The following is a 115343-nucleotide window of genomic DNA, read 5'->3' on the forward strand; positions in this document are numbered from 1 at the left end:
CGTTATCTAGTTTTGAAGGAACATGCCTTCAAACTTAATATATCTGGTGGCGATGGCGAAGAGGTCACACCCGTTCCCATGCCGAACACGGAAGTTAAGCTCTTCAGCGCCGATGGTAGTTGGGGGCCTCCCCCTGTGAGAGTAGGACGTTGCCAGGTAAGAAGAGAAAAGATCAGTAGAGATACTGGTCTTTTTGTTATCCGTATAAAGGATTAAAACCTTTAGGTTTATTAGAAATAATAAAAAATGTAGAACATTACTTGATGGTATTAAGAATCATAGGATCTCCTATTTATTTTGGAATCCTTTCCATGATTGTCTATTCCCTATACATTCCATATAATAATAATGAGGGGTTTTACAACATAAAAATGAATGGTTATTCATTCATTTTGTCGAAGGGGTGGGAGAATGAATTTATCATCACAGTTATCACAAACGGTAAAAGCTTTTGGTAACAAACCTGCATTTATTTTCGAAGGCAAAGAAACGTCTTATTCACAGCTAGAAACGGTCATTAATCAATTTGCGAGCAGTTTGCATGATATAGGCGTAGGTAAAGGGGATCATATAGCTGTTGTTCTAGGGAACTCACCATATTATATTATTTCTTTATATGGGGCATTGCGAGCAGGGGCAACTGTAATACCGATTAACCCAATCTACACACCGAATGAAATCGCATATATGATCAATAATGGTGATGTTAAAGTTATAGTAACTGCAGATTTGCTTATTCCATTATTTTCTAATATTGAGGCGCAACTGCCGACGGTTGAGCACTACATCGTCTGTGAAACATCTCCTTCTCAGCAAACAGGTGAGGAAGCTAGTTTTAAAAGTGCTCTTTCAGGAAAAATGAAAACGTTATCAAATTTTGTGTCTGCTGGATCGCATGATTATACGGGTCCGGAGCTTGCTGAGAAGGACGTCGCAGTCATCCTTTATACATCAGGTACTACAGGCAAGCCCAAAGGAGCCATGCTCACACATGAAAATTTATACAGTAATGCGATTGATACCGCCAATTATTTAAAGATATCAAAAGATGATGTTGTTGTTACCACATTGCCTATGTTCCATGTTTTCTGTTTAACTGTTTCATTAAATGCGCCGTTAATGAATGGAGCTACAATGCTAATCGTGCCAAAATTTAGCCCTGCTGTTATCTTTCAATTAGTGAAAACACATCATGCTACTGTTTTTGCCGGTGTGCCAACAATGTATAACTTCCTGCTTCAATATGAACATGCAGATCCAGATCATTTTAAAACGTTACGATTATGTATTTCAGGCGGAGCATCCATGCCGGTTGCTTTACTTAAAGGATTTGAACAGAAATTTAAAGTAATAGTTTCTGAAGGCTATGGTTTATCTGAGGCATCACCTGTCACATGCTTTAACCCGCTTGATCGCCCAAGGAAACCAGGGTCGATAGGAACGAATATTGTCAATGTCCAAAATAAAGTAGTGAATGAACTTGGACAAGAGCTGCCGCCGAACCAGGTAGGTGAACTAATCGTAAAAGGTCCTAATGTGATGAAGGGTTATTATAAAATGCCTGAAGAAACCGCTCATACCATACGTGATGGCTGGCTTTATACGGGGGATTTAGCAAGAAAAGATGAAGATGGTTATTTTTATATTGTGGACCGTAAAAAGGATATGGTCATTGTTGGCGGCTACAATGTCTATCCTCGTGAAGTTGAAGAGGTCCTTTACAATCACGAAGCGATCGTAGAAGCAGCCGTTCTTGGAGTACCAGACCCGAATTCAGGTGAAGCAGTTACATGCTTTGTTGTGGTGAAAAATGATAACGTAACAGAAGAAATGCTTCTTGAATACTGTAAAGAACACTTAGCCAAGTATAAAATTCCTAAATCAATAGAGTTTTTGAAGGAGCTTCCAAAAAACACGACAGGGAAAATATTACGGAGAGCTTTAAAAGATCAAGTTTTGCAAAAATAGTATTTTAGTAGAACTATATAGCAATGGATAAGTAAAAAAATACTTTTGTGCAAAAACACAGTTACTCTTATTGTATCTGTGTTTTTCTCATGTTTTTACTAGATTTCAAAAAGATTGGAAGAAAAAATGTTATTAAAATATTCGAAAAATATTGAACTATTTCTTTGTTCCTGTATAATTTAATCAACAAAAGCATAAAAGCATAACAGTGAAAAAAGTTAAAAAGGGGAATCAACATATGAAAAAGGGTTGGAAATTAGGAATGGGTATGATGCTAGCTAGTTTTCTAGCATTATCAGGCTGCGGCAATAATGAGACTGCTACAGATGGTGCTAGCGGTGGTTCAGGTTCAGAAGGTGGGGATACATATACAGTTGGGGTAACTCAATTTGTAGAACATCCATCACTTGATGCAGCATTAGAAGGGTTTAAGGCAGCATTAAAGGAAAAGGGATTAGACGTAGAATATGACGTTCAAAACGCGCAGGGTGATCAAAATAACAGCCAGACGATTGCTAATAACCTTGTCGGCGATGGAGTTGATTTGATTTTTGCTAATTCAACACCAAGTGCTCAAGGGGCTTTAAATGCAACAACTGAGATACCAATCGTCTTTACATCTGTAACAGATCCTGTTGGCGGAGGGTTAGTAAAAAGTTTTGAAGAGCCTGGAGCGAATATTACAGGAACAACTGATACACATCCAGATGCAATTCCAAATACAGTTAAGTTTATTGATGAAAATATTGAAGGTAATAAAGTGGGAATGATTTACAACTCAGGCGAACAAAACTCAGTTGCCCAAATTGAGCTTGTGAAAGAAGCGATGAAAGGAACAGACTTGGAAGTTGTCGAGGCATCTGTTTCAACATCAGCAGAAGTTAAGCAAGCAACAGAATCTTTAGTCGGTAAAGTAGATTCATTATATGTCATTACAGATAATACTGTCGTTTCTGCACTTGAAAGTGTAATTGGTGTTGCTAGTGATGAAGATATCCCGTTGTTTGTTGGCGAGTTAGACTCAGTTAAACGCGGCGGTTTTGCAGCATATGGGTTTGACTATTATGATATCGGTTTTGAAGCAGGGGAAATGGCAGCAAGTATCTTAACAGGCGAGAAAAAAGTTAGTGAGGTTCCCGTGCAATATCCGCAAAACTTAAAGCTGCAAATTAACGCAAAGGCTGCGAAGGATATGGGAATTGAGATAAAAGAGGAATGGAAAGAAGCAGCAGAAATTCTTGAATAAAGGTGAGAAACAATGTTTACAGCCCTATTTGGATCAGTAGAGTCAGGCTTAATTTATGCGATTATGGCTCTTGGAGTATACTTATCATTTCGAATATTAGACTTCCCGGATTTAACTGTTGACGGCAGCTTTGTAACAGGTGCAGCAGTCAGTGCCGTCCTGATTGTTAACGGGGTTAATCCTTTCCTGGCCACTTTAGTCGCATTAATTGTCGGCTTTTTGGCAGGCTGTATTACAGGTGTGCTTCATACGAAAGGAAATATTAACCCGCTTTTATCAGGAATCTTAATGATGATTGCGTTGTATTCAATCAACTTAAGAATCATGGGAAGATCAAACGTACCGCTTCTACAAGAAGAAACTGTATTTACACAGCTTTTAGACTGGTGGAATAAGCTTGGCATTGATGCAGCTCTTCAGCAACTATTCATATCGATTGGATTAGAGGACTTTGTTCCGCAAACATGGTCGGTTGTTGTTACGATGTTGTTACTAATTTTGATTATAAAATTTCTTCTTGATTACTTCTTGAAAACAGAGCTCGGTTTGGCAATAAGAGCTGTTGGTGACAATCAAAATATGATTACCAGCTTTTCTGCAAATACAGATATGTTAAAAATAGTCGGCCTGGGATTATCCAATGCCCTTGTTGCTTTTTCAGGTGCTTTTATTGCACAGCATGGTGGTTTTAGTGATGTTGGAATGGGAATTGGAATGATCATAATTGGCCTTGCCTCAGTCATTATCGGGGAAGCTTTAGTTGGGGTAAAGACGATCGTCCGTGCAACTTTAGCGGTTATCATCGGTGCCATTATTTATCGTATTATCGTGGCAATGGCCTTGCGAATCAACTTCTTTGAAACAGGCGATATGAAGCTTATTACAGCGTGTATTGTCATCGGTGCTCTTGTCATACCGCAAATTGTTAATAGGCAAAAGGATAAACGGAAAAAAAGCTTACGCAGAAAGCGGGGTGTAGGCCATGCTGAAACTAAAGCAAATTTTTAAAGTGTTTAACGAAGGCTCCATCGATGAAAAAGTGGCATTGAATCATCTATCTTTATCGTTAAAAGAAGGAGATTTTGTTACAGTCATCGGAAGTAATGGAGCAGGGAAATCAACACTGCTTAACGTCATCGCCGGGCGGCTGACTCCGGATGATGGAGATGTACTTATTAAGGAGAAGTCCATGCTTGATGTTCCAGAGTATAAACGGTCAAGATCGATCGGCCGGGTATTTCAGGACCCAATGGCTGGGACGTCACCGACATTAACGATTGAAGAAAATCTGGCTATTGCCTATTCACGGATTCATAAACGAACATTAAAGCCAGGTGTGACAGCAAAGCGGCGCGTGTATTTTAAGGAGCAGCTAGAGCTCTTAGGCTTAGGACTTGAAAACCGTTTATCAGCCAAGGTTGGACTGTTATCTGGCGGTGAGCGTCAAGCTCTTTCGCTTCTGATGGCAACCTTCACAAAGCCGGATATTTTATTATTAGATGAACATACTGCGGCACTTGATCCATCACGTGCCGACCTAATTACAAATCTAACGAAGAAGCTTGTTGAAAATGGCAATCTGACAACATTAATGATTACCCATAATATGCAGCAGGCGGTTGATTTAGGCAATCGACTCATTATGATGGACAAAGGAAGCATTGTCTTTGAAGCAGAGGGGAAAGAAAAGCAAGGTTTAACCGTTAATTCTCTGTTAGAAGAATTCTCAAAAATAAAATCAGATAGTTCTTTATCAGATAAGGCACTGCTTGTTTAAAGTGAGTCTTAACTGAGCCTAAGAGCAGTTATCCCTGCATATGCCTTCATAGCTTTCTCTTGAATCTTGAAGAGGTGGGGTTTTGCTGCCCGTTAGGATGGGATAAAAAATGCCTGCCCCAGATCAAAAGCGTTCATGGGGCAGGCGTTTTTTATTCTCATTTAAACAGGCTATTATCCTTTACACCTAACAAAGCCTCTTCATCCGCAATAATTGTAGCATTCGGATGCTGCTTTAAAATCGAAGCAGGGAAGCTTTCAGTGACATCTCCAGATAAAAGCTGAATCATGGCATCTTGCTTAGCTTTTCCAGACACTAAAAGAAGAATTTCCTTGCTTTTAAAAATGGTTTGAATCCCCATTGTGATGGCTTGTGTTGGAACTTCGTCAATACTGCTAAAAAAGCGGGCATTGGCCTCTCTAGTGGATTGTGCCAAGTCCACAACATGTGTTTTAGCTTGAAAAGATGTTCCAGGTTCATTAAACCCAATATGACCATTACCGCCAATTCCTAAAAGCTGTAAATCGATTCCCTGATGCAGCTCAATTTTATTTTCATATTCTTCACATTCAGCCTGTAAATCTTTATTCATTCCAGATGGAATATGTGTATGCTCGGATGAAATATTAATATGTTTAAAAAGATTTTCATACATATACGTATAATAGCTATTCGGATCATCTTTTGCTAAACCGATATATTCATCTAAATTAAAGCTTGTCACTTGAGCATAGGATGTGCCGTTTTGTTTGTGATCCTCGATTAAGTGCTGATAAACACCTAGAGGTGTCCCTCCTGTAGCAAAACCCAAAGTAAGGTTCGGCGTGCTTTTTAATTTATTGATCATATATTCAGCAGCCGTGCGGCTCATTTCCTGATAATTCTTTACTTCTATTATTTTCATGATGACCTCTCCTTTGTAGATGAGATTTATTTGCTCAATTGCTTGTTCGGATTTTTGTGGGGAAGCGCTTCTGCATCCAGTTCCAGCGTCTAATTTTCCCTAAGCTGTTTTGGTGCTATGAGACTTTTTTATTCCTTTGAGTAAGCAACTTTCCCTTTACATAGGGTCATATAAACATCCATTTGTTCATCAAGAACAACAATGTCTGCATCTTTCCCAACGGAAATGCTTCCTTTGCGGTCAAATACATTTAATTGTTTTGCAGGATTTTCAGAAGCCATTTTTATGGAGCTTTTGATATCACATTGAGCAAATTTTTGAATGTTCTTAAAGGCATCCTTCATTTTCAATACACTGCCGGCCAACGTATTTTCATCTAATAATGCACGGCCATCCTGTACTGTTACCATTTGTCCGCCTAAATCATAAACTCCATTCTCAAGCCATTTTGCTCTCATGGAATCAGTTATCAAGATCATTCGCTCTTCTGTAATTTGGTTATATGCAAGTTGAACAGCTTCAGGACGGGAGTGGACTCCATCAACAATAAGCTCTACCATTAGTTCATCTCTTAAAAACGCAGCCCCCACAATACCCGGGTCACGATGATGAAGGCCTGTCATTTGATTAAAGAGATGTGTGACTTGATTCAATCCGTTTTCAATTGCTTCTATAACCTGATCATATGTTGCATCAGAATGGGCAATAGATGCAGTAATGCCGGACTGTTTTAAATATTGAACAACTTCCTTACCTCCTGGAAGTTCAGGAGCAAGTGTTACCTGTTTGATGTGATTTCCTGATAGGGCTTGCCATCTTTTAAATGTTTCAACATCAGGATTTAAAATATGATGAATAGGTTGTGCACCTGCTTTGTTTTTATGAATAAATGGACCTTCTAGATGAATGCCAAGAATTTCTGCATTATTTTCTGACTGCTGTGAAATGATATATTCTCCAGCATTTTTAAGAGCATTCTCAATGGCAGTTGAATCTTCTGTCATCGTGGTCGCTAAAAAGCTGGTTGTACCTTCCTTAGGCAAGGTAGATGCCATCACATCAAGCGCTTCTTTTGTACCATCCATTGTATCGGAACCATTAGCTCCATGGATATGAATATCAATCATCCCTGGGATAATACTAAAACCACCAGGAATGGTAATGATCTTGTAATCAGATAGTTCAGTTAGTTCAGTCATTGGTCCAAATGCTGATATTTTTCCCTCGTCTATTTTTAAATAAGCTTTTTCGATTACTTCATTTTCTGTATACACTGTCCCGTTTTGAAGAACTACTTTATGAAATGAACTCATGGCCATATTCTCCTTTTTGGTTTTACTTATTTTTAGAATAGCACTAGATTATATAGTTGTCTATACCAGTTTAGCGGAATTATAATTGGAGTACTCTAGGGATTAGTTATTTCCTGTATTTGGTGAAGAAAATTGGTATAGACATCTATATGGTTAGATGTTACTATAAATGTGTGAAACGCTTCCAGAGTTATGAAGGGAGAGATTAACGACCATCATTTTTTAATGGGTTTAGACATAATCATTCTATAGAAGTTTTACCTGCATCATCATTTTTTACTACGTCTTTGGTAAGAATAAATTTGTATTTATTATTTTTCTTGAAAAAATTGGGTTTCTGATAGGAGGAAATACAACATGATGAAATACTTACAAAAAATTGGTCGCTCTTTAATGCTGCCAGTAGCCGTATTGCCAGCTGCAGCGATCTTAATGGGGATCGGTTATTGGATAGATCCAGCGGGTTGGGGAGCTGGTAATCCAATCGCCGCATTTTTAATCAAGGCAGGATCTTCGATTATCGATAATATGTCTATTCTATTTGCCGTAGGGGTAGCGCTCGGTATGTCTAAAAACAAAGATGGTTCGGCTGCTTTGAGCGGCTTAGTTGCCTACTTGGTCGTAACAACCTTGCTTTCAACAGATTCAGTCGCTATGCTTCAAGGGATTGATGCAGAAAATGTAAACCCTGCATTTGCGAAAATAGGAAATCAGTTCGTTGGGATTCTTTCTGGTATCGTAGCATCCATTATGTATAATCGCTTTAGCGATGTTCAGCTGCCGGCCGCATTGGCATTCTTTAGCGGAAAACGATTAGTTCCGATTATGACAGCTGTTTCAATGTTACTAGCTTCAGTTATATTGTTTTTTGCATGGCCGATAATTTTCAGCGGTTTAGTTTCATTTGGTACTGCGATCAGTAAATTGGAATTTATCGGTGCAGGATTATATGGATTCTTTAACCGTTTATTAATACCAACAGGCTTACACCATGCTTTAAACTCAGTATTCTGGTTTGATGTAGCAGGGATTAATGATATCGGTAATTTCTGGGCTGGTACTGGAACAAAGGGAATTACAGGTATGTACCAGGCGGGATTCTTCCCAATCATGATGTTTGGACTGCCAGCAGCAGCGTTGGCTATGTACCATACAGCAAAAACGAAAAGAAAGAAACAAGCGGCTTCATTAATGCTAGCAGCAGGATTTGCCTCATTCTTTACAGGGGTTACAGAACCACTTGAATTTTCTTTCATGTTTTTAGCTCCAGCACTATATGTTGTTCATGCTGCCTTAACAGGAATCTCGTTAGCAATCGCTGCTTTCTTCCATTGGACTGCAGGATTTGGCTTCAGTGCAGGTTTAGTTGACTTTGTATTAAGTTCTAGACTTCCATTAGCAAATCAGCCATATATGCTGCTTCTTCAAGGTTTAGTATTTGCAGTTATTTACTATGTACTATTCCGCTTCTTAATCACGAAGTTTAACTTAGCAACTCCAGGAAGAGAAGAGGACACAGAAGAAGATACAACAAATACAGCAACAACAGGTGATAATAAATTTGCTGTGATGGCAGAGAAAATTTATGACGGCTTAGGCGGAGACGAAAATGTAACATCAGTCGATAACTGTGTAACGCGTTTACGAATTGAAGTAAAAGATATGGATGCCGTTGATCAAAATAAAATTAAATCAACAGGAGTACCTGGCATAAATATTGTAGGACCTCAAAGCATTCAAGTTATTGTAGGTACACAAGTTCAATTTGTAGCAGATGAAATTGAAAAAATCCGTAAAAGCTAAAGGTTGTCTTTAAAGGGTTTGACCTTCCTACTAAACACCGATATCATGTGTTTTTGGGGTCTGACCCTTTGTTTTTGTTTTATGAAAAGGATCATAATAATAATAGTTGAATCTATCCGATCTGATGCATAAAGGAGAAAGATTTAATATAATGGCAATAGTGATGATTAGTGTAACTGAAAGGAGATTCTTCGGTGATTGACAAAAATTCTCCTCTTCCTTTGTATTATCAGTTAGAAGAGCAAATTAAAAAAACGATCGAATCTGAACAATTAAGGCCTGGAGACGCTCTGCCTTCAGAACGTGAGCTTTCCGAAAGCTATCAAATAAGCCGTATGACGGTGAGACAAGCGATTACAAACTTAGTAAATAAAGGCTATCTTTTTAGAGAAAAAGGAAAAGGGACCTTTGTATCACATCAAAAGTTCGAACAAAACTTACAAGGTCTTACTAGTTTTACTGAGGATATGAAAGCGCGTAATCTAGTGCCAGGAAATAAATTATTGCATTTTGAAATATACCCTGCCGATCCAGATATAAAGGAACGACTTTCTTTAGATGATGAGGAGCTTATTTATAAAATAAAACGGCTCCGACTAGCAAATGATGAACCAATTGCGCTAGAAACAAGCTTTTTGCCAGTTAAGCTTGTACCTGGATTAACCCCGGATATTTTAGAAGAATCGTTATACACCTATATCGAAAATGAATTGCGATTAAACATCGGGCATGCTACCCAAACAGTTGAAGCAGCGCTTGTTAATGAAGAGGATATTAAACATTTAAAGATAAAAAAGGGTGTCCCGGTTTTACTTATTCAACGGGAGACATATTTAGAAAACGGTACACCGTTGGAACTTGTCAGATCATCTTATCGCGCAGATAAATATAAATTTAAAATTGATATTGAAAGAAAATAATTGGTGCTGAGACTTGACTCAAGATAATTTTGAGTAGGCCTCAGCTTTTTATTTCTTTAGCTAAATAAAACTGCCTGTTGAGTTATGCTGCAGATGCTGATCTAAAAAGGGTGTTCTGGGAGAATCTTCAGTGCTTATGCACGTGCTTAGTTCTCGCCTGTCCCGGTTTCCTCATGTGCCTCGCACCAAACGCTCTACCATAAATTATTTTGTTCCCAATGCAAACTGCTTGATTCGATTGCTATACGTCTGTATTAATTTCATATTATGTTCATCAGCCCCTGCGATATTGCCATTTAAAATTGGCGGTTCTACTATTCATGCATCTGCCATTATTTTTATTGACTCGGCTATTGTCCCGTTTAGCATTGATGCTCCAACTAAACAACCGTTGAGGTAAGGTTGAACGGAACCTTTTCCTTTTCATAGGTGAGAAGGGCATCTCCCTTTGCGGAAAAATTATTAAGAACAAGATCACCAATATCAGCGAGGTATTTTTCGCTTTAATGCCTTGATGATCTGGCAAAGAAATGAAAAGATAAAGTTGTTTATTATAAAATACAATTGTATACTATATTATACAATGAGCCGTAATAGGAGGTAACATGAAACCCATTCAAAAACAAATTGCTGAAAATTTGAAAAGGATAAGAAAATTGAGAGGGTATAGCTATGACCAGCTTGCCGCTTTAACAAGTGTAAGCAAGGGGATGCTTTCACAAATTGAAAAAGGGGAATCAAGCCCGACTGTAAATACTTTATGGAAAATAGCGAATGGATTACAGGTTTCTTTTTCCTCATTAGTTGAGGAGGCAGTACCTGCCGTTTCAGTTGTTCGTCTTGATCAGAAGGCGGCGGTTACTGAAAATGATGAGCTTTTTCAGGTATATCCTTATTTTCCCTTTGATTCCTCAAAAAAGTTTGAAATTTACTTTATGGAACTTATGCCAGGATGTAAACATACTTCTGAACGACACCATGGAAGTGTGGAAGAATATATCCTTGTATGTGAAGGGGAAATAACGATCTCGATCCATGATGAGGATTATTCCTTAAAAAAAGGTGATTCGATGAGATTTCAGGCAAATCAGTCTCATACCTATGCAAATCATATAGATAAAACAACAAGTTGTTATTTATTGATCTATTATCCGTAAATCGAATAAAAGGAGGCAGGAGAGTGGCAACAACAACATTTGTTAAAAAGCAGTCTCATTTTATGTCAGGGGTGCAGGGAGGATTAAGCATAGCGATTGGATATATGCCGGTTGCATTAACCTTTGGGCTGCTTTCAAAATCAACCGGGCTGTCTCTATCAGAAACCGTATTGATGAGTTTAATTGTTTTTGCAGGTGCTTCACAATATATTTCACTAAGCTTATTAACTGTTGGGACGGGTGTAATCGAAATCATTTTTACCACCTTTATTGTAAATATTCGCCATTTTTTAATGTCGGCTTCTATAAGTGAGAAGGTTGAGGATGATTCACTTTGGCAAAAGGCGCTTTATTCATTTGGATTAACAGATGAAACCTTTACAGTGGCTTCAACTAGAGAAGGAACCGTAAGCTCAGGCTATTTATTTGGGTTAATGCTTATTTCATATGCCAGCTGGGTTGTGAATTCCGGTATTGGCTTCGTCATAGGCGCAAGCCTTCCGACGACCGTGCAAGAAAGTATGAGTGTTGCCTTATACGCTATGTTTATCGGGTTGTTAATCCCGTCATTGAAAAAACAGCGTAAGGTGCTGTATCTGGCTGTAGTGGCAGCGATTTTTAACTCACTCTGTTATGCAACACAAGTGATCTCAACAGGCTGGTCCATCGTTTTATCAACATTGTTATCAGCTGTATTAGTGGAACTCTTTTACTTAAAGGATGCAAAAGAGGTGAATCAGTATGAATAACACCATTTTGTTTATGATTATTGGAATGGGGCTTGTTACATATATCCCGCGAATGATTCCATTAGTTGTTTTAAGTAAGTTAAAGTTGCCAAATTTTGTGCAAAATATATTAAAGAATGTCCCATTTGCGACTTTAGGAGCTTTAATTGTTCCAGGTATATTTCTTATTAGTGATGATGTCATGTTTGGGATTATAGGTGCTATAGCGGCAACTCTTATTGCCTTTACTGGAGCAAATGTGATTCTTGTCGTAATGGGCTCAATCGGTACGTTAGTTTTGTACAGTATGATCGTTGCCTAGCAAATGATTCTCCTCATAAATGAGAAGGTAGAATGATGGAAATGCTTGCCCTTTTCATGTTCTAATTAAAGGAGTTTAACACTACACTAGAATAAAGAGCTTGTTTTAGGGGGGGATGGACTGTTGAGAAAATGGTTAACACGGTCGATCGTGTTGTATTTTTTATATGGTTTAATTGTTTATTGGTATCTATTTATTTTTTCACAATCTGGTGTCCCAGCCCCTTATGAGGGAACATCAGCAGACCCTGCAACATTTATGTCGGGAAGAGAATTGATTTTATCAGAGGAATATTCAACGAAAAGAAACTTTCTTTATTTTGTTACAATGCCATTTGAATGGTTTTTATTATTTGTTTTTCTTATCACTGGTTTTTCAAAGAAAATGCAGGAATGGTCTAATGCGACTTCGCGATTTTTCAGCTTGCAATCGGCCGTCTATTTCTTTTGGCTCTCTCTTTTTGTAACAATCATTTCTTTCCCGGTTGAGTGGATTGGGTATCAGATTTCGAAGGCGTACAATATTACCACTCAGTCGTTTTCAGCATGGATGAAAGATCAGCTCATCGATTTTTGGTTGAATTATGCTTTAATGACTGTGATTGTAATAGTTTTGTACGGACTGATTAAACGATTTGAGAAAAAATGGTGGTTGTATGCATGGCTGCTTTCAATTCCGTTTTCCCTGTTTCTTATGTTTGTTCAGCCGATCGTGATAGATCCTTTATACAATGATTTTTATCCATTGAAAAACAAGGAGCTTGAGGAGGAAATTCTACATTTAGCTGCAAAAGCGGATATTCCGGCTGAACATGTTTATGAAGTAAATATGTCTGAAAAAACAAATGCACTTAATGCTTATGTTAACGGAATAGGATCTAACTCCAGAATTGTTTTATGGGATACAACATTAAATCGGTTGGGTGAAGATGAAATATTATTTATCATGGCCCATGAAATGGGACACTATGTGATGAACCATATTTATGTTGGTATAGCAGGCTATTTGATTTTAAGCCTATTTGGATTATATTTGATCCACCTGATGATGAAGACAATTATAAAGAAATGTGGAAAACTGCTCCACATTAAATCAATGAAAGAATTAACAGCGTTTCCGTTATTTTTAATTCTTTTAGGTGTCCTTACGTTTGCTTCAAGCCCGATAGTAAACACAGTTTCTAGGTATCAGGAAAAATCTGCTGATATGTATGCAATTGAAATGACACAGAATCATGAAGCGGCTGTAAGCTCGTTTCAGGAATTAGCAAGGGCTGGCTTAAGTCAGGTGAATCCGCCGGCTTTAGTTAAGATTTTCCGCTACACCCACCCTACGATGCTTGAGCGGATTCTCTACTTAGAAGAACACGGTAAAAAAGGGAAAGACAACGAATAACAAGGATCTGGTGATAAAAAGCCAGGTCTTTTTTGTGTGGAAATTTCGATTTATAACAGAGCTAACCCCCGCAAAAAAGGCCTGTCCAAAAAATTTTTTGAAATTTATTTAAAGAAAATTGTTCCATTTTTTATTTATCTGTTATATATTAGTTTTAGAAATAACAATCTGTATTATAACAATAATAAGTGAGGTGTTCTTTCAAACATGGCAACACAAATGTCTGGCTGTAAAATAATTGGAGAGATTACAAATGAATTTCACCATGTGTTAACAGAAGAAGCGATGCAATTTATTGAAAAGCTTGAAAGAAATTTTGGCACCCGAAGAAATGAATTATTACAGCGAAGAATCGAACGTCAGCGGGAAATTGACCAAGGTAAATTCCCTTGTTTTTTACCTGAAACAGAGCATATTCGCAACGGAGATTGGAAAGTAGCACCGATTCCGGAAGACCTTCAAGATCGTCGGGTTGAAATTACCGGACCAGTTGACCGTAAAATGGTCATCAATGCGTTAAACTCAGGGGCAAAAGTGTTCATGGCTGATTTTGAGGATGCAACATCCCCGAGTTGGGAAAATGTTATGAGCGGGCAGGTTAATTTAAAAGATGCTGTTCGCAGAACGATTTCCTTTGAAAATGAAAACGGTAAAATCTATCAGCTGAATGAAGAGATCGCTACATTAAAGGTAAGGCCACGGGGCTGGCATCTAGAGGAAAAGCATATAGAGCTTGAGGGAAAAAGGGTTTCTGCAAGCTTAGTAGATTTCGGATTATTCTTTTTTCATAATGCCAAGTATCTGATAAAACGGGGCAGCGCACCTTATTTTTATTTACCTAAAATGGAAAACCACCTTGAGGCGAGACTTTGGAATGATGTTTTTTGCTTCGCACAAGATGAATTAAATATTCCGAGAGGCACGATAAAAGCAACAGTTTTAATTGAAACCATTATGGCTGCATTTGAAATGGATGAAATTCTTTATGAGTTAAAAGAACATTCTGCAGGGTTAAACTGTGGCCGCTGGGATTATATATTTAGCTATTTAAAGAAACTTAAAAACTGTGAAACTGTTATCCTGCCAGATCGGGCACAGGTAACTATGACTGTTGGATTTATGAAATCCTACTCACTGCTTGCGATTCAAACTTGTCACAAACGTAACGCTCATGCAATGGGGGGAATGGCTGCGCAAATACCGATTAAACATAATCCAGAGGCAAATGAACAAGCTTTTGAAAAAGTTCGAGCTGATAAAGAGCGTGAAGCAACAGATGGCCATGACGGGACATGGGTTGCCCATCCAGCGCTTGTAAAAGTAGCTATGAAAGTATTCGATAGGCATATGAAAACACCAAACCAAATTCATCGCAAACGGGAGGATGTTATAGTAAAGGCTGAGGATTTACTGGAGGTACCGGATGGAACGATTACAGAATCAGGAGTAAGAACAAATATCGATGTTGGTATCCGTTATCTTGCTTCATGGCTAAGCGGAAGGGGGGCTGCACCTATTCATCATTTAATGGAGGATGCCGCAACCGCAGAAATCTCACGTGCTCAAGTGTGGCAATGGATCAGACATGCACGGGGGATCCTTGATGATGGAAGGAAGCTGACTTTTGAACTTTATGAGCAATTAAGAGATGAAGAGATTAGGAAAATGCAAGAAGAACTCGGCGAAACAGTCTTCCAAAAGGGGAAATTTAACGAAGCGATTGCAGTGTTTGATGAGCTTGTGAAGAGTGATGTATTTATTGATTTTCTCACAATACCAAGTTATGAAAAACTTTAGTTCTTTATCGAGAGCTGCAGGGTAGTCTGTTAAACTATCCGACTATCCATATAAATAAAACTAGAATAAATAATGGGGGAATGGGAAATGAACGGTCAAAGAATAATAGCATTACGAGAAAGCTGGGAATTCGATAAGCGATGGGAAGGGATTACCCGCCCATACAGTGCGGAAGAGGTTATTCGGTTAAGGGGTTCCATTGAAATTGAACATACTTTAGCCAGGAAAGGGGCAGAAAAGCTTTGGAATTACCTGCAAACCGAGGATTACATCCATGCATTAGGCGCGTTAACAGGAAACCAGGCAGTACAGCAGGTGAAAGCAGGGCTAAAAGCAATATACTTAAGCGGGTGGCAGGTTGCTGCAGATGCAAACCTTTCCGGAAATATGTACCCTGATCAAAGCTTATACCCGGCAAACAGTGTGCCACATGTTGTAAAACGGATTAATCAAGCGCTTCAGCGTGCCGATCAAATTCAGCATATTGAAGGAGAGGGAAATATTGATTGGTTTGCTCCGATTGTTGCCGATGCAGAAGCGGGCTTTGGCGGTCAGTTAAATGTATTCGAATTAATGAAATCAATGATTGAAGCAGGTGCAGCGGGTGTACATTTTGAGGACCAATTATCCTCTGAGAAAAAATGCGGACACTTAGGCGGAAAAGTATTGCTTCCTACACAAACAGCTGTAAAAAATCTTATCTCTGCACGATTGGCTGCAGATGTAATGGGTACGCCAACCATCATCATTGCACGTACAGATGCGGATGCTGCGGATTTAATTACAAGTGACATTGATCCGATTGATCGAGAATTTATTATTGGTGAACGGACTGTGGAAGGTTTTTATCGAACTCGTGCCGGCATTGATCAAGCCATTAGCAGAGGACTTGCTTATGCACCATATGCAGATTTAATTTGGTGTGAAACGTCTGAACCAAACTTGGAACAAGCACAAAAATTTGCTGATGCGATTCATGAAAAGTTCCCTGGAAAATTATTAGCTTATAATTGTTCACCATCATTTAACTGGAAGAAAAAACTTGATGATAAAACAATCGCAAACTTCCAAAAAGATATTGCGAAAATGGGCTATAAATTCCAATTCGTAACACTTGCAGGCTTCCACTCTCTTAACTATAGCATGTTCGAACTTGCCAGAGGCTACCGTGACCGGGGCATGGCAGCTTATTCAGAACTGCAGCAACGTGAATTTAACAGCGAGGTATATGGTTACACTGCAACAAGACATCAACGTGAAGTTGGAACCGGGTACTTTGATGAAGTGGCTCAAACGATTTTTGGAGGTACATCTTCAACAACTGCATTGAAGGGATCTACGGAAACAGAGCAGTTTACGGAAGCTTAATATTGAAATGGGGGACAGTTTTCACTAGTACCAATGATGAGTGTTTTTCTCCGAATTTGAGGCTCAATTATAGCTGAACAGCTTACAAACGCCAGTTTAATAAGGAAGGATCCCTGATTTCGCGGGGGTGAATAGAACAAAGGGACATAAATATTCGGGACAGTCCCTTAAAACATCTAAGAGACTGTCCCGAATAATCTGTATCTACTACTTTCTACCAATGTTTGCTCCTGCATTTACATCTCTATCCTTACCATTTGTCGTGGGATCACGATCTTCGTAGGTATTGTAATCATTATCGCGAATAACACTTCCTTCAACAGGTGTTGTATCCACCTCTGGAGGAATCGTTTTTTCGTTTATATAATTGTTGTCTTCTTTTTGATCAACGATAACTAGGATTTTACCTTCTTTAACTGATGCGTCGTAGTGCTTTGCATCTTCTTCAGGAATTCCTAATCCAATAAGTGCTCCTGATAATCCGCCGACTCCTGCGCCTACAGCCGCACCGGTTAACGTTGCAGCAATAGGTCCCGCTGCTAAAATAGGTCCAATACCTGGAATGACAAGTGCTCCTACGCCTGCCAATAAACCAGTTAACCCGCCAAGTGTGCCTCCTGCTATTGCACCTGTTGCAGCTCCTTCACCTGCTGTTGTACCTGTCTCTTCTGTAATCGTGTCTACATCATCCTGATTTTTACTAATAACTGAGATATCTTCCGCTTTGTAGCCTTGTCTTTTTAAATCCTCTACAGCTGATATCGCTTCTTCTTCTGTATCAAAAATTCTAACAAAATGTTGATTATGCTTGTCCATAAATATTCCTCCTTTTGGTTTTTTTATGTTCTATAACTCTTCTACCCATAATGGTCCACAAAATAAACCATTTATTTCGCTAAAAGTGCGGTCAGGGATTAGAATGATCGCTTATGGCAAAAAAATAAGACTGCCATATGGCAGCCCTTAACCTAGCTTACGCAGTACCTTGTATTCTTTTGATAGTTTCATAAATAATGTTTCGTTCTTCGTGTCAAGTGCATCATTAATACGTTCTTCTAGCAAAAATCGTTTCCTGTTAAACAACGCTTCATCTAAAACCATTTGAATATACATGTCTAATACAGGATGCTCGGATGGAACGTTTTTCATTGAATTGCGGGACTTCATGATCTCAGTGTAGGAAGACTTTTTATTTTTCATGAAAGATACCCCCTGATGCCTTTTTTATATTGTATGGAATTAGGTACCGAAAATCAACCAAATAGTTAAAATTTTTAAAAAATTTAATAAGAATAATTTTGCCTTGTATGAAATACATTTAGTTGGATAAGCTAAATCAAAAGGGTGTGAAAATATGGAAAAGGAAAAAGATCTCGAGCTTTCCCCAACGGCATTGAATCCTCTGGTAGGAATCGAAAGCTTGAATGATAAAGATGAAAATGAAGAATTGGATGAACAAATAATGAAGGAATGACTTCTTTACATAAATGTTAAGGAAGTCATTTTTTTATGGAGATTTTGTAAATTTATAAAATTTATTTTTGTACATGCTAGATTGGAAATGTGATAAATTACCTATTGAAAAAGATAGAGGTGAAAGATTGTGAATGAAGTGAAAAACATTTTAGAGGATTATATTATTAATCGGTTTACAATGGCGATCATCCCTGATCCAAATAAAAAGTACTCTGAAATCATTGAATGTGAAGAGGAATTGGTTGTGCATAAACGTCCCATGGATGTCATTGATCAAAGCTGCCGATACTTCGGTAGCAGTTATTCAGGCAGAAAAGAAGGGACAAAAGACTTGGTGAAAATTACCCGTAAATCACCGATCGTTATTGACCCTGCAAATTCAATTTACTTTTTCCCTACAACATCTTCAACGAAAACGCATTGTGTATGGCTTTCACATGGTTATGTTAAAGAGTATTCAAAAGCAAAGCATGATAATACACTTGTTACCTTTATAAATGGTAAAACAATCACCCTACCACTTTCAGTTGGATCATTTGAAAACCAACTCTTTCGCACAGCACAGCTTCGGACAATCATCACATCACGAATTGAACTAGAACAGCAAAAAATGCACAAGCTGCTTCTGCCAAGTGAAAAAGATGTCAATGCTATTTATGAACAAATTATAAGAGACTTTCAACGGAAATTATATTAAGTATATAAATTAATAAAATGTGTAGAGGCTGACTCAAAATATAAATGTCAAATTTCTCTAACCAACACGCGGATCCTTTAAAGAAGCAAGAAGTCCCGTTTACTGGTGATTATCGGAGAAGTTAGACTATCTTGGGCAGTCTCTTATTTGATTAAGTAAATCTTTAACCTGAACATGAAACAAAATGGCTTAGTAAAACGTATTGATGAGAAGTGATAAATTAAGGGTAAGGCCATGTTAACAATATAGTCAGCGAAGGGGAGATTGCTCATGTCTTTTCGTAAGAGAAGAGAGCATTACAAAAGAAAGAGAAAGGCAAAATCTAATGAAGGCCGTTATACGTTTGCTGATTTACTTTTTGAAGTACTTTTCTATATTCCAGAACTTCTTTTATTTCCGTTTAGGGTTTTATGGTATGTGATTCGATTTATTTTTCGGGCTATTGATTGGAGTTAGAAAAGCTAAGGACACCTGCTGTGCAACAGAAAGGTGTCTTTCGGCTGTTTAGATAAAGATACATGACATGTTTTTAACAAAATTAGCTATTTTTGTGGTTTAAATAAATACTCCTCCATAAGCTCGCATACTTTGTTACGTATTCTTGGATTAAAATAATTATGTTTTTCTTCATAGCCGTTATAAAGGAAGGAATAAAGCGTGAACGCTTCGTCTCGTTCAACCTGATGGACTTTTATATTCCGTTTGCGCAGCTCATGTTTTACAATAGCTAAATCTTTTTGTGCAAGCTTAAGGGATTCTTCTACAAGCACTAAGTAAGGTTTGTACAGTTTAAACGGACTTTTTTCGATAACCGATAAATCACGGTTGAAGATCGAAACAGCCATTGGTAAATAAATCGATAGTTCGATCATATCTCGGATGTCCTTCGGTATTCTTGTCACAGAAATGCCCCCTTAAATAACAGAACACTTGTTCGTGTTTATTATACGCCATTAAAATATTTTTAGCAAGTAGCTCCTAGCTTTCAAGTTTTGACATAAATGTGTAAAATAGATACCAAAGGACTTTTGAGGAGAATATAATGAACCCGGAGACATTGCAGGAATACTTTTCATTAAAACAATTGATGGAGTTATTTGAAACGTATCGCTCGTTCGGTCCGTTTTTTGGAATATTGTTACCATTGCTCGAAGCATTTTTCCCATTCCTGCCCCTTGTAGCATTCATTGTGGCAAATGTTAATTCCTTTGGGCTTTGGCTTGGATTTTTTTTATCTTGGATTGGAGCTTGTTCAGGTGCTATTATCGTTTTTATTATCATGAGAAGACTTGGAGAATGGAGAGTTTTTAAGAGGTTACGGGAGAAAAAAGCGATTAAAAAGTTGTTAACATGGATTGAACGGAGAGGTTTTGGTCCGTTATTTCTCATTTTATGTTTTCCATTTACTCCGTCCGCAGCAATTAATGTTGTGGCAGGACTCTCACGAGTAAACTTTTGGCAATTCACATTAGCGGTCTTAACTGGAAAGTTTGTCATGATACTGATGGTAAGTTTTATTGGTCAAGATTTACATGCACTCATCACAAAGCCAGAAAGATCCATTATGGTGGCGGTTGTTATCTTTTTATTATGGTTTATTGGAAAGAGAGTTGAAAGACATTTAAATATGTCCATCACTGTAAAAAAAAGGGACCGTAAAATGATGTAGGGGGGTATCATGAAAAAGCGGGGAATAGCTTTCACAACAGTAGGTATATGTTTAATGGCTATCTTCTTAAAGAATCTTATTTTTGTGGAATACAAGGTTGAGGGTGTTTCAATGCAACCGACGTACGAGGAAGGAATGCTGCTTTCCATTAATAAATTGGGCTTATATTTTGATTCGCTTGAAAGATTTGATATTGTTGTTTTTCAACTGCCTGATCATGAACAAATTTATGTGAAACGAGTAATAGGATTACCTGGTGATGAAATTTATTATAAAGATGATCAGCTTTATGTAAATAGCAAGGCAGTTGAGGAACCATTTTTGCCTGCGGTGAAAGAAAATCAAGTAACAAAGCAGACTGGTAACTTTACATTAGAGGAAATTATCGATAAAACAAACATTCCAAAAGGGTATATTTTTGTCATAGGAGATAATCGTCTTCAAAGCCGTGACAGCCGTCACTTTGGCTTGGTTAAAATAGAAGATGTGATTGGGATAGTTGGAGAGCCTCATTAAATGCTAACACATTTGGCAACATCTCGTCGTTTGACGAAAGGTGCAGCTGATGGGTTAGTTTTTTTGTTTAGATAGATCATAAACGTTCTTTTTACGGTCGATATCATACAAACAATTCTTCCTGCTGATCAACCAATTCAACATATACTGTTCACTCTATAATTTGTATATGCAATGGAAAAATGGTTGATTGTTCTCGTTTGAAATCGATAGCTATAATAATGAAGAAATTAAAAAAAAGGGGGTATAAGCCAGTAAAAAAAGAAAGCGCTGTCACAAACAACACGGTCTTACGTACTTCACCTATCTTAGTTAATTAGGAGGTGATTGGTTCAACGAAAGTAATAGTAACGAGTTTAAGTTTCTATTTAGTTTGGTTTCGGTGAAATGAGTTGGTAAGGCTGCGTTATTTCGGTGAGCTAAAGGATGACCATCCATCTACTTAGTTACTTTATCATCAAAGCATTGATCTAACAATTTTCCTCCTTCATCTTTATAAAGATACGACAACGCAGCCTCAGAATACCACTCAGAAAACATGAAAATAGGTATGGGAGGTATAAGATGAAGAGGTTTTTAGCCGTGTTTTTATCTGTTATTTTGTGTTTTTCACTCTTCCCAATGATTGTTCCTTCAGTAAAAGCTGATACTGCGTTGCTTCCTGCATTTCCCGGAGCAGAAGGCTTCGGGTATGCTGCAGTTGGGGGACGAGGAGGAGAGGTATATCATGTGACAAGCTATGAGCTTAAGGGTCCAGGGACTTTCCATGATGCGCTGACAACAGCTGGAGAAACGCCTCGTACCATTGTATTTGATATTTCTGGAGAAATAACCATACCACAGATTGTGCTAAGAGATAAATCAAATATTACAATAGCTGGTCAAACTGCATCAGGAGACGGAGTAACAATTCGAGGCAACAATATTCGTTTTATAGATTGCAGCGACATTATTATTAGGTATGTCCGCTTCCGATTAGGTGTGCAAAGTTTTAATGATGATACGATGTATTTTGAAGATTGTCAGAATGTTATCATCGACCATTCGACTTTTTCATGGGGAACAGATGAGGTATTATCGATCAAAAGTAAAGATTATGAAAATCCAAAATCAAAAAATATTACAGTACAATGGTCCATTATATCTGAAGGTCTTCTAACTCACTCAATGGGCGGTTTGATTGAGATGAATACAATCAGCATGCATCATAATCTTTATGCTCACAACAATGACAGAAATCCTAAAACAAAAGGACAGATCGACTTTGTTAACAATATCGTCTATAACTGGGGCGGATTCCCGTATGTAGCCGGTGGTGAATCGGGTACAAAAGGGTATGGAAATGTTGTAGGAAATTACTTTATTGCAGGGAAAAACTCTGCTGATCCGGAGTATGCCATTGTACGAGGCAATGAGAATTATAGTGTGTATATTGATGAAAACTTTATTGATAGCAATAAAAACGGTATTCTTGATGGAACTGATACAGGAACAGGAATAATCGAAGCTGAAAGGCCTAGTGTAGTCATGCCGGAACGGTTTGAATATCCGCCAGTACATACCCAAGATCCTGAAACAGCATATAATCATGTTCTGGATCATGCCGGTGCTTCATTAGTGCGGGATGCAGTCGACAAACGTGTCATTAATAGCGTGAAAAATCAAACGGGAGTCATTATTGGTAATGAAAATGATGTCGGAGGATTCCCATTGTTAGAAAGCGGAACATCCCCGGTAGATACAGACCGAGATGGAATGCCTGATGATTGGGAACAAGAAAAAGGCCTTAATCCTACTGATCCAGAGGACAGGAATGAAGATCGCAATGGGAATGGTTATACAAATCTTGAGGAATATTTAAATGAATTAGCCGCACCTGGTTTCCCGGCCAATTATCCTACAACACCTCCTGAATGGTCAGGAATACCGTTCGAGCCGCCTGTCGAACCAGAGCCGGAACCAACTCCGGAACCGGTTGAAAGTATGAACGGAGATATCATGAGGAATGTAAGAATCAACGATAATAGCAGTAACGGAAATGTGAATGAGGCAAATTGGTCTGTTCAAAAAAATCTTCAAATTGGAGACATGGTTGCCGGAGATAGAATGACTGGGAGCAAAGTTTATCGATTCCAGTCAATACCAGATGAATTGAAGGGTATGGAATGGATCAGAACTGCGGTAGGTTCGAGGAGTGCTACAAGTGAGGATTTAGTTTCCTTCTATTTGACTGCAGATGCAGATGTTTATGTCGCTCATGATTCAAGGATAACCGATAAGCCGGAATGGTTGCTAAACTTCTATGAGGATACAGGAAAGCGGGTACAAGATGATCAGCCAGTTGAGTACACTCTATACAAAAAGCATTATTCTGCCGGGTCCTATGTCGCTATGGGAGCGAATAATAATACGTCAAAAATGAACTATTTTATTATCATCAAACCCACCAATACAGGTGAAGCTCCAATAGCAGTCAGCCCGTCTGGATTGAAAGGTGAATTAAACGAGGATGCTGCAATTTCATTGAATTGGACATCGGTAAGTGCGGCAGATGCTTATCTCATTTACCGTTCTTCAGCAAAGGATCCTGTGTTTAGAACGGTGGCTAGCACTAAAACCCCAGAATATGTGGATGCTGCAGTAGAGCAAGGTATCACCTATCAGTATAAGGTATCTGCACTTAATGCCGGTGGTGAATCACCTTTATCTGATGCTGTGGAAGTGTTTACCTTTGATTCAACACAACCAGTCCCTTCTCCACCAGCAGGATTAAGTGTACCTGTAACAAAGAGTCTATCAGTTAAGCTGGATTGGGCTCCAGTCGAGAATGCGATTAGTTATTATCTTTTCAGAGCAACGGAAGAAGATGGCAGCTACAAGAAAATAGGTAGCACATCAACTGCAGAATATGTTGATGATACCGTACTTCCTTCAACAACGTATTACTATAAAGTATCGACTATAGCAATTGGCGGTGAATCAGAAAAAACTAATAGTGTCAAAACAACGACTAAGCCTCCTGTAGCATTACCAAAGGTTCCAACAGGACTGGCTTCAGGTAAAGTTACAACCTCAGCATTCGAAATGAAATGGACTTCAGTGGATGGAGCAGAAAGTTATAATATTTACAGAAAAGCGAGTGGAGACAGCGCTTTTTCAAAAGTTGGCAGTACAACTTTAGCGACCTATCTAGACGATAGCATTAGTGTAAGTAATACTGGCTACACTTATCGAATAACCGCAGTAAATGAAATGGGTGAAACTAAAGCATCAGATGAACTTACGATATCAATGCCTGTCCCTAACACACCTTCTGATCTGACGGTCGGCCTTGTTGGCGAATCATTTGTCGGCCTCATTTGGACATCCAACGGCGGAGAAAACCAAGTAAATATCTACAGAGAAGCAAATGGGAAAGTAGAGTACGTTGGATATGCTAAAGTAAATACGTACTACGACAGAACAGCTATACCTGGAGTAGAGTATACCTATTACATTAAAGCTCAAAATGCAAGCGGGGAATCAGAAAGATCCAACACTGTAAAAGTTAAACCCGGGTTTATAACGGTTTTAGAGAACTATATGAATCAATTTTCGAAAACAGCTGATTTAACTGGTCCACTCGTATCCCAATTAACAAATACGCTTAAGCAAGCCGAGGATCATGCAGAAAAGGGATCGAAGGAAAAAGCCGTTACATTTATGAAGAAATATGTTGAACAGCTTAATCAAAAGACCATGGAACCTCATATATCGGCTGAAGCAAAACTGACTCTTTCCTATTATGCGAAATTATTCATTAAAAAGCTTGAAAGCTGAAATTAGTAAGGAATTCATTTCGTAGGAAAAAATGCGTACAATTTGGTTAAAGATATTTTCCATTTAAAGATTTAATGGATTGCTGTATGCTGTATTATTTAACAGGAAATAATGATTGCAGCCCATTGTAGATAAAACAGCTTCTGTCCTTCGTCAAAATATTGATGAAGGACATTCTGTTTGGAAAAGCAATAGTAGAGTTCCTTCCATCCCTATCAAGAAAGACATTCAGTAATGGAATGTCTAAAAAAATGTCCTTCATCCTGCCATGAAGGGCATTCTATTTGGAACTATCTCTGTGTTATTGTCCAATCCCCATTATCCAGTATATTCCGCAAGCATACTAATCTATTTTTTCTTGTTTAAAAATAATTCGTTAACCGATATCGATAGCACCCTATTTTTTGTTACCTTTACATAATCTACATGAAGAAAGGTTCTCACATATCGCATGAAATGAACAAACAGATCTTACATGAAACAAACCATTTGTATAAAAGCTTATATCTTGGTTAGAAAACGCTTACAATAAATTAATACTAAATTTACCTTACGTATCTTTTTAGATCTTCGTTTATTTACGCCACTTGTCCATTATCTACTATTTGTGCATTTCGTGGAAAAATGGTTGATTGTATAAGCGTGACCAAGATCGTTATAATCAATTTGCGAATATTCAAAAAACGAAGGGGAGGTAGAGAGATGGATCATTCACCGGTCAAGCCGCATAGTGAAAACATGGCAGTTCATGCCGATGTTCTGATTAAGAAGAAAAGTCTTATCAGGTTGTATGTAGAAAATATAAAAAAAAACTGGATGCTTTATGTCATGATCATTCCAGGAATTTTATTTTACATCATCTTTAAGTTCATCCCATTGCTTGGAAGCGTTATTGCGTTTCAAGATTATCAAATTTTTAAAGGGATTCTAGGCAGCCCTTGGGTTGGGTTGGAGAATTTCAAATTTATCTTCACTTACCAAGATTTTTATCAGGTTCTTAGGAACACCCTTATGATTGCTTTCTATCAGCTTATTTTCGGTTTCCCGGCACCAATTATTTTAGCATTGTTATTTAATGAAATTCGATTAATGGTTTTTAAAAGAACTGTACAAAGCTTGTTTTATCTGCCTCATTTTTTATCTTGGGTAGTTGTTGGAGGAATCGTTTTTGAATTGTTGGCAGCAGAGGGGGTTATTAATGCAGTTCGTGAGTTATTTGGTGCAGAGCCAATTTTGTTTATGCAGGAAGAGGGTTATTTTCGTTCAATTGTCGTGATATCAGGGATATGGAAAGGTGTTGGATGGGGCACCATTATCTATTTAGCTGCCATAACAGGTATTAACCCAAATTTATATGAAGCAGCTGTCATGGATGGCGCAAATCGATGGAAACAAATTAGATATATTACACTCCCATTATTGTACCCTACTATTTTAACGTTATTTTTATTGAATATTGGAAATTTCTTAGAGCTTGGGTTTGATCAAATCTTTAACCTATTAACTCCAATGACATATTCCGTTGGTGACATCATTGAAACATATGTTTATCGAGCAGGGGTGCTCCAAGGGCAATTCAGTGTAACAACAGCAATTGGATTGTTCCAATCAGTTGTAGGATTTATCTTACTTTGGATATTTAATAGGCTCGCAAGAAAATCAGGACAGGGGTTATGGTAATGAAGAAATCATTGGGAGAAAAATGCTTTAGCATATTTAACTATACGTTTCTTAGCGTTATTGCTGCAACGATGATTCTGCCTTTGCTGCAATTGTTAGCTGTATCGTTCAGTTCTCCGATTGCTGCTGAATCTAAAAAGGTTTTCCTCTTTCCGGTGGAATTTACGTTAGGCACATGGAAACATATTCTTCAGAATGAAGTGCTTTGGAGATCATTTGGAGTGACGATATATATAACAGTTGTCGGCACAGTTTTGAGTCTGCTAATAACCGTTTTGACTGCATTTCCATTGTCGAGAAAAGATTTCCTTTTAAAAAAACCGATGATGCTTGCAATTGTCATTACGATGATTTTTAATGCACCAATGATTCCATACTTTTTAACAGTTAGAGAGTTAGGGTTGATGGATTCATTATGGGCGCTCATTATTCCGGGATTATTAAGCACCTTTAATATGATTATCGTTAGGACCTTTTTTATGGGAATACCGAGTGATCTTGATGATGCTGCAAAAATAGATGGATGTAATGATTTTCGGTTATTATTTCAGATCTATTTGCCTTTATCAAAGCCCGTTCTTGCAACAATCGGCTTGTTTTATGCGGTTGGCTACTGGAATACGTTCCAATCGGCTGTCCTATTTTTACGTAATCAAACCTTGTGGCCATTACAGTTGAGGCTTAGAGGATATTTTGAATCTCCAGAAGCTCTAGCTGATGTTAATTTAGTTACGGGTGACTTTGATTTCAATACGATTACATTGAAAGCGGCTACAATCATCTTTGCTACCATACCAATTGTATTGGTGTATCCATATTTACAAAAATATTTTGTCAAAGGTGCTGTCCTTGGTTCACTCAAAGAATAATAAATTAAACCGAATATCGGTTTGATTGTATAAATGATGAAAATAAACAAAGGGGGATGTTGAATGGTTAAAAGGAACAGAAAGTCTATATTAGTTGTATTAACAGCCTTGATGCTTATTATTGGCACTCTTGCTGGTTGTGCCAATAATAAGGAAGTCGAAAGTACGTCCAGTACTTCTAAAGACAATGGATCAGATGAAGTAACAAAAGTCAAAGTATTTAAAAGTCATTTGGGTAAAGGGACTCTGCCTGGTCCTGAAGATCCGCATGTTCAAAAAGTACAGGAAGCTACAGGTGTTCAATATGAATTAATGTCAACTGCGGCTGGGTCTGACCCAGTTGAAGCGTTAAATTTGATGTTCGCTTCAGAAGATTATCCGGATATTTTCCGCCCGATTGGTGGTTTTGAACAAACTTTAATCAGCCAAGGTGCGGCATTACCTTTGGATGACCTGCTTCCGAAGTATGCACCACATGTATGGGATAGAATACCTAAGGAAGCATGGGATGTTGTACGTTCTGCTACTCCAGATGGGAAAATCTATTATGTACCAAAAGTCAATCTTGTTACAGAACGAGCAGCCTTAATTCGACAGGATTGGGTTGAAGCTGTAGGTATGGAGATGCCTAAAACAGTGGAGGAGTATAAAGAGCTATTAAGAGCCTTCCGTGATAAGGATCCGAATGGAAATGGCAAACAAGACGAAATTCCGACAACAGGAAGGGAATTTGGAGAATGGATGGATCACTTATTTGCCATTTATGGTGTCGCGATGTGGGAAGGTGTGCCTGAATGGGATCTTTATGAAGGGAAAATTCAATATGCTGGTGTGAGTAAAAATATGAAAGCAGCTATTTCATTCATTCGTGATTTATACGAAGAAAAACTACTAGACAATGAAACATTTTTAAATAAAGGTGAGGTTTGGACAGCAAAGATCAATAACAATTTAGTAGGAAGCTGGTACCACTTACCATCTAAATTAAGCGAGCGCCATAATGCAATGCTTGCAGGAGCACCGGATGCATATGTTGCTGGAATGCCGCTTCCAAAAGCAGAAGGATTTGACGGATATATCACACAAAAAAGCATGGGAGAACCAGAATGGATGATTCCAGCAGCATCTGAGGAGAAGGCTGCAGCTGCTTTAAAACTATTAGACTTTTTCTATGATCCTGCAAATGACGAATTTACAACCTTCGGAATCGAGGGTGCACAGCATAAGCTGGAAAATGGGAAAAAGATATTGCTTCCTCAAAATGATGAAACACCGATCGCATTAGGTATGAAGAATTTAATAACGGAAGAGGACATGGATATTCGGATTGAACAAACAATGGATGACAATCAACAACAGATGGTGAAAGATATCTTTGAGGTGAGTACTGCGGATGCCCGAAGAATTGCTGGAGATGGGTTACCTTCTACTGTTTACGAAGGATATCCAGATATTCAATCACATAAATTATTCCAAGAATATTTAACAAAAATCGTTATTGGTGAATGGCCGATCGAAAAGTTCGATGAATTTGTGGATAAATGGTATAAAGCAGGTGGCGAACAAGTTACTGAGAAAGTACAAGAATGGTATGAAAAAGTAAACAAATAACAACGAATTTATATGTTTTGCGGCGGGTGTTGCTCAAAGGTTACTTTTGGGCAACTCCCTCTTAATAGAAAGATCATCAAGCCAAGGCACTTTCTGAAAGGATGGAAATAGATGAAGAACAGATAGGCAGAGTTGTGGTGTAAACGGGATAGCTTTAGGGATGTTTGTTTAAGGCCAATACCATTACATTTTCAGGAAAGCTGAGAATTTGGGGTTGTTAAATCGTGATTCATATTGCTAAAGAGGGATGTAATAGTATTTTAGGGTCTAAACGGTGAAATCCCTAAGATATCAAGAGTGAGCTTTTGAAAGGTTATGATTCTAAAGAATCTCCTCTGCGTAAATGAATATGTAGTATAATGCCAAAAAAGGAGGTTGAAAAGAATGCTCCAATCTTTCCAAAAATGGCTTAAATATTCATTTCATAAAACTGAGACAAGGATGATTTTATTTTTAACGATTGCCGTTTTCTTTATCATTCTTATCGTGAGTATAACATCCTATCAAACATCTAAGTCTGTGCTGCAGGAAGAGTTAAATGAACCGCAGCAGCAAATGCTGCAAGTGAGCATGGATATTATTGATAATCACATTCGTGAAAGCGATAACATCGCGATCAAGGTTGCATTAAATACAAATGTTTATAAATTCTTAAATAGCGATATACAGAATTCATATGATGTAATTACTGAGATTTACCAGTTATTATCAACTCTTATTAATAGTTCTTCCACCATTAACAGTATTTACATATATGATATGAAACATGATAGTTTTGTTTCAATGCCTTATGGATACAGCTCACGAAAATCAACCTTTAGCGATGCAAATTGGTTGGGAGTAGCAGACGAATTCGGGGATAAAAAGGTGATTGTAAAAAAAAGAAATGTTCAGGTCGGAGAAAAATACAATCGCTCAGAAATAACTTTATTTAGGAAGATCATGATTCAAGGCGAATTCAGAGGAATCGTAGCGGTAAATCTTGGCTATCAAGATTTGTTCGAACCATTTAACTCGCCGAATATGGCCAATTTAAGCAGTGCCCGTTTTATTATCGATCAAAAAGATGAAATGGTTTATTCTACTCCTGCTTCTTCAAGTGAAAAAATAGATCCAAAAACCATTGTGAGTGCCGTATCTGAATTAAATGAGGCGCATCTGGGCGATATTACTTATCAAGGCAGACAACTGCTCGTAAGCCAGAACACGTCTCGGTTAACTGGTTGGAAATATGTTTCTCTTGTCCCTCAAGATAGTTTACTAGCCAAATCCAAAAAAGTCGGCCATGTCGTACTTTCCGTTTCGATCCTTGCACTATTATTAGGCGGAGTTGCCATTTTTTACATCAATAACATTGCCTTTAGACCTATCCGCCGTATGAAAAAGCTGTTCAATATTGGAAACCGGGACATGGACCACCATGATTTACTGCATTTAGAAGCTCTAGCAGGAGAATTACTAAATGATCATGCTCAATTGTCACAAATGATACGTAAGGCAAAAGCAGAGGCATCAGCAAAGTTCTTTAGTGATATGTATCATAAAAATATTACAAATACAAAAGAGATTCGTGAGAAATGCAATGGATATTTTCAGGAATCGACTAATCAGCCATTAAAAGCAGCGATTATTTCTATTGATAATTTTTATGAATGGTCCTATCGATACCCAGCTTCTGATCATTCACTTTTAAAATTTGCCTTAGCAAATATCATAACAGAATTAACAGAGTCATATTCACACAGTGAATGTATTGACCTGGGAAAAGATAAGCTTATCATCGTTCTTCGTCCAGGTGAAGAAGAAATCCTGTTAGAAACGATATTAAAGGAAGTACTTATAACTGTTTCGAGATTACTAGATTTCAGTATTTCAATCGGAATCAGTAGGGAAAAATCTGATTTTGGAAGATTGGTAGAGGCTATTTTTGAGGCAGATGCAGCTCTCGGAAACAGACTATATTTCGGTTATGGGAGTATTTTGAAGTTTGAAGAATTCACCGAACAGAATTCTCGAAAAATACCTATAACTGATCATGTCTTAGATCAGTTGTCAGAAGCGATTGAAACAGGGGATTGTTTGCGGTTCAGCCACCTGATTGACCATCTAATTGGAGAAATCAGAAGAAGTGGAATGAGTCATAAGAAAGCGTTATCACTATTTAAACGGGTAGGTGACCGATTTCTTCGATTGAGTCATGATGAGGATAAAGTGAAAAGTAAGGAAAGGGATTTCTTTTATCAGCTCCACACGATGTACCTTGATGATATCTCAGATTTCCTCCATTCCCAGGCAAATGTCTTGATCGAAGAGGTTCAGACAATCGGAACAAGCAAAGAATCCATTTTAATAGAAAAAATGATTAATTATATGGAGAAGCATATGGATGAGCCAATTGGCATTACTGAAATAGTTGACTCCATTGGCATTAGTGTAAGTTTAGCAAGTGCCATTTTTAAGAAAGAAAAAAATGAAACCATTTACGGTTATTTTACAAATATGAGAATGAAGCGGGCTGCAGATTTATTGGTAAATACGAATGAAAAAATTTCTGATATTGCCATAAAGGTTGGGTACCAGCATGAAAACAGCTTTATTCGGGCATTTCGAAAATGCAATAATATTACGCCAGGTAAGTATAGGGAAGTATTGAAGGCCAGGAAAGAAGTTATGTAAAGTTCTCGTTAATTTCGTTAACGACGAATTCAAAAAAAAGAGGAGGATGAAAAGTTGTTAAATAGAAGGCAAATTGTACAACGTCACAATCCGATTATTCAAAAGATCGAGTCACTTTCACCCTTATCAATTGGAAACAGAGAATTTGGTTTTAGCTGTGACTTTACAGGATTACAGACTTTCCCTGAAGTGTACGAAACCCCTTTAGGAACGCAATCAAATTGGGGATGGCATTATACAGGCAGACCAAATCTATATTCAGAAAAAGATATCGTCTATCAAAGTTATGATACGTATGGCCGTCATGTGAAGTATCCAATGAAACCTGAAGGGAAAGAGGAAGCATACCACTGGTTACGTCAAAATCCCCACAGATTGCAGCTTGGAAGAGTTTCCTTTCGATTTATAACAAAAAATAATCAGGTTGTACAACCCGCAGAAATTACAGAAATTGATCAAAAGTTAGACTTATGGACAGGGATTGTTGAAAGTAAATTTGTTGTAGAAGGAGTTCCTGTGCAAGTAAAGACAGCATGTCATTCAGAGCATGATGCAATAGCTGTACAGGTATCTTCTTCACTGCTAAAAGAGAAACGTATTCAGGTGTTTTCCCTTTTTCCAGCGCCAGATATCACACATAATAGTTGGTCTAAAGCTGTACAACCGGACTGGAGTCATAATGAAAGACACAAAACAGACGATCAAATGATTTCTGATAAATCTGTCTTATTTACGAGAAAGATGGATCAAGATCAATATTTCGTCAGGTGGAATTGGAATCAAGGTTCATTGGAGCATACTGGGGTTCATGAATATACGTTAATTGGGGATGGAAACTCAGATACGCTAGAATTCACCGTTTCATATGCACTAAAGGAACCCTCTAGTGTTATGCCACAAGAGGTATTTGAATCGAGCCGTTCTTATTGGAGAGCATTTTGGCAGAATGGTGCGGCAGTGGATTTTTCTGAATGCACAGATCCTCGTGCAATGGAGCTTGAACGAAGAGTGGTTCTATCACAATATTTAACCGCTATTCACAGTGGAGGATCATTGCCGCCGCAAGAAACGGGTTATATGTACAATAGCTGGTTTGGAAAATTCCACTTGGAGATGCATTGGTGGCATGGGGCGCATTTTCCGATATGGGGGCGAAGGGAATATTTGGAGAAAGGTCTTGAATGGTATTTGCACATTTTGCCCCAAGCAAGGGAACTAGCCGAATCACAAGGTTATGCCGGGGCCAGATGGCCAAAGATGGTAGGGATTGACGGGAAACAGAGTCCATCTCCGGTAGCGCCGGGATTGATTTGGCAGCAACCACATCCAATGGCGCTTGCAGAAATGTGCTATCAAGTTCATCCAACTGAAGGGTTTCTCGAACATTTTCAATCAATTGTGTTTGAAGCTGCGGACTTTATGGTGTCTTATGCACATTGGGATGAAAAAAAGGAAGCCTATGTACTTGGACCCCCACTAATACCTGCTCAGGAGTGTCACTATATATATGAAAGCATAAACCCTCCATATGAGCTTGAATACTGGAAATATGGACTAGAAATTGCAATGGACTGGGCTAAGCGTTTAAACATTCCTGAAAATCCGCTGTGGTCAAAGGTAGCGAATTCTTTGGCGAAGCCGCGTGATGAAGAGGGGGTTTATCTGGCACATGAGAATTGTTTAAATACATTTACTGAGAAAAATCATGATCACCCTTCTATGCTTGGTGCACTGGGAATCCTACCCGGAACATTAGTTGATCCCGAAATTATGAGAAATACATTGTATAAAGTAAAGGATGTATGGGACTGGGAATCTGCATGGGGCTGGGATTTTCCAATGTGCGCAATGACTGCAGCCAGATTAGGGGAAAGAGAGCTGGCTATAGATTTCCTCTTAATGGAAGCAACCAAAAATACGTATTTAGCAAACGGTCATAATTATCAAAGGCCTGGCTTGACAGCATACTTGCCTGGTAATGGAGGGCTTTTGACAGCTGTTGCTATGATGATTTGCGGCTGGAAGAATGGTACGGATCGCAGCTGTCCAGGTTTCCCGCAGGATGATCGTTGGAAAGTGAAATGGGAAGGGCTGCATAGCGTACTATAAAGAATTAACTAGCTAGCATTACAAGGGTTATTAGGGGAAGGAGATCAAGAGAAACATGCAATCAAATCAATGGTCAATAAAAATAGCAGAAACCATCCTTTCACACTGTGAAAATGGATTCCACCCGAAAATTGCTAATAAATGGGGATATGTAGCGGGAATGACATTAAAGGCATTTGATTGGCTTTCGGAATGGAGCGGCATAGAAAACTACCATCAAGTCGTTAAGAGTCACATGGATCTATTCATCAATGAAAATGGAACAATAAAAGACTATTCAATTGAGGAATATAATTTGGATCATATTAATAAAGGAAAAAATTTGTTCTCGCTCTGGAATCGTACTAGAGAGGAAAAGTATGAAAAAGCCATTCAGCAGTTAGTCACACAGCTTGAAGGACAGCCGCGTACAAGTGAAGGCGGGTATTGGCATAAAAAAATCTATCCTTTTCAAATGTGGCTTGATGGTGTTTATATGTCTTCACCATTTTTAGCGGAATATGCAAAAACGTTCCATGCGTCAGAAGGATTTGACGAGGTGGCACGGCAAATCTTATTAATCGAAGAGAAAACGCGTAATCCAGTAACTGGACTTCTGCATCATGCATGGGATGAAAGCAGGGAACAGCGATGGTGTGATAAAGAAACGGGAAGGTCATTCCACGCCTGGGGAAGAGCAATGGGGTGGTATTCCATGGCTATTGTAGATTCCCTCGAACACTTTCCAGTGAATCACCCAAAACGAGGGCAAATCATGGGGATTTTTGAAAGAATGGCCCATGCCATTAAAAATGTTCAAGATCAAGAAAGCGGCCTCTTTTATCAGCTGCTTGACCAAAACGGCAGAGAGAAAAATTATTTAGAATCATCTGGCTCCTGTATGATGACATATGCTTTGGCAAAGGGAATCCGTCAAGGTTATTTGTCTGGTATTGAACCGGATATCGTGTTCCGTTCATATAATGGTATTCTTAAACATTTTGTCACGGAAGATGAACAAGGTGTACACCTTCATCAAATATGTAAAGGTGCTGGTCTTGGCGGTGCTAAGTATCGTGATGGTTCTTATGACTATTATATGAGTGAGCAAATCGTAAGTGATGATCTAATGGGAGTCGCTCCATTTTTATTGGCAAGTATCGAGATGGAGAAATTGATAAAAGCCAAAAATGAGGAGACATTGACAGTAGCGCAGTGATTGATAAATAGAATGGTAGAAATGAGGCTGTCTCAAAGGATTTGATCGTTATACTTTGCGACAGCCTATTTCTTTTCAAAGAATAAATTGGAGGTATTATATCTTGATAGATAAGAATGTTAACAGGAATAGCATATCTCTGAAATATCCTGCAGGATGGTGGAGGAATATGTGGAGAGAGGGGTTGCCCTCTGGAAACGGAAAAGTAGGTGCCTCTGTTACAGGAGGTGTGAGCATTGAGAAGATCGTTATCAATCATGAAGGATTATGGCATATGGGAAGAAAGGACACACTTCCTGATGTTAGTTACACGCTCAGCGAGACAAGAAAACTCATGAAAAAAGAAAAATACAGTGAAGCTAGCTGGCATTTAACAAATTCATTAAAAGAGGAAGGATACAGCACCCGCTTAGCATCATTTTTACCGCTTGTTGAGCTAAACATTAGAATGCGGCAAAGGGATGGATTTAAACATTATCGCAGAGATGTCAATATGGAAACAGGGGAGGTATCGGTAAGGTGGGAAGAGGGAAATGAACGATTTGAACGAAATTTATTTGTTTCACGAGCAGACGATGCTGTTGTCTATGAAATAATATCAACGGGGAAATCACTGACAGCTGAGTTTGAGCTTGGCATCCGTAAGACAGACCATAAAAACATGGACCAGCGGGTTAAAGAATTGGAAAGTACGATTCAGCTCAAAGCAGAAAATCAATTTATCTTTTTTTCTGCAAAAAATGATGATCATACTGATTATGGAGCCGTCATACGTTTGATTCCTACGGGAGGAAAGATCATTGTTGATAAAAGACGTCTCCGTTGTGAAGAGGCCAAAACCATACAAATGATATTGAAAGTATTTATTAAAGGAGATCATCGTAATGAATGGACACGACTTCAAGCAGAATTATTAGAGATAAAAGGTAACTATCAAGAATTGTTAAGTTCGCATATTCCTTTACACGCACAATTATTCCACACAGCTTCCTTACAATTAACTGATGCCGAAGCCGAAAAATCGATTGAAGAACTTCTTCTGGATGCATATGAAGGGGAAGCTCCTCTAGCATTAATAGAAAAGTTGTGGAATTATGGACGATATCTTTTTATCTCTGGTACAAGAGTTGAGGGACAACCATTTGGGATGTATGGGCTTTGGGGTGGAGATTACAATTTAATGTGGTGCCATCGGATGGCAAATGAGAACATTCAAATGATGTATTGGCATGCATCAGTAGGGGGACTATCTGAATTAGTGCCAGCATTATTCAACTATTACGAGGAAATGATGGATGATTTTCGAGAAAATGCTGGAAAGTTATACGGTTGCCGCGGAATTTATATACCAGCAGGTACAACTCCCGGTATTGGTGTACCAAATCAAATCGTCCCTGTTATTATGAATTGGACTGGAGCAGCAGGATGGCTGGCACAGCATTATTATGATTATTATCTTTATACAGGAGACAAAAAACTATTGATCGAAAAAGTCCTTCCCTTTTTAAAAGAAGTTGCGCTCTTTTATGAAGATTTTCTCGTCTTGGATGAGAATGGTCTTTATCAATTTTTTCCTTCTGTTTCACCTGAGAATACCCCAGAAAATTTTATGCCGAAGGACGGAAAACAACTCGCTCATCCAATGCCAACCGCTATTAATGCAACAATGGATTTTGCCATTATGAAAGAAGTGCTAAATCACTTAATTGAGGGAGCAAAAGAGACCTCATCCTATTTAGATGAAATTGAAAAATGGGAAGGAATGCTTGCAAATATTCCGCCTTATGAAATGAATAAAGATGGTGCCGTTCGGGAATGGTTACATACTGCCTTTGATGATCGATACAACCATCGTCATCTTTCACACATCTATCCCGTGTTTCCAGGTAGAGAAATCAGCCAAGAACAAGATCAGAACCTGTTTGAAGCATTTAGAATGGCTGTTTCAAAGAGAATATTAGGTGCGCAAACCGGATGGTCACTGGCACATATGTCGAGTATATGGGCGAGAATGAATGACGGTGATAAAGCGTTGGAATGCTTGGATATTCTCTCACGTTCATGTCTATTGCATAACCTTTTCACTGTTCACAATGATTGGAGAAATATGGGGCTAAGTATGGAAATTGAGACTGCACCAGTCCAATTAGATGCTAGTATGGGCATTATTAATGCCATTCAAGAAATGCTTTTGTTTGTTTCCCCAAAACTGATCAAATTGTTGCCGGCTCTTCCTGCTAAGTGGAAAAAGGGTGAGTTAAAGGATTTTCGCTTTATGACCGGGAGGGTTTCCGTTTCATGGAATGTACTAACGAAATCATTATGTGGAAAAATGACCGCTGATCGGGATTCAGAATTTACGTTGAAACTTCCAGCGTTTGCAACAAACTGTTTATTGACAGGTGAAGGGGTTAAAATAAAAGAATCACCATTAGGAAAAATGTATGTTCACATCACAATGGAGAAGGGAACGACTCTTTCGATTAAACCTAGATAGTGATGTTAGAAACATGATTGATTAAAGAAATTGCTATTTTAGTGCTTAAAGGAAAGGGGACTATCTTACTAAAGAAGCTACTTATTTTGGAGGACCGGAATGGAACCCTTTGGGAGAAACAACTTATTCCAAAAATGCAGCCAGATCTGAATTGGAAAACCCCAAAGTAAGAAAAGATTTCAATCTATCAAAAAATAACAAATTTCTTGTAAAAGCATGCAATAACTATTAAAAGTATTGTGTGCTTTTTTATTTAGGTCTTTTAATGTACTACCCAATTAATAAGTAAAATAGAGTTATTTTATAAGCTGATTCTCAAAAAAGTGTGAGTCTTTAGCCTATTTATTATAAAAGGTAATGACGTATATTGAAAACAATAATAATCGTATTTGGATACAAGACGAAGGATAGATCCCTAAATCCTTTAATATTTTCTTTTAAAAAAAGCTTGAAATTTTATTAGCGTTTTCATATTATATTACTAAAGGTACCTACTTTTAATAAAAGATCACTATGTTATTATGTTATGTATAAACATAATGATAAATAGGAGGATAAAGACATGAAATATTTTTTAGACAGTGCAATTATTGAGGAAATACGCTACGCTTATGAAAATTGGGCAATTGATGGGGTTACGACAAATCCGCGTCACATAATGAATAGCGGGAAACCATTTTTAACAGTACTCGATGAAATGGCGAGTGAGTTCAGAGGAGTAGAGAATTTTCCAATTTCGGCGGAAATCAATCCACACCTAGACAATGCAAAAGAAATGGTAGAAGAAGGAAAGAAAATTGCATCTCTATCTTCAAACTTTGTTATTAAAATTCCTTGCACAGAGCCTGGTTTAATTGCAGCGAAAGAGTTTGAAAAAGAGGGAATTCCTACGAATGTTACGCTTGTATTCTCACCTTCACAAGCATTGCAGCCAGCAAGAATCGGAGCAAAATTTGTTTCTCCATTCGTTGGTTGGAAGGAAAATAGCGGTGATGATACGACACAATATATTAAAGACATTGTCGATATCTATAAAACTTACGGTTTTGAAACAGAAATAATTGTAGCTGCGTTACGTAATGGCAAACAAATTGTAGATGCTGCCAAAGCAGGGGCAAATATCGTAACATGCGGCTTTGATGTTTATAAAAACAGTTTTTATCATGCGTTCACAGATTATGGTCTAAATGTATTCCGCAATGCGTGGGATAATACAGCAAAAGAAGAACCAGTAATGAAATAAACATGACCGGACGAATGAAATGCCCCTCTTATAAATATCAGCTGGGAGGGGCAATTTTTAAAGTAGAAGAAAAAGGGTGTGCAGATACTTGGCTAAATTTGAGGTATTGAAAGATATAAACCGCCATATTACGATTTATCATGTCGAGGACTCTTTGTTTAAGCAATATGGGAAGGTGATTGAATCTTATGATTTTGAAGAGCTAAAGCCATATATGGACCAAACAAAGATCCCAATAGATGCTAATGAATATGTCGCATCTGTGACTGAACTGGAACAGACAAAAGTAAAAGAAGAGATCGAAACAAATTTTTATGGCGGAATGCCAATTCAAATCGGGTATTGCAATGGCCCTAACCAGACGCTAAATGGGCTTGAATATCATAAAAGCAGTGAAATCAATGTTGCGATGACAGATCTTGTTCTTTTGTTAGGAAGAGTGGAAGATATAGAGAATAATCAATATAATGCTAAAAATGTAGACGCATTCTTCATTCCTAAAGGCGCAGCTGTTGAGCTATATGCGACAACATTGCACTTTGCACCTTGTAAAGTAGAGGAAGAAGGCTTTAAAGCCGTTGTTATTTTACCTGCAGGGACGAATGAGCCTCTCGAGATAGCGGTTGAAAGAAAGTCAGAGGAAGATGTGCTGTTATTTATGAAAAACAAATGGCTGCTTGCACACCCTGAAAGAGAAGTTCTCATCAACCGAGGCGCTTTTCCGGGAATTCGGGGAGAGAATATTCAAATTTTACATGCCAGCAATAAGTAACCTTAAAAGTAATAGATAGTAGTGAAATGTATGAAAACGCTTCCTTGATTAAGAGATCTTAAGCCAATAAGTTCCTAATATGGATGTTAACTTTCTCGTAAGGTTACAGTCCTTTGAAAAGCATCATGAGTTTAGGCCATCTAGGATTAAAAGGAATCATAAAACAAATAGAAAAGCTCCTGTGGATAGTTAGAAGCAGATCGAATTTCATAGAACGGATATAATCATACATGAAGTAAGGGGGAGAGTTGTTATGCAAAACGTTCAAGGATCAAGGAAAGTTCGCTTAAAGAACATGTTTGCTTATGGAATTGGGGATTTATTTGGAGGCGGGTCCTTCTTTATTATCGGAACATTATTCATGGTTTTCCTAACAGATGTCGTCGGACTATCACCTGTTGAAGCAGGAACGATTGTAGCATTAGGGAAGATTTGGGATGCTTTGCTGGATCCTACAATTGGCTATATTTCAGATAATCTTACAACAAAGCGCGGAAGAAGACGAATCTTTTTCTTATTAGGGATTATTCCGGTAGCCGTAAGTTTTAGTATGCTATGGATTCCGATTGAAGGAACTCATGCATTTAAGTACGCATATTTTGTTTTTGCTTATTTGTTATTTAATACAGCGTTTGGAATGGTTATGGTTCCTTACAACACGTTAGCTGCTGAAATGACAACAGATTATAATACAAGATCGAAAATGACAGGAATCCGAATGGCATTCTCTCAAGGTGCTTCTTTCTTAGGTGCTTTCTTTCCTCAAAGAATTGTAGACGCTTTCCCAGGTGGACAAGGGTATCTTGTCATGGGTATTGTTTTTGGTCTATTATTTGCCCTTCCATGGATCCTTGTTTACAAAGGGACATGGGAAAGTGATAGAACGATTGAAAAGAAAGCTAAGAAACCTTTCCTGCAAGAATTTAAAGAGCTTTTCCTTAATTTCGGGACTGCATTCAAAAATAAGTCGTTTAATGTATATCTGGCTATGTATCTTGGTTCTTACGTTGCCATGGACGTATTCAATGCTTTGTTCTTCTATTTTGTCGCATATTATATGCTTAGAGAAGGTATTTTTGCAGATACATTAAGCTTTGTACAAATTACGCAAGTATTGTTTATTCCCTTAGTGACCTATGTAGCGATTAAGTTAGGAAACAAGCTGACATATAATCTCAGTATGTTCATTTGGGGCGCAGGTATTGTGTTATTTAGTTTATTAACACAAGAAAGTTCGATCTTTATTATCTATCTTGCAGCCTTCTTCTTAGGCAGCGGACATTCAGGTGCTGTTATGATTCCTTGGAACGTTCTCCCGTTCGTTTCAGATGTTGATGAGATGATTACCACGAAGCGAAGAGAAGGGGTTTATGCCGGCTTGATGTCGTTCATTCGAAAATCTTCACAGGCTTTGGCGATCTTCCTTGTAGGACTAGCATTAAAAGGGATTGGATATGTACCAAATGCAGAGCAATCACTTGCAACATTAGATGGATTACAAAAGCTGTTCATGATCGTGCCTGCCGTGTTAATTTTACTAGGGATCCTCTCTACATTAGGATTCAAGATCAGCCCTAAAAACCATAAGATCTTACTTGCTGAAATTGAGAGAAGGAAAAATGGCGGCAAGGCTGAGCATGTGACTCCTGAAACGAGAAAAGTATGTGAAAGCTTAACAGGCTATAAGTATGAAAAACTTTGGGGCGGATCAACTAGTCAGAGTGGAATGGCAAATAAATCTGTTAGTTAATCGATCCTTATTATGAAAGGCTCTTTTCTAAAAGAGTGTTGTTTATAAATAGGTCCATAGAACAAAAACGATTTTGGTTGATTGGAACGTAAGGGGCGAGACTCCTGTGGGAGCAGCGGGACAGGTGAGACTCATGCAGGCGCCAGCCCCGAGGAGGCTCTCCGCCCGCCCCACGGAAAGCGAGCATGCTCTCGTTACAATCAACCATTCCCAATACTTGTTTTTCACAACAAAGTTTGCGATCACAATCTATGAAAAACCGATTTAGATAAATGGGCTTATCCATTGTATAGCAGGATAAAGGATAAGCCAGGATAGGAGCAGTGAAAAAATGGTAGAAACAACGAAGATAAATAAAGGAGTCTCTGTCAAAACGTTAGAAGATGGATTTGAAGTATCGTATAATCATGTCCTTTTACTGCGTCACACCGTCCAAAAACCGATGCTATTTGTTGGACAAGGTGAGGAAACAATTGAAATGTACCGCGGCAACTTCGATATAAAAGATTATGTGACTGAGCGTACACCTCTTAAATATGCACGGATTGAAGAAAAAAATAATGAATACTTGGTTGAACTTGCGAAGTCTGAAGACGGGCAAGCTGTACTGATTCTTACAATCAAAGAAGAAGATAACCGTTTAAAAGTTGAATATACACAAGTTGATTCTGCGGTCAACCGATTCTGGCTGCGAGTAGAAGCTGATCAAGAAGAAAAGGTATATGGGTGCGGCGAACAGCTTTCTCATTTTAATATGAGAGGGAAAAACTTCCCGCTTTGGACGTCTGAACCTGGTGTAGGAAGAAATAAGAATACCTATGTGACATGGCAAGCAGATGTAAAGGATAAGGCAGGCGGAGATTATTACAATACGAACTTTCCGCAACCGACATTTGTCTCTACGAAAAAGTATTATTGTCATGTTGAGACAACTGCTTATGCCGATTTTGATTTCCGTCATCCAAATTTTCATGAGCTGCAAATTTGGGAAGTTCCAAAGTATGTATTATTTGAGACAGCAGAAACGTATCTTGACCTAGTTGAAAAGATTACAAACTTATTTGGCAGACAGCCCGAGCTTCCAGATTGGGTATACAATGGTGTCATTCTGGGGATTCAAGGCGGAACAGAGGTTGTAGAAGAAAAGCTTACACGGGCATTGAATAAAGGCATGAAGGTTGCTGGCGTATGGTGCCAGGACTGGCAAGGCAAGCGGATCACTTCCTTTGGCAAACGCTTAATGTGGAACTGGAAGTGGAATGAAAATGAATACCCAGAGCTTGATAAAAAGATTCCTGAATGGAAAGAAAACGGTATTCGCTTTTTAGGCTATATCAATCCCTATGTAGCAGTAGAAGGCTATTTATTTAAGGAAGCAGAAGAAAAAGGGTACTTGGCATTAAACGAGCAAGGTGACACCTATTTAGTTGATTTTGGTGAGTTTTATTGCGGAGTTGTTGATTTTACAAATGATGAGGCATGCGTTTGGTATAAGCAAGTCATTAAAGAAAACATGATTGATTTTGGCATTGGTGGCTGGATGGCAGACTTCGGTGAATACCTGCCGACTGATGTCGTTCTCAAAAATGGTGTTGATGCACGCATCATGCATAATGCATGGCCAACAATGTGGGCGAAAATTAACTATGAGGCTGTAAGTGAAGCCGGAAAATTAGGTGAAGTTGTTTACTTCATGCGTGCTGGCTATACAGGAGTCCAAAAATATTGCACCCTTCTTTGGGGCGGAGATCAAAGTGTCGACTGGACGCTGGATGATGGGCTAGCATCAGTTATTCCTGCAGCATTATCATCAGGGATGATCGGATGTGGCTTGCACCACAGTGATATTGGCGGATATACAAGCTTGCATGGCAATAAACGCTCAAAGGAATTGTTAATGAGATGGTCAGAAATGGGTGCCTTCACTCCAATGATGAGAACACATGAAGGTAATCGACCAGATGATTGCTTCCAATTTGATGGAGATGAGGAGTCATTAGAGCATTTAGCAAGAATGTCGAACATTTTTGTTACGCTTGCACCATATACGAAAGCACTCGTAAAAGAAAATGCAGAGCGCGGTATTCCGGTGCAACGTCCGCTGTTTATGCATTACGAAGAGGATGAAAAAGCATACGACATCCAATACCAGTATTTATATGGAAAGGATTTATTAGTGGCTCCAATCCATCAAGAAAGCCAAACAGAATGGGACGTTTACCTGCCTGAGGATGAATGGATCCATCTTTGGAGCGGTCAGGAATACAAGGGAGGATCTGTGACTGTCCAAGCGCCAATTGGCTATCCGCCTGTATTTTACCGGAAAAACTCCGAATGGAAAGAGCTGTTCTTATCCATATCAAATATTTAATATAGTACGATCAAAAGGTTGTTGACATACGTTTCAACAACCTTTTTCCATTTATTTCGCCTGTACAATGATTTAAAGAATTCTTAATAAGATCGTAATGTATGTTATAATAGTTATGATGAATAAGTGAAAGTGAATAGTAATGGTATTTACTTTAATCAAGTTAGATTCAATAAAAAAATTTACGTCATTATAAAATACAATTAGGAAAACCAGACCTTTTAGGTTACTAAGCGGAAAGGAGATTTATAATTGGAAAGTATGGTAGATCCAAATAAGAATATAGCGTTATATCTCCAAGTAAAAGACATTCTTATTAAACGAATTCAAGAAAAAGTATGGGCACCTAATACACTGATTCCTACAGAACAAGAATTGATGGATGAATTTAATGTAAGCCGGACCACGTTACGGCAAGCGATTTCGATCCTTGTTCAGGATGGATTACTAGAGAAAAGGCAAGGGAAAGGGACAATAGTAAAGTCACAGCAGCTTACGGGAAATGGAAGGCTGAAGGGCTTTGCAGAGGAGGTAGCAGAAAAAGGGCTGACCCCTAATTCAAAGTTGCTGCGAGCAGAATTTAAAACCGATTTGTACCATGAAAAATCGATGCTGAATATCCCTGAAGATGAAGAAGTGTTAGTGATTGAACGCATCCGTTTTGCTGACCAGATCCCAATTGCAATTGAGCGCACATGTTGGCCATCCCATATTGGAAAACTGTTTATTAATGAAGATTTAGATAGTGCAAAGTTTTACGAGATATTGGAAAATAACGATATTATTTTGAAGCGAGCAAAAGAGAAGATTTCGGCGATTAATGCTACACTGTTTGAAGCTGACTTACTTGGAATCCGCGGAGGCGAAGCCATGCTGGAGACAGAGCGATTAAGCTTTGGACTAGATGATAGACCGATTGAATTTTCTACAATCAAGTTTCGCAGTGATAAATACCATTATAATATTGAGCTTACGAGATAATGAGACAGTGGTTTTCATCACTGTCCTTTTTTATTGCCTAAAAAAAGACAATCCAACAAAGTGGATTTGCCTTAGAATGACGTTGATAATGGATTTTCATACTCTAATTTTTCGATAAGACTGTTAATAACTTCTGCAAAAAAGTAAAAAAACACTTGAAAACATGCAGACGTTTTCATATTATAGTATTAAAGATACCTACTTTTTAAAGAAAGGTAGCTATGAATTTGATAATATCACTTGAATTTTCATAGAGTATAAAGGGAAATCCTAAGGTAAACAAAAGATATGAATTTTTTTTGTGATGAAAGATCGTTATGTATAATTAAGATATAGTGATGAATCAGTGCAGCATAACATGAAAAGGAGAAAAACGATGGCAAATACAGCAATTTTATATCTTCCAATTGGAAGAAAAACATTTGATCTTGAAACAGCAGAAATGTACCGCAGACAAAGCATGAGTTGGCTTGAACAAAGTGGTCATAGTATTGTTGCACCAAATGAAATCCTTACATCAGTAGAGGAGCTTGAACAATTTCTGCAATCCGTTGCAACAATTGAAATTGATACTGTTTTATATCAAAGTGTCACATTTGCAGATGGTGAATTCATGGTGAAGGCACTGGAGTATTTTAAAGTGCCAGTTATTGTTTGGTCTGTCCGCGAGCCGAGTGTGGGTGGCCGTTTGCGCTTGAACTCATTGACCGGCGGCAATAGCACCAGCAATGTTCTGCGCAATCATCAGCACCCGTTTGCATTCGTATTTGGAAATCCTGATGAAGAGAAGCTGCAAACGGAATTGCTTGAGAAATTTAATGTTATGCGTGTTCTAAAAGCGATCCAACAACTGAAAATAGGGGTTGTCGGCGACTATCCACCGGGATTCTTTTTCTCAGATGCAAATGAAGAAGAACTGAAACAAACGCTCGGCGTGACCCTTCATAAGCTTGATTTGCAGGAAGCATTTAAGAAGTGTGTGGAACTTCCTGAAGAGGAATGGATCGGTGAAGTCGATCGTGCTGAACAACAAGTCATTGGCTTGAATCGCGAGGATGAGACAGTTCATAAATTCGCACAGTTCTCGACATACATTAAGAAACATATTAAGGAAGAAGAAATTAAGTCAATTGCGATGAGATGCTGGCCGGACTTTTTCAATGATTTAGGGGCAGCACCATGCTCAGTTCTTTCGCAGTTTACAGAGGATGGGATGGTTTCTTCCTGTGAATCAGATATACATGGTTCGATATCAATGTATATTTTGCGAGAGTTAACAGGTGGAAGTGCACCATATTTAGGAGACTTGGTTCATGTTGATGAGGGGAAAAACTCAGTTGTTTTTTGGCATTGCGGAGCTGGTGCATACTCGCTTGCCCATCCTGCTACAGGTGCGACAGCGGGCGTGCATCCAAACCGTAAAATCGGGCTTGCGATGGATTTTGGCCTAAAGGCTGGGGATGTCACGATTTTCCGCGTAAGCTATACGCCAGATGGGTACCGATTACTTGTGATGAAAGGCCATGCACTTGATGTCGAACAGCCTTTTAGCGGAACCTCAGTTGAAGTGGAATTAACAACTGACGTGACGAGCACACTTTATGACCTGATGAATGCCGGCTATGAGCCTCATTTTGCCCTCGTATATGGCGACGTGACAAAGCAATTGATTGAACTTGGCCGTCTGCTAAAGCTGGAAACGAATGTGTTTGTTTAAAAAACGAAGTTGTTGCTCTCGCTTTGGAATGAAATTTTTTAAGCCTGAAGGGAGTGTTGAATAAGTGGCAAGCAGCTTCGAGCCCACCAAAAGCACATCCTTATATTTACAAGTGAAAGACACGATGATCAAACGGATTCAGGAAAAGGAATGGACACCAAATTCTATGATTCCGACAGAAAATGAATTGATGATTGAATTCAATGTCAGCCGGACGACAATACGACAAGCCGTTTCCATCCTTGTACAGGAAGGAATCCTCGAGAAAAAACAAGGCAAAGGGACAATCGTAAAGCCACAAGTCTTTGTCGGCAGTTTAGGAAAGCTAAAGGGATTTGCTGAAGAAGCGTTGGAAAATGGAATCATCCCAAGCTCTAAAATGCTGTCTGTTAAAACAAGCCGCGATTTCTACAAAGAAAAGACATTTCTCCATGTACCAATGGAGGATGAAATCGTCGTCATTGAACGTCTGCGTTTTGCGAATCAGGCACCTGTTGCAATTGAGCGCACATGCTGGCCGTATCATATTGGCAGAATACTGCTCAATGAGGATTTAAATTGTGCAAATTTTTATGACATATTAGCAAAAGAAAATATTGTCCTAGAAACCGCAAATGAAAAAATCAAAGCGATAAATGCCTCGCTGGTTGATGCTGATTTGCTTGGCATCAGAGGAGGTCAGGCACTGCTGCAAATGGAAAGGCTCAGTTTTGGACAGGAAAATAAACCAATTGAATTTACAACAACAAAATTCTGCAGTGATAAATATCACTATTTTATTGAACTTATGAGATAAAAGAACGGATAGGAGTGGAGAACATGTCAACAATTACAACAGATAAACAATATGGATTATATATTAATGGGAAATGGGAGCAAACGGCTGACATGATGGAGGTCGTGAATAAATATACTCAAGAGGCAGCAGCACATATCTCTGTTGCTGAAAAAGAACATGTTGAAGCAGCTGTACAAGGCGCAAAGGAAGCGTTGAAAAATCCATTTTCACCGTACGCACGTTATGAGGTATTAATGAAAGCAGCACAGTTATTAGTTGAGCGCCGGGACGAATTTGCTCAAGTGCTTGCAGTAGAGGTTGGAAAGCCGATCCGCGAATCCCGCGGAGAAATTGAACGTGCTGCGCAAACATTAGTGATTTCAGCGGAAGAGGCTAAACGCATTCATGGAGAAGGAATTCCAGTTGAGTCAGCGCCAGGTTCAGAAAATCGAATGGCCTTTACTGTTCGCGTACCAGTAGGGGTAATTGCGGCGATTACACCATTCAATGTACCTGTTAATCTTGTTTGCCATAAAATTGGACCTGCTTTAGCAGCTGGAAACAGTGTTGTTTTAAAGCCGGCAGAGGTTACGCCGATTTGTGCCCTGATGTTAGCAGAATTAATGGAGGAAGCAGGTCTTCCAAAAGGCCGTCTTCAAGTCTTGACTGGTGATGGTGCAACCATTGGAGAATGGCTGTTAGAAAATAACGATGTCAATATGTTCACATTTACAGGCAGCCCTCGTGTAGGGGAATACATTCGCTCAAAAGCGGGACTGCGTAAGGTGGCATTGGAGCTGGGCAACAACTCGGCAACGATTGTGCACAAGGATGCAAATCTAGAGCAAGCAGCATCGTTGATTGCACAAAAAAGCTTTAATAATGCTGGTCAAGTGTGTATATCTGTCCAGCGAGTTTACGTGCAAGAGGAGATTTTTGCATCATTTATCGAGTTATTAAAAGAAAACACAGAAAAGCTTGTAGTAGGAGATCCATCAAGTGAAGCAACAGATATTGGGCCAATGATTCGCCTTCGAGAGGCAGAGCGTGTAGAAAGCTGGGTACAGGAAGCCGTTGAGCAGGGTGCTGTTATCGCATTGGGAGGCAAGCGTGATGGTGCTGTATATGAACCTACGATTCTCACAAATGTACATGACGATATGAAAGTGTGCCGCCAGGAAGTATTTGGTCCAGTCGTATCAATTGGAACATATAAGGAAATTGATGAAGTGATTGCAAAAGTAAATGATTCTGACTATGGCCTACAGGCAGGCCTATTTACAAATAATTTGCAGTTTGCGATGAAAGCTGCGAAAGAAATAGAGGTTGGGGGTCTAATTGTCAACGATGCATCTGCCTACCGTGTCGATCATATGCCATATGGCGGAGTGAAAAACAGCGGTAATGGTAAGGAAGGTCCGAAGTACGCGATTGAGGAAATGACAGAAGAACGTATTATTGTTTTAAACTTATAATCTTTCAGAATAAGTTAGAAAATCTATTTTTAGGAATGAAGGTGAATGAGTGGATTTCTTCCTTATCCTTATTCCAATATTCGGTATCTTTGCACTTGGCTTTATAGGTCAAAAAAAGATAGGATTCGATACGAAAACAATCTCAACAATGGCACTTTATTTAATGTCACCTGTATTAGTATTCCGAACCTTTTATACCACGACGTTTGATCTGACCTATCTTTATATGACCCTTTATACATTTGCCCTTTGTTTTTGTTTAATCGCCGTCGTTTATATCTTTGCAATTATCCGTAAATATACGGTTAAGGAAACATGCGGGATGATCTTGGCTTCCTCGTTTATGAATAATGGGAACTACGGAACCCCTGTTGTTCTCTTGTTATTCGGCGCAGTAGGCCTTGATTATGCGATTATTTTAATGGTCATTCAGCAGCTTGTTATGTGTACAGTAGGTGTTTATTACGCTGCAAAGGGAAGCCCTGAAGGTGATGGAGTGCGCTCTGCCATTCGCGCGGTTCAGCGAATGCCTATGGTTTATGGGGCAGCGTTAGGGTATGTGCTTCAAGTATGTCATGTTAAATTGGGAAATGCCATAACAGAGGCAGTTAATATGGTAGCAGATGCAGCGATTCCAACCGTTATGATTGTCTTGGGCATGCAGCTTGCAAAAATATCTGTAAAAAACCTGGAGAGGGAAAAAGTTTCTCTCTCTCTTCTAACGAAATTAGCGATTTCACCAGGAATTGCTTATGTGCTTACATTGTTTTTGCCTGTTGATGAAATGGTAAAGCAAATCATGATTATTATGGCAGCGATGCCGACTGCAGCGAATACGACAATGTATGCCCTGCAGTATAATACAGAACCGGAATTTGTCTCGGGTGCTACGCTGATAAGCACTTCTCTAAGTTTAGCTACATTGCCAATTATTTTTATGATTGTTCTTTGACTCTTTTTTTCAGTCTGGATAAAGATGATCATCTCTCATTAATTCTATTAATGAGAGATGAAATGACTGCAAAACCAATTGACTTTTTCTATCGCCGAACTGGTCCTTCGCTGCTTGACATTAAATAGGCAACAGAATGGAAGGATAAGGCAGACTAAAAGGATACTTATCAATAAGAATTAGAAAAACATTTACATATACTTATTCAGTGCTAGATGAGAAGAAGGAAAAAGTAAGGTAATCATATGAGATATAAAAAAGGATATACAAACGTTGAAGGGACCAAAAATGGTCCTTTTTTTATAACTAAAAACTAAATACTATGGTCTGGATAGCTAGATTTCTTTTACATCATAATTGTAAAGCGAGCATTTACTAAAGGATTGTTAATTACAAAAATATATTCAAAAATCTATAGTATAATGGAAATAAGTATCTTTTTAAATCTAAAAGTTGATCATGACAGGGGGATGGAACATGCGAGAGGTGGTCATAACAGCAGCAGCAAGGACAGCTATTGGTTCATTTGGTGGCGCTTTCAAGGAGCTATTGCCAACTCAGTTAGTTGTGCCAGTATTGGATGAGGTTGTAAAGAGAAGTAAGCTTGAAAAGCACGAGGTAGATGAAGTCATTCTCGGTCATTGTATTCAACGGACAGATGAGCCAAATACTGCAAGGACGGCAGCACTTTTAGCAGATTTTCCTGAGACAACAACAGGTTATACCATACAAAGACAATGTGCATCTGGGCTTCAAGCCATCATTTCTGCTGCCATGCAAATTCAAACAGGTCAATCCAATATTGTGATTGCGGGCGGAGTGGAAGCAATGAGCTCAAGTCCATATTTATTAAAGCAGCATCGCTGGGGCTCACGGCTGCAGCACGGGCAGGTGATAGACAGTGTATGGGAGATATTAAGGGACCCAATTCATCATATCATGATGGGTGAAACGGCTGAAAATATTGCTGAAGAATTTCAAATTACACGAGAAGAACAAGATGAACTCGCATTATTAAGTCATCATCGAGCATTATCTGCCATAGATGCTGGTACATTTACGAAAGAAATAGTCCCGATTTCAGTTAAAACGAGAAAGGGAGAAGTGATCATAGCTAAGGATGAAGGGCCAAGACAAGTAACATCTGAAAAGCTTGCAGGATTGCCGGCGATTTTTAAAGACAGTGGATCCGTTACAGCAGGAAATGCTTCTTCATTAAATGATGGGGCAGCCGCGCTGGTGTTAATGGCTAAAGATGAAGCTGAAAAAAGAGGACTCCCTATATTAGCTAAGATTTCCCACTATTCAATTGCTGGGGTGGACCCAAAAATAATGGGAATCGGACCTGTCCCAGCTATTCAAAAGGGAATAGCATCTTTAAATTGGAAAATCGATGATTTGGATGTCATTGAAATTAATGAGGCGTTTGCCGCTCAGTATCTAGCTGTAGAAAAACAGCTCCATTTAAATCGGGAAAAGGTCAATGTCAATGGGAGCGGTATTAGTTTAGGGCATCCGATTGGCTGTACTGGCTCACGAATTGTCGTAAGTCTCTTGCATGAGATGGAACGGAGAGAGGCTGAAAAAGGTCTTGCATCGCTATGTGTTGGCGGGGGTATTGGTGTAGCATTGTTTGTAGAAAGAGAGAATCATAATTAGTTAGAGAGACTGTCTCAAAAGATAAGGGTCAGACCACTCGAATACAATATAAATAGGATCTAATGATAACAATTCCTTTATATTGGTGTTTGCCTTCTGGGTCAGACCCTCTTGTGATAGGCATATTTGGTTATTACTTATATTAAGAGCGTATTTTCAAAAAAATGGTTGAAAATTTAATAGAGTTACACTATAATTGACTAAAAACTACCATGCTAGTATATCTAGGATATTAAAATACCTCGGTGGGCAGAAAAGGGGTGGTTGCCATTTCAACTATGAATACAAGAATTAATGGCTCAACAAGAGATTATGTGTACCAGACAATAAAGGGTCGCATTATTAATTTAGAATTAAAGCCAGGAACAAAAATTTCTGAAAAAGAAATTGCTGAAAAATTAGAAGTAAGCAGAACTCCCGTAAGAGAGGCGTTTCTAAAATTATCTCAAGAGGAGTTATTAGGAATCTACCCGCAAAGTGGAACGGTTGTTTCCAAAATTGATTTAGACCATGTAGAGGAAGCAAGATTTACGAGAGAAAACATTGAAAGAGCCATTGTAAGATTAGCTTGCGAAGTATTTGATGATAACAAGCTATTTCGTTTAGAAACAAATGTAGCGATGCAAGAGCTTTGCTTAGGAAAAGGAACATATCATCAATTATTTGAGCTTGACGAAGAATTTCACAAGATCTTATTTGAAGAATGTAACAAATTAAGAACATGGAAAATGATTCGAAACATGAACAGCCACTTTGACAGATTAAGAGTTTTAAGGCTTGCTGCAAATACAGATTGGAATGTCGTTGTCTCGCAACATAAAGAAATTTATCAAGCAATAATGGAAAAAGACCCGAAAAAGGCAGAAAGATTAATGGTACAGCACTTGAAATTGGTGAATTTTGAAAAGGATGAGATAGAGGTTCGCTATCCAGATTATTTTTAATACATGAAAGGTTATGGGAGCTATAAAGCTGCCAAACTCCTTCATTTTTTTGATAGCGCTAACATTTGAGGGGCTATTAAGCATAAATGGGCTTTTGGATAGTATGCAGTCACCTACATAAAAAAGACATAAGAAGTTATTTATATACATTCCTGTAAGACTAAAACATGTTGAACGGAAAGGAAGAATAAGATGTTACCAATATATGAAGGTTTACAAGGGAAAGTAGCTGCTGTGACAGGCGGCGGCGGTGTATTATGCAGCTGTATGGCAAAGGAGCTGGCTAGACAAGGCGTAAAAGTAGCGATTTTAAATCGCACTTTTGAAAAGGCTGTCATTGTTGTTGAAGAGATTAAACGTAATGGCGGAGAAGCATTAGCCGTTGAATGTAATGTATTGGATCTTGAAAGTGTGAAAAAAGCGGAGGAAATGGTTTATAACACATATGGAGCATGTGATATTTTGATCAATGGTGCTGGAGGCAACCATCCGAAAGGTGTTACAACAAAAGAGATTTTTGATTTATCTGATTTGCAGAATAAGGAGATCACGACCTTTTTTGATCTAACAACAGAAGGCTTTCAATTTGTTTTTAATTTGAATATTGTCGGGACCTTAATTCCAACGCAAATCTTCTCAAGAAGAATGGTGGAGAAAAAGGGAACGATCATAAATATTTCCTCGATGAGTGCCCCTAGTCCGATGACAAAAGTACCTGCTTATAGTGCTGCAAAGGCTGGAATCGAGAATTTTACAAAATGGCTGTCGGTACATATGGCTGAGGCTGGTATCCGGGTAAATGCGATTGCACCGGGATTTTTCCTTACACAACAAAATGAAAAATTACTTAAAAACGAAGATGGAACAAATACAGAAAGAACCGAAAAAATTCTCGCCCATACGCCGATGAGAAGACTCGGTAATCCTGAAGATTTATTAGGAACATTGCTCTGGTTGGCGGATGAAGAAACAAGCGGATTTGTGACAGGTATCAGTGTTCCTGTTGATGGCGGATTTATGGCTTATTCTGGGGTTTAAATTAGGGGACTGAGCCTTTAAGTGCTTAGTATAAAAAGGAGTGGAGACTGTCTATGATTCATGTTGCGATTATTGGTGCTGGAGCGATTGCCCCTGCCCATATTAACGGTTACTTGGAGTTATCAGAGCATTGTAAAATTGTTGCTTTATGTGATATTTATCCTGAAAAGGCAGAGAAACTTGCAAAAAAACATGGGCTGAATGTGGATATTTATAATGATTATCAACAGCTGGCAGAACGTAAAGACATCGATTTAGTGTCAATATGCACACCTCCATACACACATGCAGATACAGCCATTGCTTTATTAAATGCGGGTAAGCATGTACTTGTTGAAAAACCAATGGCTTCTTCTTTAGAAGAGTGTGATGCAATGAATGCCGCAGCAAAGAAGAATGGAAAAATTTTATCCGTCGTGGCACAGAATCGTTTTCGATCACCAATGATGAAATTAAAGCATGTACTTGATTCCAAATTAATGGGGGACATTGTCCATACACAAGTCGATTCCTATTGGTGGAGAGGTTTTTGCTACTATGATTTGTGGTGGAGAGGAACATGGGAAAAGGAAGGCGGCGGACCTACTTTAAATCATGCTGTTCATCATATTGATATCCTCCAGTGGATGAACGGGATGCCTTCAGAGATTACCGCTGTTATGAGTAATGCTGCACATCACAATGCTGAAGTTGAAGACATTTCGATTGCCATAGGGAAATATGATAATGGCGGTTTGGTTCAAATTACGAGCTCCGTCATTCACCATGGGGAAGAACAGCAATTGATTTTTCAAGGGAAAAATGCGCGTGTTTCAGTTCCATGGAAAGTAAAAGCATCACAATCAAGACAAAACGGTTTCCCGAAGGATGACCCTGAATTAGAAGAAAAAATCCAAAAGCTTTATGATGGGCAAACAGATTTACAATACGAGGGTCATGCCGGACAAATCCACGATGTCCTTCAAGCTATCCAAGGAAAGAAGAGTGTGTTAGTTGATGGTCTACAAGGACGACAAACACTTGAATTAATAACAGCTATTTATCAATCTGCAAGTTTAAGAGAAACAGTGGAACTTCCTTTAACAGCTGCTAGTCCCTTTTACACAAGGGAAGGTGTCTTAAAGTTTGCGACCCATTTTTATGAAAAGCAAACATCAATTGAAAACTTTACAGATGAGGCTATTACGACAGGAGGAAATTATGAGTAATTAAACTTGACTGTTTGATATCTCTCCGGGTGTTCGTTTTTAGAGGGCTATTTGGAAGAATCCTCGGCGCGGTATACTGCGGGGTCTCTCTTTGATTGGTTTCAGTATATGTCCCTAATCCTATGAGATAAAAAATTGTGAAATATGTCTATAAGTAAAATCCAACCCAGTTTAAATCTTCCAAACTTGGTTGGATTTTTTTTTGTTACATGCCTACCAGGCATCTTTGTGAATACAAAACTTGGTATGACCGATAAATGGAATTTCCCTGAAAAGTAAAGTAAAATATAGATAGATATGAAGTGAAAACAAATATGATTACCACACTAAAATTAGTTGTGGTATTTCTTTTTTAAATAAATAAGTTAGGAGAATAAACGTTGAGTATTCAATTTATTCTTGGTCGCTCAGGGAGCGGGAAAACTGAGGAGATTTTAAATCAAATTAGAGACAAGCTATTCGAAGAACCGATCGGCCGTCCAATCATTTATCTAGTTCCTGACCAGATGACGTTTGGGGCAGAGTATGAATTAATTAAGACACCGAACTTAGGCGGGATGATTCGGGCACAAACGTTCAGCTTTAGCCGGCTGGCATGGAGAGTTCTTCAGGAGACAGGGGGAATGACTCGCCATCATCTTTCAAGTACAGGGATTCAGATGATGTTACGAAAGCTGGTCGAGCAGTATAAGCAGGAATTTAAAGTGTTCACGAAGGCTAGTGATCAAAATGGATTTATTCAGCAGCTTGAGGCGATGCTAACTGAATTTAAACGCTACCTCCTATCACCGCAGGAGCTGGAGGAGTATCTAGCAGGTGCGACTACAGAAGTGGATAAAACCTCTTTAACAGACAAGCTCCATGATATCGCTATGCTATATAAGCATTTAGAAATTCAGCTTAGTGAGAAATACGTAGATTCTGAGGATTATCTCCATTTATTAGCGGAAAAGGTTCAGGATTCTGACTATTTACAAGCAGCTGATATTTATATAGATGGGTTCCATAGCTTTACCCCTCAGGAATATGAGGTTGTTGGGGCATTGATGGACCATGCAGCAAATGTGAAAATCGCCCTTACGGCTGATAAAGCATATGAAGAGCATCTGCCGCATGAATTGCACCTCTTTCAAATGACTGGAAAAACCTATAACAAAGTTCTCCAGCTTGCACTTGAAAAAGGCAAAGAGGTCGATGCGCCGATAATCTTGAATGAACAGCACCGGTATGGCCATTCATCTTTAAGACATTTAGAAAAATATTATGATACAAGACCAACAACAGTCTACGATCAAAAGCCTGATTTGACCATTTTTCAAGCAGCAAATCGCCGGTCTGAGATTGAAGGAATTGCTAGACAGATTCATGCACTTGTGCGGAAGGAAAACTATCGTTTTCGTGATCTGGCTTTGCTGATTCGTAATCAAAATGATTATCGTGATGTGATAGAGCAAGTTTTCCGTGATTACGAGATTCCTTTTTTTATAGATCAAAAGCGTTCGATGCTGAACCATCCTTTAGTCGAGCTGATTCGTTCTACGTTGGAAATCATCAATGGTCATTGGCGTTACGAGGCAGTGTTTCGGGCTGTGAAAACAGAGCTGCTTTATCCGCTTGACCGTCATAAGCAGGAAATGCGTGAGGAAATGGATCTGCTCGAAAACTATTGTTTATCATACGGGATCCAAGGATCGAAGTGGACGAATGATAAACGCTGGCGCTATCGCCGCTATTATTCCCTTGATGATGACTTTGTTGTGACAGATGAAGAAAAGCAAATGGAGGATAAGCTTAATCAGCTTCGCGATATTGTTGTTACACCAATTAAAGCTTTGCAAAATCGGCTAAAACGCAGCAAGTCTGGACGAGCTTTAGCTGAAAGCTTATATCTGTTTCTAGAGGAATTACACATTCCTGAAAAAATGGAAGGACTGCGACTGGCAGCAGAAGAAAAGGGAATGCTCTTGGAAGCGAGAGAGCATGATCAAGTTTGGCAGGCGGTTATGAATCTATTAGATGAATTTGTGGAGATTATGTCGGACGAACACGTTTCGTTAAAGCTGTTTGCTGAGATTCTTGAAACAGGTATAGAGTCCATGAAATTTTCATTAGTTCCTCCTGCAATGGATCAAGTATTAATTGCCGATCTCGAAAAATCCCGTTTTTTCCATGTGAAATGCTCATTTATTGTAGGTGTAAATGATGGGGTTATCCCAGCAAGGCCGAAAGAAGAAGGGATCTTAACAGAAGATGATCGAGAGACCCTGTATTATCAAGGAATCAATCTTGCACCTACTGCCAGACAGCAGCTGCTTGATGAAAACTTCCTTATTTATATGGCATTATCCAGTCCGGCTGAAAGGCTTTATTTATCATATCCAATGGCCGACGAAGAAGGAAAAGCTCTGCTTCCTTCTGTCATTTTAAAACGAGTGGAAGAAATGTTTCCTATGGTTGAAAAGTTAAGACTTCTTAACGAGCCTGAACAGCTTTCCCTAAATGAACAGTTATCCTTTATGGTGAATAAGCATGTGACGTTATCTTATGTCACCTCACAGCTGCAATCATGGAAGCGCGGCTATCCAATCAACCCAATATGGTGGGATGCTTATAACTACTTTATTACATCGGAAAATCACCAGCTAACAAAAAGAGTATTAAGCAGTTTAACATATCAAAACAAACCGGAGCAGTTGGAAACATCGATCAGCCGTGAACTCTACGGTGAGCATATCCAAGGAAGTGTCTCGCGAATGGAAAAATTTAACAGCTGTCCATTCTCGCACTTTGCTTCACACGGATTAAAGCTTAGAGAACGGCAATTTTTCAAACTTGAAGCACCTGATATTGGGCAAATGTTCCACTCTTCTCTTAAGCTCATATCCGATCGCCTGCAGCAATTGAATCTTGATTGGAGAGAGCTGACGAAGGAACAATGTGAACGGTTATCGAATGATGCCGTCGATCGACTTGCACCGAGATTGCAAAGAGAGATTCTGTTAAGCTCAAATCGCTTTCACTATATTAAACGAAAGCTGCAAAAAATCCTTACTCGCGCTGCAGTGATCCTAAGTGAGCATGCCAAGGCGAGCGGGTTTGCACCTGTCGGCTTAGAACTTGGCTTTGGTAAGGGGGGAGAGCTGCCCCCGCTCCGCTTTACACTGCCAAATGGCTGTACGATGGAGGTTGCAGGCCGGATTGACCGAGTGGATAAAGCAACAGGCTCTGGTCGTGTACTTCTGCGCATTATCGACTATAAATCAAGCGAAAAAAATGTTCAGCTTTCAGAGGTATATTACGGGTTGGCCCTGCAAATGCTTACCTATTTAGACGTCATCATCTCGAACGCCAGCATGTGGCTTGGAGTAGAAGCAACCCCGGCAGGCGTATTGTATTTCCATGTCCATGATCCAATGATCCAAGCAAAAACGTTGATGACAGAGGAGAAGCTGGATGATGAAATCTTTAAGAAGTTTAAGATGAAGGGGTTATTACTTGGTGATGAGGAAGCTGTAAAGCTTATGGACAACACGCTTACTGAAGGCGGCACATCCAATATTATTGCGGCTGGCTTGAAAAAGGAAGGCGGCTTCCGTTCAACCTCCTCTGTTGCAAGTGAGCAAGAGTTCCATTTATTAAGAAAGCATGTCCGGTCAACGTTTCAAAAAGTGGGAACAAATATTACCGATGGAATCATTGATATTCGTCCCTTTAAGTTAAAGGATAAAATTCCTTGTACGTTTTGCGAATATAAATCTGTATGCCAGTTTGATGAATCATTAGAAGAAAATTCATATCGAATCTTAAAAAGTGAAAAGAACGATGAGGTGTTAAAAAGAATGAGAGAGGAGGTTAATGGAGATGAGTGAAATAATTGCAAAGCCTGAAAACAGTCAATGGACGGATGATCAGTGGAAGGCAATTGTCTCAAGCGGTTCGGATATTTTAGTTGCTGCAGCTGCAGGATCTGGAAAAACCGCTGTATTGGTTGAAAGAATCATTAGAAAAATCGTTTCAAAGGAGAATCCCGTTGATGTAGATTCTCTGCTTGTGGTTACATTTACAAATGCATCCGCAGCTGAAATGAGAAGCAGAATTGGAGAAGCGCTGGAAAAAGCATTAAAAGAAAATCCATCATCACTTCATTTACGCAGACAGCTGACATTGCTAAATAAAGCATCTATTTCTACCTTGCACTCGTTTTGTCTGCAGGTTGTTAGAAAGTATTATTATTTAATTAATATTGACCCTAGTTTCAGAATTGCTGACCAAACAGAAGGACAATTACTTATTGATGAAGTGCTTGATGATATGTTCGAGGAAGAGTACAGCAGAGAGGACAATGAGGCGTTTTTTGATCTGGTGGATCGCTATACCTCTGATCGTAATGATATTGAGCTGCAAACATTGATTCGTGAACTTTACTTTTTTTCACGATCACACCCGACTCCAAGTGCTTGGTTGGATCAGCTGGCTGCAATGTATGATCTGAGAGAAACGGAAGAAATTGAATCATTGCCATTTGTCCGTTATTTGCTTCAGGATATTGCCATGCAGCTGGCTGGTGCAAAGGCTCAGCTTGAGCAGGCAATGGAGCTGACAAAGCTGCCGGCTGGACCGGCGCCACGCGCAGAAAATCTTGAGGATGATTTAAAGCAAATTTCAGAGCTTTTAAGGGTAAAGGATTCGTGGGAGCAGCTTGGTGAACGAATAAAAACATTTAAATTATCACGAGCAAAAACGGTAAGAGGCGATCAATTTGATAAAGCTCTAACCGATCAAGTCACAGCAATGCGAAATGCAGTAAAAAAACAAATTGAACAGCTGCGTGATGAGATGTTTTCACGTACACTTCAGAACTATGTCCTGGATTTTAACCATTTAAAACCTGTTGTATCCAAGCTGGTGGCGCTTGTGAAGGAATTCGCAGAAAGGTATGAAGGGATAAAAAAAGAAAAAGGAATTGTCGACTTTGCGGATTTAGAGCACTACTGCTTGGACATTTTGCAAGGAGAGGATAACGAGCCAAGTTATGCTGCTTTGTATTATAAGAACCAGTTTACTGAAGTATTGGTCGATGAATACCAAGATACAAACCTCGTTCAAGAAACAATCCTTAAGCTTGTTACAAAGGACGAAGAAGCGACAGGGAACTTGTTTATGGTCGGTGACGTGAAACAGTCGATTTATCGTTTTCGCCTTGCAGAGCCGTTTCTTTTCTTAAGTAAATATAAACGATTTACCCAAATCGCTGATCAAACAGGAATGCGTATTGATTTATCGAAAAACTTCAGAAGCCGGGCAGAAGTGTTGGATGGGACGAACTTTTTATTTAAGCAAATCATGGGTGAGCAGGTTGGAGAAATTGATTATGACCATGATGCAGAGCTTAAGCTTGGAGCTTCCTACCCAAAAAATGAAGAGATGAAGGCAGAACTTTTATTAGTTGAGCGCAAAGGAAGCGAGGAAGCTGATCAGGAGGAAGAACCGGCCGTATTTGATGAAGAGGAATTAGAAACCGTTCAATTGGAAGCTAGATTGATGGCTAAGAAAGTTAAGTCGCTTATTGATCAGCAGTTCCCGATATATGACCGCAGTATCAATGGCACACGTCCTGTCACCTATCGTGATGTTGTAATCCTCTTGCGCTCTATGCCATGGGCACCGCAAATCATGGAGGAGTTTAAGCAGGCAGGAATCCCTGTCTATGCGAATCTATCAAACGGATATTTTGAAGCAACAGAAGTAGCCATAATGCTTTCACTTTTAAAAATAATTGATAATCCATACCAGGATATTCCTTTAGCTTCAGTGCTTCGTTCTCCTGTCGTTGGAATGGATGCAAATGAACTCGCACTGATTCGTACGTTTGACAAGAAAGGGACGTATTATGATGCGGTGAAATCATTTTTAGCGGAGAGTTCATTGGACAACCAAGCACTTTTTAACAAACTTGAACCATTTATTACGCTAATGCAAGGATGGCGTGAACAAGCAAGACAAGGTTCTGTATCAGACTTGATCTGGCAGCTTTATCGTGATACAAAGTTTTTTGACTTTGTTGGCGGTATGCCGGGCGGAAAACAGCGGCAAGCAAATTTACGTGCACTTTACGACCGTGCCCGCCAATATGAGGCAACCTCCTTTAGAGGCTTATTTAGATTTTTGCGTTTTATTGAGCGGATGCAGGAGCGAGGAGATGATCTTGGTGCAGCACGTGCTCTTGGAGAGCAAGAGGATGTTGTCAGATTAATGACGATTCATAGTAGTAAAGGCTTGGAATTCCCGGTCGTTTTTGTTGCCGGGCTTGCAAAGCAGTTTAATATGATGGATCTAAATAGAAAGTACTTGCTTGATAAGGAGCTTGGCTTTGGCACAAAACTGATCAATCCCGCATTGCGAATCAGCTATCCAACGCTGCCTTATATTGCCTTAAAGAAAAAAATGCGAATGGAGCTTCTCGCAGAAGAAATGCGAGTATTATATGTTGCACTCACAAGGGCAAAGGAAAAGCTTTATTTATTAGGAACCTTAAAAAATTCTGAAAAAACGATTGCCGACTGGAGAAAGCATGTATCACATTCAGAATGGCTCCTGCCGGATTTTGAACGCTCCAAAGCGAAAACTTATTTAGATTGGGTGGGACCGGCATTAGTGCGCCATCAAGATTGTACGGTTTTAAGTGATGGACAGGTCTGTTTTAATGAAGAAATTGCTCAGCATCCTTCCAAATGGACCATTGACATCGTAAAAAGTGAGGAGCTGCTTGAAACCTTTAAAGCTGAGCAGGATCTAAATCATGAACGCTTATCAGCCATTAGCAACGGTGAATCGGTAGCTTTTGAAAGTGAACAGGCGGAACAGGTGAATGAGCAATTAACATGGGTATATCCTTATAAAACAGCAGTAAGCAGCCGTTCAAAGCAATCGGTGTCAGAACTGAAAAGACAGAGAGAGGTTCAAGATGAATATAGTGATCAGCAGCTGATGAGAAGGAATCAAATTCAGTCGTTTCTATATAATCGTCCGCAGTTTATGCAAAGCAAGTCGATTTCTGCAGCTGAACGCGGAACAGCGATGCACACGGTTATGCAGCATATCAAGCTTAGTGAGCCAGTTTCGCTGGACGTTGTATCAGCAAAAATGGAGGAACTAGTTGAGAAGGAGATTCTCTCTGCTGAATTGGCTGAGATCATCAACCGTGAGCAGATTGTAGAATTTTTCGCATCCCCGATCGGGACAAGGCTTCTTCATGCAAAACAAGTTTATCGCGAAGTGCCATTCAGTTACGCGCTTAAAGCGGAACAGCTTTATGGCGATTTGAAGGATGAGCCTGTATTGGTTCAAGGTGTGATTGATTGTTTGTTTGAAGATGAAGAAGGCTTTGTTTTACTAGATTATAAGACTGATACAATTAAAGGCCGTTTTCCAAGAGGAATAGAAGAGGCCGAAGCGGTGTTAAGAGAGAGATATCGAGTTCAAATTGAACTATATACAAAAGCAATTGAAGAGATTACCCAAAAACCTTTAAAGGAAAAATATTTATATTTCTTTGATGGCGGATATTTAATAGACATGTAAAAAATGAGGAGATTATGGTGACTAGCGCCGCCATGCAGCCTTTAGGCCTTAAGGCAGCGCTAAGTTCATTTCATTTGAAAGGATGTAGGACGAATGCGAATATTGCATACGGCAGACTGGCATCTGGGGAGAGCGCTCGAAGGTAGAAGCCGTTTGGCAGAACAAGCGCAATTTATTGACGAGCTTGTTAGAATTGTCGAGGAAGAAAAAGTCGATGCGATCTTAATGGCTGGTGATGCTTTTGATACAGTTAATCCGCCGGCGGCAGCTGAGCAGCTGTTTTATGATGGACTTTCCCGTCTGTCAGACTATGGGAAACGGCCGATTATTGTCATTGCCGGAAACCATGATAATCCTGATCGCCTTTCTGCAGCATCACCTTTGGCGGGGAACCATTCGATTCATTTAATAGGTTATCCTAAACATGAGGTACTTTTGGTGGATGTTCCCAAAGCCAGGCAGCAGATGATGGTTGCCGCATTGGCTTATCCTTCAGAAGCAAGGCTTGAACAAGTGCTGTCAGAAGCTCATGATGAAATCTTGTTAAGAAATAAATATGATGAAAGAATCCGAGATTTCTTTGCTTGGATGAGCAAGCAATTTCGAAAGGATACGGTTAATCTGGCTATGAGCCATATTCATGTTGCAGGGGGAAGCTCATCTGATTCTGAACGTCCTATTGAGGTTGGCGGTTCGTATACCGTAGCAGCAACCAGCATGCCTGAAGCAGCTCAATATGTAGCACTTGGTCACTTGCACCGCCCGCAAAATATCAAGCGGGCCAGCACATTAACAAGGTATTCAGGATCACCGCTTGCGTACAGCTTCTCAGAAATCGGTTATGCAAAATCTGTAACGATTGTAGACGCTGAGCCAAATCAACCTGTTGTAATGAAGGAAATTCCTTTGTCTTCAGGAAAGCCGCTTGTGAGATGGAAAGCCACTGAAGGGATCAGTCAGGTCCATAGCTGGTTAGATGAAGGCCTTGATTCATCCGCATGGATCGATTTAGAAATCCATCTGACAAGTACATTGTCAATTGAAGAAATCCATAATCTGCGTAAATGGCATTCAGGATTTATTCATATTCGTCCGGTTTTTCAACAGGAACGTGAGGTGGCTGCAACACGCCAGGCTAATTTGCCAATTGATCAATTGTTTACACAGTTTTATGAAAAACAAACCGGCGGGGCAAAGCCAGAGCAGGAGCTGGTAAAGCTTTTCTTAGAGCTTGTGCAGCAAGATGATGAGCTAGAGGTTGGTGATGAAGAATGAAGCCGATTCAGTTAGCTGTTTCTGGTTTGCATAGTTTCAGAGAAAAACAGATTGTTGATTTTAGGTCATTATGTGATAGTGGAATCTTTGGGATCTTCGGACCGACTGGAAGCGGAAAGTCCTCCATTTTGGATGCAATGACGCTTGCCCTATATGGAAAAGTGGAACGTGCCATGAATAACACCCACGGGATCTTAAATCATGCTGAAGATCAACTTACAGTGTCTTTTACCTTTGAGCTGGAGAATGCTTCCGGAAAAAAACAATATACCGTTGAGCGTGTGTTTAAAAGAACGGATGAGATAAGGGTAAAAACCTCAATTTGCCGCTTAATCGAAGTTGGTGATGAGACAATCGTTCTTGCCGATAAAGCGGTGGATGTAAATGAAAAGGTATATGGATTACTTGGTTTAACGATCGACGATTTCACACGTGCAGTCGTGCTGCCCCAAGGCAAGTTTGCAGAATTTCTTTCCTTAAAGGGTGCAGAAAGAAGACAAATGCTTCAGCGCTTATTCCATCTTGAACAATATGGCGATCAGTTATTGAAAAAATTAAAGTACCGATTATCCTCAACCAAAATTAAGCGCAATGAGCTCGAAGCAGAGAAAACAGGTTTAGGAGACGCTTCATCAGAAGCCATAAAAGAAGCTGAAGGCCGCCTTAAGGAAGCCGAAATTCTGCTGAAAAAAAGAAATAAAGAGCTAGAGAGTGTCACAAAAGACTTTGAAGATAAGCAAGCAATATGGCAGCTTCAGCAGGAAAAGGCCTGCATTGAAAAGGAAAAAGTAATGGTAGAGGCTGAAGAAGCTGTCATAAAAGACCTACAAGGTCAGCTGAAAAGAGCTGAGGAGGCAGAGTCTTTGCGGCCATATGCCGAAACTGTTCAAGCACTTAAGCAAGAAAAGCAGGAGGCAGAGATCAATCTTGCAGCTGCGAAAAATGAGCATCTCAAAGTGAAGAAACAGTATGAGGAGATAAGCCGTTCTTATGAAGAAATCCGCAAGAACAAGGCAGAGCAAGAACCGGTATTAGTGGCAAAACGTGAAAAGCTTCTTCAATTGCAAAAGGTCGAAAAAGAGCTTGTACAAGATCAAAAGCTGCGATCAGAGTTAGCGGATAAAAAGTATTTGATTGAGGGAGATCGCGAAAATAGCCGTGCTCTTCTTACAAAAGCAGAGCAGTTAGTTGAAAAAGCAGTCGCAAAGCAAAAAGATCTAATCGAACAACAAAAGTCAAAAGCTGTTACCTCGAAAGCACGCGAAGAAATCCGCGGTGCATTAGAGGCGAAGCGAAAGGTCATGCAGGCTCAACAAATGGTAACTGAGACACTAGAGCTTGTTGACAAAAAAACAGCAGCAATTAATTTAGAAAAACAAAAGCTTTTACAGGTTAAAGAGAGGCTGTCAACACATAAAAAACAGCTGCAGGAGCAATTTATCTCCTTAAATAAGCTTTATCATCTCGTTTCTGAGCGGGGAAGGGAGCATGAGAGATACATCCTTTTCATAAAAAATCAGTTGGACCTTATCCTTGCTAATGAAGAGAAGAAAAAGAGCCATAAGCTTGCACTGGAGCTAGTTAAGCAGCTCCATGACGGGGAGCCATGCCCTGTTTGCGGTTCATCCCATCACCCGAATCCTGTTCATGACGAAGAAGAGGAGTCACATGAAGGAGAAAAACAATCGGAATGGATAAAAAAACAGCTTGAGCAACTCCAAAGCTTAAGCCAGGAAAGCCATTCAATCAAAATTAAACTTGAAGGTATTTCACAACAAGTAACAGCTGATTTTACTTTTCTGCATGAATTGAAACAACTAAACGATATCCAAATAAATCCGCTCATCATTAATGAAAAAGAGCTTGCTCTTGAGTCGGGCTATAAGCTTTTCCATGATGAATATCAAGCAATCAATCAGGACTATCTTCAAGTAAAAGCGGCAATTGATAGCTTGATGAAAAAGGTTCGTGAGCTGCAGCAGGAGGAGGTAAGACGAAACGATTTTATCTCTTCTGCTGAACAAGATGCAAATGAGTGGCAAGAAAAAATGAATGAGTATAAGCGACATTATGATCAAGAGCAAGCTGCCTATACAAACCATTTCACAACCATTCCGTATGACCAGGTTGAGCAGCTTCAAAAAGAAATGATTGAGAAAGATGAAGCTTATGAGCAATTAAATATACGCATTGATAAGAGTGTTTCATTCATCCAAGAACAGGAAGAGATCGTCAAACAACAGCAAAGACTGAATCAGCAATTAACCGAACAGGAAATTGAATTACAAGCACAAATAAAGAATCGTGACCAGCTCATTGCGGAAAAACAAGTAAAGCTGAACGAAGCTGGTACAGAAAAAAGCATAAGTCTTCAATTAAAAGAGACAGATGAACAAATCAAACAATTAATTGCAAGGGAGAATGATTTGTATCAATCCTGGCAGAACCGGTCAAATTTGCTTCACCAGCTGCAAAGTCAACTTGCGGGGCATGAAAAATCGTATGAACAAACGATAAACAAACTAACGGGCGCTGAAAGGAAATGGGAGTCAGCCTGTGAAGGTACAAGCTTTAAGACGATTGAAGAAACACTTGTTTCCCTCCTAACGATGGAGAAAAGACAGCAAATGAAGGAAAAAATTGAGCGTTATTCTGATATAGTTAAGCAGCTTCATACAGACTTACAACGGATTGAGGAGAAGCTTGCTGGAAAACAACTTTCCTTAGAAGAGTGGGAGCAAATTCAGCAGATAAAAGCTGAGGTGAAGGAACAGGTTGACGAGGCTGTCGCCAGCAAAGGAGCGGAGACTAAAGCCCTTCAAGTTCTGTTAGACAAGCATGATCGCTTTATGGAGATTGAAAACGAGCAAAAAGGCCTTGATGACCTCCTGCAAAAGCTGGAAAAGCTTCAATCTGTCTTTAAAGGCAATAGTTTTGTTGAATATGTAGCGGAAGAACAGCTAGAACAAGTCAGTCGTGATGCCTCTGAACGACTTCGCTTGTTAACACGCGGCAGATATGCCATTGAGGTTGACTCGCAAGGTGGCTTTATCATGAGGGATGATGCAAACGGTGGCGTAAAAAGGCCAGTCTCAACACTTTCAGGAGGAGAAACCTTCTTGACTTCACTCGCCTTGGCGTTATCCTTATCATCACAAATTCAGCTTAGAGGCGAATACCCGCTTCAATTTTTCTTCCTTGATGAAGGATTTGGAACATTGGATGGAGAACTGCTCGACACAGTGGTAACAGCCCTGGAAAAGCTCCAATCCCAAAATTTATCCGTAGGCGTCATCAGCCATGTTCAAGAGCTCCGGGCAAGATTGCCGAGAAAGCTAATCGTTGAACCGGCAGAGCCTTCCGGAAAGGGATCGTCTGTTTATATTGAGGTATTGTAGTGGATGAACTCATGATCAAATATTTAATGATGTAAAACGTAAAAACCTCTTGAATCTCAAGAGGTTTTTACGTTAAGAAAGAATCTTATTCCTTATTGTGTGTAACTGGCTATTATGCTCTAGATTCCTTTTTTGCCGGCTTTGATTTATTCTACACTTTTGTTTATAGATGTTTATTAGTCTAGTAAGATTGCTGCTCGATTGCTAGATATTCCTTTAATGTTTGTTGTAATGTACCATTTGTTTCTGCTTTTTCATCAAATGAAATTCCTGCATGAACCATCTTCCTTACAAGTTCTGGGCGTAATCCTGTAAGAACCGCTTTACATCCCATCATGGAAATGGCATTTAATACCTTTATAAAGTGGTCCATCACATCTATTTCCATATCGGCTATTCCCGACATATCCATAATTAATCTTTGAATCCTTAAATTGGATATATCAATCAACGCTCTTTCTTCAATAATCTTAATACGATATCCATCTATCATTCCAATTAAAGGCAAAACAGCAACTGATTTGCTTACTGGAATGATTGGAACAGATAGATGTTCAACTAATTTCCTTTGCGATTTAATTAAATCGTCCTTGTAATTTGAATAGCTAATGAAAAAATTGTTGATGAACTTATCGAGTCTATTATTAATCATTTTCTCAAGGTCAAAAAAATCTTCAGTACTTCTTGAATTACCATTTAACTCGTCAAAATGATATAGAAAATGCCAAATTGTTCGTCTTATCGCCTGTACCCATTCCAGTTTAAAGGCAAGGGTTAACGCGTGCTTTGCCCATATTACTCCTTCTTGTTGAGCAAATTTAGTTAGTTGCTCTTCTTTATTCTCCACAACATATAGGGAAAGCTTTTCAGCATTTTCCAATAGGTTAATATTACCCGTTTGCAGGATGTCATTAATTTTGGTTGCTACAGTAACGGCCTCTGATAATAACTTTTCTTGAAAAATATGTCTGTTTTCGATAATAAATTCATTAATATTCTCTTTTGGGCTAAAGGTCGTATCCATTGCAATCTCCTTGTTTGTTTTTTTCTTGGTTTGAAATCACCAGTTAAAATAAGAATGATCTCTTTACTATTTCTTTATTCGTCATTAAAAATCCTTCCTCATTTAACAAATTTGGACAAGGTTTATGCCAAAATAAGTGGAAGGGAGCAATCCTGGAAGTCAAAAAATGAAAAGAGGGATCAATTACTATCGATCCCTCTTTTAGCTTTCTTTTAATTGTTTGCAATCATATTCTGATCTGTTACATCTGGGTCGATCATATTTGTCACACTAATTCCGTTATTGATAATATGGAAGTCTCCTGTGCTTCCCCCTCCAGAACCAGATGCCGATTTTGATTGGCTTTTAGGAGAGAGATAAAAGGAATCCCCAAAGTTTATGACTCCGCCATCTACACTATTGATCTTAATTGGGCCTACAATTGCCGGCATATGAAAAACATCCTTTTTTGTTTTAGATGGTAATTTATAAGTTTTGCTAACCATCAGTGGATTGAGGACTTACTTCCCCGAATCCTAGGGCAATATCGCACATTTCATTTATATTCATTAAGAATGCCCCTGCTGATGGAAGCCTCCCTTTAGTCTATGCATGGGTTAGCGGAGTGTTCATTAGCGGAGATAAGAATCGTCTAGTCTTTAGATTGACGGATATGCTTTGTACGAGTATCACATACAATATCTTTCGTTGAGCCAATCTGAAAAATAGCTGAACTTGAAATGGAAGTTACAGTAATGGAGTTTACGTTTATTTTTGGATTTTTATGAAAGAAGTTTGTTGTCAGCTGTTCATAAAAGACCGGCTGAGGGATCTCTTCTTCAAATATTGGGAACTCAGAGAAATTTCCTTCTTCATCATAATAAACTTCATGTTCTCGTTGAATGGCCAACACTTTTATCGATGGTGTTATTTGCATGGAATCACCGATATTAAAAACCGAGCTAATCCCAACTGTATTGACATAGGCACTATTTACGCTTGAGAATCGACTAATCATTCTGGAGCCAGCGGCACAAAAGGACCAATGATCATTGATTCAGGCGGTGTATCAAATACAGAAGAGAGTGAAATGGTATTTGTATCCCCAATTAGAAAAACAGATGAACTGGATACACCGATAATACGAATTGAACCCACCTGTAAATCGTGATTCACCACGGTAAAATTCATTTGTGTTCCACACCCTTTATTTAAGATTCTTTCGGTAAATGCTGTAAAAAGTGCATAATTGAGTTCTCCACATCCTTTTTAACCTGCAAGAGGATTTCTTGCTTTTTATCTAAGAGAGAATCTTGCTCTGTTAATGATTGGCCATTAATATAATAGTTGATTCGGCTTTCGATCTGTTTTCGGATGTCCTCAATAATATGCCTGCGATGCGGTTCATCCAGACGCAGGTCAAATTGCTGCTCTGCTTGTTCAATAAAGCCTGCACAATCTGTATTTAAGAATTGATTAATTTCCTCACTGCACAGCCGGAAAAGCTGTTCTCGAAGTTGCTGTTGAACTCCGTTGATGTTCATTCCTTTCTGTTGAACATCAAAATTATCGATTTGATCAGGAGTCATTGGATTTAAACCAATATTTAATGTGCCATCTAGCTGTTCAACCTTCAACTGGTCAAATTTATATTCAATTTTTTCAACGTTTGTTACGGGCTGACTCTTAATTTTTTCAACATCTTTTTTTAGCTCCCGTATCAAATGATTTAATTGGAGAATCCTTTGATCCTGTTGCTGAATATATTGATGAAGCTGTTGCATGTATTTAAATAGGTCGTTATTATACAAGATCATCACCCACCTTTTTTCATCGCACAAATTAAGGATACTTACTATATATGCAAAAAAGCAAAGATGGGTGAATGCCCATTTATCCTTTATGGTGATGCTGGTGATGTTAATGGAACCAGCGATGTTTCTGTACTCGTTTCAGATACAACCCCTGTAGGCGACTCTGTTTCAATAAGCGGTGCTGGTGAAGTAAAACCACCTGTATTATAGAGGTTTGAAAGAGGTTTGATGATTCCGGCGCTGCCAATTTGTAAAACGGAGGAATTATTTACAGCATCCACCCGCAAATAATTAATACAAATGGTTTGATTGATATAAAAATTCATCGTCAACACTCCTTATAGATTTCCTGCAATTGGTTGATCGATAACATCATTGTCATACGTATTGGTAACAGAGTTTTGATTGTAAATGTTAAGACCATCCCCGGTATTAAAAGAGCCAGCACCGGCAAAGGTTTTTACCTCACTATATGGGGAAATGGTAATCACATCTCCAATATGAACTATACCGCTTGTTCCAACACTGTTAACCTTAAAGGCGCCTACGATAGCTGGCATATAGAACATTCCTTTTTTTTAGTTTAGAAAACAGCACAAAAATGCTGCTTGTATTCTTTAGGTACCATACTATACCTTATGATGGAAATAGATATGGGTGTGACAAACGCGGATAAAATTTGTGAATGAAGTCTGTGTTTTGATAAGGAAAAGCATTTCAAGAATGGAAGCATAGATCTTTGCTTAATAAAATTCGTGTACCTCTATGTTAAAGTTGATTTGAACCTTGTTGATTAGAAGGGATATGTGAGACTCGTGAGGGAGCAAGGGAAGGGGAAGACCCTGCAGGTGCATCGCGCTGAGGAGGCTCCCGGATCACCCGCTGCGAAAATCAACAGCTTACTTTAAGAGCTAATTCAAAAACAATAATCCTTTAGAAAAGAGCCTTGTAAAAATGTCATTTCCAATACCATTAAAAAATGATTTTTGTCTACTTTTAAAACTTGATAAAGAGTACAAAGGAGGAAATCGTTGATGATTGATGCACATATTCATCTTGATCAATATCATCCTGATGTGGAAGAGGCAATTTCAATTTGGCAGGAAAATGGAATCGAGGCAGTTATTGCAGTTGCATCTAATCTGCAATCAAGTTATGAGATATTGAAGCTTAAGCAACGCTTTCCTGAATTTGTCTATGCAGCAATCGGGCACCATCCAGAAGCTCCCCCTCCAGCAAGCAAGGAATTTGCTGAACTTTTAAATCTGATTCTACAGGAACGCGGACATTTATCTGCCATTGGGGAAATTGGGCTGCCGACTTATCGAAAGAAGGAGCTTTATGATCAGTATAAAAAGGAAGAATACATAAATGTATTAGAAGAGTTTTTACGAATAGGGAAAGAGGTAAAATTGCCGGTAGTTTTACATGCTGTTCATGAAGAAGCGAAAGAAGCATTAAACTGCTTGAAGAAACAGCAAATTCGATATGCTCATTTCCATTGGTTAAAGGCCAGGGAGGATGTGATAAATGAAATTGTATCAGGCGGTTATTATGTTTCCGTGACACCAGAGGTTTGTTATCGGGAACGGGATCAGAGATTAGCTAAACAAATTCCGCTGGAGCAGCTTTTAATCGAAACAGATGGCCCCTGGAAATTTAATGGCCCTTTTAAAGAAAGAGAAACATCTCCCTTATTATTAAAGGAAATAAGTCAGTGCTTGTCGAATCTTCTTACTATCCCGATTTACAGCTTAAGAGAAAAAGTAACAACAAACACAAAACGACTTTACATGGAGGGACTTTATGAAACTTGTAACAGCGTCAATACATAATGAGCAGTTTATTGGAGTAATATACGGTGATAAAATCATTGATTTAAAAAAAGCAGAAAAGGATATTTTTGAATTAACATCCTTTCCAAAGTCCCTGGTTGATTGTGTGTCTTTAGGAGACAAGTTTGTGCAAAATGTTAAACAAATTGTTGATAAAATTGCAGGTAAAGAGGGAGCTGAAAGCTATCTTTACCCAATCGAAGATGTAAAACTTCATTCCCCGATTCCAAGACCAGCTAAAAATGTTTTTTGTGTAGGGAAAAACTATCGAGAACATGCGATTGAAATGGGAAGTGAGGAAGATGTGCCGAAACATGTCATGCTTTTTTCTAAAGCACCTACCACTGTTATCGGCCATGAAGATGAAATTGATCCCCATTTACACCTGACGAAAGAGCTTGATTATGAGGGAGAGCTTGCGGTTATTATTGGAAAAAAGGGCAAGCAAATAAGCGAAACGGAAGCAATGGATTATGTGTTTGGTTATACCATCGTAAATGATATTACGGCAAGAAATATACAAGCACAGCATAAACAATTTTTGCTTGGGAAGAGTTTGGATACTTCCTGTCCGATCGGTCCATATATCGTTCATAAATCTGCCATCGAAAACCCTTATGATTTAACCATTACAACGAAGGTTAATGATGAAGTAAGACAGAACGGCAATACAAAGGATATGATTTTTACGATTGAGCATATTATTTCAACAATCTCACAAGGAACAATTCTTGAACCAGGTGATATTATTGCAACAGGAACACCTGCAGGAGTAGGTAAAGGATTTAATCCTCCAAAGTTCTTGCAACCTGGCGATCTAGTAGAGATTGAGATTGAAAAGATTGGGATTTTAAGAAATCAAATCATGAATCCATGATGATTAAAGAAGGATTTCATAAAATGGACACAAGGAGAGAATTCTTTGAACCAGTTTCATTAATATTTTTGGTGAATCATGCTAAAATAGGGTTGTTTGAACCTATTAAGGAGGAAAAAATATGACACATGCACATATTACGACATGGGTAATTGCCATTATCCTTTTCTTCGTAGCTAACTCACTATTAAAATCGGGAAAAGAAAAAGTCGTTCACATGATTTTAAGACTGTTTTATATCTTAATCATTGTGACAGGTGTAATCATTGCTTCAGGTATTTATCAATTTAACGGAGAGTATATCGGTAAGATCATATTAGGAATTGTAACTATTGGAATGATGGAAATGGTATTAGTTAAAGCGAAAAAAGGCAAGCCAAATAAGGTATTTTGGATTATCTTCTTTATTTCACTCATTCTAACAATCTTATTAGGTCTGCGTCTGCCATTAGGCTTTTCACCATTAGGCTAATGAGTAAAAAGGGGATGTTTCAACATACATCCTCTTTTTTCATGGCAATTAAACTTTCTGCTTTAAAAGTGAAAGAAATATGTTATAATAAACTCAAGTTAATCAATTGGGTTGAGATTCAGAGAGACCAAGACTGTGTTATAGCTAAAAACAGCTATGATAAAGTCTTGGTCTCTTTTTTAGTAATAATTGGATATTTTTAACAATATGGTCATTAATTTTAGGGGGAAAACAAAATGGCGATAAAATTCTCTGCTTTAAACAGAGTAGATCAATTAGCTGGAATGGCTAAGGAGCAATATGACTTGGTCGTTATTGGCGGCGGTATTACAGGTGCCGGCATTGCATTAGATGCTTCACTTAGAGGGATGAAGGTAGCGGTAGTGGAAATGCAGGATTTCGCTTCAGGTACTTCAAGCCGTTCAACAAAGCTGGTTCATGGAGGTCTCCGTTATTTAAAACAATTTCAAGTCGGTATGGTTGCAGAGGTTGGGAAAGAGCGGGCCATTGTTTATGAAAATGGTCCACATGTGACAACACCTGAATGGATGTTGCTGCCGATTCATAAAGGGGGGACTTTTGGTAGATTTAGTACGTCCATTGGACTTCGTGTCTACGACTTTTTAGCAGGTGTAAAAAAAGCCGAACGCCGCACAATGCTTTCAGCAAATGATATATTGCGTAAAGAGCCGCTTGTAAAAAAAGCAGGACTAAAAGGCGGAGGATATTATGTTGAATACCGGACAGATGATGCGCGCTTAACAATCGAAACCATGAAAGCAGCCGTTGAAAATGGAGCAGATGTGATGAATTATGCAAAAGCGGAAAAATTCCTTTATGAAAATAAACAAATAACAGGTGTTCTTGTAAAGGATATGGCTTCGAACAAGCTTTATGAAATAAAAGCAACAAAGGTAGTAAATGCTGGCGGCCCTTGGGTTGATGAGATCAGGAAAAATGATTACGCAAGAAATAATAAACAGCTTCGCTTAACAAAAGGTGTACATCTAGTCATTGATCAGGCAAAATTCCCTCTTCGTCAGGCCGTTTATTTTGATACACCAGACGGACGGATGGTCTTTGCTATTCCGCGTGATGGCAAAACATATGTAGGTACTACCGATACGTTTTACAACAAGGATACAGCAAATCCAAAGATGCTTGCCGAAGATCGCGACTATATTTTAAAAGCGATTCACTTTATGTTCCCTGATGTAAAAGTAACAGAAAAGGATGTTGAATCAAGCTGGGCTGGTGTTCGACCATTAATCTACGAGGAAGGAAAGGATCCTTCTGAAATCTCCCGTAAGGATGAAATATGGGAGGCTGAAAGCGGGCTGATCACCATCGCCGGAGGAAAACTTACGGGCTACCGTAAAATGGCGGAGTCTGTAGTAGATCTTATTGCGAATCGTCTTCTGGAACAGGGGGAGGCATTCAAAGAAAGCCAAACAAAAACATACCCGATTTCTGGAGGAAATGTTGGCGGTTCGAAAGGCTTAGAACCATTTATTGTTAAAAAGGCAGAAGAGGCTCTTCGATCTGGATTCACAAAAGAAGAAGGACGTCATTTAGCATCTATGTATGGTTCAAATGTTGATGAGCTTTTCCGTTATGGCAAGCAATATGACACAGTAGAAACCAAACTATCACGTATCGTTTATGCACAGCTAATGTATGCGATTGAACAAGAAATGGCAGCAAGACCGGTGGATTTCTTTATTCGACGTACTGGAGCCTTATTCTTTCATATTGATTGGGTACGCACCTGGAAAGATGAGGTCACCGCATTTATGGAAGAAATGCTTGGATGGACGAAGGAGCAAACCATTGAATATAAAAAACAATTAGAAAAAGAACTAAAGGATGCTGTTACGCCAGTTAATCAATAAATTGAAAAAAGAGGGAGGAGTTGCTCCCTCTTTTTTCTTAGATTATTGGACTTTGATTATAATCAATACCAAATAAATGGAGTGCATCTTTAACTGTTGCAACAGTAGGAGCAGAGTCAAAGTGAGTCCCTAATTGTAGGGCAACTAATGCTAATTCTGGTCTTAATCCTGAGATAATTGAACGGACACCAAGTAGTGACAATACCTGATTAATTTTAAAAATATAATCCGTTACTATAGTGTCTAATTTATAAATACCTGAGAAATCAATGATGAGATAATTTATCTTTTGCTTTTGAACTTTCTCCGGGATATTTTCAAAAAGCTGTCTTGCTCTTTCTTCATCTATAGATCCAGATAATGGGAGTACCGCAATTCCATTTAATAGAGGAACTAGTGTTGAAGACAAATCATTTATTTGCTTTGACAATTCCAGCTGTTTTTTCTCAGCTATTTTTCTTTCTGTTATATCTCGTACATATGTCTGGATAGCTTTTGTGTTCCCAATCAACACTGGATGACAATATAATTCAACATCAACGGTTGTGCCATCCATTCTGAAAATTGTTTCTTCAATAACATTTGCAGGTTGTTCATAAGCCGATTGAATTCTATTTTCTATAGCTGGCTTGGAAGTTTCCTTAAAAATATCAAGTGGACTTGCTCCAATGATCTCCTCTTTTGTGCCTCTAAAAAATAATTCAGCTGCATGATTAATATAGATAATCCTTAGCTGGGTATGAACAATCAACGGCTCTAAAGCAAACTCAATGACTTGCTTGTAATCAATGTCTGAAATATTTTCACTCATACAAATGCACTCCAAAAAATGAATTCAATTTTACAGATTTTTTAATTGTTTTGTCATGCTCTGGCTTAACGATCGATAAGGGACTTAAATTAAGCGTACCTTTTATAAAAAAATAAAGCATCTTTTTCGAAGGGTTTGATAAAGAATGAGACAAAAGTTCTGAAGGATTTTAGATGGATTAGTTAAAAAAGACTATTTTTAAACTGATAATATTGAGGAAGCAACAAATATGAAGATAATTAAAAAGAGTTCAGGCCACAGGGTATATTGTGGTATTAATATCGCTTAAATAGGGTGTCTCAAAAGTTTGAGACACCCTTATTTACATGCTATACTATTATCTTTTTACTACAGGCTTGTAATGTCCGGGTATGCTATTAGCTGAGATAGCCAAGCGGTTCCAACCGTTTATGGTGATGATGATCGCAACGAGATCAATATATTGCTTTTCATCAAAATGCTTGCGAACCCGCTGATACAGATCCTCCGTGACCCCGTTTGCGGAAATGGTTGTCACTGCTTCTGTTAACTCTAATGCTGCCCTCTCCTCTTCGGAATAGAATGGAGACTCCTGCCAAGCGGGTAAACAGTATATTCTTTGTTCTGTTTCACCATTGGTCCGGGCATCCTTTGTGTGCATATCCAAGCAGTAGGCACAACCATTGATTTGTGATGCACGAATTTTCACTAATTCAATCAGTTTAGTATCAAATCCTGTTGTTTCTTTATAGGACTCTAATTGCATCATTAATTTAATCACTTCTCGATTTGTTTGCATGTAGTTAATACGTTGTTCCATGTAAATAACCTCCATTTAATTAATTTATGTTTCACAATTAAGACTAAATAGAGGTTTGATTTGTGACATATAGTAAGAGTTTTTTTAGTTCACGATTCTTTTTATTAGATTCTATTATATTTGCCTGTGATTGCAGCGAGAGGTGTTCGCTTTCTCCGGTATCAGTATTCCTATTCTTTTTTATTTTTTCATCCCCCGTAACCTTTTACGCAAGAAAAACGTTATTAAAAAGAAAGGTATTTATTCAGAATACTAGATGAGTGGGGGAATAAGATGAAAGTCCTTATATTAGGCGGTACTCGGTTTTTAGGAAGAGCTTTAGTAGAAGAAGCATTGAAAAGAGGGCACGACGTCACTTTATTTAATCGGGGGAACAATAAAAATACATTTCCTGAGGTGGAGCAGCTGACAGGTAATCGAGATGGTGATGTATCCCTTTTGGCAAACCGGAAATGGGATGCAGTGATGGATACGTGTGGATTTGCTCCACATCAAATGAAAAAAATAGCAGCTGTACTTGGGGGTAATGTTGAACATTATACATATATCTCAAGTATTTCTGTTTATAAGGATTGGATTCCGCTCAACATTACAGAAAGCTATCAATTACAAGCAATGCCGCCTGATGATAAAGTAAAAGCAGTTGAAAAGGGAGAAATCTCTCCTTACGAGTTATATGGGGCATTGAAAGTACTTTGTGAAGCGGAGGCAGAAAAGCATTGGCCAGGGCGTGTTTTGCATATAAGAGCAGGACAGCTGGTTGGTCCGTACGACTATACAGATCGCCTTCCATACTGGGTACAGCGTGTAGCACAGGGAGGGAAAGTATTGGTGCCGGGACGCTCAGACCGGCCAGTTCAATTAATTGATGTTAAAGATCTGGCCGCATGGGTGTTTACTATGGCTGAAAACAAAAAAGCCGGGACATTCAATGTAACAGGACCAGAGAAACAATTAACGATAGAGGAGCTGCTAAACACCTGTAAAGCTGTTACAAAAAGTGATGCAAAATTTGTATGGGCAGATGAAAACTTCATCTTGGAGCATAAAGTACAGCCATGGACGGAAATGCCGTTATGGATTCCCGAACACTTCCCGCTAGAAGCTGAAACTGAGCCATGGAAAGGAGCTTTTCTCATCAACATAGATAAAGCAGTTAACGCTGGGCTCACCTTCCGTCCGCTTGAGGATACGATTTATGAGGTGTATCAATGGGAGAGTGCAAGACAGGAAAAAGAACGAAAAGCTGGGATATCACAGGAAAGGGAACAGGAGTTGTTGGAGATTTGGTTACAAGGAGAGAAAAAGAAGACATTATAAGAGGAATTATGAAATACCGACCTCAGATGAACATATAAGGAATGAAAACCACTCAGGATCTAATCTGAGTGGTTTTTGTATGAATCAAGCATTTTCCTCGTAAAGACTTTGAATTTTTTTAGAAATTTCATTTCTTTCAGTATTCTGGATAGTGATTAGTCTAGGTGCTGATGGGAGGTTGAAATTTACATGAGAATGAGATAATTCAAAAAGAAACGTACCAATTAATTGCTTATTCTGGTTTTCAATAACGATCCAAAAGACACGCCTTTCATGATCAGGGGTTCCCCATTTTGCTTTTTCAAGTGAGTTTCTAAAGTTTAAGCAACCAGCAATAATAAAATCATCTTCCCTTATTGTTTCAGCTGACTTAAAACCTGCTTCTTCCAGCTCCTTCCATACTGGTGGAAGGAGTTTATCTAAATACATCCCATAAGTGGCATCCTCATATTCCGGAAATAATTTTTGATATTCCTCCATGTTTTCTGTAAGAATTTTTTCCCAATGTTCCTTTAAATACTCAGAAACGATTTGTCCTAACTCTTCAATTGACATTTCAGGGCGAATATTTAATTTTGTCAATTAAATCCCTCCATCATTTTTTATGACGTTCTTCTTAATCATATAACATTAAAGCCAATTTAAAAGTTTTTGTATTTATACACTTATTTTAGTGGGTTATAAATGATAAACTTTATATAAAGTTTAATGTTGATGGGATTGAAAAAGAATGAAGAATCATATTAGACCGATTGATATTGCGAAAAGGTTAAAGGTAAGTACCGGCACTTTGAGAAGTTATGAAAGAAGGGGAATTGTCCCAGCTACAAAAAGGTTGGATACAGGGTATCGAATCTATACAGAGGAACATGTAGCCTATTTTGAATGTATCGTAGCAATGTCACCTGGGTTTGGAATGGATATAACATCAGCGGTACTAAAAAAATTGCAACAAAAAAAGCTGGATTCTGCTCTTTGGATCATTAATGAGACACAAGCGGCCAATTACCAAGAAAAGGAGTTAGCTGCTAACATCCTAAAAGACCTAAACAATATCGTGGACCCCCCTTCAATGGAAAATAAGCAAATGACGATAGGAGAGGTTGCAAACAAAGCAAATATCGCTGCTTCTACTATTCGGTACTGGGAAAAGGAGGGATATGTTATTTCAATGAGAGGAGATAATAAATATCGCTACTTTAATTCATATCAGTTTATAAAAATTTTGTTAATGAAGCTCCTGGAAAACACAGTGTATTCACAAGAAAGTGTACAACTAAAAAATTCTGTCAGGTCGCTAACGGAATACAATATTGAGGGAGCAAAAAGGATTGTAAAGGAGTGCCAAGAGCATTTGAATAAACGCAACCAAGAACAGTTGCATGGGCAGTATTATTTATATCAATTATGTAAAAAGTTAGGATTAAACTAATATAGTAAAATTGGTAGGGCGCGTTCATGCAGACTGCGCTCTCTTTTTTGTTTTGTTTCATTTTCTCGTAGATGAATGTTTATTCTTCACAAATTCCTGTAGTTTAAAAATTCACCAAAAAAATTCACGCAAGTAACTAAGAATATCTGCTTGTAACGTTGGATTTGCTTTTGTTACATTCCCGTTTACGTAAAATGCTTTATCTATTCGTAATATTAATGCATGCAAATTAATTTTTATTCATTTGAAAGCGTTTTATTAACAGGTTAAACTTTTATGATACACTCTTATTATCCTTATAATAACGCTTGTTTCAATACCTTTTGAATGTATTTTCAGAATAAACTTTTTAATTTTCGTTTCCATTAAAATCGATTATAATTCTCTCGTGATGAATAATTATTAGTCTTGTCTATATAGTGAAAGGATGAGGGAATTGACTAGAACAATCGTAATTTTTATTGGTTCTCTTTTAATTGCAATAGCCTATAATCAATTTCTGATCCCACACGAAGTGTTAAGTGCAGGAATTAGTGGGATTGCCATAATTATTGGTTTATTAACACCTTTTGATACGGGGGTAATGAATTTCTTATTGAATTTGCCGTTGTTGATTTTTGGGATGATGAAGCTTGGAAAACGATTTATCTCGTATACAATTTTGAGTGTTATTGTTCTATCAACAGCCCTTTATTACTTACCTGTGTATGCGGTTAGCTCAGATCCAATTCTCTCATCCATTTTTGGCGGGGTATTGTCTGGTATTGGAATCGGAATTATATTGAGGTACTCAGGATCAACAGGCGGCTTTGACATAATTGGAATGATACTAGCAAAGAAAATGGATTTCCCAATAGGAGCTATTCTAACAGGATTAAATGGAATTGTGATTTTGGCTTCTGGTTTCCTGCTAAATTGGGATTCTGCTCTTAATACATTAGTGTCTATTTTTATTACTGGGAAAGTAATTGATTCCATTCATACTCACCACATGAAATTGACAGTCACTATTATTACGGACAAAGGCGAAGAGGTACGTGATAAGCTATTAAGTCAGCTCTACCGAGGAATTACGATTATGGACGGAGAGGGCGGCTATACACAAATTAAGCGCAAGATATTAATGACAGTTATTTCCCGATATGAACTTGCTGATATGAAGCAATGTATTCGCGATGTTGACCCGCAAGCATTTGTGAATATTACCCAGACTGTTGATGTGATGGGTTTATTTAATCGCGATCAATCGAAGACAGCATTGCAAATGAAGAATTTGTAAACGGGAGAATAGATTTCTCTAACATAAAATAAAGATGTTGTTCATTTTGAAAGGTGCCTTTTTGGCTCTTTTTTTTTTGAGAAAAAGCTTACTCGATTTTGATGTATCGTTCTTGAATCTATCCTATGGTACTTTTATGAAAATAAACCACTTTCATTTAAAGAAGGATTTGTCGATAACGTTTTCTTATTGCGATTTATAATTAAGTTATAATTTTCTTATTTTTATTTTCGAATATAGTAATAGTAAAAGAGTAAAATCATCTTGAAAAAGGGATCCGATCTAAAATATGTTATTGAAAATAAGTGGAGGAGGAAAACAATGGATATAAAAAAAGATGTTCAAAAACAATTTGGTCGAAGTTCAGATCATTATGTAACAAGCACAGGACACCGAAAAGGAGGAGATTTGAATAAGTTGGTTGAAATGGCCCGGTTGAAAGGAAAGGAGGAGGTTCTTGACGTAGCTACAGGGGGTGGACATATGGCCAATGCTCTTGCTCCGCTTGTACAAAACGTGACTGCCTTGGATTTAACACCTGAAATGTTATCAGCTGCTGAAAAGTTTATAAAAGGGAACGGACACGAAAACGTTGTATTTGTAGAAGGGGATGCAGAAAAAATGCCCTTTCCTGACGAAACATTTGATCTAGTTACTTGCCGTATTGCTCCGCATCATTTCCCAAACATTGATCATTTTATAAGCGAAGTTTATCGTGTGCTAAATCACGGTGGAACATTCTTATTGGATGATAATGTCGCTCCTGAGAACGATGAATTTGATCAATTCTATAATACTCTTGAAAAAGTGAGAGACTATAGCCATTACCGGGCATGGAAAAAATCAGAGTGGCTTCAAAAACTTGAATTAAAGGGGTTTGAAATTCAAGAATTGCATCGTTTCGAGAAACAGTTTGAATTTGAGAGCTGGTGTAATCGTATGCATTTATCAGACTCACAGAAAGCTGATTTAAACGAATTTATCCTTAAGTCTTCCGAAAAAGTAAAACAGAAATTCCGGATACAAATAACTGATACTCAAATAACTTCATTTCTTGGAGAGGCAATTTTAGTAAGGGCAACAAAATGATAAAACAAAGTGGCACGGGGATTAAACCATCTATATTTATATATATCAAACTTTTAGCAATAGCATGTTTGGGATTACCTGAGCATATATGACCGGATTTATTTTTAAGAGTTAAGATAGTTTGTTGGAGCACTTATTATGAAATAATTTCATAAATATTGGCCATGCATTTCGTTTGAATTTATGTGCCACAAAAGAAATTAATGACGTTCTTCCAGTAAAGAACGTAAATGGTATATTTCTTGTTTTATAATTCTTTTAACAGAAGGATCATGACATCGTTTAAAATCGTCCTTTAAGCGTTCAAGTTCTCTGCTAAAAAGGAAATGGTCATTTTTAACAAGCATATCCGGCCCCCTTTTCATGTTGTATAGTAGTAGATACCCGTTATTAAACGATCTAAAACTTGATGGTGTAATCATATTGTAACAATTGAAATAATTCTTTAAGAATCTTTATGTAAGGTCAGTTTTCAAGGAAATAATTCTGAAGATGAAAGAACACCATTCTGTATAGAAATTTTCAATAGGTAAAAGAAGGGAAAAGGCAGGTTTTTCAGAAATTAATAGGTATTATCATTTCAAAGGAGGAGTGCCTTAGTGGATAGAGAGATAAATAAATCACCTATTAAAAATCGGATTGGCGGCGTGTTTATACCAGTTCGTGACCTTGAAAAATCGAAAGAATGGTATAATAAAATGCTAGGGGTAAAGGATGGAGAAGTATATTTTGGTCATATCTATACGGTACCGATGGAAGGTACTGCCGGATTAATTTTAGATACAATGCCAAAATGGCGAGATGAACATAATCACCTTGCAACCTATAATGTGCCATCCATTCAATTTGTAACAGATGATCTTCATGCCTCCTATCAGTTTTTGAAGGAACATCAGGTTGAATTGGTAACAGGCATTGAAGATGATTTTTATTTTGTCTTAAAAGACTTGGATGGTAATTTATTGATGATTTGCAAGGAGCATTCATAAAGAAATTTTTTAAAAAGATAAACCCCAATTTGCAAAAACAACTGGGGTTTATTTTACATTAGTACAAAAAGCGACCAGAACTAATACTTAGAACTTATAAGGCCTCTTTCTCCAAGACTAGTCGTAAATTCAAATCGATCTGAGCAATGAACACCACGCTCAAAATGATGCTGAAGTCCACAAATAGTATTTTCATTATCAAATTGATAAAAGGAAACACCCTTTTTATGTACTTTATTTTTTAAAAAAAGGAGATGGTTATAGGAATAAATACAATCAAAAGGCGAGAATGATAAGCTGTTAAGTTGTCTAATCAGGCGCATAAAGGTTTCATCCCGAAGCTCCTTCAGCATTTCATCAAGTGCAATTGGGAGCCTTTTTCTTATACGCACAGTATCCCCGCAATGCAATGATGTAAAGCCAAGCTCTGTTTTCACCTTTCCTAGCCCCAGCCATTCTCCTGGTTTCCAGCCGTGAGGACTCAAAATTTCTAAATAATTATCTTGAATCTCTTCTAATAAATGAAGTTCATCATTCATATCATCATATATGACATATTGTTCGTTCGTTACTTCAATCAAGCCAATAACGTATGAACGTTTTTGATTTAGTAATAGGTCTGCTCGTTTAGAAGAATACATTCATTAAACCTCCAGTGATTGTGAAACATGTAACGATAGTTAGTGGAAATACTGTTATCAACGTTTTAGACAAAAGTGACCATGTTTATGCATGAACAGAATTTTCTGGGACAATTCAACAATGGATTTAGATGGGCATAAAATAAAATCTGCCAGAAGTAGTGGGACGTGATTTGTTTTAAAAACATGATAATTTACCCTAGGGAGATGATGTATCAATGTGTGGGATCACCGGATGGATAAACTTTAGAGAGAATATCATTCAGAAGCAGGATACTGTTAAAAAGATGACAGAAACCCTTGAGAAAAGGGGACCAGATGACACAAACATATGGGGAGAAGAAAACGTCTTATTCGGTCACAAACGGTTAATTGTTGTAGATCCGGAATGCGGCATTCAGCCGATGACACGGACAAAAGAAGGGAATTCTTATACGATTTGCTATAATGGTGAGTTATATAACACTGAGGACATTAGAAAGGTCCTGTTAACAAAAGGGTACACCTTCAAAGGTCATTCAGATACTGAGGTCTTGCTTCAATCCTATATCGAGTGGGAAGAAGAATGTATTCACCATTTAAATGGGATTTTCGCCTTTGCGGTTTGGGATTCTGCAAAGGAGAAGCTCTTCATTGGCAGGGACCGTTTAGGGGTAAAACCGTTATTTTACAAAGAGGCAAATGGTTCGCTTATTTTTGGTTCAGAATTAAAAGCGATTTTAGCCCACCCATCTGTTTCAGCAGTGTTAGATAAAAACGGCTTATCAGAAATATTTGGTGTCGGTCCTTCTAGAACTCCTGGAAATGGCGTCTTTAAAGGTATCGAGGAACTCCGCCCTGCCCATGCTCTAACTTTTACAAAGAATGGCTTAAAAAAATGGCGTTACTGGAATGTCGAAAGCAAACCTCATGAGGATTCTTTAGATGAGACAGCTGAAAAGGTTCACTTTTTATTTACAGATGCTGTGAAGCGGCAGCTTGTTTCAGATGTGCCATTATGTACATTTCTATCCGGCGGTGTGGATTCAAGCGCGATTACTGCAGTCGCAGCAGAACATTACAAGCAGGAAGGAAAAGGCAGACTCCATACGTATTCAATTGATTATGAGGATAATGACAAATTTTTTAAAGCAAATGACTTTCAGCCAAATTCAGATGCACCATGGATTAATAAGATGAGTGATACATTTAATACGGTTCATCATCGCTGTGTGATTACACAGCAGGAATTAGTGGATCATTTAATCGAAGCGACAATTGTACGTGATTTGCCAGGTATGGCAGATGTTGATTCTTCGCTGCTTTGGTTTTGCCGGGAAATTAAAAAGGAATTTGTCGTCAGCTTGTCTGGAGAGTGTGCGGACGAAATCTTTGGGGGTTACCCATGGTTTCATCGTCCTGATGATTTAGCAAGATCGGCATTTCCTTGGATGCGGTCAACTGACGAGAGAATAAAGCTGTTAAAACCAGAATGGCAGGAAAAATTGAAGTTACATGAATATGTGCAAGCACGTTATCAAGAAACGGTTAATGAAACCCCGCTTCTCGATGGAGAATCAGAATTACAAGCACAACGTCGTCAGCTCTTTTATTTAAATATGCATTGGTTTATGACAAATTTATTAGACCGTAAAGATCGGATGAGTATGGGAGCCAGTTTAGAGGTACGGGTTCCATTTGCAGACCATCGCCTGGTTGAATATGCATGGAACATCCCTTGGGAAGTAAAGATGCATGGTGATCGTGAAAAAGGAATCTTGCGTAAAGCGTTAGAAGGAATCCTTCCAAATGAAGTGTTGTATCGGAAGAAAAGCCCATATCCGAAGACACATAATCCGGAATATACAAGGCTGGTGAAAAATTGGCTTTCTTCACTTACAGCCAAGAAAGATTCAATCTTACATGTGTTATTAAACAAACAAGCATTACAAGATATCATTGATTCTGAAGGGAAGGCATTCCAGGTTCCTTGGTTTGGCCAACTAATGTCGGGACCGCAGCTTTTAGCTCACTTAGCACAAATTCATGTATGGTTTGAAACTTTTGATATTAATATTGATGAAAGGTAACAAATAAAATTAGTAAAGGGACTGCAGATATGCAGTCCCTTAGTCTATTCTTCAATTATTGAGCGACGGGTCTTTGCGCAAAGCTCTTTGTCATCCAAGCCCGGGATTTCCAACGATGAAGCATAATGATTCCTCGCACCCATTCATCTGCAATAAATGCAATCCAAACGCCGATAAGACCTAAATCAAAATGAATTCCCAATATATAGGCAACAGGAACGCTTACGCCCCACATGGACAACATCCCCATATAAGTTGGGAAACGGATATCTCCGGCAGCACGCAGAGATCCGATAAGAACCATATTAAATGCTCTTCCAGGCTCAAGTAATATGGTTAGTAGTACTAGAATTCCCCCGATTTCTAAAATCTCTTTATTGTTTGTAAAAATACCAAGGAGGGGATGAGAAAATATACTGAAGATGATGGCCATAAGCGTTGATATAGCAATACCTGAATAGAGACTTTTTAATCCCCTTGTATAAGCGGCATCATAATCCTTTGCTCCTATTAAATAACCTATTAATATTTGGGTCCCTTGGCTTACTGCTAAGCTAAACAGCATCATAAACATCATTAAATTTTGCGTATAAATTTTAGTTGTTAATGCCTCTGTTCCTAACATTGTTATAAAAAATGTTATCACCATCTGTGAGGTGTTATAGGAAAGTTGTTCGCCTGCAGTAGGTACACCAATATGCAAAAGGTTTCTAATATGGTGTCCTGGCAGCTTAAACAGCTCTTTAAAGTTAAACGAAAAATGAACACGTTTCTTTAATACATAAAGGATGACAATTAAACCAATTATACGTGATGCAACCGTTGATATCGCAACACCCGGAACCCCAAGTACAGGTAAGCCGAATGGGCCGAAAATGAAAAAGTAGTTACCAATGATATGGATAATATTCATACCAATTGTGATATACATCGTATCCTTCGTATAGCCATAACTTTTAAGAATGGCACTAGCTGTCATAAACAATGCTTGAATAAATGAGAAGCCCCCTACAAGCTGTAAATAAATATTTGCCTCTGGCAAGAGTTCTCTAGGAAGATTCATCAGCATTAGAATCTCTTCACTTGATATGACAATGACGACACTTATGATAATACTTATTAAAAGGTTTGCTGAAAGAGATACAGATGAGATCTCTTTTGCTTCTCTAAAATTATTCGCACCTAAATACCTGGCAACAAGGATTGTCGTACCAGTTGCAATAAAACCAAACATGACAATGATAAGAAATAAAATTTGATTTGATACACCAACAGCTGCTACTGCATTATCTGAATACTGGCTCAGCATCAGTGTATCCGCACTCCCCAATAACATATGGAGCATTACCTCTATAAAAATTGGCCATGTTAGAGCAAATAATGTCATTTTACGATCTGGTTTTCCTAATGACATATTTTCCCAACTCCTTCGATTATGCGTTAACAATTCCTACTTAGTTTACAGACGTTGTTGTATAATAGAAAGAGAGTATAACGACAACTTTTGGAGAAATACGACTATAAGGGAGATACCAGATGGCATACATTGCATTTAGGGTTCCTCCGTTTCCCACCTTAATTAAAGGAGGATATGCGGTATTTGAAAAAGGAGCCAAGCACTTTAAGAGGGTATTTACAGTGTTTGATCTGATTTATGTGAAGTCAGGTGAATTATATATTACCGAGGATCAAACCCCTTATACTGTTGGTGAGGGGCAATACATTATTTTAGTGCCGGGTTTTGAACATTTTGGGCATAAAGAATGTCATGTGAAGACGGAATATTATTGGCTGCATTTTATGATTCCTTTAGATTACGAGCTTGTAGAAGAAGGCATTGAGAATTGGGCGGATATTCAAGTATCAGAGGGTGATTTTGTTACGCCGGCATCCTATCGCTTTTGCCTTCCAAGTTTTGGAGAAACACAGAATATAAAGTTCGTAGAAAACCTATTTGATCATTTAATGAGCATGGACCATCAAACCCCTGATTATCAGCTAAGACAACAGCTGTATTTTCAAGAATTTCTCCTCCATTTGCAAAAGGAGGCATGTAAAATTCCTTCTGCTGCAGAGCGTGTTGTTGAAGAAACAGTTAAATATATTCAAGAAAATTTTAAAGAGGAAATCAAAATGGAGGCTATTGCAAATACTCTTCATTTTCACCCAGATTATATCACGCGATGTATGCAAAAAGTCATTGGTGTCACGCCAAATATGTATTTAAATCAATATCGAATGAACCAAGCGAAAAAATTGCTGGCCACGACTGATGATAAAGTGGCAAACATCTCCCAGGAAGTAGGGATTATCGATTCAACCTATTTCTCAAAACTCTTTAAAAGAATTGAGGGCCTAAGCCCTCTTGAGTACAGGAAAGTGATTCATAGAAGACAACAAAGAAGTTGAAATTATTTTGTGATAAGCAAAAATGTAAAATCATAGGGCTCCAGTGTGACAGAAAGCTGGCTGGCATGTGCTGCAAACTCTTCCATCCTCCATAGATCGAGGATGGTTTTATCATGTAAATCCAGAGGCAGGGGAAGAGTCTGCTTTGAAGGATGATTATTCATAACCGCAATAAATAACTGATGCTCATTTTCTTTACTATAGCAGAGATAATTTCGTTCATTGTCAGCTGCTAAGATTCTAAATGTTCCATCATTTGCCAGAATAGGGTAGCTTTTTCTCAAGTGGATCAGCTTTTTAAAAAAATTCAGCATGTCATGATCCAGATGTTCTGCTTCCCACACCATGCACTTTCTGCAGCCGGGATCCTGCTCACCTGTCAGGCATATCTCATCCCCATAGTAAATAGAGGGGGAGCCAAGAAAGCTGAGCTGGAAGGCAGTCAAAAGCTTTACCTTTTGTCTATTCATTCGCGCAAGATTTAATAGTCGGGGGGTATCATGGCTCCCGACTAAATTAAATGCAGCCTCATGTACAAGTTTTGGGTATTGATGAAGGCTGTTTTGCAGATCGTGACTAAATTGTTCAGCACCCATCGCATCGTAAGCAAAAAAGCGCAGAAGATGGTTTGCTAACGGATAATTCATGACCGCATCAAATTGATCGCCTGCAAGCCAAGGCAAAGCATCATGCCAAACCTCGCCTACTAGATAAACATCTTTATTAATAGTTTTTACTGCTTGCCTAAAATCCCGCCAAAACTGATGATCGATTTCGTTTGCTACGTCTAATCTCCAGCCGTCGATTCCAAACTCCCGAACCCAATATTGTCCAACCTCCAGCAAATACTTTCTTACCTCTGGATGCTGGGTATTTAGTTTTGGCATTTTCTTTTCAAATGCAAAGGTATGATAGTTTGGCTCGTCATCATAAGATAGGGACGAAAAATGAAACCAATCCTTATACTGGGATGCATCCCGGTTTTTTAAAGCATCTTGAAAGGGTGGAAACTCCTCACCGCAGTGATTGAATACAGCATCAAGCATAACCCTTATCCCGCGTTTATGACATTCGGAAATCAAGCGTTTAAATGTGGCCTTATCGCCAAATTGCGGATCGATTTCCATATAATCAATCGAATCATATTTATGATTCGATCGAGCTTTAAAAATAGGAGTAAAATAAATTCCATTTATCCCTAAATCAACTAAATAATCAAGCCGCTTGATTATCCCTTCAAAATCCCCGCCAAATATCGTGGAAGCTGTTGGTTCTGTACTATTCCAAGGCAGTGTTCCATGCGGATCATTTTCAGGATTTCCATTTGCAAATCGATCAGGAAAAATTTGATACCAAATCGTGCTCTTCACCCAATCTGGAGCGGTAAACCGATCTGAAGGGTGATGAAATGGAAAGCAAAAATAGGCAGAAAAATCCTCATGGACGGTATCACTAAATCCTTTTTCTGTGAAAAACAGCTCTTGTTCATGATTTTTTAAATGAAAGGCATAACGCATTCGGCGCTGAGGCGGAATGACATCAATAGTCCAATAATCAAATAAATCATCATTACCGCTCTTTTGCATGTCAACAGTAATATGCTTCCAACGATAATCTTCAAACTCAAAGGGATCGCCATAATAAAGGGTAACAGAATGTATGTCGTTTCGTTTTGCCTTTAACTGAATATGCAGGGCATTTTCATCAATAGCATAGGCAAACTGATTTTTCGGTCGATGGTAAATGGCCTCTTTAAACATAGATTCCTCCTTTATAAGCCTTTCATAGATTTTAAACTATCAATAGAATGGACAAATATTTAGAAAAATAACCAATTTCCGTTTGACGATTGCTAAGTGAAAGCGCTACTCTAAAGATTAGAGTGAAAAAACCTTGAGTTTAGGAGGAACGGAGATTAAATGGTTAGAAAGGCATTCATTCGATTACTCATTCCGTTTCTTCTTTTTTACGCCTTACCAGTAAGTGCAGATGAAAAAGGAGAACATCCATGGCGGGAGGAAATTGTTTATTACATAGTTGTCGATCGTTTTCATAACGGTAATCCCCATAATGACGGGAATGATCGGAATCCGCAGGATCCCTCTGCCTATCATGGCGGAGACTTTGAAGGGGTCATAAAAAAGCTTGATTATCTTAAAGAAATGGGTTTTACCACAATAGCTCTATCATCCGTTATGGCTAGTGAGGATTATACTGGAAATCTAGTTGTAAACCATGAAGAGGTAGAAGAACATTTTGGAAGCATGGCAGATCTCCAGCGGTTGGTTGATGAAGCACATAAACGAGATATGAAGATTATCTTAGAGTTTGTCGCTAATCATGTTGGACCGAACCATCCTTGGAATGAGGATGAGGGGAAGAAGCAATGGTTTCATCAAAAAGTCGAATTAACAGATGGTAATAATCAGGAAAATCGTCTAAATGGTTGGGTTAACGGATTACCCGATCTTGCGACTGAAAATGAAGAAACGAGAGATTATTTAATTGAAACTGCTGCGTGGTGGCTCGAGGAAACAAACGCAGATGGTTTTTACATCAATCAACCTGATACGATTGAAACAGAATTTTGGCAGCAATTTCACAAGGAGATGAAAAAGGTAAACAACGATGCTTATTTAATAGGTTCTTTGCTAGACTCAAACAATGAATCCATGTACCTTGAGTCAGGTTTTGATTCGATTTTAAATAAACGATTTTTTCAAGAAGCATCAGACATGTTTGCAAATGTTGACCAGCCTTATACTGAACTTACAGATATTGTAGGGAATTCATCACCTGCACTTACAACTTATATTGATAACGACAATACCGTCCGTTTTACGAAAAAATCAGTTGAAAATAACCAGCATCCAGGCATTCGCTTAAAAATGGCTCTATCCTATATGTACATGATACCTGGAACACCTTTTGTTTATTATGGTACAGAAATAGCGTTAAATGGAGGAGAACCTCCTGCAAATCGCCCGCTTATGAACTTTCAGTCTGATGAGGAATTGATTGATTATATCAGTAAGCTAGCAAAGGTTCGCAGCAGCCTGCCAGTCCTGACTAAAGGGGATTATCAGGTCTTGTATGAAAAAGAAGGTATGCTCATTTTTACGCGAACATTTGAAGACGAAACAGTTATTGTAGCGATGAACAATACATCGGCTTCCCAAAAGATCGTGATCCCTGAAGCTGATATTGCTGAAAATAAAGAGCTTCAAGGGTTATTAACGGGTGATACATTTGAAGAAGAAGATGGGAAATATGAGTTTATACTTGATCGCGAAATCGCTGAGGTCTATGAGGTAAACGAAAAAAAAGGATTGAATCTGCCGTTAATTAGTGTGTTTATCCTTGTACCCGTTTTGTTTATTCTGTTTTTAGTGCTGGCAAATAAGCGTGGAAAAAGAAAAGTGTAAAGGAAAAGAGCTGATCAGGTTGGTCAGCTCTTTTTGATGATCACTTAAGTTTAAAAAAGGAGATCAAGAAGGTTTGTTTAAATTTTCTCTCATCCTCGAGAGGATGTTTCGAAGCTGCCGCAATTCTTCCTCAGAGATATTTTTGCAAAGTGTCTCATGGAATGATTCAGCGATTGGAATAATTTGCTGGCTTAATTGCCGTCCAGCTTCTGTTAAATATAATCGCTGAATACGGCGGTCCTTTGCACAATTTACCCTGTCTATAAACCCTTTTTGTTCAAGACCTTGAGACATTCTTGCGATATTTGTTTTATCCTTGTCCAGCTTTTCTGCAACCTCATTTTGACTAAGGCCGTCTTGTTTCCAGAGCAGCATCATAATTAAATTTTGTTCTGGTGCAAGATTAAAAGGGGCCAGTTTACTTTTAATATAGCTTGTAAAAATTAAATCGGACTGATGGATATATATACTGATATAGTCATCTAGTGCTAGGTTCATTTTATCTAAACTCCCAATTATTGTCTTAGGATAAGTTTAGATTGAAGCCATCATAATGTCAATTTGCCTGAAGAAAATGAAAAAAAAGGCTAACCTTTTGATTAGCCTCAAAACAACTTTAGAATGTATGTGCTGCAGCTGCTGCTTCTCTAAGTCCGCTTTTAATCATTTCACTTGCTTTTTCCGGGAATTGATTATGACCTTCAATAATGATTTTGGTCAAATTATGAATGCCAAAGAAATCAACCATTGTCGTTACATAGTTAACCGCCATTTCTTTTGAAGCAGCAGGCCCTTCAGAATAGATACCCCCTCTAGCATTAAGGAGAACAACCTTTTTGTCAGAAAGTAACCCGACCGGGCCTTCCGTTGTATATTTAAACGTGGTTCCAGCTTGTGCAAGATAATCCATATAAGTATGAAGTACTGCTGGAACAGTAAAGTTCCATAGCGGGAAGGCAATCACAATTTTGTCTGCTGCAAGAAACGGATCTAAATACTTTTTAACTATATTTGTTGCAGCTTGTTCCTCTGGAGTCAGCGCAAACCCCTTGCCTAATTTGAACATACCATTGATCATATCCGTGCTGTAGTATGGTAAATTCTCTTCGAATAAATCAAGCTCTATGATTGTATCTTCAGCATGTGACTCTTTATAGCTTTGCAAGAAAGCGTCATATAATTGGACACTAACAGCCTGTGCCGCAGGGCGTGAATTTGCTTTAATAAATAATACGTTTGACATCAAATATCCTCCAATTTTTAGTTGTATTAGCAACTTTTTGATTTTTTCCCAGATATGTTTAATTATTTATTGTTGCTATAGCAACTACGATGCGTTACTGTTTCATATAAACGACATTAACGATAAAAAAAGTTGCTATACATACTATTTTTCATTTTATGAAATCACTTAGCTATTGTCAATTCATTGATATGTGTCGCTTATAAGAAATAGTTTAATGGAAAGGAGAAAGGAAGTATTCATTTTATTGAAGGATATTTTATCATAATTTTGTCGTAAGACCTTTGATGTAGTTTTATTTGGGGAAATTGGGCTGCTCCAAAAAAGATCATTTCCTTTTGAAACAGCCTCTTGTCATCCTTATTACCCGTTAATAACCTTCCCGCCATTTACATGAAGGGTTTGTCCAGACATATATGAAGAATCATCACTTGCCAAGAACACATAAGCTGGCGCTAATTCTTCAGGTTGTCCTGGTCGTTTCATTGGTGTATCAGCACCAAATGTGGCAACTTGATCGGCCGGGAAGGTTGACGGAATTAATGGAGTCCAAATTGGACCTGGTGCCACTGCGTTGACACGGATCCCTTTGCTCGCTAATGAAAGGGATAGAGATCTAGTAAAGGATGTAATCGCACCCTTTGTAGATGAATAATCAATCAGCTGAGGGTTACCGGCATAAGCAGTGATCGATGCTGTGTTAATAATTGCACTACCACCTTTTAAATGAGGAAGTGCAGCTTTTGTTAAATAGAAGAAAGAAAAGATATTGGTTCGGAATGTTCGTTCAAGCTGCTCGCTTGTAATATCTTCAATGCCTTTTTGCGGATGCTGTTCAGCAGCATTGTTTACTAAAATATCGATTTTTCCAAAAGCATTAACTGCTTCTGAGACAATTTGCTGGCATACTGATTCATCACCAATATCCCCAGAAACAAGCAGGCATTTTTGTCCTTGTTCCTCAACATGCTGTTTCGTTTCTTCCGCATCCTTTTGTTCATTTAAATAGGAAATCACAACATCTGCGCCTTCTTTTGCAAAAAAGACGGCAACAGCTCGTCCGATCCCGCTGTCTCCTCCAGTAATAATTGCAACCTTGTTTTTTAGCTTTCCGCTGCCAGTATAGGTTTTATCTTCAAATGCAGGAGCAGGATTCATCATATCCTCATGACCTGGCTGCACGTTCTGATGCTGTGGCGGCATCGTTTGTTTCGGTTGGTTTTGATTGTTGCTCAAATTGATTACCTCCTAAATGGAATTCGATTTTTGTAGTATGTGAAAATGCGGTTGAAAGTATGTTTTTCTGGAATGGTTTTGATATTCCCTCAAAATGGTAAGAATAAACGTCTTATTGAAGATAGGAGGATTAAATTAGGATTAACCCGGGTATGAAGTCCAAAACCTGGTGAGGAAGGGAAGGAAAAGTCCGTGAACCCCGATATGAAGGCCAAATCCAATTTAGAAGGAGTCCTTCTTCGTCCAAATGGAACAATTCCAGTAAATGCAGCAATACAAAAAAGCCCTCTGAAACAATAGGTTTCAGGGGGCTTACTCTATTTTACATAACATTAAAATATTTCGCATCTGGATGTGAAACAACAATAGCTGTAACAGAGGCTTCTGGCTCCATCATAAAGCCTTCTGTTAATTGAATGCCGATATCTTCCGGTCGTAATAAGTTAAAGAGTTTTTCTTGGTCTTCCAGGTCCGGGCAAGCAGGATAGCCGAATGAATAGCGTTGACCCTGGTACTTGGCAGAGAAGCGCTGATCCATTGTGAAGTCGGGTGCATCAGGGAAGCCCCAACGGTCTCGAATGAGTTGATGTGTTCGTTCTGCCAATCCTTCAGCAAGCTCTAAGGCAAGTGCTTGAACCGCATGGCTTTTTAAATAGTCACCTTGTTCTTTAAAGCCTTGTGCCAGCTCGCGAATTTGGCTTCCGGCTGTAACAGCAAACATTGCGACATAATCATAGCCATCTTCCTGTTTAGGACGTACATAGTCTGAAATACAGCGATACGGCATTTTTTCCTGTCTTGGGAAATCAAATGTTTGCAAAATAGTAGCCGTATTATTTGGATCTAGTATATGCAATTTGTTCCCTTCACTATAAGATGGGAAAAATTGATAAGCAGCAGCTGGCTTAAACCATTGTTTTTTTGCCCCATCTTTCAGCAATTCCTTAATTAGTTCGACTAGTTCCACCGCTTTTGGATCTTTCTTTTTCACTAATTCTTTGACCTTTCCTTTTAATCCAAGGTGATGGCCAATCAACATTTGCATGTTCACATAGGGGATAATTTGCGTTAGCTCAATATCCTTCAGAATGTGACGCTTTGTATCAACCGGAGTGAAGATGGGTGCTTCATTTAGGTTGCTGCGTTTTTCTAAAAGCTCGGCAACAGCCTGTGTCGGTGCAGCCTTTGGTTTGGCTTCTTCTGTCACAGCAGCTTCTTTTTCAGCAAATAGCTCCGGTGTTGTTCGTAATTGATTCGCTAACGATAGACCATCCATCGCATCCTTAGCATAAACAACAGGTCCACTATACTGCGGGGCTATTTTCATTCTTGTAAATTTCCTAGAAAGGGCAGCACCGCCGACTAGAATCGGAAGATTGCAATTTGCTTCATGCAAGTCTTGAGCAGTAATCACCATTTGCTGAGCGGATTTTACTAAAAGACCTGATAATCCGATCAGATCAGGCTTTTCATCCTTGACGGCTTGGATCAGGGTTTGTGGTGTTACCTTAATGCCAAGATCAACAACCTTATAGCCGTTATTGCTTAAAATAATATCCACGAGGTTTTTACCGATATCGTGAACATCACCTTTTACGGTTGCAAGTAATATTTTCCCTTTTCCACTGTCATCTTTTTTCTCCATAAACTGCTCTAAAAAGGATACGGATGCTTTCATGACTTCAGCACTTTGCAGTACTTCGGCAACAATAAGTTGATTGTCATTAAATAACGCACCGACCTCAGCCATTCCAGCCATAAGCGGCCCATTAATAATTGATAGAGGTTCTGGATACTTTTTAAGTGCTAATTCTAAATCGGGTATAAGTCCTTCTTTCGTTCCTTCCACGATATAAGAGGCAAGCCGTTCTTCTAGAGTAAGATTTTGAACAGGCTTTTTGTCCTCCTTTTTCTTGCCGCGATAGAAATTCGTAAACGTTGCTAATGTTTCATCTGTTGTTTTAAACAATAGATCTTCTGCCATCTGAATTTCCTCTTTAGGAATCGAGGCAAAACGCTCTAGTTTTTCCGTGTTAACGATCGCATAGTCAAGCCCTGCTTGTGTGCAGTGGTATAAATAAACGGCATTTAATACCTCGCGTCCAACAGGGGGGAGACCGAAGGAAACGTTACTAACCCCTAGGATGGTTAAGCATTCCGGCAGGCGTTCCTTAATTAGCTGAATGCCGCGAACCGTTTCATTAGCAGATCCAATATACTGTTCATCACCGGTTCCAACCGGGAATACAAGCGGATCAAATATTAAATCACTAGCTTTTAAACCATGTTTTTTGACAAGAAGGTCATGTGAGCGAATCGCCACTTCAAGCTTCTTTTCAGCAGTAAGCGCCATGCCATCTTCATCAATCGTCCCAACAACTAACGCACCGCCATATTTTTTGATAAGCGGAACAATCGCATCAAAACGTTCTTCACCATCTTCAAGGTTAATAGAATTGATAATTGCTTTACCCTGAGAATATTTTAATGCCCGTTCGATTACATTTTCATCTGTTGAGTCAATCACAAGCGGGGCCTTTACTTTTTTAACAACCTCTTGAATAAATGCTTCCATGTCTTCAAGCTCATCCCGATCTGGGTCTGCTAAGCAAATGTCGATAACATGTGCCCCATTTTTCACCTGTGCTCTGGCAATCTCTGAAGCTTCTTCAAATTTTTGTTCAGCAATCAATCGTTTGAATTTACGAGAGCCGATAACATTTGTCCGTTCACCAACGAATAATGGACGCATACCCTCTTCATAAAGAAGCGCATCAATTCCTGAAACAGTATGACCGTTTGGAGCTTCCTCAATGCTGCGTGGTGCAATCGTAGATACGGCATCTGAAATGGCCTTAATATGTTCAGGTGTTGTTCCGCAGCATCCGCCTACTAAATTTAACCAGCCTTGTTCTGCAAATCCAACAAGCTTTTTCGCAAGTGATTCAGGTGATTCATGGTAGTTTCCTTCTTCATCAGGAAGCCCTGCATTTGGATAACAGCTTACGGCTGTGCTTGCTAAACCAGATAGTGTCCGAATATGGTCAGTCATAAATTCCGGACCGGTAGCACAGTTTAAGCCGACGGAAATTGGCTTCATATGTTCTAAGGAGACATAAAATGCTTCAATATCTTGTCCCGCTAATGTCGTTCCCATCGGTTCAATTGTTCCAGATACCATAAGCGGAAGTTCTTTCCCTGTTTGTTCAAAAGCTTTTTGGATCCCGATAAAACCAGCTTTTACATTTAGCATATCCTGGCTTGTTTCAAGGAGAAGGGCATCTGCGCCGCCGATGATTAATCCTCTGGCTTGTTCCTCGTAGTTATCGACTAAAGTATCAAATGTAGTTCCGCCAGTAACAGATAATGTTTTTGTTGTTGGACCCATTGCACCGGCAACAAATCTAGGTTTCTCAGGTGTTGAATATTTTTCAGCAGCCTTTTTTGCAAGTTTTGCCGCTTCAATATTTAGCTCGAGAGCAAGTGAGCCTAGTTCGTATTCATCTAAGACTAAACTGGTAGAACCGAATGTGTTTGTTGAAATAATATCTGAGCCTGCTTCCAGGTATGCTTCATGGATCTTTTCGATTGTTTTTGGAGCAGTTAATGTTAAATATTCATTACAGCCTTCATATTCTTCACCGCCAAAATCAGCAGGTGTGAGATTGGCATCTTGAATCATTGTCCCCATTGCACCGTCAAGTACAAGGATTCGTTTTTTTAGTTCATCCTTGATGCTACACATGTGTAATCTTCCTTTCAGCCAGTTGTTTTTCCTTCTCATGGATGTAATTAGTAAGCTCTACTGTAATATCGTATTGTAAAAATGGAGTAATTAAATAAATGCCATTAAATAAATCAAATGCTGTATCAATCAGATCCTTGGCAATGGCAATGCCTTCCTGCCTTGCTTTTTCTTTATCTGATCCAGCAGCAGCCATTTTTTCACGAATGGAATCTGATAATTTAATGCCTGGGATTTCATTATGAATGAATTCAGCGTTACGGCTTGATGTGAGCGGCATGATGCCAATATAGATCGGCGCCTTCAGCCCGCGTGTCGCTTCATAAACATCAATGATTTGCTGGTTTGAATAAAGCGGCTGTGAAATAAAATAATCTGCACCATGGGCAATTTTCTTTTCAAGCCTTACAACTGCTTTGTCTAAGTGGCGTACATTTGGATTAAAAGCAGCGGCAACTGAGAAATTTGTTTTCGCTCCTAATGGTTTTCCAGAATATGATACACCCTCATTAAATTGTTTAATTAAACTGATTAAATCAAATGATGATAAATCATAAACAGATGTTGCCCCAGGGAAATCACCGATTTTTGAAGGATCTCCAGTAATGGCTAATACGTCTGTTAATCCTAAAGAATGCAAGCCCATTAAATGTGATTGTAACCCAATTAGGTTCCGGTCACGACATGTAATGTGAATCAGCATTCTTCCGCCTGTTTTTTCTTTTGCTAGTATTCCAGCAGCCAAGTTGCTTATCCGCGGAGAGGCAAGCGAGTTATCAGCAAGGGTTAAGGCATCGATCCCAGCTTCATGCAATGCTTGTGCCCCATCAAGGAATACATTCATCCCGAGCTTTTTCGGCGGATCAAGCTCCACAATGACCGAACGTTTTTCCATAACGATATCTTCCAGAGGCGGAAGTGCTTCAGTATTTTTTGTAACAATCGTTTCTTGCTGTTGTTTTGGAGTTCTCACCTTTTTTTCAGTAACAGGAGCTAAATGGGAAACAGCCTCAGCCATTGCCTGAATATGCTTTGGTGTTGTACCGCAGCAGCCGCCTATTAGACGAACTCCTTGTTCTCTAAACTTTTGTGCGCTCTCTCTAAAATAGCCTTCATCAGATTCATAAACCAGGCGTCCTTCATTTAATGCAGGTAAGCTGCTATTTGGGAATACTGATAAATAGGCATGTTTGAGAAGCGGTACTTCCTCAAGAGATTGAATCATATGATAAGGCCCTAAATGACAGTTTAAGCCAATGACATTTGCACCTAGCTCCTCTAAAAGGGAAAAGGCCTTTGTTACGGTTGTTCCATCCTGCAGCACACCTGCTTCATGAAGGGATACATTCGCAATAATTGGTTTGGTTGTTTCCTTTTTTGCGATTTGCAGAACAATTTTCATTTCCTCTAGATCATAGTAGGTTTCTAATAAAATCCCGTCGACATCTTCATTTAGCAGAATAAAAAGCTGTTCTCTGAAGTTTCGCTTAATTTCTTCTAGAGTATGGGCACTCTTCTTAAAGGTACGAACCCCGCCAATGGTGCCAAAGACGTATGTTGAAGGTGATGCTGCACGTTTTGCAATTTCCACTGCTTGCTTATTAATTTGTCTAATGTCATCTTCTAAGCCATAACGTGAGAGTTTAATATCATTTGCTCCATATGTGTTTGTTTGGATAACATTTGCACCAGCTTGAATATAAGCTTGGTGAACACGAAGCACATCCTCAGGCTTTGAAAGATTTAATTCCTCAAAGCAGCGATCAACACCGTGGGAATAAAGCATTGTTCCCATTGCTCCGTCTCCAATTAAAATCTTTTTCTGTAAGTCTTCCAAAAAGCTCATTGAAAAAAGCCTCCGATCTGTTTAATAGTTTGTAAGGAATAGATGAATCGATCTCTAATAAAAAAAGCCTTCTTAAGCAGAAGACTGAATGATTCAAAGCTTCCCCTTATCTTTCAAGCATTTTACATGCTTAGCTGGAATTAGCACCTTGGCACTCGGAAGATCTTAACAGGGAAAGGTTGATTGTTTTAGAAAGTTGAAAGTAACGAATCCATCTTAATGTTGTTGGTTTTCTTTCAGCATCGGCAAGCTTTCGCTTGCCAGAGGCTTGATAGCAAGCCTTTTGAAAAATAATAAAAAATGCTTCGAACAAATAAAGGCGCTTAGTTCGATTCATTTTTTACTATTTTTCGGTGCTGAAAGAAAACAACTTTGGTTATTTTCGAACTTTGAGACAATCACCGTATCCATGGATCTTCACTCGTTGTTGACCGGTTGCTGAAGCTTCATAGGGCCAGTCCCTCAGCTTCTCTTGATAAGATATGAAATTAACATATTTACTTTAATATATTGAAAAGTGTTACAACTAATTTATCTAATATTATGAAAAATATCAATAGTTAAATGATTTTTTATTGAAAAACACAGATGGGAAAAGGTGGAATTGTTGTGTGTGAAGTAAAAAAAGGCAGTTCAACATGCATTGAAACTGCCTCAATTTTTTATGTGCAAATATTACTATTCAGATAGTTTTTGTGTCTAGCTCAAGGCGCCATTGGCGAAGCACAGGACGTGAAAGTGCAGTCAATGCGACAGGACGTCGCGTTTTTAACTGCCTCTAGGATCTAGCCAAATAGGAATTGAAGGTAAAGAACACCATCTATTCCTATTCGCCTTATGCTTGTCGCCGAATGCTTAGCGCCTTCCGCTTTTCTTATTAACGATAGTTGATAAACTGCACATCGATTGGCAGGTCTGCACCTTTGATTGCTGCAATTATTTGCTGGAGGTCGTCTCTGCTTTTTCCTGTTACACGGATTTGATCATCTTGGATTTGTGATTTGACCTTCAATCCTGTGTTTTTAATGATTGTATTGATTTTTTTTGCGTTTTCTTTATCAATGCCGGAAACTAATTCTGCTCTTTGTCGAACAGTGCCGCCTGTTGCATTCTCGATTTTTTTATAGGAAATATTTTTTATTGGAACATTCCGTTTGATTAGCTTTGAAATAAGAACATCTTTTAATTGCTCAAGCTTGTACTCATCATCAGAGACTAAAACAAGTTCTTCTTTCTCTAATGTAATATTGCTTTTACTTCCTTTAAAATCATAGCGAGTGGCAATTTCTTTCATTGCAATATTAATTGCATTTGAAACTTCAGGAAACTCAACTTTGGAAACAATATCAAATGAACTATCTTTCGCCATATTCATCCTCCTTTACGTATATAATATGGTTAAATTATAGTAAAATAAGACAATGATCACAACTTTTTACAACACAAAACGATACTTGTGTTTTGTAATGGATATGATTAAGATGAGAGATTAGGTCACGTTTTACTTTAGCTATGTTAAAGCTTATAGTTGATTTTGCCGCTATTGCCAGACACCTGCGGAAAAAGCAGAGCTTTTAAAGGAAATCAACAGGCAAGCTTAACAGAGCCTTTTACTTAAAGAAGAAAGGATCGATATAAAGATGATGCCAGGTACTTTTGCAACATTAATAATAGATGAGAAGGTCGACTTTGGTTACTTTTTAACGGATGGAAAAGAGCGTGTGCTTTTACATCATAATGAAGTGATTGGAGAAATTGAAGTAGGTGAAGAGGTTGAGGTCTTTTTCGTATTAGATGCACAGGACCGCTTAGCTGCCACAATGAAAAAGCCATTTATAACAGAAGATACATATGCTTGGGTAACGGTAGTGGATGTAGTGGAGGAATTTGGAGCATTTGTTGATATTGGCTTAAGCAAGGATGCCCTTGTGGCTAGAGATCACCTTCCCTATTTACGTGAGGTTTGGCCGAATGCTGGTGATAAACTTTACTGTACATTAAAGGTTTCTGGAAATGGCCGCTTTTTTGCACGGCTTGCTACAGAGGAGATTGTTGAACCGCTTAGTAAAAAAGCTGATCGTTCCTTATTTAATAAAGAAGTAACAGGGACGGTTTACCGTATGATTGTTGCTGGTTCCTTTATCTTAACAGAAGAAGGGTATAAAGGGTTTATTCATTCTTCACAAAGAACGGTTGAGCCGCGTTTAGGAGAAACAGTAACGGGTCGTGTGATCGATGTGAAGCAGGATGGGACGATTAATGTTAGCTTGCTTCCGCGTAAGCATGAAGCTTTAGGCGGCGATGCTGAGAGAATTTATGGATATATGCAGGAAAGAGGCGGTGCTATGCCTTATACGGACAAAAGTGATCCCGAGGATATTAAAGAAAGATTTGGACTAAGCAAGGGGGCATTTAAACGTGCATTAGGCCATTTAATGAAACATGGCAGAATCTATCAGCAGGACGGTTGGTCATACTTTAAAGAAAAGAACGATCAATAAGGTTAAGCGATGGTTTGAGGCGATTTTAAAAACGGGAACAATCCAATTGAGAAAGCCTCAGACCATTTATTAATATGGAAGAAGCAGCCTTCAAAATCCTTGATCTTGACGATTTTATGACCTGCAAAATATACTATTTTTAGGGAAGTAAACTGGAAAAAATACTATATATAACAGACTAAAGGATTGGTATGGGATGGAAATAAAGGTTCTGGCAGAGGGAAACGGTGTACAAAATGAATTAGTCCTAACAAGGGAACAATATATTAATTTAAAAGATCGCAATTACTTTTCTTTTGGCAATAAAGTTTATCATTATATCAGGATGAATCTACAAATGAATTGCCTCACCATTTATGTGAGCCAAGAGAAATAAGGCAGAATAAATAAGAGGATGTCTTAAACTTTTAAAGGAAAGTTTTGAGACATCCTCTTTTATTATTTGTGATCCGTTCTCTTAGAATATTGATTTTCGCCCTGCTGGCGGCTTTTTTCGCGCATCATATTTTTTTCATGGCGTTTCGCGTTATTATCTTTTGCCTTTTTGTCATTATCACTTGTGTGCGGCATGATAAAGCTCCTTTCAAACGAATGTAGCTTTATTATGCCCATCTAAGGAAGAATGATGTATTAATTGAACAAGGGCTTTTCGTTTGTTTTCTAACGGTATTTTTGTCCTCAATGAGCACGATCAAGGACATTTCGTTAGTTTTCTTACGGTATTTTGTCATTCATGAGCATGATCAAGGACATTTCATTTGTTCTGTAACGGTATTTTGTTCTTCATGAGCATGATCAAGGACATTTCATTTGTTCTGTAACGGTATTTTGTTCTTCATGCACATGATCAAGGACATTTCATTTGTTCCGTAAAGGTATTTTGTCCTTCATGAGCATGATCAAGGACATTTCATTTGTTCTGTAACGGTATTTTGATCTTCATGCACATGATCAAGGACATTTCATTTGTTCTGTAACGGTATTTTGTTCTTCATGCACATGATCAAGGACATTTCGTTTGGTTTCTAACGGTATTTTGTCCTTCATGAGCATGATCAAGGACATTTCGTTTGGTTTCTAATGGTATTTTGTCCTTCATGAGCATGATCAAGGACATTTCGTTTGGTTTCTAACGGTATTTTGTCCTTCATGAGCATGATCAAGGACATTTCATTTGTTCTGTAACAGTATTTTGTCCTTCATGCACTGATCAAGGACATTTCATCTCTTCAGTTATGCTACTTTGTACTTTGTTCAGAGCTCATCATTTAAGAAGAAGATCGCAAGCGTGCCGGGACCTGCGTGTGCGCCTACAACCGCTCCAACATAATTGATATAAATCTCTTTTGGTGAAAATGCTTCTTCAATTAATGCCTTCATTTCATTTGCGGTTTTTTCGTCATCACCATGACTTATTGCGATCGTTTGATTTTGTAAGTTCACGCCGCGTTCTCGCATAATTTCAATCATCCGTTTAAATACCTTTTTACGGCCGCGAATTTTTTCTAGCGGAACAAGCTTTCCGTTCTCTACATGAAGCAAAGGTTTTATATTTAAAAGACCTCCGACAAAGGCAGATGCTTTGCTGATTCTTCCCCCGCGAGCTAAATATTCTAAATCATCCACTGTAAAAATATGCTCAATTTTTGAACAATAGCTTGTGACAGCTTCTTCAATTTCACTTAAAGATTTCCCTTTTTCTGATAACTCTTTTGCATATTTAACTGCAAGACCATGGCCAAGTGAGGCACACTTTGAATCAACAATAGAAAGCTTAAAGTCAGGATATTCTTCAAGCACCTCGTTGCGCATCATCATCGCCGTTTGATATGTACCGGAGAGCTCTGAAGAGAAAGCAACATAAAGGCTTGAAATTCCTTTGTTAGCAAGACTGGTAAATAGCTCTTTTATAAGGAGCGGGGATGCCTGTGATGTTTTGACAACCATTCCTTCTCTCATTGCATCATAAAGCTGCTTGGGTTTTATTTCCTTTTGATCAGCTAGTTGTTTTCCATTCATTTCTACGCTAAGGGGAAGGAATGATATGGAATGTTCTTCAAAATAGTTGATAGGCAAATCACATGCGCTATCTGCTATGATGTGTACATTCATTAAAACACCTCATTTGAGTAGATTTTTGGATTGATCTAGAAAAATTATGTTATATGTAAAATCCGTTTTAACTTAAAGGTCTTTTCTTTAGAGTAATGCTTATTAGCTGTTCTAAGCGCTTTCACTTTTAAAATTTAATGAAGATAGAATTGTTGTAATATCGGGTCTAACTCCCGCGCCAAGCCGCTAAAGGCACTTGCGCTTTTGTAATTAGTTTATCATGATCCGTTTAAAATACAATCTTTGTATTCATTTCTCATAAAAATGGGAACAACAAGGGTAAGGCATTAAGAATGCAAGGAGGGAATTTTATTCATGATAAAAGGTGAAACGAAAAAGATCATTGTTGTCCTTATTGGAGCATTATTAAATGCTATTGCTTTGAACCTGTTTTTAATACCGGCAAATGTATATTCAAGCGGTTTTACAGGAGTCTCTCAACTTTTGTCGAGCGTGATTGAGCAATATACTCCTTTTTATATTTCCACAGGTATTTTATTATTACTACTAAATATCCCGGTTGCCTTTTTAGGATGGAAAATGGTAGGGAAATCCTTTACCTTATATAGTTTCTTTAGCGTTGCAGCGACGACTGTGTTTTTAGAGTTTATTCCAATTCTATCTTTATCAGAAGATATCATCCTTAATGCTGTGTTTGGCGGTGTTATTCTTGCGATTGGTGTGGGGATCACCTTGAAATTTGGTGCTTCCACTGGCGGTCTGGATATTATCGCAATGATACTCTCTAGAATGAAGGATAAGCCTGTAGGAACTTACTTCTTTCTGTTAAATGCCATCATTATTTTAACAGCCGGACTTTTGTACGGGTGGGAAAAAGCCTTATATACCCTTGTAACCCTTTACGTAACAACAAGGGTTATTGATACAATACACACAAGGCATGTAAAGCTTACAGCGATGATCGTAACGAAAAAAGCAGATGAGCTTAAAAAGGCGATCCATTCTAAATTAGTAAGAGGAATTACCACCCTTCCTGCTAAAGGTGGTTTTACTAACGAACCCAAGGATATGTTAATTATTGTCTTAACTCGTTATGAATTGTATGATTTAGAGAGAATTATAAAGCAAGTAGATCCACATGCGTTTACAAATATTATTCAAACAACAGGAATATTCGGCTTCTTCAGGAAGGATTAATGAGGTGAATGAATGGGACGGTCTCTTTTGGCTTTTGGCATGGTTATTTTGTTATTGCTAGGTTGTGCAAATGGAAATGAGGAACCTGCAGGTACAATTGTTGAAGAAGGGGAGGAAGAAGTGGAAAAAAAAGAGCTTGATTTTAAAGTTGTCGTAAATCCCTTATCAAATCAAGTGGAATTTTTGATGACAGTAACAAATCATTCGACTGAAACGAAAAAACTTAAATTTTCTACAAGTCAAAAGTATGAAATCATTGTCAAGGATGCAAATGAACAAGAGGTGTATCGGTATTCTCAAGGGAAAATGTTTGCTCAGGTTATGGAAGATGCCTTAATTAAACCAGAAGAGAGCAAGCAATGGAATGAGGTATGGGATTTTAACAGCCAAGGGATTAAGCCTGGTAAATACGAAGCTGAACTAACAATTTTGGCACGTAATGAAGAAAAACTTGTTGAGACCGTATCCTTTCAAATACCTGAATAAACCTAAGGGTCTGGTCCCTTCAAACAAGATATTGTTGGAGGGATCAGACCCTTAGTTATCTAAATAGAATTAATTGTTTTTTGAAATTCTCGCAATTGTGCTCGTTCTGCATCTGTGCAATTCGTATACGCGGAGGATAACGCATTTTTTGCTTTTAAGATCGCTTCATATTTATCGCCTTGAACAGATCCACTTGCAATATTTGCTGCATATGCAACAGATTCTCGAGCTTGCTGGAACAATTGGTTGCCCATTTATATCCCTCCAAGGGTATCAATCGCTTTATTTGCTTGACGTTCTTCAGCTTCTGATAATGTTGTGTGGTAAGGGAACCTCTCATCGTGCTTAGTAACTGTATCTTTGCCTTGTTGAACAAAACGTCTGGATTTGTTACGTTTACCCATTGATAAAGCCCCCCTTTATAAATGGTGACGTTATTTAACGTCCATTTTATTTTGTGCGAAATAAAAAGATATATAAATGGCAAATTGTATCTGCATTGACACTGTTGCTAAAGGGATAAAACTTCCTTTAAATAAACCGCAATTCCATTCTCTTCATTTGTCTTTGTGACATGGCTAGCAATCGCCTTGAGTTCAGGAATGGCATTTCCCATTGCTACCCCATGTCCTGCATATTGAATCATTTCAAGGTCATTATCCTCATCACCAAAGGCAATAATTCTCTCTGATGGGATGTTATAATAGGCAGCGATCTTTTGTAAGCCAACTGCTTTATTTATTCCTGCTTTTATGATTTCAATAACATGCCATGGTGCGGCCCATCTTCTGTGATCAACAATTTCAGCATGAACCTCTGATAAATAGGTTCTGATTTTATCAACATCGTCTTCATCTGCATGGATGAGGATGCTTGTCACATCATCTCCAAGGCTTACACGTAAGTCCCCAATTTTAATATTAGGATTTCCCATGCTAAAAATATCTAAAAGCTTTTCATCATGATAATGGAAATACACATCATCTATTATTTCAGCGAGCATATTATGTATGCGATGCTTTTCTGCTGTCTCAATGATTTCTTTTACAACCTTTAGATCAAGTGTTTTGTGATAGGTTCCCCACTCATCATTTTTAGGATGATGGACAAATGCACCATTAAAATTAACAATCGGGGTGGTAAGTTGCAATTCATCGTAATAAATGGAGCTTGAACGAAATGGTCTTCCTGTCGCAATGCAGACGATATGCCCAGCTGCCATGGCCTTTTGAATAATTGCCTTTGAATCAGGTGAAATCGTCTTATCGTCCTTTAAAAGAGTACCGTCTAAGTCTAAAGCAATTAAGAAGGGTTTTGTTTCCATAAAGTCTCCTTTTCATTTTGGACAGATTTTGTTTAGCTTACGAAATCATACTATGATTGTACATTGATTATGCTATTGGCATCCAGCTCAGATGTACTGAACATGGTGCTTTTTTACCGCCAGCGACTGGCCCTTCTTTAATCTTGCCGCTCAGGATGGAAGACAAAGAACGTCTTTTATTCTGAAGGTCTGATCAAGGAGCTTCCGCTTTAGTATTAGTGTATCTTTTTTCCAAGTTTCATGTCTACATGTTACAATTAATTAGAGGCAAAATAGTAGGGAGGCGCGTTTTAACTTGGTAATTATTGAAAAAATAAATGTAGCAGACATTCCACTACTACATATTGTAAATGACTTAGATAAGGATAAAAAAACTCCTTTTGTTATTTTTGTCCATGGTTTTACGAGTGCAAAGGAAAACAATTTGCATTATGCTTATTATCTTGCTGAAAAAGGAGTCAGAGTGGTACTGCCTGAAGCAATGTACCATGGTGAGAGAAGTAAACAGCATGATACAAAGGAATTAAGCATAAGGTTCTGGAAAATTGTCTTAAATGAAATAAACGAAATCAATTTACTTAAAGAGCACTTTGAGGAGCGCGGTTTAATTGATAACCAACGAATTGGGGTAGCAGGTACCTCAATGGGCGGTATTGTTACTTTAGGTGCATTAACTCAATATAATTGGATAAAAGCAGCAGTAAGTCTAATGGGCAGTCCTTGTTATACCTTTCTTTTAAAGGATCAGCTATCAACTTTAGAGAAAAATGGTGTGGAATTGCCTTTGTCAAAGGAAGAAATCGCAGAACAGCTCTCGCTATTAGAGCCATACGATTTAAGCCTTCATAAAGATAAGCTGAAAAACCGGCCGTTATTATTTTGGCATGGAGAACGTGATCATGTAGTTCCATTTGCGCCTACCTTTCAATTTTATAAGGAATTGATTCCGATGTATGAAGAAACACCTGAAAAACTAAACTTCATTGCTGATCCGTTAGCAGACCATAAGGTTTCTCGCGAAGGGGTATCAGCGCTGGTGGAGTGGTTTGACCGCTATTTATAATAACTCCATTCAGGATTCAAGAGGCATATGCCTTTTAATCATGAGGTTTCTTTACTATACTTGATGTAAGATCTTAAGAAAGGAGCGGTAAACATGGATGAGGCATTAAAAGAAAATATATTTGGAGCACTTGAAACAGTAGTGGATCCGGAGCTTGGTGTTGATATCGTCAATCTTGGCCTTGTGTATAATGTTGATATGGACGAACAAGGAAGAACAGAGGTTACGATGACCTTAACATCAATGGGCTGTCCTTTGGCCGGTACAATTGTTGAGCAAGTAAAAAATGCTCTTTATGATATACCTGAAGTAAAGGAAGTTGAAGTAAATATTGTATGGAGTCCTCCTTGGACAAAGGATAAAATGTCCCGAATCGCAAAAATTGCGTTAGGCATTCAATAAAATTCAAAAAAACATCAGTGGAAGCATCTTTCACTGATGTTTTTTTATTTAATTATTATTATCGATTTTGGCACCAAGTTAATTGGGCCTGAAACGTATTCTCCTGTTCCCGCATCATCCGCTGCAGAAATCAACAGACAGGTTTAACAGAACTGTCTGATAAATTCAGATGATCATGATCTTCTTTTATGCAAATCAATGCATATATATAAACTGGCAAGCAGGTAGTAAAATTTGTTCTTTATCCTATCTTTAAAGGATTTTTTTGAAAAATTCATAAAAATATTTTTTATACACTTGATTTTATTTTTATACATATTTATAATGAGAAATAATTTAGAAGATATCGAACTTAACAAGAGAAGGTGATTTGGTGAAAGTCGGAATTGTCGGGGCTACCGGATATGGTGGGGTCGAATTATATCGTATCTTGTCTAATCATCCACATGTAGAGGAGTGTATATTATATTCATCCTCTGAAATGGATGTTCCATATATTCAATCGTTTCCTCATTTAACGGATTTAAGCAACCATATACTAAATAAAATTGACGTTGAAGAAATAAAAAACAACGTAAAGGTTTTATTTCTTGCGACCCCACCGGGTGTATCCAGAACCTTATCACCGCAATTTATAGGATCAAATGTAAAGATCATTGATTTGTCAGGAGATTTAAGGTTAAAAAATAAGAGCGAATATGAAAAGTGGTATAAGCGTGAATGTGTAGATGAAGATGTTCTAGAGAAAGCTGTATACGGTCTTTCCGAATTAAATAAAGCGGACATTGCAAAGGCTGATTTACTCGCAAATCCAGGATGTTTTCCAACTGCAACGATATTAGGCTTAGCACCAGTTGTCCGAGAAAAACGAATCCATGAGCAGTCCATTATTGTTGATGCGAAAACAGGTGTTTCGGGTGCTGGACGCAATGCATCACAGGCATTTCATTTTCCAGAAGTAAATGAAAATGTAAAGATTTATAAGGTTCATGAACATCAGCATGTACCGGAAATCGAACAAGCGCTTCACTCATTAAATGACGCGGTTTCTTATATTTCCTTTAGCACTCACTTAATTCCGATGACTCGCGGAATTATGTCAACAATTTATGCTAGTTTAACAGATACGTATACAACCGAAAAATTACTAGATTTATATAAAGAATTTTATGCGGACTCACCATTTGTCCGCATTCGGAAGCAAAACGAGTTTCCATCAACAAAAGAAGTTTACGGTTCAAACTTTTGTGATATAGGTATAAAAGTAGATGAGCGTACAAATCGAGTTACCATTGTATCGGTAATTGATAATTTAATGAAAGGTGCGGCAGGTCAGGCAGTACAAAACTTCAATCTAATGAACGGATTTGACGAAACAACCGGATTATTCCATGCACCAATTTATCCATAATGACAACCAGGGAGGAAAAAGCAGTGTTACAAACAAAGGAAACCCCTTGCTATACAAAAATTGAAGATGGATCTGTCGTTACACCGAAAGGATTTTCAGCTGATGGTGTTCACGCGGGATTAAGATATTCGAAAAACGATATTGGCGTTATTTATAGTGAAGTTCCTGCTAATTGTGCGGCAGTTTATACACAAAGTCACTTTCAGGCAGCACCATTAAAGGTAACGCAAGAAAGTATTGCAAAGGAAGGTCTCCTGCAAGCTATTGTCGTGAACAGTGCCAATGCAAATGCATGTACAGGTGAACAAGGTCTTCAAGATGCATACGAGATGAGATACCGAACAGCAAATTTATTTCAGATTGAAAATCACTATGTTGCTGTTGCTTCAACGGGTGTTATCGGCGAATTCTTAAAAATGGATAAAATCCGCCAAGGGATCGATCAGTTAAAGCCTCAGGCTACAAAGGGTGCGGCAGTTGAATTCCAACAAGCGATTCTTACAACAGATTTAGTGATGAAAACATCATGCTATGAGGTTATGATTGACGGTAAAAAGGTTACGATCGGAGGAGCTGCAAAGGGTTCAGGCATGATTCATCCAAACATGGCGACAATGCTGGCATTTGTGACAACGGATGCGAATATTGATTCAGCATCTTTGCAAGGTGCATTGAAAGAAATTACTGATAAAACATATAACCAAATTACAGTTGATGGTGATACGTCAACAAATGACATGGTGCTTGTACTTGCAAATGGTCAAGCCGGCAACGAGCAATTAAACGAAAACCATCCACAGTGGAATGAATTTAAAGCTGCTTTTCAAATGGTTAGTGAAGAGCTTGCCAAACAGATTGCCAAAGATGGAGAAGGAGCAACTAAGCTCATTGAGGTTGAAGTAACAGGGGCGAAAACAAAGCAGGAAGCAAATCTTGTTGCAAAGAAAATCGTTGGTTCAAGCCTGGTAAAAACAGCTGTATACGGGGCTGATGCAAACTGGGGAAGAATTATTTGCGCAGTCGGCTACAGTGAAGCGTCAGTAGAGCCGGAAAACATCGATATTTATTTAGAAGACCTTTGCTTATTTACAAATAACAGCCCTCAGCCCTTTTCAGAGGAAGCGGCAAGTGAATACTTAAAAAAGGATCAAGTGAAAATTTCAGTTAACCTAGGCATTGGAGAGGAAGCAGGTAAAGCTTGGGGCTGTGATTTAACCTATGATTACGTGAAAATAAACGCAAGTTATAGAACATAAGGAGATCAACATGTCAAAAACAGTCGTATTAAAATGTGGCGGAAGTACAGTAAACCAATTGTCAGAATCTTTTTTTCAAAGTTTACATGCATTAGTTGAGAACAACTGGAAGGTCATGATTGTCCATGGCGGCGGACCAGATATCACAAAGATGCTGAAAGCTTTAAATATTGAGACAGAGTTCGTAGGCGGACAACGCAAAACAACAGAGGCGATATTAGAAATCGCTGAAATGGTTTTAGCAGGCAAGATTAATAAACAGCTGACAAACCTGTTACAAAAAAAAGAACTTAAAGCAATTGGAATATCGGGTAGTGATGGCCAAACTTTACAAGCTGATTATTTAGATCAAGAAAAACTGGGTTTAGTTGGTAAAGTGACATCTGTAGATACCTCCATTGTTTCATTGCTTATGGAAAATGGGTATATACCTGTGATGGCGCCACTTGCACGTACTGTGACAAATGAAACTCTAAATGTTAATGCAGACTTAGCTGCAGCAGCAATTGCGCATGCCATTGGAGCAGAAAAGTTTTTATTCGTAACAGATGTACCTGGAATTTTGGACGAAAAAAAGCAGTTAATTAATAAAATTACTCCAACTGAAATTGAGACACTTATAAACAGCGAAGTCATTACCGGGGGCATGATTCCGAAGGTACACTCTGCTGTAGCAACCTTATCAGATATATGTAAAGAGGTTATGATTGTCAGCGGACAGCAAGCATTTATCGAAGATGATCAATTCAAAGGAACTAAAATTGTAAGCGAGAAGGAGGTCTTGTCATGAGTTATTTATTTCCGACCTATGCAAGATGGAATGTTACGGTTAAAGAAGCAAAAGGCACATGGATTACGGATGAAAATGGCACAAAATATTTAGATTTTGTATCAGGGATTGCTGTATGTAATTTAGGTCATGCAAATGAGGAAATTATCCAGGCTGTTAATGATCAGCTCGCAAAATACTGGCATACGTCCAATATGTTTCATCAACCGATTCAAGAGGATGTTGCGAAGGTACTCGTTGAGAATAGTGATGGAGATGCCGTTTTCTTTTGTAATAGTGGTGCAGAAGCAAACGAAGCTGCCATAAAACTTGCCAGAAAGCATACAGGGAAATCGAAAATCGTAACGTTCCTTCAGTCTTTTCATGGTCGAACATTTGCAACAATGTCTGCAACAGGTCAGGAAAAAATTCAGCAAGGCTTTGGCCCGCTTCTTCAAACATTTACCTATCTTCCTTACAATGACACATCTTCACTAGAGGGGTTAGAGGATGATGTGGCTGCCATTATGCTTGAGGTTGTTCAGGGAGAAGGCGGAGTTATTCCGGCACAACAGGCATTTATTGACAAAGTAGCGGAAACATGCAAGCGTATTGGCGCTTTATTGATTATCGATGAAATTCAAACAGGAATTGGCCGAACAGGCAAGGCTTTTGGCTACCAACATTATGGGATTTCCCCTGATATCATAACGTCTGCAAAAGGGTTAGGAAATGGGCTTCCTGTCGGTGCCATGGTTGGTAAAGCATCTCTTATCGAAGCCTTTCAAGCAGGGAGCCATGGTTCAACATTTGGCGGAAATCCAATTGCGATGGCAGCAGCAAAGGCAACTCTAGCCAAAATTTTCAACGAAGATTTTCTTAAAGAAGTGAATGAAAAAAGTGACTATCTAGTAAATAAACTGAATAGAATAGTAGGAAGTCACCCACTGGTAAAGGAAATACGCGGAAAAGGGCTGTTGATTGGGATTGAATGTAAGGAGCAGGCTGGAGCTATGATTGATCAGTTAAGAGATCATCATTTGCTCGTTATTGCAGCTGGTCCAAATGTAATCCGTCTGATCCCGCCTTTAACGGTTTCCTATGAAGAGATTGATAAGGCAATTGAAATTATTGAAAAAGCTTTTTCTAAGCAAACGGCTATCGCTCATTAACTTGAGCATTTTTTTTACAGGTGATTGAATAAAAATACTTAGTATTTAATAATTATCCAAATGAATGTTAGAAGGATCATTAAGACAAACGAGAGGTGCAAACAGATGAAAGGATATCTCCATTTAGAGGATGGTTCAGTATATACCGGTGAGCTGGAACATGGATCTTCACAGGATATAAAAGGAGAAATTGTATTTTTTACAGGGATGACAGGGTACCAGGAAGTGTTAACAGACCCTTCATATAAAAATCAAATTGTGGTCTTTACGTATCCGCTCATTGGAAACTACGGGATCAATATAAGTGATGATGAAAGTAAACAACCGCAGGTAAAAGCAGTGGTCATGTATGAATGCACAGACAATTATTCTCATTTTGAAGCAAAGTATAGCTTCAAGGAATATTTGCAAAAGTGGAATATCCCAATCATTCATCACATTGATACACGGGCGATCGTGAAAAAGATCCGCAACCATGGTTCAATGGCTGCTGCCATTTCTCAGGTTCAAAACATAGAAAGCAAGCCTTGTGAAATCTATGAAGATGGTGTGTTTGAAGTAGCGTCAACACAGGTGCAAACCTATGGAAATGGTGAAAAGCATATTGCCTTAATTGATTTTGGCTATAAAAAATCGATCCTTACTTCATTGCTTAAAAGAGGCTGTAAGGTAACAACCGTTCCATTTAATATGATGGATCAAGTCGCAAAAATAAAGCCAGATGGTGTCCTTTTATCAAATGGACCAGGAGACCCTGAGCAGCTTTCAAACTATTTTTCAAAAATTAAAGAAATTGTTTCTGCTTTCCCAACTCTCGGAATCTGTTTAGGCCATCAATTAATCGCTCTTTCTTTTGGGGCAAAAACAAAAAAACTATTGTTCGGTCATAGAGGGGCAAACCAGCCGGTTTATGATATGAAAACAAAAAAAGTATTTATCACATCACAAAATCATAGCTATGTTGTGGTCGGTGAGAGTTTAAAAGATACGGATTTAACGATGCGTTTTTATCATATTAATGACGATTCAATTGAAGGGTTATCCCATTCTACATTACCAATTTTAACAGCACAATTTCATCCAGAAGCGCATCCAGGACCTTCTGATAGTGAATGGATTTTTGATGAATTTTTAGATTTAGTCGCTGCTGCAAAAGGAGATATGCTTTATGTCTAAAAACCAATCAATAAAAAAAATTGTTGTAATCGGTTCTGGGCCAATAGTCATTGGTCAGGCAGCAGAATTTGATTACGCAGGAACACAGGGCTGCTTAGCCTTAAAAGAAGAAGGCTATACAGTTGTTTTAGTTAACAACAATCCAGCAACCATTATGACAGATGAAGAATTTTCGGATGTCCTTTACTTTGAACCTTTAACAGTTGAAAGTGTTACAAAGATTATTGACAAAGAAAGACCTGATGGCTTACTGGCATCTTTAGGCGGCCAAACAGGGCTTAACCTAGCAATGGAGCTTCATGAGGCAGGAGTATTGGAAAAATACGGAGTTAAACTGCTCGGTACATCAATTGAATCGATTCGTAAAGGGGAAGACCGAAACGAGTTCCGTCAATTAATGTATGATTTAAATGAACCAATTCCAGAAAGCTCAATTGTCACAACATTAGAAGAAGCACTGGAATTTTCCGATAAAATTGGATTTCCTATCATCATTCGCCCAGCCTACACATTAGGTGGTAAAGGCGGCGGAATCGCTAATAATGCAGAGGAATTCAAAAAATTAGTAAAAAGCGGCTTACAGGCAAGTCCGATTACTCAATGTTTAATTGAGAAAAGTATAGCAGGCTTTAAAGAAGTCGAGTATGAGATGATCCGTGATCATAAGGGTACATGTATTTCAGTATGTAACATGGAGAATATTGATCCAGTTGGTGTTCATACAGGGGATTCCATTGTTGTTGCTCCATCTCAAACTTTGACTGATCAAGATTATCATATGCTTAGAACAGCAGCAGTAAAAATCGTTTCAGCTCTTGGTGTGGTCGGTGGATGTAACATTCAATTAGCTTTGGATCCAACAAGCAAGCAATACTATGTCATTGAAGTTAATCCACGGGTCAGCAGATCTTCTGCTCTAGCATCAAAAGCTACAGGCTATCCAATTGCAAAAATTGCTGCAAAGCTGGCAGTTGGCTATACATTGGATGAATTAAAAAATCCATTAACAATGAGTACCTATGCGAGCTTTGAGCCGGCACTTGACTATGTTGTAGTAAAATTCCCAAGATGGCCGTTTGATAAATTCAATAAAGCCGATCGCAAGCTTGGTACGAAAATGAAAGCAACCGGTGAAGTGATGGCGATTGAACGCAATTTAGAGGCTGCTCTGCAAAAAGCATGTGATTCACTTGAGTTAGATAATATCGGCACACATTTACCAGAGTTCAAGGAATTATCAATTGATGAACTTGTAGCGGTAATGAATAAAACAGATGACCGCAGATTCTTTGCTGTGATGGAATTGATTAGAAAAGGAATGGCGATTGAGGAAATACATGCTATGACAGAAATGGATTTATATTTCTTGTCTTGCTTTAAAAAGATAGTCGACCTTGAGCAGCAATTGAAACAGCAAACGATTGCTACTTTAGATGCTGATTTATTGACTAGGGTAAAAGAGAAAGGCTTTTCTGATCGAACAATCTCAACTCTTATTCAAGCACCTGAAGCAGAGGTAAGAAAGCTTCGACTAGAAAACGGAGTAACGGCTGCTTATAAATATGTAGATACATGTGCTGCTGAATTTGAAGCACGTACAAATTATTTTTATTCAACTTACTTTGGGGAA

Annotated in this window: 96 protein-coding genes, 1 rRNA gene and 1 riboswitch (1 of these 98 running past the window's edge); of the genes, 67 read left to right on the forward strand and 30 right to left on the reverse strand. The window is 38.5% G+C overall.

Annotation, left to right across the window (positions count from 1 at the left end; all coding sequences use genetic code 11):
* The first annotated feature begins 42 nt into the window (after positions 1 to 42).
* The 5 genes from rrf to WQ54_RS02610 all read left to right on the forward strand — a co-directional run bounded on the left by rrf (position 43) and on the right by WQ54_RS02610 (position 4991).
* Positions 43 to 158: ribosomal RNA gene (rrf, locus tag WQ54_RS02590) — 5S ribosomal RNA — on the forward strand.
* A gap of 253 nt (positions 159 to 411) precedes the next feature.
* Positions 412 to 1968 (forward strand): fatty acid--CoA ligase family protein, encoded by a 1557-nt coding sequence (locus WQ54_RS02595; protein WP_046511727.1) that lies wholly within the window; start codon positions 412 to 414, stop codon positions 1966 to 1968.
* Between the two features lie 268 nt (positions 1969 to 2236).
* A complete protein-coding gene (locus WQ54_RS02600; protein WP_231597438.1) occupies positions 2237 to 3214 on the forward strand; it encodes an ABC transporter substrate-binding protein in 978 nt (325 codons plus the stop codon).
* Between the two features lie 12 nt (positions 3215 to 3226).
* Positions 3227 to 4222, forward strand: coding sequence for an ABC transporter permease (locus tag WQ54_RS02605; protein WP_046511732.1), 996 nt, complete (start codon positions 3227 to 3229; stop codon positions 4220 to 4222).
* A complete protein-coding gene (locus tag WQ54_RS02610; protein WP_046511734.1) occupies positions 4197 to 4991 on the forward strand; it encodes an ABC transporter ATP-binding protein in 795 nt (264 codons plus the stop codon). Before WQ54_RS02605 ends, WQ54_RS02610 begins: the two co-directional genes overlap by 26 nt.
* Positions 4992 to 5148: 157 nt before the next feature.
* Here the strand turns inward: WQ54_RS02610 and nagB are convergent, their stop codons facing one another.
* Positions 5149 to 5895, reverse strand: coding sequence for a glucosamine-6-phosphate deaminase (gene nagB, locus WQ54_RS02615; RefSeq protein ID WP_046511736.1), 747 nt, complete (start codon positions 5893 to 5895; stop codon positions 5149 to 5151).
* Between the two features lie 128 nt (positions 5896 to 6023).
* Entirely contained in the window at positions 6024 to 7208 is a 1185-nt protein-coding gene (nagA, locus tag WQ54_RS02620; protein WP_046511738.1) for an N-acetylglucosamine-6-phosphate deacetylase, read from the reverse strand.
* Between the two features lie 357 nt (positions 7209 to 7565).
* Here nagA and nagE point away from each other — a divergent pair, with 357 nt between their 5' ends.
* The 8 genes from nagE (at position 7566) to aceA (ending at position 16698) form a co-directional block, all read left to right on the forward strand.
* The gene (nagE, locus tag WQ54_RS02625) at positions 7566 to 9011 is read left to right on the forward strand and encodes an N-acetylglucosamine-specific PTS transporter subunit IIBC (protein WP_046511740.1); all 1446 of its coding nucleotides are present in this window, start codon (positions 7566 to 7568) and stop codon (positions 9009 to 9011) included.
* 194 nt (positions 9012 to 9205) lie between these two features.
* Positions 9206 to 9931: a GntR family transcriptional regulator gene (locus tag WQ54_RS02630; RefSeq protein ID WP_046511742.1), complete on the forward strand. Its 726-nt coding sequence runs from the start codon at positions 9206 to 9208 to the stop codon at positions 9929 to 9931.
* Between the two features lie 605 nt (positions 9932 to 10536).
* The gene (locus tag WQ54_RS02635) at positions 10537 to 11088 is read left to right on the forward strand and encodes an XRE family transcriptional regulator (RefSeq protein ID WP_046511745.1); all 552 of its coding nucleotides are present in this window, start codon (positions 10537 to 10539) and stop codon (positions 11086 to 11088) included.
* Between the two features lie 62 nt (positions 11089 to 11150).
* The gene (locus WQ54_RS02640; protein ID WP_046512180.1) at positions 11151 to 11837 is read left to right on the forward strand and encodes an AzlC family ABC transporter permease; all 687 of its coding nucleotides are present in this window, start codon (positions 11151 to 11153) and stop codon (positions 11835 to 11837) included.
* Complete coding sequence (locus WQ54_RS02645) at positions 11830 to 12138, forward strand: AzlD domain-containing protein (protein ID WP_046511748.1); 309 nt, start codon at positions 11830 to 11832, stop codon at positions 12136 to 12138. The genes WQ54_RS02640 and WQ54_RS02645 overlap by 8 nt, the downstream gene beginning before the upstream one ends.
* Positions 12139 to 12261: 123 nt before the next feature.
* Entirely contained in the window at positions 12262 to 13533 is a 1272-nt protein-coding gene (locus WQ54_RS02650; protein WP_046511749.1) for a M48 family metallopeptidase, read from the forward strand.
* Between the two features lie 207 nt (positions 13534 to 13740).
* On the forward strand, positions 13741 to 15330 hold the full coding sequence (gene aceB, locus WQ54_RS02655; RefSeq protein ID WP_046511751.1) for a malate synthase A: 1590 nt from the start codon (positions 13741 to 13743) through the stop codon (positions 15328 to 15330).
* A gap of 87 nt (positions 15331 to 15417) precedes the next feature.
* On the forward strand, positions 15418 to 16698 hold the full coding sequence (gene aceA, locus WQ54_RS02660) for an isocitrate lyase (protein WP_046511753.1): 1281 nt from the start codon (positions 15418 to 15420) through the stop codon (positions 16696 to 16698).
* A 207-nt stretch (positions 16699 to 16905) separates the two neighbouring features.
* Here aceA and WQ54_RS02665 read toward each other — a convergent pair whose 3' ends face one another.
* Together WQ54_RS02665 and WQ54_RS02670 are read right to left on the reverse strand one after the other, a co-directional pair.
* On the reverse strand, positions 16906 to 17514 hold the full coding sequence (locus WQ54_RS02665; RefSeq protein ID WP_084821800.1) for a general stress protein: 609 nt from the start codon (positions 17512 to 17514) through the stop codon (positions 16906 to 16908).
* Between the two features lie 147 nt (positions 17515 to 17661).
* On the reverse strand, positions 17662 to 17898 hold the full coding sequence (locus WQ54_RS02670; protein WP_046511755.1) for an IDEAL domain-containing protein: 237 nt from the start codon (positions 17896 to 17898) through the stop codon (positions 17662 to 17664).
* Positions 17899 to 18301: 403 nt separating this feature from the next.
* Between WQ54_RS02670 and WQ54_RS02675 the strand changes: the two genes are divergently transcribed.
* A complete protein-coding gene (locus tag WQ54_RS02675) occupies positions 18302 to 18871 on the forward strand; it encodes a competence protein ComK (RefSeq protein WP_052737631.1) in 570 nt (189 codons plus the stop codon).
* A 270-nt stretch (positions 18872 to 19141) separates the two neighbouring features.
* Positions 19142 to 19327 (forward strand): hypothetical protein, encoded by a 186-nt coding sequence (locus WQ54_RS02680; protein WP_046511758.1) that lies wholly within the window; start codon positions 19142 to 19144, stop codon positions 19325 to 19327.
* An 86-nt stretch (positions 19328 to 19413) separates the two neighbouring features.
* Here the strand turns inward: WQ54_RS02680 and WQ54_RS02685 are convergent, their stop codons facing one another.
* A complete protein-coding gene (locus WQ54_RS02685) occupies positions 19414 to 19773 on the reverse strand; it encodes a hypothetical protein (protein ID WP_046511762.1) in 360 nt (119 codons plus the stop codon).
* A gap of 140 nt (positions 19774 to 19913) precedes the next feature.
* Between WQ54_RS02685 and WQ54_RS02690 the strand changes: the two genes are divergently transcribed.
* From WQ54_RS02690 to WQ54_RS02820, 27 genes are all read left to right on the forward strand, one after another.
* A complete protein-coding gene (locus WQ54_RS02690; protein ID WP_046511765.1) occupies positions 19914 to 20540 on the forward strand; it encodes a TVP38/TMEM64 family protein in 627 nt (208 codons plus the stop codon).
* Between the two features lie 9 nt (positions 20541 to 20549).
* Positions 20550 to 21056, forward strand: a complete 507-nt coding sequence (gene lepB, locus WQ54_RS02695; protein ID WP_046511768.1) for a signal peptidase I — start codon at positions 20550 to 20552, stop codon at positions 21054 to 21056.
* 564 nt (positions 21057 to 21620) lie between these two features.
* Positions 21621 to 24875 (forward strand): pectinesterase, encoded by a 3255-nt coding sequence (locus WQ54_RS02700; protein WP_052737632.1) that lies wholly within the window; start codon positions 21621 to 21623, stop codon positions 24873 to 24875.
* A 738-nt stretch (positions 24876 to 25613) separates the two neighbouring features.
* Entirely contained in the window at positions 25614 to 26555 is a 942-nt protein-coding gene (locus WQ54_RS02705; RefSeq protein WP_046512191.1) for a sugar ABC transporter permease, read from the forward strand.
* Positions 26555 to 27424 (forward strand): carbohydrate ABC transporter permease, encoded by an 870-nt coding sequence (locus WQ54_RS02710; protein ID WP_046511769.1) that lies wholly within the window; start codon positions 26555 to 26557, stop codon positions 27422 to 27424. The genes WQ54_RS02705 and WQ54_RS02710 overlap by 1 nt, the downstream gene beginning before the upstream one ends.
* Before the next feature lie 63 nt (positions 27425 to 27487).
* Positions 27488 to 29035: an extracellular solute-binding protein gene (locus tag WQ54_RS02715; protein ID WP_046511772.1), complete on the forward strand. Its 1548-nt coding sequence runs from the start codon at positions 27488 to 27490 to the stop codon at positions 29033 to 29035.
* A 384-nt stretch (positions 29036 to 29419) separates the two neighbouring features.
* Complete coding sequence (locus tag WQ54_RS02720) at positions 29420 to 31711, forward strand: helix-turn-helix domain-containing protein (RefSeq protein WP_046511775.1); 2292 nt, start codon at positions 29420 to 29422, stop codon at positions 31709 to 31711.
* Between the two features lie 54 nt (positions 31712 to 31765).
* Positions 31766 to 33820: a glycoside hydrolase family 65 gene (locus WQ54_RS02725; protein WP_046511778.1), complete on the forward strand. Its 2055-nt coding sequence runs from the start codon at positions 31766 to 31768 to the stop codon at positions 33818 to 33820.
* Between the two features lie 55 nt (positions 33821 to 33875).
* Positions 33876 to 35018, forward strand: a complete 1143-nt coding sequence (locus WQ54_RS02730) for a glycoside hydrolase family 105 protein (protein WP_046511780.1) — start codon at positions 33876 to 33878, stop codon at positions 35016 to 35018.
* Positions 35019 to 35121: 103 nt separating this feature from the next.
* Positions 35122 to 37515, forward strand: a complete 2394-nt coding sequence (locus WQ54_RS02735; RefSeq protein ID WP_231597436.1) for a glycoside hydrolase N-terminal domain-containing protein — start codon at positions 35122 to 35124, stop codon at positions 37513 to 37515.
* A 562-nt stretch (positions 37516 to 38077) separates the two neighbouring features.
* Complete coding sequence (locus WQ54_RS02740; RefSeq protein WP_046511783.1) at positions 38078 to 38758, forward strand: transaldolase family protein; 681 nt, start codon at positions 38078 to 38080, stop codon at positions 38756 to 38758.
* 88 nt (positions 38759 to 38846) lie between these two features.
* Entirely contained in the window at positions 38847 to 39530 is a 684-nt protein-coding gene (locus WQ54_RS02745; RefSeq protein WP_046511785.1) for a DUF4867 family protein, read from the forward strand.
* A gap of 253 nt (positions 39531 to 39783) precedes the next feature.
* Positions 39784 to 41280 (forward strand): MFS transporter, encoded by a 1497-nt coding sequence (locus tag WQ54_RS02750; RefSeq protein WP_046511788.1) that lies wholly within the window; start codon positions 39784 to 39786, stop codon positions 41278 to 41280.
* Between the two features lie 331 nt (positions 41281 to 41611).
* Complete coding sequence (locus WQ54_RS02755) at positions 41612 to 43651, forward strand: alpha-glucosidase (protein ID WP_046511790.1); 2040 nt, start codon at positions 41612 to 41614, stop codon at positions 43649 to 43651.
* A 261-nt stretch (positions 43652 to 43912) separates the two neighbouring features.
* Complete coding sequence (locus WQ54_RS02760; protein WP_156177664.1) at positions 43913 to 44632, forward strand: GntR family transcriptional regulator; 720 nt, start codon at positions 43913 to 43915, stop codon at positions 44630 to 44632.
* Positions 44633 to 45008: 376 nt separating this feature from the next.
* Complete coding sequence (locus WQ54_RS02765; protein WP_046511796.1) at positions 45009 to 46349, forward strand: L-fucose/L-arabinose isomerase family protein; 1341 nt, start codon at positions 45009 to 45011, stop codon at positions 46347 to 46349.
* A gap of 64 nt (positions 46350 to 46413) precedes the next feature.
* Positions 46414 to 47145 (forward strand): GntR family transcriptional regulator, encoded by a 732-nt coding sequence (locus WQ54_RS02770; RefSeq protein ID WP_231597437.1) that lies wholly within the window; start codon positions 46414 to 46416, stop codon positions 47143 to 47145.
* Between the two features lie 23 nt (positions 47146 to 47168).
* Positions 47169 to 48602, forward strand: coding sequence for an aldehyde dehydrogenase family protein (locus WQ54_RS02775; RefSeq protein ID WP_046511798.1), 1434 nt, complete (start codon positions 47169 to 47171; stop codon positions 48600 to 48602).
* A gap of 49 nt (positions 48603 to 48651) precedes the next feature.
* Positions 48652 to 49554: an AEC family transporter gene (locus WQ54_RS02780; protein WP_046511801.1), complete on the forward strand. Its 903-nt coding sequence runs from the start codon at positions 48652 to 48654 to the stop codon at positions 49552 to 49554.
* A 477-nt stretch (positions 49555 to 50031) separates the two neighbouring features.
* Entirely contained in the window at positions 50032 to 51213 is a 1182-nt protein-coding gene (locus WQ54_RS02785) for an acetyl-CoA C-acetyltransferase (RefSeq protein WP_046511803.1), read from the forward strand.
* Positions 51214 to 51491: 278 nt separating this feature from the next.
* Positions 51492 to 52157: a GntR family transcriptional regulator gene (locus WQ54_RS02790; protein WP_046512199.1), complete on the forward strand. Its 666-nt coding sequence runs from the start codon at positions 51492 to 51494 to the stop codon at positions 52155 to 52157.
* Between the two features lie 192 nt (positions 52158 to 52349).
* Positions 52350 to 53195 (forward strand): SDR family oxidoreductase, encoded by an 846-nt coding sequence (locus tag WQ54_RS02795; RefSeq protein ID WP_046511806.1) that lies wholly within the window; start codon positions 52350 to 52352, stop codon positions 53193 to 53195.
* Between the two features lie 53 nt (positions 53196 to 53248).
* Positions 53249 to 54403 carry a Gfo/Idh/MocA family protein gene (locus WQ54_RS02800; protein ID WP_046511809.1) on the forward strand — a complete coding sequence of 385 codons (1155 nt, stop codon included), beginning with the start codon at positions 53249 to 53251 and terminating at the stop codon, positions 54401 to 54403.
* A 380-nt stretch (positions 54404 to 54783) separates the two neighbouring features.
* Complete coding sequence (addB, locus tag WQ54_RS02805; RefSeq protein ID WP_046511811.1) at positions 54784 to 58272, forward strand: helicase-exonuclease AddAB subunit AddB; 3489 nt, start codon at positions 54784 to 54786, stop codon at positions 58270 to 58272.
* On the forward strand, positions 58259 to 61984 hold the full coding sequence (addA, locus tag WQ54_RS02810) for a helicase-exonuclease AddAB subunit AddA (RefSeq protein WP_084821801.1): 3726 nt from the start codon (positions 58259 to 58261) through the stop codon (positions 61982 to 61984). Before addB ends, addA begins: the two co-directional genes overlap by 14 nt.
* Positions 61985 to 62077: 93 nt before the next feature.
* Positions 62078 to 63259: an exonuclease subunit SbcD gene (locus tag WQ54_RS02815; protein ID WP_046511816.1), complete on the forward strand. Its 1182-nt coding sequence runs from the start codon at positions 62078 to 62080 to the stop codon at positions 63257 to 63259.
* Positions 63256 to 66657, forward strand: a complete 3402-nt coding sequence (locus WQ54_RS02820) for an SbcC/MukB-like Walker B domain-containing protein (protein ID WP_046511819.1) — start codon at positions 63256 to 63258, stop codon at positions 66655 to 66657. The genes WQ54_RS02815 and WQ54_RS02820 overlap by 4 nt, the downstream gene beginning before the upstream one ends.
* Positions 66658 to 66838: 181 nt before the next feature.
* Here WQ54_RS02820 and WQ54_RS02825 read toward each other — a convergent pair whose 3' ends face one another.
* The 7 genes from WQ54_RS02825 to WQ54_RS02855 all read right to left on the reverse strand — a co-directional run bounded on the left by WQ54_RS02825 (position 66839) and on the right by WQ54_RS02855 (position 70034).
* Complete coding sequence (locus WQ54_RS02825) at positions 66839 to 67681, reverse strand: STAS domain-containing protein (protein WP_046511822.1); 843 nt, start codon at positions 67679 to 67681, stop codon at positions 66839 to 66841.
* Positions 67682 to 67893: 212 nt separating this feature from the next.
* Complete coding sequence (locus tag WQ54_RS02830) at positions 67894 to 68112, reverse strand: spore germination protein (RefSeq protein WP_046511824.1); 219 nt, start codon at positions 68110 to 68112, stop codon at positions 67894 to 67896.
* Positions 68113 to 68312: 200 nt separating this feature from the next.
* Positions 68313 to 68678, reverse strand: a complete 366-nt coding sequence (locus WQ54_RS02835) for a spore germination protein GerPE (RefSeq protein ID WP_046511827.1) — start codon at positions 68676 to 68678, stop codon at positions 68313 to 68315.
* Positions 68675 to 68851 (reverse strand): spore gernimation protein GerPD, encoded by a 177-nt coding sequence (locus tag WQ54_RS02840; protein ID WP_046511830.1) that lies wholly within the window; start codon positions 68849 to 68851, stop codon positions 68675 to 68677. Before WQ54_RS02840 ends, WQ54_RS02835 begins: the two co-directional genes overlap by 4 nt.
* A gap of 20 nt (positions 68852 to 68871) precedes the next feature.
* Positions 68872 to 69471, reverse strand: coding sequence for a spore germination protein GerPC (gene gerPC / locus WQ54_RS02845; protein ID WP_046511833.1), 600 nt, complete (start codon positions 69469 to 69471; stop codon positions 68872 to 68874).
* Between the two features lie 89 nt (positions 69472 to 69560).
* Entirely contained in the window at positions 69561 to 69800 is a 240-nt protein-coding gene (locus WQ54_RS02850) for a spore germination protein GerPB (RefSeq protein WP_046511836.1), read from the reverse strand.
* Between the two features lie 12 nt (positions 69801 to 69812).
* The gene (locus WQ54_RS02855; RefSeq protein WP_046511839.1) at positions 69813 to 70034 is read right to left on the reverse strand and encodes a spore germination protein; all 222 of its coding nucleotides are present in this window, start codon (positions 70032 to 70034) and stop codon (positions 69813 to 69815) included.
* Positions 70035 to 70508: 474 nt separating this feature from the next.
* On the opposite strand from WQ54_RS02855, the gene WQ54_RS02860 reads away from it, so the two are divergent.
* The 4 genes from WQ54_RS02860 (at position 70509) to WQ54_RS02875 (ending at position 74550) form a co-directional block, all read left to right on the forward strand.
* Entirely contained in the window at positions 70509 to 71309 is an 801-nt protein-coding gene (locus tag WQ54_RS02860) for a TatD family hydrolase (protein ID WP_046511841.1), read from the forward strand.
* Positions 71281 to 72186, forward strand: coding sequence for a fumarylacetoacetate hydrolase family protein (locus WQ54_RS02865; RefSeq protein ID WP_046511845.1), 906 nt, complete (start codon positions 71281 to 71283; stop codon positions 72184 to 72186). The genes WQ54_RS02860 and WQ54_RS02865 overlap by 29 nt, the downstream gene beginning before the upstream one ends.
* Before the next feature lie 121 nt (positions 72187 to 72307).
* Positions 72308 to 72658, forward strand: a complete 351-nt coding sequence (locus WQ54_RS02870; RefSeq protein WP_046511846.1) for a YisL family protein — start codon at positions 72308 to 72310, stop codon at positions 72656 to 72658.
* A 236-nt stretch (positions 72659 to 72894) separates the two neighbouring features.
* A complete protein-coding gene (locus WQ54_RS02875; RefSeq protein ID WP_046511849.1) occupies positions 72895 to 74550 on the forward strand; it encodes a glycerol-3-phosphate dehydrogenase/oxidase in 1656 nt (551 codons plus the stop codon).
* A gap of 37 nt (positions 74551 to 74587) precedes the next feature.
* Here the strand turns inward: WQ54_RS02875 and WQ54_RS02880 are convergent, their stop codons facing one another.
* Positions 74588 to 75361: a PAS domain S-box protein gene (locus WQ54_RS02880; RefSeq protein ID WP_046511852.1), complete on the reverse strand. Its 774-nt coding sequence runs from the start codon at positions 75359 to 75361 to the stop codon at positions 74588 to 74590.
* A 337-nt stretch (positions 75362 to 75698) separates the two neighbouring features.
* On the reverse strand, positions 75699 to 76160 hold the full coding sequence (locus WQ54_RS02885) for a carboxymuconolactone decarboxylase family protein (RefSeq protein WP_046511855.1): 462 nt from the start codon (positions 76158 to 76160) through the stop codon (positions 75699 to 75701).
* 273 nt (positions 76161 to 76433) lie between these two features.
* Between WQ54_RS02885 and WQ54_RS02890 the strand changes: the two genes are divergently transcribed.
* Complete coding sequence (locus WQ54_RS02890) at positions 76434 to 77480, forward strand: SDR family oxidoreductase (protein WP_046511858.1); 1047 nt, start codon at positions 76434 to 76436, stop codon at positions 77478 to 77480.
* Between the two features lie 84 nt (positions 77481 to 77564).
* Here the strand turns inward: WQ54_RS02890 and WQ54_RS02895 are convergent, their stop codons facing one another.
* Positions 77565 to 78062: a DUF6022 family protein gene (locus WQ54_RS02895; RefSeq protein ID WP_046511861.1), complete on the reverse strand. Its 498-nt coding sequence runs from the start codon at positions 78060 to 78062 to the stop codon at positions 77565 to 77567.
* A gap of 148 nt (positions 78063 to 78210) precedes the next feature.
* On the opposite strand from WQ54_RS02895, the gene WQ54_RS02900 reads away from it, so the two are divergent.
* The 3 genes from WQ54_RS02900 to WQ54_RS02910 all read left to right on the forward strand — a co-directional run bounded on the left by WQ54_RS02900 (position 78211) and on the right by WQ54_RS02910 (position 81280).
* Complete coding sequence (locus WQ54_RS02900) at positions 78211 to 78912, forward strand: MerR family DNA-binding transcriptional regulator (RefSeq protein ID WP_052737634.1); 702 nt, start codon at positions 78211 to 78213, stop codon at positions 78910 to 78912.
* 436 nt (positions 78913 to 79348) lie between these two features.
* Positions 79349 to 80191, forward strand: coding sequence for a YitT family protein (locus WQ54_RS02905; RefSeq protein WP_046511864.1), 843 nt, complete (start codon positions 79349 to 79351; stop codon positions 80189 to 80191).
* Between the two features lie 321 nt (positions 80192 to 80512).
* Positions 80513 to 81280, forward strand: a complete 768-nt coding sequence (locus WQ54_RS02910) for a class I SAM-dependent methyltransferase (protein WP_046511867.1) — start codon at positions 80513 to 80515, stop codon at positions 81278 to 81280.
* A gap of 200 nt (positions 81281 to 81480) precedes the next feature.
* Here WQ54_RS02910 and WQ54_RS33330 read toward each other — a convergent pair whose 3' ends face one another.
* Complete coding sequence (locus WQ54_RS33330) at positions 81481 to 81627, reverse strand: hypothetical protein (protein WP_156177652.1); 147 nt, start codon at positions 81625 to 81627, stop codon at positions 81481 to 81483.
* A 252-nt stretch (positions 81628 to 81879) separates the two neighbouring features.
* Between WQ54_RS33330 and WQ54_RS02915 the strand changes: the two genes are divergently transcribed.
* Positions 81880 to 82269, forward strand: coding sequence for a VOC family protein (locus tag WQ54_RS02915; RefSeq protein ID WP_046511869.1), 390 nt, complete (start codon positions 81880 to 81882; stop codon positions 82267 to 82269).
* Positions 82270 to 82349: 80 nt separating this feature from the next.
* On the opposite strand, the gene WQ54_RS02920 is transcribed toward WQ54_RS02915, so the two are convergent.
* Positions 82350 to 82910, reverse strand: coding sequence for a DUF2777 family protein (locus WQ54_RS02920; protein ID WP_046511872.1), 561 nt, complete (start codon positions 82908 to 82910; stop codon positions 82350 to 82352).
* Positions 82911 to 83128: 218 nt separating this feature from the next.
* Here WQ54_RS02920 and asnB point away from each other — a divergent pair, with 218 nt between their 5' ends.
* Positions 83129 to 84979, forward strand: coding sequence for an asparagine synthase (glutamine-hydrolyzing) (gene asnB, locus WQ54_RS02925; RefSeq protein WP_046511875.1), 1851 nt, complete (start codon positions 83129 to 83131; stop codon positions 84977 to 84979).
* Between the two features lie 55 nt (positions 84980 to 85034).
* On the opposite strand, the gene WQ54_RS02930 is transcribed toward asnB, so the two are convergent.
* Positions 85035 to 86393, reverse strand: a complete 1359-nt coding sequence (locus WQ54_RS02930; RefSeq protein ID WP_046511879.1) for an MATE family efflux transporter — start codon at positions 86391 to 86393, stop codon at positions 85035 to 85037.
* A gap of 122 nt (positions 86394 to 86515) precedes the next feature.
* Here WQ54_RS02930 and WQ54_RS02935 point away from each other — a divergent pair, with 122 nt between their 5' ends.
* Positions 86516 to 87388, forward strand: coding sequence for an AraC family transcriptional regulator (locus WQ54_RS02935; protein WP_046511881.1), 873 nt, complete (start codon positions 86516 to 86518; stop codon positions 87386 to 87388).
* Between the two features lie 2 nt (positions 87389 to 87390).
* Here the strand turns inward: WQ54_RS02935 and WQ54_RS02940 are convergent, their stop codons facing one another.
* Positions 87391 to 89148, reverse strand: coding sequence for an alpha-glycosidase (locus tag WQ54_RS02940; protein WP_046511885.1), 1758 nt, complete (start codon positions 89146 to 89148; stop codon positions 87391 to 87393).
* Positions 89149 to 89307: 159 nt separating this feature from the next.
* Between WQ54_RS02940 and WQ54_RS02945 the strand changes: the two genes are divergently transcribed.
* The gene (locus WQ54_RS02945) at positions 89308 to 90813 is read left to right on the forward strand and encodes an alpha-amylase family glycosyl hydrolase (RefSeq protein ID WP_046511887.1); all 1506 of its coding nucleotides are present in this window, start codon (positions 89308 to 89310) and stop codon (positions 90811 to 90813) included.
* Positions 90814 to 90876: 63 nt separating this feature from the next.
* Here WQ54_RS02945 and WQ54_RS02950 read toward each other — a convergent pair whose 3' ends face one another.
* From WQ54_RS02950 to WQ54_RS02970, 5 genes are all read right to left on the reverse strand, one after another.
* Positions 90877 to 91311: a MarR family winged helix-turn-helix transcriptional regulator gene (locus WQ54_RS02950; RefSeq protein ID WP_046511890.1), complete on the reverse strand. Its 435-nt coding sequence runs from the start codon at positions 91309 to 91311 to the stop codon at positions 90877 to 90879.
* Between the two features lie 118 nt (positions 91312 to 91429).
* Positions 91430 to 92056: an FMN-dependent NADH-azoreductase gene (locus tag WQ54_RS02955; RefSeq protein WP_046511892.1), complete on the reverse strand. Its 627-nt coding sequence runs from the start codon at positions 92054 to 92056 to the stop codon at positions 91430 to 91432.
* 363 nt (positions 92057 to 92419) lie between these two features.
* Positions 92420 to 93292, reverse strand: a complete 873-nt coding sequence (locus tag WQ54_RS02960) for an SDR family oxidoreductase (protein ID WP_084821803.1) — start codon at positions 93290 to 93292, stop codon at positions 92420 to 92422.
* Positions 93293 to 93614: 322 nt separating this feature from the next.
* Entirely contained in the window at positions 93615 to 97037 is a 3423-nt protein-coding gene (gene metH, locus WQ54_RS02965) for a methionine synthase (RefSeq protein WP_046511896.1), read from the reverse strand.
* On the reverse strand, positions 97030 to 98883 hold the full coding sequence (locus WQ54_RS02970; protein ID WP_046511899.1) for a bifunctional homocysteine S-methyltransferase/methylenetetrahydrofolate reductase: 1854 nt from the start codon (positions 98881 to 98883) through the stop codon (positions 97030 to 97032). Before WQ54_RS02970 ends, metH begins: the two co-directional genes overlap by 8 nt.
* A 400-nt stretch (positions 98884 to 99283) precedes the next feature.
* A riboswitch (SAM riboswitch) is annotated at positions 99284 to 99365 on the reverse strand.
* 28 nt (positions 99366 to 99393) lie between these two features.
* On the opposite strand from WQ54_RS02970, the gene WQ54_RS35560 reads away from it, so the two are divergent.
* Complete coding sequence (locus WQ54_RS35560; protein ID WP_369094754.1) at positions 99394 to 99447, forward strand: hypothetical protein; 54 nt, start codon at positions 99394 to 99396, stop codon at positions 99445 to 99447.
* 313 nt (positions 99448 to 99760) lie between these two features.
* Here WQ54_RS35560 and WQ54_RS02975 read toward each other — a convergent pair whose 3' ends face one another.
* Positions 99761 to 100252, reverse strand: a complete 492-nt coding sequence (locus tag WQ54_RS02975; RefSeq protein ID WP_046511902.1) for a YajQ family cyclic di-GMP-binding protein — start codon at positions 100250 to 100252, stop codon at positions 99761 to 99763.
* 271 nt (positions 100253 to 100523) lie between these two features.
* Here WQ54_RS02975 and WQ54_RS02980 point away from each other — a divergent pair, with 271 nt between their 5' ends.
* Both WQ54_RS02980 and WQ54_RS02985 read left to right on the forward strand, forming a co-directional pair.
* A complete protein-coding gene (locus WQ54_RS02980; protein WP_046511905.1) occupies positions 100524 to 101384 on the forward strand; it encodes a S1 RNA-binding domain-containing protein in 861 nt (286 codons plus the stop codon).
* Positions 101385 to 101580: 196 nt separating this feature from the next.
* Complete coding sequence (locus WQ54_RS02985) at positions 101581 to 101760, forward strand: hypothetical protein (protein WP_046511907.1); 180 nt, start codon at positions 101581 to 101583, stop codon at positions 101758 to 101760.
* A gap of 62 nt (positions 101761 to 101822) precedes the next feature.
* Here WQ54_RS02985 and WQ54_RS32370 read toward each other — a convergent pair whose 3' ends face one another.
* Complete coding sequence (locus WQ54_RS32370; RefSeq protein WP_084821804.1) at positions 101823 to 101954, reverse strand: DUF3941 domain-containing protein; 132 nt, start codon at positions 101952 to 101954, stop codon at positions 101823 to 101825.
* 684 nt (positions 101955 to 102638) lie between these two features.
* Positions 102639 to 103496: a DegV family protein gene (locus tag WQ54_RS02990; RefSeq protein WP_046511912.1), complete on the reverse strand. Its 858-nt coding sequence runs from the start codon at positions 103494 to 103496 to the stop codon at positions 102639 to 102641.
* Positions 103497 to 103811: 315 nt separating this feature from the next.
* On the opposite strand from WQ54_RS02990, the gene WQ54_RS02995 reads away from it, so the two are divergent.
* Both WQ54_RS02995 and WQ54_RS03000 read left to right on the forward strand, forming a co-directional pair.
* Positions 103812 to 104654 (forward strand): YitT family protein, encoded by an 843-nt coding sequence (locus WQ54_RS02995; protein ID WP_046511916.1) that lies wholly within the window; start codon positions 103812 to 103814, stop codon positions 104652 to 104654.
* 12 nt (positions 104655 to 104666) lie between these two features.
* Positions 104667 to 105140 (forward strand): BsuPI-related putative proteinase inhibitor, encoded by a 474-nt coding sequence (locus tag WQ54_RS03000; RefSeq protein WP_046511919.1) that lies wholly within the window; start codon positions 104667 to 104669, stop codon positions 105138 to 105140.
* 59 nt (positions 105141 to 105199) lie between these two features.
* Here the strand turns inward: WQ54_RS03000 and WQ54_RS03005 are convergent, their stop codons facing one another.
* The 3 genes from WQ54_RS03005 to WQ54_RS03010 form a co-directional block, all read right to left on the reverse strand.
* Positions 105200 to 105394, reverse strand: coding sequence for a DUF3813 domain-containing protein (locus tag WQ54_RS03005; RefSeq protein ID WP_046511922.1), 195 nt, complete (start codon positions 105392 to 105394; stop codon positions 105200 to 105202).
* Positions 105395 to 105544, reverse strand: a complete 150-nt coding sequence (locus WQ54_RS34185; RefSeq protein WP_197089524.1) for a hypothetical protein — start codon at positions 105542 to 105544, stop codon at positions 105395 to 105397.
* A gap of 107 nt (positions 105545 to 105651) precedes the next feature.
* Positions 105652 to 106464 (reverse strand): Cof-type HAD-IIB family hydrolase, encoded by an 813-nt coding sequence (locus WQ54_RS03010; protein WP_046511925.1) that lies wholly within the window; start codon positions 106462 to 106464, stop codon positions 105652 to 105654.
* 295 nt (positions 106465 to 106759) lie between these two features.
* Between WQ54_RS03010 and WQ54_RS03015 the strand changes: the two genes are divergently transcribed.
* From WQ54_RS03015 to WQ54_RS03050, 8 genes are all read left to right on the forward strand, one after another.
* On the forward strand, positions 106760 to 107527 hold the full coding sequence (locus WQ54_RS03015) for a prolyl oligopeptidase family serine peptidase (RefSeq protein ID WP_046511928.1): 768 nt from the start codon (positions 106760 to 106762) through the stop codon (positions 107525 to 107527).
* A 93-nt stretch (positions 107528 to 107620) separates the two neighbouring features.
* Positions 107621 to 107929, forward strand: coding sequence for a metal-sulfur cluster assembly factor (locus tag WQ54_RS03020; protein ID WP_046511932.1), 309 nt, complete (start codon positions 107621 to 107623; stop codon positions 107927 to 107929).
* A gap of 373 nt (positions 107930 to 108302) precedes the next feature.
* Positions 108303 to 109340, forward strand: a complete 1038-nt coding sequence (gene argC / locus WQ54_RS03025; protein ID WP_046511935.1) for an N-acetyl-gamma-glutamyl-phosphate reductase — start codon at positions 108303 to 108305, stop codon at positions 109338 to 109340.
* Between the two features lie 23 nt (positions 109341 to 109363).
* Positions 109364 to 110596: a bifunctional ornithine acetyltransferase/N-acetylglutamate synthase gene (gene argJ, locus WQ54_RS03030; RefSeq protein WP_269431544.1), complete on the forward strand. Its 1233-nt coding sequence runs from the start codon at positions 109364 to 109366 to the stop codon at positions 110594 to 110596.
* 10 nt (positions 110597 to 110606) lie between these two features.
* Positions 110607 to 111386, forward strand: coding sequence for an acetylglutamate kinase (gene argB, locus WQ54_RS03035; RefSeq protein WP_046511941.1), 780 nt, complete (start codon positions 110607 to 110609; stop codon positions 111384 to 111386).
* Positions 111383 to 112537: an acetylornithine transaminase gene (locus tag WQ54_RS03040; protein ID WP_046511944.1), complete on the forward strand. Its 1155-nt coding sequence runs from the start codon at positions 111383 to 111385 to the stop codon at positions 112535 to 112537. Before argB ends, WQ54_RS03040 begins: the two co-directional genes overlap by 4 nt.
* Positions 112538 to 112642: 105 nt before the next feature.
* On the forward strand, positions 112643 to 113713 hold the full coding sequence (locus WQ54_RS03045) for a carbamoyl phosphate synthase small subunit (protein WP_046511946.1): 1071 nt from the start codon (positions 112643 to 112645) through the stop codon (positions 113711 to 113713).
* Positions 113706 to 115343 carry the 5' portion of a carbamoyl phosphate synthase large subunit gene (locus tag WQ54_RS03050; RefSeq protein WP_046511949.1) on the forward strand. Its footprint extends 1452 nt past the window's final position, so only the first 1638 of its 3090 coding nucleotides appear in the window; its start codon is at positions 113706 to 113708; the stop codon falls past the right edge of the window. Before WQ54_RS03045 ends, WQ54_RS03050 begins: the two co-directional genes overlap by 8 nt.

The sequence above is a fragment of the Bacillus sp. SA1-12 genome, from assembly GCF_000981385.1.
GTDB lineage: Bacteria > Bacillota > Bacilli > Bacillales > Bacillaceae > Metabacillus.

Bases quoted from the DNA above. Each gene is read 5' to 3' on its own strand.
- WQ54_RS02930 (WP_046511879.1), bottom strand. From the start codon at position 86,393: ATGTCATTAGGAAAACCAGATCGTAAAATGACATTATTTGCTCTAACA.
- WQ54_RS02875 (WP_046511849.1), top strand. From the start codon at position 72,895: ATGGCGATAAAATTCTCTGCTTTAAACAGAGTAGATCAATTAGCTGGA.
- nagA (WP_046511738.1), bottom strand. From the start codon at position 7,208: ATGAGTTCATTTCATAAAGTAGTTCTTCAAAACGGGACAGTGTATACA.
- WQ54_RS02860 (WP_046511841.1), top strand. From the start codon at position 70,509: ATGATTGATGCACATATTCATCTTGATCAATATCATCCTGATGTGGAA.
- WQ54_RS02950 (WP_046511890.1), bottom strand. From the start codon at position 91,311: ATGAACCTAGCACTAGATGACTATATCAGTATATATATCCATCAGTCC.
- WQ54_RS02830 (WP_046511824.1), bottom strand. From the start codon at position 68,112: ATGCCGGCAATTGTAGGCCCAATTAAGATCAATAGTGTAGATGGCGGA.
- WQ54_RS02750 (WP_046511788.1), top strand. From the start codon at position 39,784: ATGCAAAACGTTCAAGGATCAAGGAAAGTTCGCTTAAAGAACATGTTT.
- WQ54_RS02690 (WP_046511765.1), top strand. From the start codon at position 19,914: ATGAACCCGGAGACATTGCAGGAATACTTTTCATTAAAACAATTGATG.
- WQ54_RS32370 (WP_084821804.1), bottom strand. From the start codon at position 101,954: ATGCCGCACACAAGTGATAATGACAAAAAGGCAAAAGATAATAACGCG.
- WQ54_RS03020 (WP_046511932.1), top strand. From the start codon at position 107,621: ATGGATGAGGCATTAAAAGAAAATATATTTGGAGCACTTGAAACAGTA.
- WQ54_RS02815 (WP_046511816.1), top strand. From the start codon at position 62,078: ATGCGAATATTGCATACGGCAGACTGGCATCTGGGGAGAGCGCTCGAA.
- WQ54_RS02975 (WP_046511902.1), bottom strand. From the start codon at position 100,252: ATGGCGAAAGATAGTTCATTTGATATTGTTTCCAAAGTTGAGTTTCCT.
- WQ54_RS02720 (WP_046511775.1), top strand. From the start codon at position 29,420: ATGCTCCAATCTTTCCAAAAATGGCTTAAATATTCATTTCATAAAACT.
- WQ54_RS02715 (WP_046511772.1), top strand. From the start codon at position 27,488: ATGGTTAAAAGGAACAGAAAGTCTATATTAGTTGTATTAACAGCCTTG.
- WQ54_RS02605 (WP_046511732.1), top strand. From the start codon at position 3,227: ATGTTTACAGCCCTATTTGGATCAGTAGAGTCAGGCTTAATTTATGCG.
- WQ54_RS03010 (WP_046511925.1), bottom strand. From the start codon at position 106,464: ATGGAAACAAAACCCTTCTTAATTGCTTTAGACTTAGACGGTACTCTT.
- WQ54_RS02795 (WP_046511806.1), top strand. From the start codon at position 52,350: ATGTTACCAATATATGAAGGTTTACAAGGGAAAGTAGCTGCTGTGACA.
- nagE (WP_046511740.1), top strand. From the start codon at position 7,566: ATGATGAAATACTTACAAAAAATTGGTCGCTCTTTAATGCTGCCAGTA.
- WQ54_RS02710 (WP_046511769.1), top strand. From the start codon at position 26,555: ATGAAGAAATCATTGGGAGAAAAATGCTTTAGCATATTTAACTATACG.
- WQ54_RS02850 (WP_046511836.1), bottom strand. From the start codon at position 69,800: ATGAATTTTTATATCAATCAAACCATTTGTATTAATTATTTGCGGGTG.
- WQ54_RS02910 (WP_046511867.1), top strand. From the start codon at position 80,513: ATGGATATAAAAAAAGATGTTCAAAAACAATTTGGTCGAAGTTCAGAT.
- WQ54_RS02855 (WP_046511839.1), bottom strand. From the start codon at position 70,034: ATGCCAGCTATCGTAGGCGCCTTTAAGGTTAACAGTGTTGGAACAAGC.
- WQ54_RS03005 (WP_046511922.1), bottom strand. From the start codon at position 105,394: ATGGGCAACCAATTGTTCCAGCAAGCTCGAGAATCTGTTGCATATGCA.
- WQ54_RS02645 (WP_046511748.1), top strand. From the start codon at position 11,830: ATGAATAACACCATTTTGTTTATGATTATTGGAATGGGGCTTGTTACA.
- WQ54_RS02595 (WP_046511727.1), top strand. From the start codon at position 412: ATGAATTTATCATCACAGTTATCACAAACGGTAAAAGCTTTTGGTAAC.
- WQ54_RS02640 (WP_046512180.1), top strand. From the start codon at position 11,151: ATGTCAGGGGTGCAGGGAGGATTAAGCATAGCGATTGGATATATGCCG.
- WQ54_RS02980 (WP_046511905.1), top strand. From the start codon at position 100,524: ATGATGCCAGGTACTTTTGCAACATTAATAATAGATGAGAAGGTCGAC.
- metH (WP_046511896.1), bottom strand. From the start codon at position 97,037: ATGTGTAGCATCAAGGATGAACTAAAAAAACGAATCCTTGTACTTGAC.
- WQ54_RS02700 (WP_052737632.1), top strand. From the start codon at position 21,621: ATGAAGAGGTTTTTAGCCGTGTTTTTATCTGTTATTTTGTGTTTTTCA.
- WQ54_RS03000 (WP_046511919.1), top strand. From the start codon at position 104,667: ATGGGACGGTCTCTTTTGGCTTTTGGCATGGTTATTTTGTTATTGCTA.
- WQ54_RS02865 (WP_046511845.1), top strand. From the start codon at position 71,281: ATGAAACTTGTAACAGCGTCAATACATAATGAGCAGTTTATTGGAGTA.
- WQ54_RS02995 (WP_046511916.1), top strand. From the start codon at position 103,812: ATGATAAAAGGTGAAACGAAAAAGATCATTGTTGTCCTTATTGGAGCA.
- lepB (WP_046511768.1), top strand. From the start codon at position 20,550: ATGAAAAAGCGGGGAATAGCTTTCACAACAGTAGGTATATGTTTAATG.
- WQ54_RS02670 (WP_046511755.1), bottom strand. From the start codon at position 17,898: ATGAAAAATAAAAAGTCTTCCTACACTGAGATCATGAAGTCCCGCAAT.
- WQ54_RS02610 (WP_046511734.1), top strand. From the start codon at position 4,197: ATGCTGAAACTAAAGCAAATTTTTAAAGTGTTTAACGAAGGCTCCATC.
- WQ54_RS02880 (WP_046511852.1), bottom strand. From the start codon at position 75,361: ATGAGTGAAAATATTTCAGACATTGATTACAAGCAAGTCATTGAGTTT.
- WQ54_RS02835 (WP_046511827.1), bottom strand. From the start codon at position 68,678: ATGATTAGTCGATTCTCAAGCGTAAATAGTGCCTATGTCAATACAGTT.
- WQ54_RS02955 (WP_046511892.1), bottom strand. From the start codon at position 92,056: ATGTCAAACGTATTATTTATTAAAGCAAATTCACGCCCTGCGGCACAG.
- WQ54_RS02870 (WP_046511846.1), top strand. From the start codon at position 72,308: ATGACACATGCACATATTACGACATGGGTAATTGCCATTATCCTTTTC.
- WQ54_RS02740 (WP_046511783.1), top strand. From the start codon at position 38,078: ATGAAATATTTTTTAGACAGTGCAATTATTGAGGAAATACGCTACGCT.
- WQ54_RS02885 (WP_046511855.1), bottom strand. From the start codon at position 76,160: ATGGAACAACGTATTAACTACATGCAAACAAATCGAGAAGTGATTAAA.
- addA (WP_084821801.1), top strand. From the start codon at position 58,259: ATGGAGATGAGTGAAATAATTGCAAAGCCTGAAAACAGTCAATGGACG.
- WQ54_RS02790 (WP_046512199.1), top strand. From the start codon at position 51,492: ATGAATACAAGAATTAATGGCTCAACAAGAGATTATGTGTACCAGACA.
- WQ54_RS02635 (WP_046511745.1), top strand. From the start codon at position 10,537: ATGAAACCCATTCAAAAACAAATTGCTGAAAATTTGAAAAGGATAAGA.
- asnB (WP_046511875.1), top strand. From the start codon at position 83,129: ATGTGTGGGATCACCGGATGGATAAACTTTAGAGAGAATATCATTCAG.
- WQ54_RS33330 (WP_156177652.1), bottom strand. From the start codon at position 81,627: ATGCTTGTTAAAAATGACCATTTCCTTTTTAGCAGAGAACTTGAACGC.
- WQ54_RS02890 (WP_046511858.1), top strand. From the start codon at position 76,434: ATGAAAGTCCTTATATTAGGCGGTACTCGGTTTTTAGGAAGAGCTTTA.
- WQ54_RS02765 (WP_046511796.1), top strand. From the start codon at position 45,009: ATGGCAAATACAGCAATTTTATATCTTCCAATTGGAAGAAAAACATTT.
- WQ54_RS02945 (WP_046511887.1), top strand. From the start codon at position 89,308: ATGGTTAGAAAGGCATTCATTCGATTACTCATTCCGTTTCTTCTTTTT.
- WQ54_RS02600 (WP_231597438.1), top strand. From the start codon at position 2,237: ATGATGCTAGCTAGTTTTCTAGCATTATCAGGCTGCGGCAATAATGAG.
- WQ54_RS02935 (WP_046511881.1), top strand. From the start codon at position 86,516: ATGGCATACATTGCATTTAGGGTTCCTCCGTTTCCCACCTTAATTAAA.
- WQ54_RS02825 (WP_046511822.1), bottom strand. From the start codon at position 67,681: ATGGATACGACCTTTAGCCCAAAAGAGAATATTAATGAATTTATTATC.
- aceA (WP_046511753.1), top strand. From the start codon at position 15,418: ATGAACGGTCAAAGAATAATAGCATTACGAGAAAGCTGGGAATTCGAT.
- WQ54_RS03040 (WP_046511944.1), top strand. From the start codon at position 111,383: ATGAGTTATTTATTTCCGACCTATGCAAGATGGAATGTTACGGTTAAA.
- nagB (WP_046511736.1), bottom strand. From the start codon at position 5,895: ATGAAAATAATAGAAGTAAAGAATTATCAGGAAATGAGCCGCACGGCT.
- WQ54_RS02705 (WP_046512191.1), top strand. From the start codon at position 25,614: ATGGCAGTTCATGCCGATGTTCTGATTAAGAAGAAAAGTCTTATCAGG.
- WQ54_RS34185 (WP_197089524.1), bottom strand. From the start codon at position 105,544: ATGGGTAAACGTAACAAATCCAGACGTTTTGTTCAACAAGGCAAAGAT.
- WQ54_RS02920 (WP_046511872.1), bottom strand. From the start codon at position 82,910: ATGTATTCTTCTAAACGAGCAGACCTATTACTAAATCAAAAACGTTCA.
- WQ54_RS02665 (WP_084821800.1), bottom strand. From the start codon at position 17,514: ATGGACAAGCATAATCAACATTTTGTTAGAATTTTTGATACAGAAGAA.
- argB (WP_046511941.1), top strand. From the start codon at position 110,607: ATGTCAAAAACAGTCGTATTAAAATGTGGCGGAAGTACAGTAAACCAA.
- WQ54_RS02800 (WP_046511809.1), top strand. From the start codon at position 53,249: ATGATTCATGTTGCGATTATTGGTGCTGGAGCGATTGCCCCTGCCCAT.
- WQ54_RS02760 (WP_156177664.1), top strand. From the start codon at position 43,913: ATGGTAGATCCAAATAAGAATATAGCGTTATATCTCCAAGTAAAAGAC.
- WQ54_RS02775 (WP_046511798.1), top strand. From the start codon at position 47,169: ATGTCAACAATTACAACAGATAAACAATATGGATTATATATTAATGGG.
- WQ54_RS02820 (WP_046511819.1), top strand. From the start codon at position 63,256: ATGAAGCCGATTCAGTTAGCTGTTTCTGGTTTGCATAGTTTCAGAGAA.
- WQ54_RS02730 (WP_046511780.1), top strand. From the start codon at position 33,876: ATGCAATCAAATCAATGGTCAATAAAAATAGCAGAAACCATCCTTTCA.
- WQ54_RS03045 (WP_046511946.1), top strand. From the start codon at position 112,643: ATGAAAGGATATCTCCATTTAGAGGATGGTTCAGTATATACCGGTGAG.
- aceB (WP_046511751.1), top strand. From the start codon at position 13,741: ATGGCAACACAAATGTCTGGCTGTAAAATAATTGGAGAGATTACAAAT.
- WQ54_RS02680 (WP_046511758.1), top strand. From the start codon at position 19,142: ATGTCTTTTCGTAAGAGAAGAGAGCATTACAAAAGAAAGAGAAAGGCA.
- WQ54_RS02990 (WP_046511912.1), bottom strand. From the start codon at position 103,496: ATGAATGTACACATCATAGCAGATAGCGCATGTGATTTGCCTATCAAC.
- WQ54_RS02755 (WP_046511790.1), top strand. From the start codon at position 41,612: ATGGTAGAAACAACGAAGATAAATAAAGGAGTCTCTGTCAAAACGTTA.
- WQ54_RS02985 (WP_046511907.1), top strand. From the start codon at position 101,581: ATGGAAATAAAGGTTCTGGCAGAGGGAAACGGTGTACAAAATGAATTA.
- WQ54_RS02900 (WP_052737634.1), top strand. From the start codon at position 78,211: ATGAAGAATCATATTAGACCGATTGATATTGCGAAAAGGTTAAAGGTA.
- WQ54_RS02785 (WP_046511803.1), top strand. From the start codon at position 50,032: ATGCGAGAGGTGGTCATAACAGCAGCAGCAAGGACAGCTATTGGTTCA.
- WQ54_RS02940 (WP_046511885.1), bottom strand. From the start codon at position 89,148: ATGTTTAAAGAGGCCATTTACCATCGACCGAAAAATCAGTTTGCCTAT.
- WQ54_RS02970 (WP_046511899.1), bottom strand. From the start codon at position 98,883: ATGAGCTTTTTGGAAGACTTACAGAAAAAGATTTTAATTGGAGACGGA.
- WQ54_RS02840 (WP_046511830.1), bottom strand. From the start codon at position 68,851: ATGAATTTTACCGTGGTGAATCACGATTTACAGGTGGGTTCAATTCGT.